We start from the raw sequence: 103,288 nt of genomic DNA, 5'->3' as shown, positions 1-103,288 counted from the left end.
TGATGGTCGTCGGCTCCATGGTCGGCGCCGGGGTGTTCTCCCTCCCGCGGCGGTTCGCCCAGGAGACGGGTGTGGCGGGCGCGCTGATCGCCTGGGCCGTCGCCGGTACCGGCATGCTGATGCTCGCCTTCGTCTTCCAGCGGCTCGCGATCGTCAGACCCGACCTCGACGCGGGCGTCTACGCGTACGCCAAGGCGGGCTTCGGCGAGTACCTCGGATTCTTCTCGGCCTTCGGCTACTGGGCCAGCGCCTGCGTCGGCAACGTGACCTACTGGGTGCTCATCATGTCGACGATCGGGGCCGTCGCGCCCGCGCTCGGCGACGGGGACACCGTCCTCGCGATCGTGCTCTCCTCGGTCGGCCTGTGGGCCTTCTTCTTCCTCATCCGGCGAGGAGTGAAGGAAGCGGCGGCCATCAACCGGATCGTCACCGTGGCCAAGGTCGTCCCGATCCTCGTCTTCGTCGTACTGGCGCTCTTCTACCTGAAGCCCCACGTCTTCGCCGAGAACTGGAGCGGCGCCGCCTACGGTTCACTGTTCGAGCAGGTCAAGGGCACCATGCTGGCCACCGTGTTCGTGTTCCTCGGCGTCGAGGGGGCGAGCGTCTACTCCCGGCACGCCAGGCGCCGCGAGGACGTCGGCCGGGCCACCGTCCTCGGCTTCCTCAGCGTGTTCGCCGTCTTCGCCTCGGTCACGATCGTGTCGTACGGGCTGCTGCCCATCGAGGAGATCGCCGAGCTCAGACAGCCGTCGATGGCCGGAGTCCTGGAGAGCGCGGTCGGCACCTGGGGCGAGGTCTTCGTCAGCGTCGGCCTCATCGTCTCGGTCCTCGGCGCGTACCTCGCCTGGACGCTGATGGCGGCGGAGGTGCTGTTCGTCGCGGCCAAGGACGAGGACATGCCCCGCTTCCTGGCCCGCTCCACACGGGCCGACGTGCCGGCCCCCGCGCTGCTGCTGAGCACCGTGCTCACCCAGACGGTCCTGGTCGTCACCCTCTTCTCGGACGACGCCTTCAACTTCGCGCTCGACCTGACCAGCGCCCTGACCCTGATCCCGTTCCTGCTGGCCGCGGCCTTCGCCCTGAAGATCGCCCGGCACCGGTTCGGCGGCGACCTCGTCGTCGCCGCCCTCGCCACCGTCTACACGGCCTTCCTGCTCTACGCGGCCGGGCTGAAGTACCTCCTCGTCTCCTTCATCATCTACGCGCCCGCCACCGTGCTGTTCGTGATGGCGCGCCGCGAGCAGGGCAGGACGCCGTTCTCGCCCCGCGAACTGGTCATCCTCGTCGTCTCGGTCGCCGGTGCCGTCACCGGGATCGTCGCCCTGGCGCTGGGCTGGATCAGTCTGTGACCCGTCGGCCCCAGGCCCGGAGAAAGGCACACCGTGACCAGTCAAGACACCACCGGCCGTCCGGCGTACGGCGTCCACTCCGAGGTCGGCAGGCTGCGCAAGGTGCTGGTCTGCGCACCCGGTCTCGCCCATCGCCGGCTCACCCCCACCAACGCCGACGACCTGCTCTTCGACGACGTGATGTGGGTGGAGAACGCCCAGCGCGACCACGCCGACTTCGTCGACAAGCTGCGCGGGCGCGGGGTGGAGGTCGTGGAACTGCACGACCTGCTCGCGCAGACCATGGCCCTGCCCGTGGCGAGGGACTGGCTCCTCGACCGGAAGATCACCGCGAACGAGGTCGGGCTCGGACTCGTCGACGGCACGCGGGCCTTCCTGGAGTCCCTCGAGCCCGCCGTCCTCGCCGAGTACCTGATCGGCGGACTCTCCACCGTCGACCTGCCCGACGAGTTCCGCACCGGCTACCTCGCCCTGGCCCGCGAGTCGACCGGCGTGCGCGAGTACCTCATGCCGCCGCTGCCCAACACCCTCTACACCCGCGACACCACGTGCTGGCTCTACGGCGGGGTGACCCTCAACCCGCTCTACTGGCCGGCCCGGCACGACGAGACGCTCCTGATGAAGGCGGTCTACTCCTTCCACCCCGACTTCGCGGGCTCCAAGGTGTGGTGGGGCGACCCCGAACTCTCCTGGGGCCAGGCCACGTTCGAGGGCGGCGACATCATGCCGGTCGGCAACGGCGTCGTCCTCATGGGCATGAGCGAGCGCACCTCGCGGCAGGCCGTCAGCCAGGTCGCGGCCGCTCTGTTCCAGGGCGGCGCGGCCGAGCGCGTCGTCGTCGCGGGCATGCCGAAACTGCGCTCCGCGATGCACCTCGACACCGTCTTCACCTTCGCCGACCGTGACCTCGTCACCCTGTATCCGGCCATCATGGACTCGGTGCACACGTTCTCCCTGCGGCCGAGCGACAAGGCTCCCGGGGTCGAGATCACCGACGAGGGCTCACGCGCGTTCCCGGACGTCGTGGCCGAGGCGCTGGGACTGCCCGGACTGCGGATCGTCGAGACCGGCGGTGACGTGTACGCCTCCGAGCGGCAGCAGTGGGACAGCGGCAACAACGCCGTCGCCCTGGAGCCCGGCGTGGTGTTCACCTACGACCGCAACACCCAGACCAACGCGCTGCTGCGCGAGGCCGGCGTCGAGGTCATCACCATCGTCGGCTCCGAGCTGGGGCGGGGGCGCGGCGGCGGCCACTGCATGACCTGCCCCATCGTGCGCGACCCCGTCGACTTCTGACCGACGGCGCGTCCTCGGCCGTTCGGCGGTTCAGAAGGAGTCCGGGTCGGCGGCGGCCCAGTCCGCCGACCAGGTCGCGGGCGGTTCGGCGAGCAGCACCCCGGACGGCAGCCACTCGTAGAGCTCCGCGTACGACCTCACCGTCGTCGGCCCGACCCGCCGCAGCAGCCGGTGGGGCGTGAGCTCGCCGGGATCCCGCACGCCCATCGCGGCCATGATCCGGCACGCGCTGTGCACGGTGGCGCGGTGGTAGCGCCGCACCCGCTCGGACTTGTCGGCCACGTCCAGTGCGCGGACCCGGAGCGGATCCTGGGTCGCCACCCCGGCCGGGCAGGTGTTCGTGTGGCACCGCCGGGCCCGGACGCAGCCGACGGCGAGCATCATCGCGCGGGCCGCGTTGGTGTAGTCGGCACCCTGGAGAAGGCGTCTGACGATGTCCGAGCCGGTCGCGATCCCGCCGCTCGCGCCGATCCGCACCCGTTCGCGCAGCCCGGTGCCGACCAGCGCGTTGTGCACCGTGATCAGCCCCTCGGTCAGCGGCGTGCCGAGGCCGCCGGCGAACTCCGCGGGCGCCGCCCCGGTGCCGCCCTCCGAGCCGTCCACGACGATGAAGTCGGGTGTCACCCCCTCGGCGAGCATCGCCTTGCAGACGGCCAGGAACTGACGCCGCGAGCCGACACACAGCTTGAAGCCCGTCGGCTTGCCGCCCGCGAGCTCCCGCATCCGCGCGACGAACCGCACCAGCTCCCTCGGGGTCGAGAACACCCGGTGGTACGGGGGCGAGACCACGGCCCGGCCCTCGGGGACGCCACGCGCCCGCGCGATCTCCGCGTTCACCTTCGCGCCGGGCAGCACACCGCCGGTCCCCGGCCCCGCTCCCTGGGAGAGCTTCAGCGACACGCACTTCACCTCGGGCAGCGCGGCCTTGTCCGCGAACTCCCGTGCCTCGAAGTCCCCTTCGGAGGTGCGGCAGCCGAAGTACCCCGTGCCGATCTCCCAGATCAGGTCGCCGCCACCGCGCAGGTGATGGTCCGACAGACCGCCCTCGCCGGTGTCGTGCGCGAACCTCCCCAGCGCCGCCCCCCTGTTGAGGGCCAGGACCGCGTTCGGCGAGAGGGCTCCGAAACTCATCGCCGAGACGTTGAGGAGGGCCATGTCGTAGGGCTGTGTGCAATCGGGGCCGCCCACCCGGACGACCGGCGGTTCGTCCGGCACCTCGACCGGGCGCATGGAGGACTCCAGGAACTCGTGACCGTCCACGTACACGTCACGCCCGGTGCCGAACGGCTCCTCGGCCTCGGCTCCCCGGGCCCGCTCGTGCACGAGGAAGGGCGGACGGCCGATCAGCGGATAGTTGCGCAGCACGGAGCGGCGGCGCTGCGCCAGGTCCCGGCCGCCGAGCGCGGTCAGCGCCAGCAGCGGGCCCGCCGCGCACCACCACCACGCCGAGACGGAGCCCACGAGGAGCAGCGCCCCGGCGGCACCGAGGGCGACGAGCAGCAGGGGGAGCATCCGGAGCACACCACGAGTCAAACCCATGAGGACGAAAGCCGCCGATCGGGACACACGCGGAGCCGTCACGGTCACCCCGCGGGCGGCCGTCAGTAGGAGTCCGTGTTCTCCGGGCCGCAGGAGCTGCCGCTGGCCGGCAGCGACCCGTACAGCAGGAAGTCGTCGACCTTGCGGTGCACGCACTTCGAGGACGTGTACCCGGTGTGTCCCTCGCCCTTGTTGTCGAGCACCACCGCGGAGGAGCCGAGACGCCTCGCGGTCTCCAGGGTCCAGCGGTAGGGGGTCGCGGGGTCCCCGCGGGTGCCGACGAGCAGCATCTTCGAGGCGGGAACGTCGCGGACCTTCTCCCGTATGTAGTCGGTGCCCTTCGGGCGGCCGTAGCACATCAGCACCTGGGCGAGCCGGTACCGGCCGAAGACGGGTGACGCCTCCTCGTAGGCGGCCCGCAGTCCGGCGATCTGCCGGGCCACCTCGCCGGCGCCGGGCCGGTCGGGGTCGTCGGCGCAGTTGATCGCCATCAGGGCGGCGGGGAGGTTGTCGAGGGGGACGTCCTCGGCGTCGACGAGCCCGCCGTCGTCCCGAGGTCGCTGCCGGACGGGCGTGGCGGTGGCGGGCAGGGAGGCGCCGCCGTACAGCTGGGTGAGCGCGTGGGTGTCGCCGTCCTGGACCAGCAGGGCGAGGGCCTGTTCGAGGACGGGCCACATCGCCTTGCTGTAGAGCGCCTGGCTGATCGCCCCCACCAGGTCCTGTCCGGTGAACTCCTGGCCGTAGTCCGAGGGCACCGGCTCCTCGTCGAGCGACCTCACGAGCTGGAGCACCTGTTCGCCGGCGCTGCGTACGTCCTGTCCGAACGGGCAGGCCATGCTCTTCGCGCACCAGGTGACGAAGCCGTCGAGCGCGGTCTGCTGCCCCTCCGCGCCGCTGAGTCCCTGCTCGGTGATCGGCTCGGTGAGGGTGTCGACACCGTCGAGCACCATCCGGCCCGTCTTCTCGGGGAACTGGGCCGCGTACACCGCGCCGAGCCGTGTCCCGTAGGAGAATCCGAGGTAGTTGAGCTTCTTGTCGCCGAGCGCCTGGCGCATCACGTCCAGGTCGCGGGAGGCGTTGACCGTGCCTATGTGGGGGAGGACGGCCCCCGAGTGCTTCGCGCAGATGTCGGCGGCCTTCCCGACCGCGTCGAGCGCCGCCTGCACGTCGGTGTCCGCGGACACCGCCCCGAAGAGTTCGTCCGCGCCGTCGCCACAGCTGACGGGCGAGGACCGGCCGACGCCGCGGGGGTCGAAGGTCACCACGTCGTAGCCGTTCGTCAGCCCCATGAAGTCCTTCCCGCTCGCGACGAGCCCGGGTATGCCCGCACCGCCCGGACCGCCGAAGTTCAGCAGCACCGAACCCCGTGAGCGGCCCGTCGCCCGGTAGCGGGCCAGCGCCAGGTCGAGCGTGCCGCGGTCCGGCCTCGCGTAGTCCAGCGGGACGGTGACCTTGCCGCATTGCAGGTCCTCGGGCATGCCGTCGCCCTCGCAGGCCGCCCAGGTGATCTTCTGGTGGTAGAAGCGGGACAGGCCGGGCCGGTCGTCGGCGGTCGCCGCCGCCGTCGGCGGAGTCGCCGCCAGCAGGGTCAGCGTCGCGGTGGCGGCTCCCACGACCGCGAAGCGTCGGTGCACGGACAGCATGCCTGCCTCCAGGGTCGCCTGCGGTGGACCGGCGATACCTCCCGGATCACGATAGACGCGGCCCCGGGAGCACGCCTCCGGGCGAGCGGGGCCCGGAGGCGTCCGTTGCCCCCGCGCGGGCGTCCTTCGCGGGGACGCGGCGGCTGTTCGAAATGCGCGACGCTCGATGGGGTGAAAGGCCGATAAGCCATAACTCGGATCGTTCACCGGCGTTTTACGCAATGCGGGCGAGTGCCCGCGACGTGTCAGGAAGGCAGTGAACGTATGAAACGGGTGACCCGAAATGGTTTGATCGCCGCGGCCGCCGCCTCGGGCGCGCTCGCCGCGGTCGTGCCGGCGCACGCCGACTCCGCGGCGGACGGCGCGACGGCAGGCTCGCCCGGCCTGATCTCCGGCAACACCGTCCAGCTTCCCGTGCACGTTCCCGTGAACCTGTGCGGGAACACGGTGAACGTGGCCGGGCTGCTCAACCCCGCCGCGGGCAACCGCTGCGCCAACCAGGGCGCCGGGGGCGGGGCCGCCGTGACCGGCGGCGAGCGGCACGGGGGAACCGGGGCGCACGCCGCCGGCCGCGGCGGCACGGCCGACCGCGGCGCCGACAGCCGCGGTGGCGCGGTCGCGCACGGTGACGCGAAGGATTCGCCCGGTGTGCTCTCCGGCAACGGCCTCCAGCTCCCGGTGGACCTCCCGGTCAATGTCAGCGGCAACTCCGTGACGGCGGTCGGCGCCGGCAACGCGGCCGTCGGGAACGAGGCGGTCAACACCTCGGACTCCGAGCCCGTGCGGGCCCACCACCCGGCGAAACCCGCCCCGAGGCCGGCCGCCCCGTCCGCGGTGACCCCCGGCACCGGAACGCCGGAGCGGGGCCTTCCGGAGAGCGGGACCGCGGCCACCCTCGCCCACACGGGCGCGGACGGCACGATGGCCGCCGTCGCGGCGAGCGCGGCGATGCTGCTGGGCGGTGCCGTCCTGTACCGCCGCTTCCGGCCCGCCGCGGTGCGCTGACCCGCGGCGGTCACGATCGGGAGGCTCCACCGGACGGGTGACCGGTGGAGCCTCCCCGCCTCCGGCCACGCCCCCCGATCCCGGGGAGCGGTGCCGGGCGGGCCCCGTGCGCCGGAGTGGCCGAATCCCTTCCCGCGCCGGGCGCCCGTCGCTGCGATCGGCACGGAGATCGGCAAGGATGCTGCCCGGGCGACGGCCGGCGCACTCCGCGCCCGTATGCCGGCGCACACCCGACCCGTACGCATTGGAGCGCCCCATGACCTCTCCGGGACCCGACGGCCTCGTCGTCGGCCAGGCCACGCTCGACGACTGGAAGGTGGTCGGCGGCTGGGCGGCGGACGAGGGATGGAACCCCGGCCTGTCCGACAGCGTGAGCTTCTTCGCCCAGGATCCCGGGGGATTCTTCATCGGACGCGTCGGCGGGGAGCCGGTCTCGGCCATCTCGGTGGTCAACTACAGCGCCGACTACGCCTTCCTGGGCTTCTATCTCGTACGCCCCGATCTGCGCGGCAACGGATACGGTCTCGCCACCTGGGAGACGGCCCTCGCCCACGCGGGCGACCGGACCGTCGGCCTCGACGGCGTGGTCGCGCAGCAGGACAACTACCGCAAGTCCGGTTTCGAGCTCGCCTACCGGACCGTCCGGTTCACCGGCGTGGCCCCGGTGGGACAGGAGCCCTCGGGAGTGCGGGCGGCCGGGCCGGCGGACCGCGCGGCGATCACGGCGTACGACAGCGCCTGCTACCCGGCCGACCGGCCGGTGTTCCTGGAGTCGTGGCTGACCGCCCCCGGGCACCGCACCTTCGTCCGGGACGCCGGAGGCGGTCGGCTGAGCGGATACGCCGTGATCCGTCCGGCGCGTGACTCCCTGCGGATCGGCCCCCTGTTCGCCGACACCGCCGACGACGCCCGCGCCCTGTTCACCGCGCTCGCCGCCGACGCGGACGGGAGAGCGCTGGCCATCGACGTGCCCCGGACGAACACGGAGGCCGTCGCCCTGATGGAGAAGCTCGGCCTGGCCCCCTCCTTCGAGACGGCCCGCATGTACACCGGGCCGGTCAGGGCGTCGGCGGGGGAACGCGTCCATGGAGTGACGTCGCTGGAACTCGGGTGACCCGGCACGCGGTCACGCGCGGGAGCGGCGGCGTCCCTCACACCGGGGGACGGGCCGCCGCCACCCCGGTGAGCAGGATCATCCCGGAGTCCCCGTAGTCCGGCAGCGTCGGATCCGAGGGGATGCGGCCGACCGCGAGCCGGTCGGTGAGCGGGGTGAACACCTCGGTGACCGCGTCCGTGTCCACCGGGCAGCCGGGCCAGCGGGACTCGGCTCCGATCCGGTAGGTGGGCATGTTCTCCATGAAGGCGGCGACCAGATGCCCGCCCGGTGCCGCGCACCGGACGAACCAGCGGCAGAACTCCTCGAACTCCTCGAAGTCCTCGGTGGCCCCCTCGGCCACGAAGTGCATGGAGGCGAGGTCGTAACTCCCCGGTTCGACGGACCGCAGGTCGCCGTGCACGAGACGCACCGCGGACAGCGCCCCCTCCAGGGTCTCGGGTACGTCCGGGTTGAGGTCCCGGCACAACGCGTGGAAGGGCAGCCAGCTCCGGTCCGGCGTTCCGTTCAACTGCCGTTCCAGATAAGCGGCGTTGGAGGACCCGGCCTCCACGGCGTCGATACGCCGGCTCGCGGCGGACGCGAGGATCAGCGGATAGAGGTTGGGGCCCGCCCCGATCTCCACGGACCGGGCGACGGCGCCCGGCGCGAACTCGCGGTAGAACGCGCAGTGGTGGGCGATGACCGCCGCGTCCGAGGGGTGCAGTTCGCGGTAGTTCTCCGCCAGGTAGTCCTCGACCGGCCAGCTGTCCCAGTCCACGTCGTCATTGAGAACCGCCATCATGGACTCCGTCCCTCGGCCGCAGCGGATAGCGCTCGGCGAGCCGGGTGAGTGTGTCGTTGAGCCGCTCGATGTCCTCGTCGGAGTTGAGCGCGGTCAGCTGGACCCGGAAACCGACCCGGTCGCGCGGTACGAGGGGGTAGGCCGCCAGGGTCACGTAGATGCCGTTGTCCCACAGGAACTCGCCGACCGCGTCCAGGTCGTCGGCGTCGGCCAGGGGGATCTCGATGATCGGCAGGCGGTCCGTGTTGAGCGTGCCCGCCCCGAGTTCCTCCAGATGGTCGAGCACGGCCACGGTCTTGCGGTACAGATCGGCCCGGATGGCGTCCCCGCGGCGGTCGTTGGCGTCGAGGCCGGCCAGCGCCGTGGCGAGGGAGGCGGTCGGCGAGGGCCCCGAGTAGAGGTAGGGCGCCGCGGCGGTCTTGAGGCGCCCCTTGAGCGAGGTGGGCAGCGCGAGGAAGGCCAGCAGCGACGAGTACGCCTTGGAGAACCCGCCGACGAGCACGATCCCCTCGTACGACTCTCCTGTGTGCCGTATGACGCTGTTGCCCCGGTCCCCGTACGGACACGACTCGTGCGGGCCGCGCTCCCCGATGACGCCGAAGCCGTGCGCGTCGTCGATGTACATCAGGGCGTTCCGCGGCCGGCACACCTCGGCCAGCCCCGGCACGTCGGGGATGTTCCCGCTCATGCTGTTCACGCCGTCCAGACAGACGAGCCGGGGCAGGTCGGCGGGCGCCGCGTCCAGCATGGCGGCCAGTTCGTCGGGGCGTTCGGCATGGAACCGGCGCAGCGTCGCGCCCTGCCCGCGGGCCCCCACGCACCCGTCGAACACGGTCCGGTGCGCGGTGGCCTCGACGAAGACGTGGCCCTGGCCCGCCAGCACGGGGATCACCGAGGCGTGGATCAGGGTCGCCGTGGGGAGCAGCAGCGTGTCCGGTGCGCCGAGCAGGTCGGCGAGCCGCTCCTCGATGTCGGGGTACAGGCGGGGACTGCCGATCAGCCGGGACCAGCTGGGGTGCGTGCCCCATTGGCGCACGGCCGGCTCGATCGCCTGGATGATCTCCGGATCGCAGTCGAAGCCGAGATAGTTGCAGGAGGCGAAGTCGATCATCCAGTGGTCGCCGCTGCGGATGTGCCGGCCGAGCACCTCGTCCAGCACGGCGTCGCTCATGGGGTTGGTCTGCCGCAGGTGTTCCAGGTCGCGCCAGCGCCGGGAGCGCCGTACGTTCTCGGCCTGCGGGCCGTCGCCGTGCGTGCCGCCGGTCCCCGCCGCCTCCGGCGAACCGGGCCGGTCCTTGTGCGGGTCGGCGGAAGACTGCTCGGTCTGTTCCATGCCGCACCTCGTTTCCGCCCTCGCGGCGGCGGACAGCGCCGGGATGCGGGCCCCGTCGCGCTGCCGCAGCAGGACCTCGCTCTGCTGCACCGTCATCGGCCGGGCGAAGAGGAACCCCTGTCCGAACCGGCATCCCATGCCGGCCAGGAGGTCCCGTTGTATCGGGTCCTCGATCCCCTCCGCGATCACCTGGATGCCCAGGGTGTCGGCGAGACCGACGATTCCCTCGACGAGCGCGACCTGCCGGGTGTCCAGTGCGATGTCGTCGATGAACGTCTTGTCGATCTTCAGTACGTCGACGGGGAAGTCCCGCAGGTACCGCAGCGACGAATAACCGCTGCCGAAGTCGTCGACGGCTATGTGCACCCCGAGGTCCTTGAGCGAGTACAGCACGGCCTGGATCCGCGCGTCCCGGCGCATCAGCACCGTCTCGGTGAGCTCCAGCTGCAGCGACCCCGGAGCGAGTCCCGGCGTCTCCAGCGCCCTGCGCACCTCGCCCAGGAACCCGCTGTCGTGGAACTGGCGGGGGGAGACGTTCACGCTGACGTACGGCGGGTCCGTCCCCTCGGCCGCCCGCTGGAGTCCGGCGATGTCGGCGGTGGCGTTCGAGAGCACCCACGCGCCCAGCGGGGTGATGTGCCCCGTCTCCTCGGCGAGGGCGATGAACTGGTCCGGCGGAACCGGCTCGTGCTGCGGGTGCGGCCAGCGGGCCAGGGCCTCGAAGCCGACGACCTCGCCCGCGCCGATGTCGACGACGGGCTGGTAGCGCAGGGCGAACTCGGACCGGGCCACCGCGCCGTCGAGACGTGCCTGTAGATCGTGCCGTTCCACCATCCGCACCCGCAGCCGCGGCAGGAACCTGCGCCACTGCCGCTTGCCCGCCGCCTTGGCCGCGTAGAGGGCGAGGTCCGCGTGGCCGAGGAGTTCCTCGGCGTCCGTGCTGTCCCTGGCGGTGGCCACGCCGACGCTCGCCGACACGCTCACCGAGCCTTCCCGGAGGCTGAACGGTCTGCTCAGCGCCTGGATCACCTGTGCCGCCAGGAGCTCGGCGTCCAGTGGCTTCTTCGCGTCCTCCATCAGCACCGCGAACTCGTCTCCCCCGAGGCGGGCCGCGGTGTCCGTGCGGCGCAGGGCTCCCGACAGCCGTTCGCCGACGGCGCTCAGCAGGTGGTCGCCCGTGGAGTGCCCCATCGTGTCGTTGACCATCTTGAAGTCGTCGAGGTCGATGAAGAGCAGACAGGTGAGCGTCGCCCCCCGGCGGCTGCGCAGCAGGGCGCGCTCGATGCGTTCCAGGAGCAGGGTCCGGTTGGGCAGACCGGTCAGCGGATCGTGGAACGCCCGTTCCGTCAGCTCGTGCTCCAGGCGCCGTTGCTCGGTCACGTCCCGCAGGGTGATGACCAGACCGGCCACCGTGGGGTCCTGGCGCAGGTCGCTGCAGCGCACCTCGACCTCGATGCGATTGCCGTCGCGCAGCACCCACCAGTGGTCGTGGTTCTCGGGGGCCCCGCCCTTCCGCAGGGCGGCGAGTCCCCTGACCACCCGCGTCCGGTCGCTGGAGTCCACCAGGTCGGGCAGCGGCGCCCCGGTCAGCTCCGCCCGGCCGAAGACGGCCCGCGCGGACGGGCTCGCGTAGCGGACGGTGTTGTCGTCCTCGACGATGAGGATGACGTCCGAGGCGTTGCGCACCAGCGTACGGAAGTACGCCTCGCTCTCCTTGCGGATGATCTCCTGGCGCAGCGCGATGCGCTCCACGGCCAGGCCGGCGTGCGAGGCCAGGATCTCCAGCGTGCTCTGGACCTCCCGGAGCTGCTGCTCGGGCCCCGCCGCCATCAGTACGCCCGGAAGCTGTCCGGTCGGTTCGTCGGGCGGGATCATGGGGCACACCAGGGTGGTCGGCAGACGGCCGAGCCGGTCCGCGATGCCCGCTCCGAGGTCCGGGGTGGGCACCATGTGCGAGCGGCGTGTCGCGAGCCCGCTCGCGTACTCGGCGGGCAGGACGAGACTGCGGTGCTCGACCTTGGGCCCGAACAGCGTGCTGACCGTGGCGTCGCACGTCCGCTCCACGTCCTCCGGCCGGACCGCCGCGACGAGGGACGTGGCCGCCGTGCGCAGCGCCAGCTCGCGCGACACGGCGCTGCGGTGGGCCACCACCATCCCGGAGAGCCGCAGGAGCACCAGCAGGAAGAGCGCGGCGGAGAAGACCGCGATCACGGCGGCGTCCTGGGTGTTCCCGCGCCGCCCCTCGTAGAGCAGGATCGCGGGTGCCACCAGGGTGGCCGCGGCGAGGGAGAGCAGGCGGCGGCGTGTGGGCCGCAGGGACTCCCGCTGCACCACGGGCCGGGTCAGTTCCACCATGGAGGGGTGCAGTCCGGCGAGCCCCCAGGCCGTGTAGAACACGATCCAGCCGGAGTCGAGCAGGGTCCCGGTCTGCCACAGGTTGTTCAGCTGGAGGATGCCGTACGCGATGTCGAAGGTGAGCAGCGTCGCGGTTCCCAGCACGAGGAGCTGTAGGGACGGGTTGCGGCCGGAGCCGGGGCTCGACACCAGCAGGCGGGCCAGCATCGCGAGGACGAGGACGTCGCCGAGCGGGTAGGCGATGCTGATGGCGCGCTGCTGCCACGTCATCCCCGGCGCGTGGGAGAGCGGCTGCACCAGGAAGACCCAGACCGGCAGGGCCAGGCCCAGGGCGAAGATCAGCGCGTCGAGCAGGCTCGGCAGGTCGTGGCCCGGCCATCGGTAGTGGACCAGGCCGTAGAGGCCCGCGGCGAACAGCGGATACGTGGCGAGGTAGCAGGCGTCCGCGGGGGAGGGGAAGGGGTTGTTGAAGTCGAAGTACGACTCCATCACGTTGTACGACGTGTCGCCCGCGGCGAACGCCAGCAGTCCCGAGGCCAGCAGGAGCCACGGCCAGCGGTGGGCCGGGCGGTTGATCTGGATTCCCGTGAGCATCGCCGCGACGCCGCCGAGTCCGATCACGGCCCACAGCGGGGTCCGGGTCGGGGCGACGGCCATGTAGACGACGGTGGTGGCCGCGACCAGGAAGGCGTACACGCCGAGACGCCGTGGCCGCGGCAGGACGCCTGTGAGGCGAGGTGCCCGCAGCAAGCCGAACCGCCTCCCTACGTCGGACGGCACAGGACCGCTCCACCGGACGGCACGGGACCGTTCGCCGGGTTTCGGGGCATTGTTGATCGTAGGCACGGGGGGCGGACCGGTGCATCTCCAGCGATCTCGCGCCGGCCGTCGTCCGCCCCTCCGGCCGGGCACGCGCGAGGCCGTGTGCTCCGTCCGGCCCCCGTGGCGCGGCGAGTTGGGGATCGTGGACGTTCCGGCTTCCCGCGGACCAGATGGTCCGGCCGTCTTCGGACAGGCGGTGGAATCTCCGAACCGCCTGGTCAGAATGCGGATTCCGGCTCCGCGGCCGTATCCTGAAGAGGCGGCAAGGAACACGGCGGCGTGGCTTCGATCATGAACGCACCCATCGAGGACTACGCCCTCATCAGCGATCTGGAAACCGCTGCCATGGTCGGCAGGGACGGTTCCATCGACTGGCTCTGTCTGCCCCGGTTCGACTCACCGGCCTGTCTGGCCGCGATGCTGGGCACGCCGGACAACGGGTTCTGGCGGATCGCCCCGGTCTCCCGCGCGGTGCCGGCCCACTGCACGAGCCGGGCGTACCGGCCGGACACCCTCGTCCTGGAGTCCCGCTGGGAGACGGCCACGGGCGCTGCCCGGGTCATCGACCTCATGCCACCGCGCAGCCAACTGCCCTGCATCGTGCGGGTGGTGGAGGGCCTGTGGGGTTCCGTTCCCATGCGCAGCGAACTACGGCTGCGCTTCCACCAGGGCAGGGTGGTGCCGTGGGTCCAGGCCGGTGAGGCCTGTACGGTCGCGGTCGCCGGGCCGGACGCCGTCTGGCTGAACACCGAGGGGCTGGCGGCGGAGCCCGGCGGAGGGAACTCCGTCGTCCACGACTTCACCGTGCGGGCCGGCCGCCGGACGACGCTGACGTTCGTGTGGGCGCCCTCGTACGTGCCCGAGCCGCCCGCCCCGTTGTCCGTTCCGGCGGAGACGGTGCTCAAGGAGACGGGCGACTTCTGGCGGCGTTGGACGGCCCAGTGCCGGTACGAGGGACCCTGGCGTGACGCCGTGGTGCGGTCCCTGATCACGCTCAAGGCGCTCACCTACGCGCCCACCGGCGGCATCGTCGCGGCCCCGACCACCTCGCTGCCCGGCTCCATCGGCGGCGAACGCAACTGGGACCACCGCTTCTGCTGGCTGCGCGACTCCGCGCTGACGCTGTCCTGTCTGCTGCGCGGCGGCTACCGCGACGAGGCGACGGCATGGCTGGGCTGGCTGGTACGGGCCATCGCGGGGGAACCCGCCGACCTCCAGGCCGTGTACGGCGTCGCCGGCCAGCGGCTGCTCCCCGAGACGGAGGCGCCGTGGCTGCCCGGCTACGAGGGCTCCCGTCCGGTTCGCTTCGGGAACTCCGCGATGAGCCAGCTCCAGCTCGACGTGTACGGCGAGGTGCTCGACGCGCTCCTGCTGTCGCTGCGGGCGGGCATCTCCATGCCGGGGCACCTGTGGAGGCTGGTGGAGGCCATGATGGGCCACCTCGGGCGCCACTGGCGCGAGCCGGACCAGGGCCTGTGGCAGGTGCGCGGACCGGCACGGCAGTTCGTCCACTCCAAGGTGATGACCTGGGTGGCGGCGGACCGTGCGCTGCGGATGGGCGAGCTGCTCGGCAGGAACGGGTCCTCGGACGCCTGGCGGGCCCTGCGGGACGAGGTGCACCGGCAGGTGTGCCGGGAGGGCTGGGACGCCGGGCGGGAGTCCTTCGTCCAGTCCTACGGTTCGCCGGAGCTGGACGCCTCGGCGCTGCTGATCCCCCGGCTGGGCTTCCTGCCCCCCGGGGACGAGAGGGTGGGCGGCACCGTGCGGGCGATGCGGGAGCTGACCCACGGCGGGTTCGTGCGGCGGTACGCGTCGAACGGCCGGGGTGTGCACAGCGTGGACGGCATGCACGGCGGCGAGGGCGCGTTCGTGGCGTGTTCCCTCTGGTACGCCGACGCGCTCGCCACGACCGGACACCGGGAGGAGGCCGTGGAGGCGTTCGAGCGGGTGCTGGAGATCCGCAACGACCTCGGTCTGCTCTCGGAGCAGTGGGATCCCGATGCCGGGCGTCAACTGGGCAACGCGCCACAGGCGTTCAGTCACATCGCGCTGGTGGAGACCGCGTTCCTGCTGTCGGAGTCGGAGTCGGAGTCGGCGGCGGAGTCGGAGTCGGCGGCGTAGGCGGCGGCGTAGGCGTAGGAGGTCGCGGCGAAGGCCCGGCGGGCCGGGACCGGCTCCCGCAGTCCGTGAGGGAGTCAGCCCTCGTCGGACGGGCGCCGGGCGGACCCGGCGTAGCCGTTCGGGTTGAGCTGCTGGAACCGCCACGCGTCCCGGCACATGTCGGCGAGGTCCCGCGAAGGGTGCCAGCCCCAGGCGCGTGCGACCGCGGAGGCGTCCGCCACGAGTTCGGCGACGTCGCCCGGACGGCGCCGCACCATCTCGTACGGCACGGGCCTGCCGCAGGCCTCGGAGAAGGCGGTGACCACGTCGAGGACCGAACTCCCCTTGCCTATGCCGAGGTTGTACACGTGCATGCCCGGCTCGTCCGCGAGGTGGTCGAGGGCGACGCGATGGGCCTCGACGGTGTCCATGACGTGCAGGTAGTCGCGGATCGCGGTCCCGTCCGCCGTCGGGTAGTCGTCGCCGAAGACGCGCAGGCGTTCCTGGCGCCCGATGGCCACCTGGGCCAGGTTCGGCAGCAGGTTCTCCGGGGAACCGCTGGGGTCCTCGCCGAGGAGTCCGCTGGCATGGGCGCCCGCCGGGTTGAAGTACCGCAGACACAGCACGGTGTACTCGGGACGGCGGCGGCAGACGTCGGCGAGGATCTGTTCGCAGATCAGCTTGGAGGCGGCGTACGGATTCGTGGGCCGGGCCGGGGTGGACTCGTCGAGCGCCCCGTGACCGGCGTCGCCGTAGACGGAACAGGAGGAGGAGAAGACGAGCTGGTGCACGTCGTGCTCGTGCATGGTGTTCAGCAGCGCGGTCGTTCCGCCGACATTGGTGTCGTAGTAGTCGATGGGCATCCGCGTCGACGTACCGACGGCCTTGTGCGCGGCGAAGTGCACGACGGCGTCCACGGAGTGACGGTCGAAGACGGCCGACAGGGCGCGCCGATCACGGATGTCCAGCTCATAGACGGTGCCGAGGAAACGCCCGGCGATGCGCTCCACGCGGGCGAACACTTGCGGGCTGCTGTTGGAGTAGTCGTCGACCACGATCAACTCGTATCCGTGGTCGAGCAGTTCGACACAGGCGTGACTACCGATGAATCCTGCGCCGCCCGTGACGAGAATGGTCGAGGGGGCACTCATGGGCCCGGCTCCTTCGTGTTCGCGCGGGCGGTGGTCGGGAGGCGAGCGCCACACCGGCACGGCATGCCGGGTACCGGTGCCCGGGAGTGGGGCGGATGACTTGTGCGTCCGGGGTTCCGGGAGGAGGTTCCGCGCGACTCGGCCTGCTGTGCGCCATGGCGCGACGCTCCTGAGCGGGACCGGCGGACGAACGACGTATGTTTATGACGTATACGTACAACTCTGCCCCCGTCTGTCCCGTGCGTCAAGCGGGACGGCGCATCCGTCGCACCGGCCCGCCGCCTGCCGGAGCGACCCCGCCCGCGGCCCGGCGGACGGTGCGGCCGGGGCCGCTTCCCGGGGGTGCCGGCGCGGCACCCCCGGCCGTCGTCAGCTCGCCAGTTCCCGGGCGCGCCGGGCCGCCTCGCGCACCGGAGCGCGGTGCACGGGACCGTGACCCGGCAGCAGCACATCGGCGGCGAGGGCCTCGATGCGGTCGAGCGAGGCGAGGGCTCCGGCACGCTCGGTGTCGAACATCTTCGGCAGCAGTTGCGGCCCCTGTACCCGTGACGTGGGGTGACCGCTGACCAGGGCGTCACCGGAGACGAGCACCCCGGCTTCCGGCAGGTGGTAGACGCAGTGGCCGTGCGTGTGGCCGGGGGTGTGCACCGGGACGGGCCGGCCCGGCAGATCGAGCGGGCCCTCGTGCGGGAAGGCCTCGGGTTTCGTCATGGCCACGTCCGTGGTGCCGCCGGAGCGGATGGCGTGCACCGCCCAGGGCAGTACGCCGGGGCGCCACGCCTGCCGCATCACCTGTCCGATGCTCACCTGGTGGAGGAACTCGCGGCGCGCGTGCGGCACCTCGGCGGCGTGCAGCAGGACCGGGGTCCCGTACGTGCGGTTCAGGAACTCGGCGGAGCCGAGGTGGTCGCTGTGCGCGTGGGTGACGAGCACGGCGGTCACGGCCTCGGGTGCGTACCCGAGGGTCTCCAGCGACGCCAGCAGTTGCTCCCGGTCGCCGGGATATCCCGTGTCGATCAGGGTGACGGAGTCGCCCTCGGACAGCACCACCCAGTTCGTGTTGCTGCCGTGCACCAGATGGACTCCGGCGGCTGCCTCGACGATCGCTTCCTCGCGCATGACCATCCTGACGTTGGATAACTGCGGCTGCCCATGGGGCCCTGACAGGGCGAAACGTACCGCGAGCGCGGCTCGGGCGGTGGCCGGCCGCCGCTTCCCGTTCCTTCGGTCCCCGCCGGCGGCGCGGGCGGGTGTGTGAGGGCCGGTCCGGAACGGACGTGCCGAGGAAAGAGCCGGGAAACGCGACATGTCAGATGTGATCAATTTCCATGGATCACGCAAGAATGATCATATAAGTTGTACTTCGATCGGCCGGTTCCGTCGACGCCTGACCAGCGTCGGACGACGGGACGGCCGGGCTACGGAGGGAAAACACTTGAAGAGGACCGCTGTCCGCCGTGACGCCCGGGCGGGCGCCACGGCCGCATGGCCACCGTCGCGAAGTCCGGCCCGGCTGCGGCACCGCTGCCCCGACTGAGCGCACTCACCTGACTCCTCGGTGAATCTCGCCGGCCGTCACGGCGATCGAGAGAAACGCGACAAGGCGGCGCCCGGGCCGTGTCACCGTGCGGCCGCGGCCGCCACCGCCCTCGGCGTGCGGAGGGAACCACGGCCGAGGGGCCGCCCCGTGCCGTCGCGTCCGACCCACCACCACGTCCATCGCGTCCGTCGCATGGCGTGAAGTCGGCGTGCCCTCATCCGCGCGCCGATCCGTGAGACCAGAAGGACTGGAATTGTTCTCCTATCAAAGACACCTGACGGCTTTAGCCGTCCTGTGTACGACCGTGCTCGGAACCGGGGCCGCGTGGGCCGCCTCACCGTCACCGCACGCGTCCCCGGCCTCGAGCTCCCCCGCGGCCCGTCCGTCCGCCGCGGCGAGTTCCGCCGCACCCACCGCGACGAGGGGGAGCCGCCCGGCCGCGCCGACGCGAAGCCCTTCCGCGACCGTCTCACCGTCCGCGGTCTCCTCCCCGTCCACGGGGCCGGCCGCGGGACGGGAGGCCCAGGAGGCCGCCGAGTACTGGACGGCCGAGCGCATGGCGAACGCCGAACCGCTGGACGCCCTCCGGTCGGCGCCCTCCGCCGGCAGGCGGAGGGCCGCGGCCGCGGCGGCCACCCCCAAGGGCACCATGTTCGGCGGGACCCGCCTCGTGGGTACGTTCTTCGGCTCCAGCAGCACGACCGGTACCAACTGGTCGTGCACCGGCAGCGTCATCGACACCCGGACCAAGAACGTGATCCTCACCGCGGCACACTGCGCGCTGGGGTACAGCGACAACTACATCTTCGTGCCGAAGTTCACCAAGGGAGCGGGCCCCGACCAGCAGCCCTACGGAATCTTCCACATCCAGCGCGTCTTCATCGACCCCCGCTACATACCCGACAAGCCGCACAGCTCGACCAAGAAGCCCTGGTCCGATCTGGACACCGCGTTCGCCCGCGTCTCCGCCAACCAGCGCGGGCAGCAGCTCCAGGACGCCGTGGGGGGCGGACTGACCTTCACCCAGCCGTCCGGCTACGTCCACAAGGACGTCACCGTCGTGGGCTATCCGGGCAAGGACCACAACGACTCCGGACGGGCCATCAAGTGCACCGTGCCGACGACGCAACTCGCCGGGTTCCGCCAGATGTCGATGACCTGCGGCGGCTACTACGGCGGTGTGTCCGGCAGCCCGTGGATCACCGACTACCAGGACGACGCGCGCACCGGCCACGTCATCGGCAACCTCGGTGGCTACAACGGCGGCGGCAATGACGCGAACGTCGACTACATCAGCTACGCCCCGGCGTTCGGGGCCGACGCGGCGAACCTCCTCGCCGACGCCGTCGCCAACCAGGCTCCCCCCGCCGACCTGCCCCCGTACAAGGGCATCCAGGCGAAGCTCCCCGGTGGGGCGGCCCTGTGGAAGCACGCGAAGCTGCTGGCCTCGGGCGACTACGCGGGCAACCACCGCAGCGACCTGATCGTGGTCTGGACCGACGGCGAGGTCACCCTGTACCCCGGTGACGGCAAGGGCGGGTTCCTGGCCGAGACGCGGCTGAAGGCACCCAACTCCACCTGGACGCACGCGGAGACCATGACGGGCGGAGACTTCACCGGCACCGATCTGTCCGACCTCATGGTGCGCTGGTCCGACGGCGAGGTCACCCTCTACCCGGACGTCAGCTCCGCCGGCATGAGCAAGGAGGTCCAGATGGCGCCCCCCGGCTCCGTCTGGAAGAACGCGACCCAGATATCCGCCGGGCAGTTCCACAACGGGAAGTACGCCACCGATCTGCTGGTCCGTTGGGTCGACGGCGAGCTGACCCTCTACACCTACGTCGGCTCCGGTACCTTCGGGACCGAGAACCGCCTCAAGGCGCCGAACGACACCTGGAAGAACGCGACGCTGCTGACCAGCGGAAACTTCAGCGGCAACGGGAACTGGGACGTCCTCGTGCGCTGGGTTGACGGCGAACTCGACACCTACACGGCCACCTCGGCCGCGGGACTCGGCGCCGAGACCCGCATGCGTGACCCCAACGACCTGTGGAAGCACGACCAGGTCATGTCGGCGGGCAACTACACCGCCGACAATTCCAGCAACGACCTGATCGTCCGCTGGTCCGACGGCGAGACCACCCTGTACGCCGACACCACCCACCAGAGGCTCGGTACCGAGAACACCCTCGTCTACCCCGGCACCTGACACACCGGCAGGACCGGACGGGCCGCTCCACCCCGCACCGCTCGCGTGCGCCGCTCAGCCGGCCGGGCGAGCGGAACCGGGCGGGGCGGCCCGTCCGGCCGGCACACGGCACTTCCCGGCGCCGCCCGCGACCACGGCGTCCGGCCTTCCAACGGAACCAACGAACCCGTCATTCAGGGGGAACCATGCGAGCGACCACCCGACTTGCCGCAGGATCGGCCGTGCTGACGCTGGCCCTGGCCGTGTCGGCATGCGGTCACACGGACGTACAGCCGCACAGGGCCGCTTCCACGACCGGCTCCGCGAGTCCGGCCGGGTGCCGGACCGCTTCCCTGACGTGGACGCTGGTCCTGCTCCCCGAGAGGACCGGCGGTCGGCGCGACGCGCGACTGACCGCCGCCAACAAGGCCCCGGAGGCATGCCTGTTCGCCGGTTACCCGGGCTTCAGCGTCCACAACGGGAAGGCGAACAGCATCGAGGGCACCGGGCACGGACACCCCAAGTCCTTCACCCTGCGCAAGGGCACGGGAGTGACGGTCGACCTCCGGTACACCCCCCGCGGCGCGAAGGGCGCCGGCGACTACTGCGTGACGGAGAACGAGGCGCTGGTCTCGGCACCGCACAACCCCGACAGCGACCGCGTGAACGTCCCGGTCGTGGAGACGCGTCACAAAGCCGCCGAGATCGACGCCTGCGGCGACTCCATCTCCATGTCGCCCCCGCGCTACACGCCGGCACCCGCGAGCGCCGCGAGGCGCTGACGCGAGTGCCGTGAGGCCCCGGTCCGGGACACCGCGCCCGCCGGGCCGGGCGGGTCCCGGAAAAACCGGTGCGCGGCCCGCGCCCGGTTCCCTAGACTCGCCACACCATCACACACCACCGCTCCGGTGCCGTGTGTGCCGTGACGAACGAGGGGAGCCGGGCCGTGCGTTACCGCACCGCTGTCGTCGTCCCCCCGTCACAGTACGAGGTGATCCTCGTGTCCTCGTGGGCCCGGTACCGGCTGCGCGGCCGGAACCGGACGCCCGCGACGACCTTCTGACCTCCGCCCGTACGGCGCCGACCGCATGCCCGGTCGCTCCGCGCCCTGCCCGCCCGAGGTCCGCCACCGCCTGAACACAGGCGTGTCGTCCGGGAATCGCGCCGACCCGTTTCCGGATCGTCCGAAAGGCCCACGGCCGTGCGTACCGACCTGCACCGTCACCTCACCAGCTCTGTCACCAGCCCTCTCGCCACCGTCCGCAACCTGGGCATCCTCGCCCATGTGGACGCCGGGAAGACCACGGTGACGGAGCGGATCCTCTATCTCACCGGCACCGTCCACAAACGGGGCGAGGTCCACGACGGCACCACCGTCACCGACTTCGACCCGCAGGAGCGCGACCGCGGCATCACCATCTTCGCCGCGGCCGTCACCTGCGCCTGGGACGGCCACCGGATCAACCTGCTCGACACCCCCGGCCACGTCGACTTCTCCGACGAGGTGGAGCGCTCGCTCCGCGTCCTCGACGGAGCCGTCGCGGTGTTCGACGCCGTGGCGGGCGTGGAGCCGCAGAGCGAGTCGGTGTGGCGGCGGGCCGACCGGCACGGCGTCCCGCGGATCGCCTTCGTGAACAAGATGGACCGCGCGGGCGCCGACCTGGACGCCGCCGTCGACTCGATCCGTGAACGGCTGCATCCGGCGCCCCTCGTCGTCCAGTTGCCGATCGGCACGGAGGACGCCTTCACCGGCGTGGTCGATCTGCTGCGGATGCGCGCGCTGGTGTGGGCCGAGGGAGCGGAGGCGGCCGAGGAGATCCCGGTGCCCCAGGACCTGCTGGAGGAAGCAGGGCAGCGGCGCCGGCTCCTCGAGGAGGCGGTGGCGGAACTCCACCCGGGGGCCCTGGAGGAGTTCTGCGACCGCTCCACGCTCTCGGCGGGGACCCTTTCGGCCGCGCTCCGCGACCTGACCCGTACCGGTGAGGGCGTGGTGGTGCTGTGCGGCTCGGCCTACCGCGACCGCGGTGTCGAACCGCTGCTGGACGCCATGGTGGCCTACCTGCCCTCGCCGCTCGACGTGCCCGCCGTCCGCGGCACGTACGACGGCGCGGAGCAGGAACGGGCCGCGGACCCCGAAGCGCCGTTCGCGGGGCTGGTGTTCAAGGTGAACGCCACCGCGACCGGACGGATGACGTTTCTGCGTGTCTACGCGGGCACGGTGGAGAAGGGACAGGCGGTGATGGACGTGGGCACGGGACGCACCGAGCGGGTCGCGCGCATCCTGCGGGTCCGGGCCGACCGCCACGCCGAGCTGGAGCGCGCCGTGGCCGGCGACATCGTCGCCGTGATCGGGCCGAAGGCCGCCCGGGCCGGCACGACCCTGTGCGCCCCCGCGGCGCCGCTGCTCCTCGAACCACCGGTCGTCGCCGATCCGGTGGTGTCCGTGGCGGTCGAGGCGCGCAGGAGCACCGAGACCGACCGCCTGGTGTCGGCGCTGGCGCGGCTGGCCGAGGAGGATCCCTCGCTGGTCGTCCGCACCGACCCCGAGACCGGTCAGACGCTGCTGTCGGGCATGGGAGAACTGCATCTGGAGGTGGCGGTGGAGAAGATCCGGCGCGCCCACGGACTCGACGTCGCCGTCGGGCGGCCGAGGGTGTCCTACCGGGAGACGGTGGCCCGGGGGGTGTCGGGTCTGGTGTACCGGCATGTCAAACAGGACGGCGGCGCGGGGCAGTTCGCCCATGTCGTCCTCGACGTGGAGCCGCTGGGAACCGATCCCGGCGGTGCCGGGGAACCGGTGACGGGCTTCGAGTTCCGTTCGACGGTCGTCGGCGGCCGGGTGCCGCAGGAGTACGTCCGTGCCGTGGAGGCGGGCTGCCGGGACGCGCTGGCCGAGGGCCCCCTCGGCGGTCACCCGGTGACCGGGCTGCGGGTCACCCTCACCGACGGGGCGACCCATGTGAAGGACTCCTCGGAGACGGCGTTCCGCGCGGCCGGCCGGTTCGGGCTGCGTGAGGCGCTGCGCGCCAGTGCCGTGATCCTGCTGGAGCCGGTGGCCGAGGTCACCGTCACCGTGCCCGAGGACGCCGTGGGCGGGGTGCTCGGCGACCTCGCGGCCCGGCGGGGCCGGGTCTCGGGCTCGCTCACCCGGGTGGGCACGTCGGTGGTCACCGCCACCGTGCCGCTGGCCGAACTCTTCGGCTACGCCACCCGGTTGCGCAGCCGGACCCAGGGCCGGGGCACCTTCACCACCCGGCCCGCCGGCCTCGCCCCGGCTCCCGCCCAGGGGGCACCCGCCCGGTGACCCCGTGCGGTCCCGCTCCTGACGACGGCCCCGCCCCGCACGGGCGGGGCCGTCCTCGTCTCCCGGGGCCGGGCCGTACCGGCCGCTCAGCCCATCAGGTCCTCGTCCGAGAGGTGTTCGACCGTCTTCCCCGTCCCGGTGAAGGTGCGGGTCACATGGCCCGAGGAGTACACCCACAGGATGCGCAGCGGGCGGTCGCCGACGTTCCTGAAGAGATGGGGGACGGGGGAGGGGACGTAGGTGGTGTCGAACCGCCCCAGCTTCGTCACCTCGCCGTCGACGACCACCTCCGCCTCGCCCTCGAGGACCGTCACGTGCTCGTCGCAGTTGTGCGAGTGCAAAGGCGCCCCGGAGCCGACCGGGTACACGCTCATCCCGCTGGTGATCCGGTTCTCCCCGCCCGCCGAACGCGTGGTGATGAGCGGCGTCGTCACGACGGCGCCGCCCCGGTCCAGCAGGGGCACGGACGCGGCTTCGATGATCGTGGTCATCCAGGGTTCCTCTCCCGTCGACGGTGCTGCGTCGACCGACGTTAGGTCGCGTCCCCGCGAACGGGTGCCGTCCGGCGTGCAGTTTTACCTTGCGTTCCGGGAAGGGTGAGCTTCCCGCACCCGGCTGTACCGTCGGCTGGCATCGCACGGCATCCCCGTACATGCCGGAAACACGCCGGAAAGAAAAGGCAGGTGGCAGCCACATGAGGCTCCCCGTTCTGACCGATGAGGACATGGAACCGCGCCAGCGGGAACTGGCCGCCCGCATCGCCGGCCGGCGCGGCGCCGTCCGTGGTCCCTTCCGGGTCTGGCTGCACAGCCCGGACATGTGCGAACGCGCCGAATCCCTCGGCGCCTTCGCCCGGTTCGACTGCAGTCTGCCCGAGCACCTGCGCGAACTCGCCCTGTTGATGGCCGCCCGGAACTGGGACGCGCAGTACTCCTGGAACGCGCACGTGGACCGGGCGGTCGAGGCGGGTGTTCCCGGGACCGCCGTCGCGGCCGTCGCCGAGAAGCGCGAGGCGGTCTTCGGGAACGAAGCGGACCAGGCCTTCTACCAGTTCTGCCGCGAGGTCCTCGAGGAGCACTTCGTCCGCGACGAGACCTTCGCCCGGGCCCTCGGCCACTTCGGACCCACGGGCCTGGTGGACACGATCGGCGCGCTCGGCAACTTCACCATGCTCGGAATGTGCCTGAACGCCTTCCAGGTGGACCTCCAGGCCGACCGTGAGCCCCCCTTCCCCGACATCCGCGGGTACGGGCGCCTCGGCCAGGGCGACGGACCGCGGCCGTGACCACCCTCAGGGACCAGGACACGCAAGGAGGCGCCGCCGTGACCCCGAGGACCCCGACGACGGCGGCGGCCGAAGGCGCCGCGAAGGCGGGCGGCCCCGTGCTGCGCGTCCGCGGTGTCACCAAGAGCTTCGGCGGCGCGGCCGCGCTCACGGACGTCGACCTCGACCTGTACCCCGGCGAGGTCCACGCGCTGATGGGCATGAACGGAGCCGGGAAGTCGACGCTGGTGCAGATCCTCTCCGGAGTGCACCAGGCGGACTCCGGCACCGTGGAGGTCGACGGACGCACCCGGCACGGGCTGACCGTGCGCGGGGCCCGACGGCTCGGCATCGCCTCGGTCCCCCAGCGCCGCGAACTGGCCATGGGCCTGACCGTCGCGGAGAACGTCATGCTGGGCGACCTTCCCACCCGGCACGGCACCGTGCGCTGGAGGACGCTCAAGTCCGAGGCGACGCGCGCTCTTTCGGGGCTCGGCATCGACATCGACGTGGAGCGGACCGCGGGTTCGCTGACCGTCGCCGAGCAGACCATGGTCGAGGTGGCGCGCGAGGTACGGCGCGGCGGCCGGATCCTGGTCCTCGACGAGCCGACCGCCTGTCTGAGCGCGGAAGCCGCCCACCGGATCAGGCGACTGGTGCGCACCCTGCGCGACGAGGGCGTCGCCGTCGTCTACATCTCGCACTACATCGACGAGGTGATGGCCGTCGCGGACCGGCTCACCGTGCTCCGGGACGGAGCCGTGGTGCGCAGCGCACCGGCCGCCGAGTTCGACCCGGCCTCGCTGGTCCGCGCCATGGTGGGCCGGGACGTCGTCTCGCGGCGCTCCGAACGCCCCGCTCCCAAGGACGAGATCGGCCTCGCGGTCCACGCCCTCGGCGACGGCCGGGCCGTCCGGGGCCTCGACGTCCAGGTGCGCAAGGGCGAGATCGTCGCGGTGCTCGGACCGGCGGGCGACGCCCAGTCCCGGCTCTTCGACCTGCTCTCCGGACGGCGCCGCCCCGACACCGGTGAACTCCTCGTCGACGGCGTCCCGGTGCCGTTCGGCCGGGTGGGTGCCGCGCTCGCCGGCGGCCTGCGCTGCGTCACGGGCGACCGACGGGCGCTCGGACTGGTCCCGGGGATGTCCCTGGACGAGAACCTGATGCTCGCCCGCGACCGTCTCACCCGCAGGCGACTGCACCGCCGGGGCGAACTCGCCCGCCGCGCACGACCGTTGCGGCGCAGCTACGGAGTGGTCTCGCTCGCCGGCAATCCGCCCGTGAGCGCCCTGTCCGGCGGTAACCAGCAGAAGGTGCTCCTCGCGAAGTGGCTGGGGACCGAGCCGGTCGCCTGCTTCCTCGAAGACCCCACGAACGGCGTGGACATCGCCGCCATGGCCGACATCCACAACCTGGTCGACGACCTGGCCTCGCGCGGCGTGGCCGTGCTGCTCGCCTCCTCGTCCGCCGAGGAGGTCATGCGCCTGGCCGACCGGGTGATCGTCGTCAGCGCGGGCCGCCCGGTCGCCGAGCACGACGTCACCGCCATCACCCGCGACGAACTCGTCGCCACCGCACTCGGAGGTCAACCCCAGTGAGCTTCAAGACACTTGCCGATGCGCCGGGGGTCGGCGACCCGCACGGCCGTAGGCGGCCGGGGAACCGGCTCGGTGCCCTGCGCCGGGCCCCGCACACCGGCCTGACGGCCGTTCTGGTCGTCGTGGTGGTGGCCACCGTGCTGCGGACCGACGCGTTCGCCACCGACACGAACGTGATCAACATCCTGCGGCAGGTGAGCGTCACCGCCGTGATCGCCGCCGGTCTGACCCTGCTCATGACCGCGGGCGGCATGGACTTCTCCATGGGCAGCAATGTCTCCGTCACGACCGCGCTCGGGGCGCAACTGCTGTCGCACGGCCACTCCACCGTCCTCACCGTGGTCGCCACGATCGCGCTCGCCACAGCGATCGGCCTGGTCAACGGGCTGGTGGTGACGTTCACGAACGTCGCTCCGTTCGTCGTCACGCTGGCCACGGCCACCCTGCTCGACGGCGTCGCGCTGCTGGTGCTCGACAGCGTGAGCGTCTCCATCGGCACCAGGATGTTCTCGCTGGGCAACGACACGTTCCTCGGCATCCCCTGGCTGCTGCTCCTCGCCGTCCTGGTGCTCGTCGCGACGGCCCTGGTCATGCGGTTCACCGTCTTCGGCCGCGACGCCTACGCCATCGGCGGCAACGAGCACGTGGCCCGGCTCAGCGGCATCGACGTCACCGCGCGCAAACTCACGCTGTACGCACTCACCGGCGCCCTGTCCGGTCTGGCCGGTCTGATGCTGCTGTCCCGGCTCGGCTCCAGCAGTCCCGGCACGGGCGGTCTCTCCCTCCAGCTCACCGCCGTGGCCGCGGTGGTCATCGGCGGCACCTCGCTGGCCGGCGGCCGCGGCACCGTGACCGGTACCGCGCTCGGTGTCGTGCTCCTCGGCGTGGTGGCCAACGCGCTCAACCTCCTACAGGTCTCCAGCAATTACCAGCCGGTCTCCGTGGGCGGGGTCCTGCTCGTCGCGGCCGTGGCCAACGAGTTCCACAGGGCCCGTTCCGCACGGAACTGACATCGGCCCGTTCCGCGCGAATTCGCACCCCACGCATCCCCGTCCCCGCATTTCCGTCCCCGTATTCCGCGGGTGATTTCCTCCCCTCCCGCTTTCCTCCCGCTTTCCGCTTGCGCTCCCCCCTGCCCTCGTCCCGTCATGAAAGGCGTACCACGATGAGATTTTCCGCCCGTTCCCGCCGTGCCCTGCTCGCCGCGGCCGCCGGTACCACCCTGGTGCTGAGCGGCTGTGCCGAGAACGACGACACCGGTACGGCCGGGGCGAGTTCCGGAGCCGTCACCATCGGATTCGTGAACGGCGCGGACACCGCGTTCCACGCGTGTCTGCAGAAGGCCGTCGAGCAGACGGCGAAGTCGGAGGGGGCCAAGGTCTACACGGCCAACTCCCACCAGAACGCGGGAACCGAACTGTCCAACATCGAGGACATGATCTCCCGCAAGGTCAGCGCCCTGATCGTGCAGACGGTCAACGTCGACTCGCTCGACGGGGACATAGCCAAGGCCAAGGCCGCCGGCGTCCCGATCTACCTGACCTCGGTCGCGTCCGACAACGCGAACGACATCCTGGGCGCGACGGTCGTCGATCTCCAGAAGGTGGGTTCCCTGGACGCCGACTGGGTCGCCAGGGACGCCGGGAACAAGAACGTGAAGGTCGGTGTGGTCGCGGGTGCGCCCGGGGCGGCCTCCGACCTGCTCGTGGGCGGGTTCACCAACGAACTGCCCGACACCGCGAAGGTCGTCGCGAACCAGCCGGGCATGTTCAACCCGGTCAAGGCGCAGGAGGTCGCCGAGAACATGATCCAGGCCCACCCCGACCTGGACTACGCCTTCGTCGCCAACGAGGAGATGGGTTTCGCCGTCCGCAAGGCGTTCGACGCGGCCGGCGCGAAGGACGTCAGGATCGTGACCGTCAACGGCACGGACGAGGGCCTGGCCGCCGTGAAGGACGGCCGGTTCTCCGCCACCGTCGCCAACTCGGCGATGGTCATCGGCCGGACGGCGGTGAAGAACACCATCAGCCTGCTGGGCACAGAAAAGGTTGACAAGATTGCCAACATTCCTCTTCTCTTGGTCACCGAGGACAACCTGGCCAAGGCCCCGCAGTACTGCCCCACGTCATAGCGCCCGCACGGCGAGCCGGGCCTTTCCCGGCGCGCCCCGAACCACATCCGTCCGCCGTTCCCGGGACGTCCTCACGGAGCCGCCTCGGGGGCGTTCCGGACCGGCGTGACCCGGGTCCGCACCGTCATGAGGCCCGCCCCGAGGACGGAAGCACCGCCCGCACACCCGAACGACCGGCACCGCCGCCGGGGCCCGCCCCTGGCACTCGTGGGCCCCCGGAGGAAACCATGGACCGCTTGCTCCTCATGCACAGCTTCGTCACCGTCGCGCAGGTCGGCAGCTTCAACGGCGCCGCCAAGAAGCTGGGCTCCTCCGGCTCCCTGGTGTCACGCCACGTCGCCGAACTGGAGCGACAGGTGGGCGTCCGGCTGGTCAACCGCACGGCCCGTTCCGTCAGCCTCACCGAACCCGGGCAGCGCTACGCCGACTTCGCCGCGCGCATCCTGGAGGAGATCGAGGCCGAGGACGCGGGGATAGCCCAACTGCACGACCGCGCCGAGGGAACGCTCAGCATCATCTGCCCCAAATGGATCGGGAGCCTGGACCTCGGCGACGCGATAGCGGCCTTCTCCGCCTCCCACCCGAAGATCCAGGTCCGCTTCGAGCTGGGAGGGATGTCCGACCGGACCTACGACTTCCTGGACAGCGGGTTCGACGTGGCCTTCCACACCCGGGACCTCAGGGACTCCAGCGTCCGCCTCAAGAAGATCGCCTCACTGCCGTTCGTGCTGTGCGCGTCCGGGGAGTACCTCGAACGCGGCGGCCCCCTCACCGAGCCGAACGAGATCGCCGCCCACGAGTGCCTCGTGCACGTCAACGACCCGGTCTGGCGCATCGGCCACGGTCACGCCTCCACCCTGCACAAGATCCGCAACGTCGCCTTCTCGTCGAACTCCTACATCGCCCTGCAGAAGGCCGCCGTGCACGGGCGCGGCATCGCCCTGCTGCCCCAGCGGCCGGCGTACGACGACCTCGTCTCCGGCGCCCTCCAGGTCCTGTTGCCCGGACTCGCGGTACCCGACCGCCCCTTGTACGCGATCTACGGCCCCGGGCAGGGCACGCCGCGCAAGGTCAGCGTGTTCCTGGATTTCCTCACCGCGTGGTTCTCCCGGAATCCCATTCCGACGATCCGTTCCCAGTAGCCTCCCGCACGGCATTCCCCGTCCGCAAGAAACGATTGCGCATTCCGCCGAGTCCGGACCGTTGAGCCCGCTGCCGCCCTGAACCTACGCTCGCCAGGCGACCCGCGAAACGAGGAGCCCATGGGAATCCAGAGAATAGAATCGGTCACCTACGGCATCGACGACCTCGGCGAATGCGTCCGGTTCTTCGACGACTTCGGGCTCTTTCTCCTGGCACGGACCGACGAGCACGCCGTGTTCGAGACCCGTACCGGCCAGACCCTCCACCTCGACACCGCGCCGGGCGCACCGCTCCCGCCGCCCGTGGAGGACGGGCCCACCCTGCGGGAGGTGGTCTGGGGCGTCGACACCCCCCGGGAGCTGGAGCGCCTGGTCGCCGCGGCCGGCCGTGACCGCCCGGTCCGGCAGGACGTCGCGGGCGTGTTCCACACCGTGGACGAGACGGGCTTCGGGGCCGCCCTGACCCTCGCCCGGCCCCGCCCCGCCGACGTCACGCCCCGGCCCGCCAACGCGCTCGGCAGCGTCACCCGCTGGAACACCGCGCTGGAGCCGATCACCCGCGTACACCCGCTGCGCATGTGCCACGTGGCGCTCAACATCCCCGAGGAGGGCCGCGAGGAGGCCGTCGCGTTCTACGTGGACCGCCTCGGTTTCCGGCCCACCGACGTCGTCGAGCCCATGGGCGTCTTCATGCGGGCCCCGGGCGACGACGACCAGCACACCATGCTCCTCTGCCACCGCCCCGACAAGGCCGGCGTCAACCACGTCGCCTACGAGGTCCCCGGCTTCGACGACGTCGTCGAAGGCGGCAACCACATGATCGACCGGGGCTGGCGCGAGGCCCGCAGGCTCGGCCGCCACACGGTCGGCTCCAACGTCTTCCGCTTCGTGCACGCCCCCTGCGGCGGACGCGTCGAGTACGCGGCCGACATGGACCGGGTCGACGACTCCTACGAGACCCGCGTCCACACCACCACCCCGCCCCACCACATCTGGGCCCTGCGCACCAACCGCGACCGGCAGGACGCCCCCGCCTCCTGACCCGCGCCGCGCCCCCGGTCCCGTCGCCCCGGTCCCATCGCCCCGGCCGTTTCGCCGCGGGCTCCCACCGTCACGTCCGCCGGCCTGAGAGGGCTCCCACCCATGACCACCGACCACGGCTACCCCGCCGTCCGCCTGCACATAGCGGGCCGATGGTGCCCGGGCGGCACCGGCCGTACCGCCCCGATCGTCAACCCGGCCACCGAAGAGGTGATCGGAGAGGTCCCCCTCGCCACCACCGCCGACCTGGACCGCGCCCTCGACGCCGCCGACCAGGGATTTCGGACCTGGCGCGACACACCCGTCGCCCGGCGCACCGCGATCCTGCACACCGCCGCCGACCTGCTCACCGAGCGGGCCGCCGAGGTCGGCCGGATCATGACCCTCGAACAGGGAAAACCCCTCGCCGAGGCCACCGGCGAGGCCCGGCGGGTCGCGGACACCCTGCGCTGGCACGCCGACGACGCCCGCCGCGCCTACGGCCGCATCGTCCCCTCCGCCCCGGGCACCCTGCTGTCCGTGCGCCGCGAGCCGATCGGTCCCGTCGCCGCGTTCGTCCCCTGGAACTTCCCGGCCGGCGGACCCATGCGCAAGATCTCCTCGGCCCTCGCCGCGGGCTGCTCCATCGTGATCAAGGCCTCCGAGGAGACCCCGGCCACGGCCGCCGCCCTGGTCGGCTGCTTCGTGGACGCCGGGCTGCCGGCCGGTGTCCTCAACCTCGTCTTCGGCGAACCGGCCGAGGTGTCGGCCCACCTGATCGCCTCGCCGGTCGTCCGCCTCGTCGCCTTCACCGGCTCGGTCCCCGTCGGCAAGCTGCTCGCCGCCGCCGCGGGCGAGGTCATGAAGCCGTCCCTGATGGAGCTGGGCGGACACGCCCCCGTGATCGTGTGCGCGGACGCCGACCCCGCCCGCGCCGCCCGCCGCGCCGCCCTGGCCAAGTTCGCCAACGCCGGCCAGGTCTGCACCTCGCCCAGCCGGTTCCTCGTCCACGAGAGCCTCGTCGACGACTTCACCGCCGAGTTCGTGAAGGCGGCCGAGGCGGTCGTCGTCGGCGACGGCCTGGCCGAGGGCACCACCATGGGCCCCCTCGCCAACGAACGCAGGCTCCGCGCGATGGAGCGGCTGACCGCCGACGCCGTGCGCCGTGGCGCCACGCTCCGCACCGGTGGCGAACGTCTCGACCGCGCGGGTTACTTCTTCGCGCCGACCGTCCTGACCGACGTGCCACCGGACGCGGACCTGATGCGCGAGGAGCCCTTCGGACCGCTCGCGCCCGTCACCGCGTTCAGCGGCCTCGACGACGCGCTGCGCACCGCGAACGAACTGCCCTACGGCCTCGCCGCGTACGCCTTCACCGAGTCCGCGGCCACCGCCGAACACCTGGTGCGCGAGCTGGAGGCGGGCATCCTCTCGGTCAACCACTGCGGCGGCTCGGTCAGCGAGGCGCCCTCGGGCGGCGTCAAGGAGAGCGGCTACGGCAGGGAGGGCGGGCCCGAGGCACTGGACGCCTACCTGATCACCAAGCGCGTCTCCCACCTCCTGGCGGGCTGACCGTCATGAGATACGCCCGCGTGTCGGCCGGCGGCCGGGCGGTGTGGGGCCGCGTGGGGGAGGAGGACGTCGAGCTGCTGTCCGGGTCCCCGCTGGAGGCCGTGGACCGGCGGACACCGGACGACCCCGGTCTCACCGTCATCGGCACCGTCCCCAGGGCCGAGGCCGTCTGGCTGCCGGCCGTCGTCCCGCCCGTGTTCTACGCCGTCGGCCTCAACTACCCCCGGCACATCGCGCACTGCGGGGCCGAGGTCCCCGTGCGCCCCGAGGTCGGTTACCGGGCCAACAGCGCGCTGACCGGACACGGTTCGCCCATCGTCAAACCGGCGGCGGTGACGGGCCGGTTCGAGGCCGAGCCCGAACTCGTCGCCGTCATCGGCCGCACCCTGCGAAACGCCACGTACGAACAGGCCCGCGCCTCGGTCTTCGGCTGGACGATCGGCAACGACGTCAGCGCCCGCGACTGGCAGCACCGGGACCGCACGTTCTGGCGCAGCAAGAACAGCGACACCTTCAAACCGATGGGCCCCTGGATCGAGACCGATGTCGACGCGCTCGCGCAGACGACCACGCTCCGGGTCAACGGCGAGGTCCGGGCGGCCTTCCCGACCGGCGACATGGTCTTCGACCCCTACGACTACCTCGTCGAGATCACCCGGCACATCACCGTCCGTCCCGGCGACGTGCTGTGGATGGGCGCCGAGTCGACCTGCCGGATCGAGCCCGGGGACACCGTCGACATCGAGATCAGCGGCATCGGCGTGCTCTCCAACCCCGTACGTCCAGAAGGGAATTCCGCATGAGCAAGGCTCCGCGCTACATCCACCACGTCAACTTCCCCACCACCGACCCCGACCGGACCGCCGAGTGGTACACGAAGGTCTTCGGGATGAAGCGCATCATGCCCAGGTCCAACACCCGGGTCGTCCTGATGACCCGCGGCAACTTCGACCTCCACTTCACCCCGGTCGAGGAGATGGAGCGCATGGCGCCCTACCACTTCGCCGTCGAGGTCGACGACTGGGACGAGTTCCTCGCCCATCTGAAGGACCTGGGCATCCGGCACACCCGCCCGGTCGAACGCCCCGAGAACCAGTCCAAGTTCTGCTACATCCACGACCCCGACCACACCATGATCGAGCTGGTCTTCCACGGCAGGCGCCCCGACTGAGCGCGCGCGGCCCCGAGTCCCTTTCCCCCGTACCTCCAGGAGTTCCCTTCCATGCCCTTCGCCGACTCCGACGGCACCTCCGTCTACTACGAGCGCCACGGCAGCGGTCCGGCGATCCTCCTCGTGCACGGCAGCGGCGGCAACCACGCCGCCTGGTGGCAGCAAGTGGCCGCACTGCGCGAGGAGTTCACCGTCGTCACCCTGGACCTGCGCGGCTTCGGCAAGTCCGACTCCGCCATGCCGGAGTTCGACGGCCAGGACTTCCCCGGTGACGTCCTCGCCGTCCTGGACGCCGAGGACCTCACCGACGTGATGCTGGTGGGCCAGTCCATCGGCTCGGTGGCCGCCCTGCGTGCCGGCCTGCTGCGCCCCGACCGGGTCGGAGCCGTCGTCCTCGGTCACTCCCTCGGCGGCATCGACCACCCCGAACTGCGCGAACTGGCCGCCGCCGACCGCGCCGAGGCCGTCAAGCTCCCGGTCGTCGACCGCCTGCTCACCCGGCGCTTCCAGCGGGAGCACGCCGACCGCACGTTCCTGTTCCAGCAGATGGGCACCTTCAACGTCGCCAGGATGGCCGACCTGCGCAACCTCGACACCGACGGGCCCTCGCTGCGGGACATCGAGGAATCCGGTGTCGAGATCGCCTTCCTCCTCGGCGAGAAGGACGCGGTGCTCAGCGTGAGGACCGTGACCCGCGCCCACGAACTGCTCCCGGGCTCCCGCCTGGAGATCGTCCCCGGGGCCCCGCACTCCATGTACTGGGAGACGCCCGGCCCCTACAACCGGGCCGTCGCACACCTGCGCCGCACCCTCGGACACAAGGAAGCCGCATGAGCAGCCTCACCCTCGACGCCGCCGAGGAGATCGTCACCGCCGCCCTGGAGCGGGCCCGGGCGCTCGGCAAGGCGGTCAGCGTCGCCGTGGTGGACGCGGGCGGCTTCGTCGTCAGCGTCCGCCGCTGCGACGGCGCCCGCCCCCTCACCCCGGACATCGCCCGCGCCAAGGCGTACACCGCGGCCGTGATGCAGCGCCCCGGGAAGATGCTGAGGAAATGGCAGGAGAGCCAGCCGGTGTTCTTCGCCCAGCTCTCCCAACTGCCCGGCGCCGCCCAGCCCATCATGGCCACGGAGGGCAGCGTCACCATCAAGAGGGACGGCGAGATCATCGGCGGACTCGGCATCGCCGGCGGTACCGCGGAGGAGGACCAGCAGGTGGCCGACGAGGTCCTCGAATCCCTCGGCTACGAACTGGAGTTCGCCGCCTGGGGTGTCGCGGGCGGGGCGACGGGCGGCCGGGAGGAGACACGGAACACCGAGAGCGCCGGGACGACACGGAACACCGAGCAGACCGAGAAGGGCGCCTGAGCCATGGCGGACACGTTCAACTACCGCATCGACCACCACGGCAGCCTGGTCCGTCCGGCCGGCCTGACGGACCCGGGCGGTGATCCCGCGGCGCTGGACGCCGCGGTCGAGGAGGCAGTCGCTCTCCAGCGCAAGGTGCGCTCCACCGTCGTCACGGACGGCGGCTTCCCGTACGAGGACTTCCGCGGTGCCGTCCTCGGCGGCGTCTCCGGTTTCCGCCGTACGGGGGAGACCGGGCCCGACGGTCTCGTCCGCTGGGTGGCCGAGTCCCTGCCCGAGGCCGAGGGCCCCCTGGTGGCCGGCCGGGCGGCCCGGCTCGCCGAGCTGACGGTGATCGCGCCCAAGGTGTCCCTGCCCTCACCGGCCTACCTCGCCGCCACCACCTTCGACCCCGCTCTCGCGGGCTCCGGCGGCCCCGCCTCGGCCCGTGAACTCGGCGAAGCCCTGGCGGAGATCATCCGCGCGGAGATCGGACTCCTCGTCTCCCGCGGCGTCCGGCTGATCCAGCTCGACAACCCTTTGCTGCTGGGCCACTTGGCGGCCGAGCCGACCGCTCCCGGCGCGCTGTCCTTCGAGGACGCGCTCGCCGTGGAGGCACTGGCGGTACGCCTGGACGAGCGCCCCGAGGGCGTACGGATCGGCGTCTGCCCCGGCCGGCGGGCGCCGGACGAGGTGGACAGGGCCGGGGCCGGGCGGCTGTACGGCGAGATCCCCGCCGACCGCTGGATCCTCCCGTACGACCAGGGGACGGCGGCCGAACTCGACCTGCTCAGAGCGCTGCCGGAGGACCGGGACGTCTGTCTCGGGGTCGTCGACGCGACCACCCCCGAGCTGGAGGAGATCGACACGGTGCTGGCCCGCATCGACGCCGCCGCCGAGATCAAGGACATCGAGGACATGGCGCTCTCGCCGTCCCGGGGCTTCGCCGACATCGCGGCGCGACCGCTCGTCGGCGCCGAGGACCAGCGCCGCAAACTGGTCCTGGTGGAGACGCTCGCCCGGTACTGCTGGGGCAACGAGTTCTGACTCCGTGTCCGGCGTCGGCCCGGAGCCGCGGGGGCTCCGGGCCGACGGCTCAGAGCACCTCGGCGAACGTCACCGTGCGTTCCGTCAGCAGCGGCAGGACCCGGCCCACGATGAATTCGGTGAAGTGGTCCGCCGTCCGGTGCGCCTCGAAGCCCGCGCGGTCCGTGTACCGCTCGTAGAGCACGAACGAGCCCGGCCGGTCCACCTCGGCGTGCACCTCGTAGGCGAGGTTCGCCGGCTCGGTGGGAGTGAGCTCGCGCATCCTCAGCAGCGCGGCACGCACGGTGTCCGCGTCGGCGGGCGCGCAGCGGTAGTGGGCGACGACGGCGAAAGCCATGTGTTTCCTCCGTTGGGGGCCGGGTCGTCGGACCCGCCGATTCCAGCACGAATCCCCTGATGAGCGACCCGTACGGCGCGCAAGCAATGTGTGCCGCCGCGGGGCTGGCCGGAGGGGGCCCCGCTCGTATGTGGTCGGTGCGGCCCCGGAACCGGCCCACCTGTCGGCTCCCGGGCGTCCCGCCCGTCGGCTCCCGGAGCCGGCCCACCCGTCGGCTCCCGGGCCGACCCACCCCTCGGCTCCCGGAGCCGGCCCACCCGTTGACCGCGGTCCGCACCGCGGCGGACGAGAGAAGTGATCTTGATGCGAACCCTGGAGACCCTCCTCGGCGGGGAGTGGGTGACGACCGGCGCGTGGATCGACGTCCACGATCCCGCCGATCTGCGCGCCCCCGTGGCCCGCGTCCCCGCGCTGAGCGCCGCGGACGTCGCCGCCGCCTACGACCACGCCGAACGCGGCTTCGCGGTCTGGAGGCGCACCAGCCCCTTCGAGCGCGCCCGGATCATGACGGACGCGGCCCGGCTGCTGCGCGAGCGCGTGGCACGGATCGCCGAGGACATCGGCACGGAGATGGGCAAGACCCGGGCCGAGGCGACCGGCGAGACCCTCAAGGCCGCCGACTTCCTGGAGTACTACGCGGGCCTCGCCCGCCAGGGCTACGGCACGCTGGTCCACGACGTACGCCCGGACACCCGCACGCACCACCAGCGCGAGCCGCTCGGAGTCGTCCTCGCGATCACCCCCTGGAACGACCCGCTGATCACCCCGGCCCGCAAACTCGCCCCCTGCCTCGCGGCGGGCGACGCGGCGGTCCTCAAGCCGGCCACCGACACCCCGGGGGCCGCCCTGCACCTCGCCCGCGCCCTGCACGACGCGGGCCTGCCCGCCGGAGTCCTGAACGTGGTCACCGGACGCGGCGCGGAGATCTCCGAGGCGCTGCTGCGCGATCCGCGCCTCGCCGCCGTCACCTTCACCGGCAGCAACGAGGTCGGTGAGGGCCTGCGGGCCGCGCTCGCCCACACCAACGTCCGCTTCCAGGGCGAACTCGGCGGCAAGAACGCCACCGTGGTCCTCGCCGACGCCGACCTGCCCGCCGCCGCCAGGGCGGTGGCGGCCGCCGGTTTCGCCCAGGCGGGCCAGCGGTGCACGGCCACCAGCAGGGTGATCGTCGAGCGGCCCGTGTACGAGGAGTTCACCGCGCTGCTGCTCGTCGAGACCGCCGCGCTGCGCGTCGGGCCGGGGCTCGCCGCCGGCACCACGATGGGGCCGCTGGCCGGCGCCCGGCAGCGGGACGGCGTCCTCGCCGACATCGAGCGCGCCGTCGAGCAGGGCGCGACGGTCCTCGCCGGCGGCGGCCGGCCCGCGGACGAGGCGCTGAGCCACGGCTGTTACGTCGACCCGACCGTGCTCGGCGACGTGGCCCCGGACCTCGACATCTGGCGCGAGGAGGTGTTCGGACCGGTCGTCGCGCTGCGCGCGGTGGACTCCTTCGACGAGGCGGTCGAGGCGGTCAACGACTCGGTCTTCGGCCTCGCCGCCGCCGTGTTCACCCAGGACCTGGGCGCCGCCCACCGGTTCGCGGACCAGGCCGAGTGCGGCCAGATCGCGGTGAACACCACCACCTCCGGCTGGGACGTGCACCACCCCTTCGGCGGCTTCCGCGACTCCGGATCGCCGTTCAAGGAGCAGGGCGAGGAAGGGCTGCGCTTCTACACCCGGGTCAAGACCGTCGCCGTCCACTTCGGTGCCTGACGCGGCTGTGGGCGACGAGAGGAGGAGACGGGATGGCTGACGAGACGATCGCCGTCGTCGGCGCCGGAATCGTGGGGCTCGCCACGGCCCGGGAGATCGCCCTGCGCCGGCCCGGAACGCGCGTCGTGGTCCTGGACAAGGAGCACGAGGTCGCCGCCCACCAGACCGGCCACAACTCGGGCGTGGTGCACGCCGGCATCTACTACAGGCCCGGCAGCCTCAAGGCCCGCCTGTGCACCAGGGGCATGGCGATGCTCCGTGAGTACTGCCGGGACCGCCACCTGCCCTACGACGAGTGCGGCAAGCTCGTCGTGGCCGTCACGGACGACGAGGTGCCGCGTCTTCAGGCCCTGTACGCCAAGTCCCTGGAGAACGGGGTGCCGGGCCTGCGCCGGGTCGGCGCGGGCGGGATCCACGAGATCGAGCCGTACGCGGTGGGCCGGGCGGCCCTGCACTCCCCGCGCACCGCCATCACCGACTACACCGCGATCGCCCGGTCGTTCGCCCGGGACGTCGTGGACTCGGGCGGCGAGGTGCGGCTCGGCTTCCCGGTCACCCGCGTCACCCGCCTCACCGGCGGCGGCGTCGAGGTCGGCTCCGGCGACGAGACCCTGCGGGCCGACCGGCTCGTGCTCTGCGCGGGGCTCCAGAGCGACAGCGTCGCCCGGCTCGCCGACGACGGGGACGAGCCGCGCATCGTCCCCTTCCGCGGCGAGTACATGACCGTCGCACCGAGCAGGGCGCACATGGTCCGCGGCCTCATCTACCCCGTGCCCGACCCGCGTTACCCCTTCCTCGGCGTGCACTTCACCCGCCGCGTGAACGGCGAGGTCGAGGTCGGCCCCAACGCCGTCCTCGCCCTGGCCCGCGAGGGCTACCGCCGCTTCGACGTCGACGTCCGCGAACTGGCCCGCCTCGCGGGCTTCCCCGGCATGTGGCGGCTCGCCAGGGAACACTGGCGCACCGGCGTCAAGGAGGTGCGCGGCTCCCTGTCGGTGGATGCCTACATGAAGGCCGCACGCGCGTACGTACCCGCCCTCCACGCCGCCGACGTGGTGCGCGGCGGAGCCGGCGTCCGCGCCCAGGCGCTCGGCCGGGACGGCTCGCTGGTGGACGACTTCGTGATCCACCGGGCCGGTGGCGTCACCGCCGTGCGCAACGCGCCCTCGCCCGCCGCGACCTCCTCGATGGCGATCGCGGAACACATCGCCGACACCGTTCTCGACGACGCCCGCGCAACCTGAACATGCCCCGTGCGCAGGGCACTTCCGCGCAAGAACTGCTTGCGCTCCCAGCGCTCGGCAAAGACCTCCCGCCGACCTAGCGTTCCATCCGCACCACCCCGGCACCCCCTCCCCTCCGCAGAGAAACGGCAGATGACATGTTCGTTGTCGACACCCAGATCCACATCTGGAAGGAAGAGACCCCGGACCGCCCCTGGGTCCCCGGCGCCCGGGAGCGCATCCGCCTCAATGGACACCGCGAGGAGCCCTTCTCCTACGAGGAGGCCCTCGAGCTGATGGACGAGGCGGGCGTCAACCGGGCGCTGATCCTGCCCCCGTCCTGGGAGGGCAACCGCATCGACTACGCCCTCGAGGCCTGCGAGGCGCACCCGGACCGCTTCGGCATCATGGCCCGCGTCCCCCAGGACGACGCGGTCGAAGGCACCGCGCTGCTCAAGGACTTCGCCCGGAACCCGTACATCAAGGGCACCCGGCTCACCTTCCACCGTCCGCAGGACCGCAACTGGATGATCGACGGCACCAACGACTGGTACTGGCCGGTCGCCGAGGAACTCGGCGTCCCCACCATGGTCCACGCGCCGATCTGGAAGCGCGAGCTCGGCGAGATCGCCGCCAAGCACCCCGGCCTGAAGATCATCATCGACCACATGGGCATCATGGCCCGCTGTGTGGACGACGCGATCGGCTACTGGGTCCAGGAGACCGCCGACCTGGCCGTCCACCCGAACATCTACGTCAAGGTCTCGGCGCTCCCCGGCTATTCGACGCAGCCCTTCCCGAACAGGAACATCGAGAAGTACGTGCGCGAGATGGTCGACAAGCTGGGCCCCCGGCGGTGCTTCTACGGCACCGACATCACCCGGCTGCTCGGCCACGGCATCACCTACACCGACACCATCGAACAGTTCACCCAGCACTGGGACTTCACGCCCGAGGAACTGGAGTGGATCCTCGGCCGGGGCATCTCCGAGGTCCTCGACTGGCCGATCGAGGGCTGAGGGCACCGGAGATGACGGACACCGAGAACACACCGGGGGCCGGCGGCGAAGCGCTCGTCTCGGCCTTCGACTCCATGGGCGCCGACTACGTCTTCTGCTCGTCGGGGTCGGAATGGGCCCCGGTCTGGGAGTCCCTGGCCCGCCGTCACCGCGACGGCGAGAGGGCCCCGCGGTACCTGGACCTCACCCACGAGACGGTCGCGGTCGGCATGGCCACCGGCTACGGCCTCCTCGCCCGCCGCCCGCAGGCCGTGCTGCTGCACGCGGCCCCCGGCCTGCTCCAGGGCTCCATGGCCGTCCACGGCGCCCTGCTCGCGGGTGTCCCCATGGTGGTCGCCTCCTCGGAGTCGACCACCTACGGCGACGGACCCGGGCCCGACCCCGGTGGTCAGTGGTACCGCAACCTGTCCGTCGTCGGCGGGCCGCACGGCATCGCCCGGCCGTTCACGAAGTGGTCCAACGAGGCCGCGGGGGTGCACACGCTGCCCGCCATGGTCACGCGGGCGGCGGAGCTGGCCCGGCGGGCGCCGGCCGGACCGGTCTACCTCAACATCCCGCTGGAGATCCTGCTGGAGGAGTGGGACGGCCGAGAGGCCAAGCCGGTCGTCCCGCCGGGGTCCACGCACAGTTCCCCCGAAGAGGCCGACGCCGTGGCCGAGTTGATCCGCGAGGCGGCCAACCCGGTGATCGTCACCGAGACGGCGGGCCGTGAGGCGGGCGGCTTCGAGGCGCTGGTCGCCTTCGCGGAGGCCTGGAACATCCCGGTCGTCGAACCCGACTCCGCGGTGTGCGGCAACTTCCCGCGCACCCACCCCCTGCACGCGGGCTCGGACATCGGCCCCTGGATGGACGAGGCCGACCTCATCCTCCTCGTCAACTGCCGCGCCCCTTTCTACCCGCCCTCGCGCCGCCCCTCCAAGGCCCGGATCGTGGTCGTCGACGAGGTGCCGCAACGCCCGCACATCGCCTACCAGGTCCTCTTCGCCGACCGCTATCTGGAAGGAAACGTCACCAACACCCTGCGCCAGCTGGCCGAGCGAGCGCACACACGGCCTCCGGACGCCGAGGCCACGGCAGCCGTCACCGCGCGCCGCGCGGAGCACGAGCGGCGGCACGCCGACGAACAGGCCTCGATCGCGGCCGCCGAGGCGAAGGCCGCGCGCTCGGAGGGCATCGACCCCGTGCACGTCGCCGCCACCCTGCGCGGGCTCCTGGACGGCCGGGACGCGATCGTCGTCGACGAGACCATCACGCACAGCCGCGTCGTCAGACGCCATGTGCGGACGGCCGCCCCCGACTCGTACTTCTACGTCCAGGGCGGACTCGGCCAGGGCATCGCGGTCGCCCTCGGCGTCAAACTCGCCGCCCGCGAGCGGCCCGTGGTGCTCACGATCGGCGACGGCGCCTTCACGTACAACCCGATCGTCCCGTCGTACGACGCCGCGAACGCCTACGGTCTGCCACTGCTGATCGTGGTCTTCAACAACCGTGTCTACAAGTCGATGAACCTCAACCACCGCAGGTTCTATCCCGAGGGCGCCGCGGCCGAGACCGGCGAGTGGCTGGGCACCGATCTGCGCCGGCTGCCCCGGCTCGCCGCCTTCGCCGAGCCGTTCGGCATGCACACCGAGACCGTCGACGCGCCGGACGCGCTCGCCCCCGCCCTGGAGCGCGCGCTCAAGGCCGTGGCGGAGGGCACCACCGCCGTCGTCGACGTCCTCGTCACCCGCTGATCCAGGAGGCACCGCCACCATGACCGACACACCGGCGTCCCGGCCGGGCAAGGTACTCGTCCCCGCCGAGGAGCTCCGCGGCCTCGCCGCCGCGCTCCTGGAGAAGGGCGGCCTCGGCCCCGAACACGCCCGCACCACCGCGGAGGTGTTCGTCTGGGCCGCGCTGCGCGGCATCGACTCCCACGGCACCGCGCGCGTCCCCGCCTACCTGGAACTGCTCGCCAAGGGGGTGGCCAACGCCCGCCCCGAGATCACCGTCGAGTCGGGCGCGGCGGCCGTCGCCGTCCTCGACGCCGACCGCGCGCCGGGACCGGTGGCCCTCACCGCGGCGGCCGAGGAAGCCGTCACCCGGGCCAGGGCGAGCGGGGTCGCGGCCGTCGGGGTGCGCCGCACCGTGCACACCGGCGCCATCGGCTACTACGTGTCGAAGATCGCCCGACAGGGCCTGATCGGCATCGCGTTCGTCGCCGGCATGCCCAACATGGGCTACGCCGGGGTCAAGGGCGTGGCGGTGGCGACCAGCCCGCTCGCCGTCGCCGTGCCGGCGCGGAGCCATGCCCCGCTGCTCCTCGACATGGCCACCGCCACCATCGCCCTGGGCCGGATCCGGCAGGCCAGGGCGAACGGCACCCCGCTGCCCGAAGGCGCCGCCGCCACCGCGGACGGCACCCCGACCACCGACCCGGAGAAGGCCGTCATGCCGCTGCCGCTGGGCGGCGCCAAGGGGTCCGGCATGTCGCTCGCCTTCGAGCTGCTGACCGGCGTGCTCGTCGGCGCGCCCATCCTCGCCGCCTTCCACTCCGACGACCCCGGGGGCCGCGAGCACCGCCAGAACGCCCTGATCGTCGCCATCGACCCGGCGGCCTTCGGGGACGCCGACGCCTTCACCGAGGCCGTCGACGCCACGCTCGCCGCCCTCAAGGCGCTCCCCCCGGCGGACGGGGCGCGGGGCGTGTTCTACCCGGGAGAGCGCAGCGCCTCGCTCGGGGTGCTGCGCGCGGGGGAGGGGGTGCCGGTGGCGGCCAAGGTGTGGCGCGAACTGACCGAGAGTGCCGCCCGGTTCGGTGTCACGGTGCCCGAGGTCCAGGTGTAGCTCCCGGACACCGGCGTACACACGAGCGGCCCGGTGCCGCGGCAGGCGTCAGACGCCCGCCGCGGCACCGGGCCGCTCCGCCGTCCGTGCACCGCGCGGCGGTCACCCGAACGGCGAGGAGGACACCCGTCACCGCCCCCGGCCTGCGCGGCGGCGGACCCGCGGGTTCCGGCGGAGCACGGTCGGCAACATGCCGAACAAAATTGTTGACAATCTTGTTGGTCTAGATTTACGTTCGACAGGCACTCACTCAGGGAGGGCGCAATGCAGAAGGAAGCCCGTCCAGGCACCGGCGAGCAGGCCAAGCAGCACGCGTTGGTGCAGCTGCGGCAGGCGATTCTGCGCGGAGAGATGGCACCGGCCCAACGGCTGGTGGAGAACGAACTCGCCGAGCAGTTCGGTGTCACCCGGGCCAGCGCACGGGCGGCGCTGATCGAGCTGGAATCGGAGGGACTGGTCGAACGGATCCGCAACCGCGGATCGCGCGTCCGGGTGGTGACCGTGGAGGAAGCGGTCGCCATCACCGAGTGCCGCATGGCGCTCGAAGGGCTCTGCGCCGCCAAGGCGGCCGTCCTGGCGACCGACGACCAGCTCGCCGAGCTGGCCGAGCTGGGCGCCGCCATGGTCAAGGCGGTCGCCGACGGCGAACCGGTCACCTACTCCGAGCTCAACCACGAAGTGCACGCCCGGATCAGGGAGTTCTCCGGCCAGCGGACGGCCGTGGAACTCCTCGAACGACTCAATGCCCAACTGGTGCGCCATCGCTTCCAGTTGGCTCTGCGTCCCGGTCGTGCGCAGCAGTCCCTGAGTGAACACCTGGCCATGATCGAGGCGATCGGGGCCAGGGACCCGCAGGCGGCCGAAGCGGCCGTCCGCGCTCACCTCGGCAGTGTGATCGAAGCGCTGCGCGACTGACGCCCCGCGCGACGGCGCGCGGGGCGACGGACGGCCGAGGCGGGCGCTCACCTGTCCACCAAGGAGATTGCTGCAATGACGCACGGCTACGCGCCCGCCGCCCCCGATCCCTCGGCCCCGTCCGGGCCCGGGGGACGTCCATCACGATCGACACTGGTCGTCACCGCGCACGCCGGAGACTTCGTGTGGCGGGCGGGGGGAGCCATCGCCCTGGCCGCCTCCCGGGGTGAGAAGGTCACCATCGCGTGTCTGACCTTCGGCGAGCGCGGCGAGTCCGCGAAGGCCTGGCGCGAGGGCAAGAAGCTCGACGAGATCAAGGCGATACGCCGCGAGGAGGCCGAGAGGGCCGCCGCCGCGCTCGGCGCCGCGGTCCGCTTCTTCGACGCGGGCGACTACCCGCTGACCGCCACCGCCGAGCTCACCGACCAGCTGGTGACGGTCTACCGCGAGACCCAGCCGGACGTCGTGCTCACCCACCCCACCGAGGACCCGTACAACGGCGACCACCCCGCCGCCAACCGCATGGCGCTGGAGGCCCGGGTCCTCGCCCAGGCCATCGGCTACCCCGGCGAGGGCGAGATCATCGGTGCCCCGCCCGTCTTCTACTTCGAGCCCCACCAGCCCGAGATGAGCGGCTTCAGGCCCGAGGTCCTCCTCGACATCACCGAGGTGTGGGAGACCAAGCGCGCGGCGATGGAATGCCTCGGCGCCCAGCAGCACCTGTGGGACTACTACACCGACCTCGCCGTGCGCCGCGGTGTCCAGCTCAAGCGCAACGCCGGCCCCAACCTGGGCCTGGCCCACAGGACCATGGCCGAGGCGTTCATGCGTCCCTACCCGCAGATCGCGAAGGAGCTGGCATGAGCGGCGTGATCGTCACCGGCCCGCCGAAGGCGGACATCGAGGACGTCGACGCGCTGGCCGCCTTCGGCGTGGCCACCGTCAGCGAGGCGATGGGCCGCACCGGTCTGCTCGGCCCGGACATCCGTCCCGTCCAGCAGGGCGTACGGGTCGCCGGCACCGCCGTGACCGTGCTGAGTTGGCCCGGCGACAACCTCATGATCCACGCCGCGGTCGAGCAGTGCGGCGAGGGCGACGTGCTGGTCGTGACCACCACCTCGCCGTCCACCGACGGCATGTTCGGCGAGCTGTTCGCCACCGCGCTCCAGCAGCGCGGAGTGCGGGGCGTGATCACGGGCGCGGGCATCCGGGACACCCAGGAGCTGCGCGACATGGGCTTCGCCGGCTGGGCGCGGGCGGTCTCCTCGCAGGGCACCGTCAAGGCCACGGGCGGCTCGGTCAACGTGCCGATCGCCATCGACGGCCAGGTGATCCGCCCCGGTGACGTGGTCCTCGCCGACGACGACGGCGTAGTGATCGTCCCCCGCGAACGAGCCCGCGCCACGGTCGAGGCGTCCGCGGCCCGCGAGGCGAAGGAAGCCAGGACCCGCGCCGCCTTCCTCGGCGGCGAGCTGGGCCTGGACCGCTACGGACTGCGCGACACCCTCGAGCGCCTCGGCGTCGAGTACCGCAGCTACGAGGAACACACGGGCGAGGGGGCGGGATCGTGACCCGCGGGTCCGAGGGGGTGCGCTGCATGCTCCTGCGCGGCGGCACCTCCAAGGGCGCCTACTTCCTCGCCGGCGACCTGCCCGCCGACGCCGCCGAACGCGACGGCCTGCTGCTGCGCGTGATGGGCAGCCCCGACCCGCGCCAGATCGACGGTCTGGGCGGCGCGCACCCGCTGACCAGCAAGGTCGCCGTGGTCTCGGTCTCCGCCGACCCCGCCGCCGACGTCGACTACCTGTTCCTCCAGGTCTCCGTCGACAGGGCGGAGGTGTCGGACCGTCAGAACTGCGGCAACCTGCTCGCCGGGGTCGGCCCGTTCGCCGTCGAACGCGGGCTGGTCGATCCGGGGGAGGGCGTCACGTCGGTCCGCATCCGCATGGTCAACTCGGGCGACCTCGCGACCGCGACCTTCCCCACCGAGGGCGGACGGGTCGTCTACGAGGGCGACGCCGAGATCTCCGGAGTGCCGGGGACCGCGGCGCCCGTCGTGATCGGGTTCCCGCCGGGGAGTGCTCCGCTGCTGCCCACCGGCCGTGCCCGGGACATCGTCGCCGACACCTTCGTGACGTGCGTCGACAACGGCATGCCGACCGTGCTGATCGCCGCGTCCTCGCTGGGCGTCACCGGGTACGAGGAACCCAAGGACCTGGAGGAGGACCTGGCGCTGGCCGACCGGCTCCACGAGATCCGCCTGGAGGCGGGCAAGCTGATGGGCCTCGGGGACGTCGAGAACGCCACCGTGCCCAAGCTGACCCTGCTCGCCCCGCCCCGCGACGGCGGAGCCGTCACCACCCGCACCTTCATCCCGGTGCGCTGCCACACCTCCATCGGCGTCCTCGGCGCCGCGAGCGTCGCCGCCGGGCTGCGCGTGGAGGGAGGCGTCGGCCACGCCGTGGCGCGCCTGCCCGGGCGGGGCGACCGGCTGCGCATCGAACACCCCACCGGATTCCTCGACATCGAAGCGGGTGTCGACCACGGTCCCGGGGACGGCGTGCCCGTGGCCCGGCGCACCGCCGTCGTCCGTACCGCACGCAAGATCTTCGACGGCACGGTCTTCCCCAGGTCCGCCGGCACGGCACCGACACCCGCACCACCCCAAGGAGGTCCGCGATGACCCCGCCCCTCGGCGACATCGCCCACATCGGCCACGCCCAGCTCTTCACCCCGGACCTGGACGCCAGCGTCGCCTTCTTCACCGACTACATGGGCCTCACGGTCAACGGGGAGCAGGGCGGCACCGTCTACCTGCGCACCTTCGACGACTACGAGCACCACAGCCTCGTGCTCACCGCCCGCGAACAGCCCGGCCTCGGCCGGCTCGCCCTGCGCACCTCCAGCGAGGAGGCCCTGCGGCGCCGGATCGAGGCGGTCGAGGCGGCGGGCGGCACCGGCCACTGGGCCGAGGACGAACCGGGGCTCGGCAAGGTGTACGTCACCACCGACCCGGACGGCCACGAGCACGCCCTGTACTGGGAGAGCGAGTACTACCGGGCCCCCGACGGGCTGAAGCCGGCCCTGAAGAACCAGCCGCAGGCCAAACCCAACCGCGGCGTGGGCGTGCGGCGCCTGGACCACGTCAACTTCCTGGCCGCCGACGTGCTCGCCAACGCCGAGTTCCAGCAGCACGTGCTGGGCGCCCGGCCCACCGAGCAGATCCGGCTCGACACGGGGAAGATCGCCGCGCGCTGGCTGACCTTCACCGACAAGTCGTACGACGTCGTCTACACCTCGGACTGGACCGGCTCGGCCGGACGCCTGCACCACATCGCGTTCGCCACGGACACCCGCGAGGACATCCTGCGCGCGGCCGATCTCGCCATCGACACCGGTGTGTTCATCGAGACGGGACCGCACAAGCACGCCATCCAGCAGACGTTCTTCCTGTACGTCTACGAACCCGGCGGCAACCGCATCGAGTTGTGCAACCCGCTCACCCGTCTCGTCCTGGCCCCCGACTGGCCGCTGGTCACCTGGACCGAGGAGGAGCGGAAGAAGGGCCAGGCCTGGGGTCTGAAGACCATCGAGTCCTTCCACACCCACGGCACGCCGCCGGTCGCGTAGACGAGGGTTCCGCGGGGGTGAGGGCGCACCGGGGTGCGTGCTCACCCCCTTGGCGCGGCCCCTGGCGAGGCCGTTGACCAGACCGTTGCCGAGATTGTTGACAAAAGCGTTGACACTCTCGGGGTGGATCCTTAGCGTCTAGCGCACACCGGGTCGGCCGCACGAGCCGCGACGACCCGCCCCAGGCTCTCGACTCCCCCCACCGCCGGCTCCGGCCGGGCGGGGACCGCGAGCAGAGGGACCCTCACTGAGCCCCATCCAGGGGAAACGCCCTCCTGGACGAGAGGAAAACAAAGATGTCCTCCTCCCCCGCGCTGTCCGCTCGCGGCAGCAGACTGGCCTTCCTGGTCGTCGGTCTGTGCTGGCTGGCCGTCCTCTTCGACGGTCTCGACATGTTCATCTACGGCTCGGTGCTGCCGCACCTGCTGGCGACGAAGACCTTCGGCCTCACCCCGGACCAGGCCGGCGACCTCGGCAGCTACGCCACCTTCGGCATGCTGGTCGGCGCCCTCGCCGCGGGCACCGTCGCCGACCGGATCGGCCGCAAGAAGCTGATGGTCGCCTGCGTGGCCCTCTTCTCGCTGGCCTCCGGCGTGTGCGCCCTGGCGGACAGCCTCGCGGTCTTCGGCCTCGGCCGGACCCTGGCGGGCGTCGGCCTCGGCGGTCTGCTGCCCACCGCGATCAGCATGGTCTCCGACTACGCCCCGCGCGGCCGCGGCGCCATCGTCATCGGCCTGCTGATGACCGCCCACCACGCCGGCGGCATCCTCTCCGCCTACGTGGCCAAGTGGCTCGTCGAGCCGGTCGGCTGGCAGTCCGCCTTCTGGGTCTGTGTGACTCCGCTGCTCTTCGCCCCGGTGCTCGCCAGGTTCCTGCCCGAGTCGCTGAGCTTCCTGGTCGCCAAGGGCCGTACCGACGAGGCCCGCGAGCTGGCCGACCGCTACGACGTCGAGCTGCCCGCCGCCAAGTCCTCCGGCGGACAGGGCGCGGCGGACCGCTGGAACGCGCTGGTCAACCTCTTCCGCGGCGGTGAGTGGACCCAGACCCTGCTGTACTGGCTGGCCTCCTTCGGCGGTCTGCTCCTGGTCTACGGCGTCGCCACCTGGCTGCCCACCCTGATGCGCGCCGAGGGCTACGAGCTCGCCTCCGCCCTGTACTTCGTGGTCGTCTTCAACCTCGGCGGCATCGTGGGCATGCTGGTCGCGGGCCGGGCGGCCGACCGCTTCGGCGCCCCCCGGATCTCCGCGCTCTGGTTCGCGCTGACCGCCGCCGGGGTCTTCCTGCTCAGCGTCCACATGCCGATGAGCGTGACCATGGTGGTCGTCTTCCTCACCGGCGTCTTCCTCAACAGCGCCCAGACGATGATCTACGCGACGGTCTCCATCCGCTCCGACGCCGGTGACCGCGCCACCGCCGTCGGCTGGACCTCGGGCATGGGCCGCTTCGGCGCCGTCTTCGGTCCGTGGCTCGGCGGCCAGCTGCTCGCGGCGAACCACGGCGACTGGGGCTTCACCGCCTTCGCCGTCGCGGGCCTGTCCTCGATGATCTTCATCGGCATCGCCGCCCTGCGCGGCGGCAGGTCCGCGGGCACGGACAGCGAGGAGCAGGAGCTGGTCGCCGCCCACTGAACACCGGCCCACCCGGTCCCCGGACCGGCCGGGCCGCCGCGGGAAGTGACGAACGCCGGCCACCGCAGAGGACGCGGGGCCGGCGTCGTGCTGACCGGGACGGCGGGGAACCGGCGTCCGGGCGGAGTCCGGGAACCGGCGTCCGGGCGGAGTCCGGGAAAAGGGCCTGCCCGGACGCCCTCGCGCCCGGGACCGCCCGGCGGAAGGAGGACGGCGACGTCCCTCCCCGCCACCCGTGGACACATATTCCCGTTGCCCCGTTCGTCCCGGGGTGCTGGAGTGACCCCATGGATCATGCAGCGGTACTGGCGCTGTTCGACCGGGACATGCGGGAGGGCGCGCGGCCCGACGCGCCGGGAGCCCGGGTCGAGCGCGCCGGCAGGGTGGTGCGCCAGGTCGGCGCGGACAAGGGCTGGAACGGGGTGCTCTGGTCCGACCTCGACGAGACGAGCGCCGACGCGGCCGTCGCCGAACAGGTGCGGTTCTTCTCCGGGCTCGGGGGCGGCTTCGAGTGGAAGCTGTACGGACACGACCGGCCCCGGGACCTGGGGCGGCGGCTGCGGGCGGCGGGCTTCACCGCCGAACCCGAGGAGACGCTGATGGTCGCCGAGCTGAGCGATCTGGCCCTCGACGTGGAACCGCCCGAGGGCGTACGGCTGCTGCCGGTCACCGACCGCGAGGGCGTCGCCCTGGTCGCCGAGGTCCACGAGCAGGCCTTCGGCGGTGACAGCACCCGCCTGCGCCACCAACTGCTCGCCCAGCTCACCGGCGACACGAACACGGTCGTGGCCGTCGTGGCCCTCGCCGGCGACGTCCCGGTCAGCGCGGCCCGCATGGAACTCCCGCCGGGGGCCCGGTTCGCCGGGCTGTGGGGCGGAGGCACCGTCGAGGCGTGGCGGGGGCGGGGAATCTACCGCGCCCTCGTCGCCCACCGCGCCCGTGTCGCCGCCGAACGCGGCTACCGCTACGTCCAGGTCGACGCCTCCAGCCTGAGCCGCCCCATCCTCACCCGCCTGGGCTTCCAGCCGCTCACCACGACCACGCCGTACGTGTACGAGGGCTGACGACCGCGGAGCGGCCGCCGCCCCGCGGCCCCGGCCCCGGATGTCAGAGGCGTCTGTCAGGCTCCGGCCATGGAGATGACGCTGCAACTGACGATCGACTGCGCCGACCCGCAGAGACTGGTGGCGTTCTGGAGCGAGGCCCTGGGCTACGTACCCGAACCCCCGCCGGGCGGCCGTGCCACGTGGCGGGAGTACTGGGTGGCCCTGGGGGTGCCCGAGGAGGAGCTGCCCGCCGGCGCGGGCGACGTCCCCGAGTCGATCGTCGACCCCGCGGGACACGGGCCGCGGATCTGGTTCCAGCAGGTTCCGGAACCCAAAGCCGTCAAGAACCGCATGCACTTCGACCTGAAGGTCGGCGGCGGGCGGGACGTCCCGCTGGAGGTCCGCACCCGGCGGGTCGCCGCCACGGTGGAAGGGCTGGTCGCAGCCGGCGCCCGGGTGCTCCGGACCACGGACGAGCCGGACGCCGGGCAGTACGCCGTCCTGCTGGAGGACCCGGAGGGCAACGAGTTCGACGTCGTCTAGGAACCGTCCGGCCGTGCCCCCGGGGCCGCCCGCCGATCGCCGCCACGAGGACGGCGGCTCCGCGGAGGTTCCGGCGGCCCGCCGCCGCGGAGGCGGCGCCCCGCGCAGGGGCGCACGCGTCGTACCGCGTCCGCGGGTCGCCGGTCCGCGTACGGGCGTATCCCCCCGCCCGGCCCTCAGAGGTCCAGCCGGTACTCCAGCTCCCGGTGGGTCGGCCGGTAGCCGAGCGTGTCGTTGACGGCGATCATGTGCGTGTTGCTGTCGGCCGTGTCGGTCAGCAGGCCGGCGAGTTCCGGGTACCGCAGACGGGCCGCGCGGACCGACTCCGCCTTCATCCACAGCCCGAGGCCGTGGCCGCGGTGCTCGGGCAGGACGCCCGTTCCGTAGTGCTGGGCGTCGCCCCGCCCGTCGCCCGGCACGACGAGTTCCGAGAACCCGGCGACCGAGCCGTCCGAGCGGTCCACCACGGCCACCGTGTGCAGCGCGTCGCCGCGGTCGAGGACGGCCTCGGCCACGGCCACGACCCGCTCCACGTCCCAGACGTCGACGCCGAGGTCGCTGTCCTCCATCGGCATGTCGTCCATGGCCCGCCGGGAGTCGGCGAAGGTGTGCGCGAGCTCGGACGGCACGACGCCGTCCCAGCTCCTCAACTCGTATCCGGGGTGCGGGCGTTCCACGATCCCGGTCACGGCGTCGAGGTCCAGCTCCGGCAGGGGGAGGCGGGCGAACGTCAGGGCCAGCACCTGGCGGAACCCGTGTGCCGCGAGGAACGGTTCGCCGGGAGAGCCGGCCGTGACACGGGCGACCAGTGACCGCCGTCCGTCGCCCCGCGCGGTGGTCAGAGCGGCGTCCAGGAGGGCGCCGCCCACCCCGGCGCGCCGCTCGGCGGGGTGCACCGTGATCTCCAGCTCGGCGCGATGGTCCTGCCCCTTCCTGCCGGACAACCAGAGGAACGCCGAGCCCACCGGGGCCCCTTCGGCGTCCGAAGCCAGCCAGGCCAGACGCCGGCTCGACGGGGAGGAGTCCGGATCGGTCAACGGCGTGATGCGTGGCGGCAAGATGTCTCCGTGACGTGGAGTGCGGGCATGCGAAACGCGCAGACCGTAGCCGCGCGCGCACCTGCTCCGCAACGCAATTCGGCGGGTATCACCCCGCGGACCGGCCGTCGGCGGACCGCGCCGGACTCCGGCGGCCCGTCCGGTGTCCCGGGCGCGGGCCACGGCCCTGTGGCCGTGACGCCGCCCGGCCATCCGGCCGGTGGTCCTCGCCACGGGTCCCGGTCCGGTCGCGCCCCCTCGGCCCGGGCACCACCCGGCCGAGGAGCGGATCCCGTCAGCCGGGTCCCGCCCGATGCCGGCCGTTCAGTGCCGCCCCCTCGTCCGGTCCAGCGCCGCGACGCCGATCGCGGCGAGACCTATCTGGATGAGCCACTCGATCCAGTCGACGCCCTTGGTGTCGGCGACGCCGAACGCGGCGGCGATCCCCGACCCGATGAACGCGGCCACGACGCCGACCACGATCGTCCACAGGATGCCGATGCGCTGGCGCCCGGGCACGGCGAGCCGGCCCAGCACACCGATGACGATGCCGATGACGACGGCACTGATGACGCCCGAGATCTCCATCTCCGCCCCTTGTCCTCGGACTCCCGGTGCACTGAATCTGCCCGCTGGAGCCTGGTGCAGTCCCTTCCGGTTATTGCCCGCGCTTGATGGTTCCCAGCCTGAATGCCATGTACCTTTCAATAGTTCAACGCGTGTAGATACCCCCACGTTCGATCTACGCGCGAAGAGTTGGCGCTCGAACCCCTGTTTCCCCACTCTGTACGGAGGTTTGACGGATGCTCGGATCAAGAAGGTTCCGCCGGAGACTCACCACCGGTCTCGCCGGACTGGGACTGCTCGTCACGGCGGGGGCCCTTCAGATCACCACCGACACACCGGCCCACGCGGCCACCGCCCACCGCGTGCTGTTCGACAACGGCCACGCCGAGACCGCGGGCAACGCGGACTGGATCATCTCCACCAGCCAGCCCGACCCGCTTGGCCAGAACTCCAGCCCGACCTCGGAGACCTCTTGGACGGGCGCGCTGTCCTCGTGGGGCGTGGCCCTCCAGAAGACCGGCAACTACAGCCTGAAGACGCTGCCCTCGGGCTCCAGTCTCACCTACGGCGGCACGGCCGCGACCGATCTGTCGAACTTCGACGAGCTGGTGCTGCCCGAACCCAACACGCTCTTCAGCACGGCGGAGAAGACCGCCATTATGACGTTCGTCAAGAACGGCGGCGGCCTCTTCATGATCTCCGACCACACCGGTGCCGACCGCAACAGCGACGGCTACGACGCGGTCGAGATCTTCAACGACCTGATGAGCAACAACAGCGTCGACAGCACCGACCCGTTCGGCTTCTCCATCGACACGCTGGACGTGAGCTCCGACTACCCGACCGCCATCAGCGACAGCGGCAACGCGGTCCTGCACGGCTCGTTCGGCACCGTCACCAAGAGCCTGATCGCCGACGGGACCACGGCCACGCTCAAGCCGGCCGACAACTCGGCCGTCAAGGGCCTGGTCTACCGGACCGGTTACTCCGGGAACACCGGCGCCTTCTTCGCGACCAGCACCTTCGGCAGCGGCAAGGTCGCCTTCTGGGGCGACAGTTCACCGATCGACGACGGCACCGGCCAGTCCGGCAACACGCTCTACGACGGCTGGAACGACACCGGCGCCACCAATGCCGCGCTCGCCCTCAACGCCACCGACTGGCTGGCCGGCACGAGCAGTGGCGGTGGCGGCGGCATCTGCACGGCCGCGCAGCTCCTCGCCAACCCGGGCTTCGAGTCCGGCGCCACGTCCTGGACCGCCACCAGCGGTGTCATCACCAACAGCTCCAGCGAGGCGGCCCGCACCGGTTCGTACAAGGCCTGGCTCAACGGCTACGGCTCGGCCAACACCGACACGCTCTCCCAGGCCGTGACCATCCCCTCGGGCTGCTCGGCCACCCTCAGCTTCTACCTGCACGTGGACACGGCCGAGACGACCACGACCACGGCCTACGACACCCTCAAGGCCCAGGTGCTCAACAGCGGCGGCACCGTGCTGTCGACCCTGGCCACGTACTCCAACCTGAACGCCGCGTCCGGTTACACGCGGCGCACGTTCAGCCTGGGCTCCACCTACGCCGGGCAGACGGTCACGATCAAGTTCACCGGCGTCGAGGGCTCCACGCTCCAGACGTCGTTCGTCCTCGACGACACCGCGCTCGACGTGAGCTGAGCCGGACCGGGGGAGGGGCGGGCCCGGTGGCGGGCCCGCCCCTCACGCCGTTCGGCTTCAGGAACCCGATCTGCGCTCGAACACCACGTCGCGTGCCGTCCCCAGAGCCGTGGCCACCGCGCCGAGCAGGACCGCGTCCTCCCCCAGACGGCCGGGCACGATCTTCGGGCGCAGGGGTGTGAGGGTGCGCAGGCTCTCGCGCACGGGCCGCAGCAGCAGGTCGACGCTGTGCCCGACCCCGCCGCCCAGAACGACCAGATCCGGGTCGAGCACCGCCGTCGCGGCCGCCACCGTGTGCGCGATCCGCTCTCCCTCCAGCCGGACCGCCTCGACCGCCGGGCCCTGCCCCTCCCGTGCCGCGTCGAAGACGGCCTTCGCGGTCAGCTGCCCGGTCATGCCGAAGTGCCGGGCGGCCTCGACGACGGCCTCGCCGGACACCGCCTCCTCCAGGGTCCCGGGCCCCCGCCGTCCCGGCCAGGGGAGGAAGCCGATCTCGCCGGCCCCGCCGTGCGCCCCCGTGAACAGCCGTCCCTCGCTGACGACGCCCATGCCGAGACCGGTGCCGATCATGATGTACGCGAACAGCCTGCTGCCCGCGCCGACCCCGTACGTGTACTCGCCGAGGGCCGCGAGGTTGGCGTCGTTGTGCACCTCCAGCGGGACGCCCAGTTCCTCGCGCATCCGGTCGAACAGACCCGCCCGGCCCCATCCGGGCAGATGCATCGCGTACCGGACCCGGCGCTGCTTCTCGTCGTACACGCCCGGTGTGCCCACCACCGCGTGCGCCACCTCGTGCGCCCCGGCACCGGAGTCGGCGACGACCTGACGGGCGGTGGACACCACGAGGTCGGCCATGGTCCCGGAGGTGCGGGCGCGGTTGCGCACGTCGGCGCGCGCGACCACCGAGCCGTCGAGATCGGCTACCGCCACGCGCAGCCAGCCTCGGCCTATGTCGATGCCGAGCGCGTACCCGGCGGCGGGGTCGGGGGCGTACAGGACGGCGACCCGGCCGCGCTCGGGCGCCCGCGTGCCGACCTCGTGGACGAGTCCCGCCTCCTCCAGCGCGGCGAGCGCGCTGGAGACGGTCGGCTTGGACAGCCCCGTCTCGCGGGCGAGCTGGGCGCGCGAGGCGGGGCCCCGGGCGCGCAGCCGGTCGAGGAGCAGCCGCTCGTTGGTGCTGCGCAGCCGACGGCGGTTCCAGGGCTGTCCGGGCTGCTCTGCGGCGTCGGTGGCGGGCATCGCGTCATTCTCGCTCATGCGTCACGCCCCCTTGACGCGCTTAGTAAGTCTCCTTAACTTTATCGCCCGGTCGGCCTCTCCGACGGGCCGAGGGGAGTCCGGCACGGGGCGGGCGCCCGCAGCCCTCGATCCCTCGGCCGTCCCCGGGGCGGCCGCCGCCTCGTACTTCTGCGCACGTTTCGTCCTGAGGAGGATCCGTGTCCGGTACCCCGTCGGCCGCCGGCGGCTTCGTCCGCCGCGTCGGCCTGTTCCAGGCCATCGCCATCAACATGAGCCAGATGTGCGGCATCGGGCCGTTCGTGACGATCCCGCTCATGGTCGCCGCGTTCGGTGGACCGCAGGCCGTCATCGGATTCGTCGCGGGCGCGCTGCTGGCGCTCGCCGACGGACTCGTCTGGGCCGAACTCGGCGCCGCGATGCCCGGTTCCGGCGGCAGTTACGTCTATCTGCGCCAGGCTTTCCAGTACCGCACCGGACGCCTGATGCCCTTCCTGTTCGTCTGGACGGCGATGCTCTTCATCCCGCTGATCATGTCCACGGGCGTGGTCGGCTTCGTCCAGTACCTCGGCTATCTGGTCCCCGACATGAGCAGGACCACCGGCGATCTCGTCGGACTCGGCATGGTCGCCCTCGTGGTCCTCCTGCTGTGGCGGGGGATCGAGCACATCGCGCGGATCACCGCCGTCATGTGGGCCGTGATGATCACCTCGGTCCTCCTCGTGATCGTCGCCGCCGCCACCGACTTCAGCGCCGCCCGCGCCTTCACCTACCCGGCGCACGCGTTCGCGCTGTCCACCGGCCACTTCTGGGTCGGCTTCGCCGCGGGCCTGACCATCGGCATCTACGACTACCTCGGCTACAACACCACCGCGTACATGGGCGCCGAGATCAAGGACCCGGGCCGCACCCTGCCCCGTTCCATCGTCTGCTCCATCCTCGGCATCATGGCGATCTACCTGCTGCTCCAGATCGGCACGCTCGGCGTCATCGACTGGGAGCGGATGACCGACCCGGGCGACGTCGCCTCCACCTCGGTGGCCTCGGCGGTCATGGAGGAGACCTGGGGCAAGGGGGCCGCCGACACGGTCACCGTCCTCATCCTGATCACCGCGCTCGCCTCGGTCTTCACCGGGCTGCTGGGCGGTTCGAGAGTGCCCTACGACGCCGCCCGCGAGGGCGTGTTCTTCCGCCCCTACGCCAGACTGCACCCCAGGCACCGCTTCCCGACGCTGGGTCTGGCCACCATGGGCGTCATCACGGCGGTCGGGTTCCTGATCGGCCGCCACACCGACCTCGCCACCCTCATCCAGCTGCTGACCACCGTCATGGTGATCGTCCAGGCGCTGGCCCAGGTCGTCGCCCTGTCGGTGCTGCGCCGACGGCAGCCGGGACTGCGCCGTCCGTACCGGATGTGGCTCTACCCCCTGCCGAGCCTCCTCGCCCTCGCCGGCTGGCTCACCATCTACGGGTACGCGGACAAGAACTCCCCGGGCCGCCACCCCATCGAGTGGTCGCTGGCCTGGCTCGCCCTCGGCCTGGTCGCCTTCGCCGTCTGGGCCCGGCTGGAGAAGGTGTGGCCCTTCGGTCCGAAGGAGGTCAGCGAGGAGTACCTGGCGGCGCCGCCCCCGGAGGCGGAGCCCGCGGAGGCGTGACGGACGGCCGTACGGTACGACGGCACAGGGCGTCCCGGACGTGTGACGCCGGAGCGCCCGCCACCGCCGGAGCCCTGCCCTGTCCGTTCCTCCGTTCCACGGGGGCCGTCCGCGCTCCCGAGGCGGTCGCCCTCCCGGAGGGCCCCTCACCCGAGGTGCGGCCCGTCGTCCCCGAGATGGCTCCAGGTCCGCAGGACGACGTCCCGGCCCTTCGCCGTACGGATGACGGGATCGTCGTCGGTGCGGGCGAAGCCCGTCGCCCGGGCGACCGCCTCGCTCGCGGTGTTCCCGTCCTCGATGCACAGCACGACACGCCGGCCGCCGACGCGGCGGTGGGCGAAGTCGACGACGAGCCGGACCGCGCGGGTCGCGAGTCCCAGGCCCCGGTGGGCGGCCCCCACGCCGTAGGCCAGCTCGACGTCACGGTCGTCGGCCGTGCCGGGGAACAGCAGGATCTCGCCCCGGGGCCGCGCGCCGTCCGTGGTGATGGCCAGCTGCGCGCCCCGTCCCTCGGCGTTCTTCTGCTGGGCCGCCGCGAGATAGGCGAGCGCCGCCTCGGTGTCGAAGGGCGAGACGACCGGCGTCCACCGGTCGATCTCGGGATCGTCGTAGAGCGCGACGAGGTCCTCGACGTCGTCGTCGGACCACTCGCGCAGGTGCAGCCCCAGCCCGCCGATGCGCAGGGGCCGGGGGAAGTCGAACGTCGGTCGGCTGTCCATCGGACGATCGTGACGTGCCGGGCGGGCGAAGACCAAGGAGGCGAGGACACGCACAAGGATCCGGACACCGCGGCCGGTGACCGATCGGGTGCCGTCCGGATGCGCGGGGGCCGGGTCACGATAGAAAGGGGACATCGTCCGATCGTCGGGAGGCCGTGATGCTCGTCCCCTTCGGAGCCCTTGATTTCCTGGACCGCGCCGTCACCGTGTACGGCGACCGCCTCGGTGTCGTCGACGAACCCGACCAGCCGGCCGAGCCCTGGGAGGGGCTGACCTATCGGCGCGTCGGCGAACTGGCCAGAGCCCAGGCCGCCGGGCTCGACGCGCTGGACGTCCCGCACGGCGCGCGCGTGGCCGTCGTCTCGCCCAACAGTGCCAGGCTCCTCACCTCGTTCTTCGGCGTCAGCGGTCACGGCCGGGTCCTCGTACCGGTCAACTTCCGGCTGACGGCCGAGGAGGTGGGTTACATCGTCGAGCACTCGGGCGCGAGCGTCCTGCTCGTCGACCCCGAACTGGCCGACCGACTCGCCGGGGTCGCCTGCAAGCACCGCTTCACCCTCGGAGCCGTCGCGGACGCCGAGCTGTACCGCTTCGGCACCGACCCCCGCCCCTGGGAGCCGGACGAGAACGCGACCGCCACCATCAACTACACCAGCGGTACGACGGCCCGGCCCAAGGGCGTCCAGATCACGCACCGCAACATCTGGGTCAACGCCACGACCTTCGCCTTGCACGCCGGTGTCACCGATCGCGACGTCTATCTGCACACCCTGCCCATGTTCCACGCGAACGGCTGGGGGATGCCCTTCGCGATGGCGGGCCTCGGCGTCCGGCAGATCGCGCTGCGCAAGGTCGACGGGGCGGAGATCCTGCGCCGGGTCGCCGAGCACGGGGTGACGGTGATGTGCGCGGCCCCGGCCGTCGTCAACGCCGTGCTGGCCGCCGCCGAGTCCTGGGAGGGCGAGATCCCCGGCCGCGACCGGGTCCGCATCATCGTCGCCGGGGCGCCGCCGCCCACGAGGACCGTCGCACGGGTCGAGTCCCTGCTGGGCTGGGAGTTCATCCAGATCTACGGCCTCACCGAGACCTCGCCCCTGCTCACCGTCAACCGCACCCGCTCCGAATGGGACGGCCTCGACCCGCAGGCGCGGGCCGAGAAGCTGGTGCGCGCCGGTGCCCCCGCGCTCGGCGTGAGCCTGCGCACCGCGCCCGACGGGGAGATCCTCGCGCGCTCCAACGTCGTCCTGGAGGGGTACTGGGAGCAGCCCGAGGAGACCGGACGGGCGCTGGCCGACGGCTGGTTCCACACCGGGGACGGCGGATCCATCGGCGAGGACGGCTATCTGACGATCAGTGACCGCAAGAAGGACGTGATCATCACGGGCGGGGAGAACGTGTCCTCGATCGAGGTGGAGGACACGCTCTTCAGCCATCCCGCGGTCGCCGAGGTCGCGGTCATCGGCGTGCCGCACGAGAAGTGGGGCGAGACGGTCAAGGCCCTGGTGGTCCTCGCCCCGGACACGGAGGCGACGGAGAGCGAGCTGATCGGGTACTGCAAGGAGCGTCTCGCCGGGTACAAGGCGCCGACCTCGGTCGAGTTCCGGGGCGAGCTGGCCCGGACGGCCACCGGCAAGCTCCAGAAGTACAAGCTGCGCCGGCCGTACTGGGAAGGGCACGACCGGGACGTCAACTGAGCCTCCCCCCGGGCGGCTTCGCCCGGCCCCGGGCTTCTTGGAGGTGAATCCTCAGGGCGCGCCGAGCAGCCGGGCGACGGCGCGGCGCGCCCGGTCCGGTGCCTGCGGGTCGCGGTGCAGCTTGATGGACTGGCCGGCCGCGAGGACCACTCCGCCCAGCTCGAAGGCGAGCTGGTCCACGTCCGTGTCCTCGGGGAGCTCGCAGGCCCCGATGCCCGTGTCGATCTCCGCCTTGACGTACGCCGTCCACGTGCCCAGAGCGGCCAGGACCGCGTCGCGGACCGGGCCGGGGCGGCCGTCGAACTCGGTGGCCACCGAGGTGAGGAAGCAGCCGCCGTGGCCCTCGTCCTCGGCCATGTAGGCGATCCACTCGTCGTAGGTGCGGGCCAGTCGCTCCGTGCCGGGCCGCGCTCCGACCGCCCGTGCCGGGACCCGCAGGGTGAACCGCTCGACGGCCGCGTCCAGCACAGCGAGCTGGAGCGCCTCCTTGCTGCCGAAGTGGCCGATCACGCCGGCCTTGCTCATGGCCAGATCGGCGGCGAGCCGCCCGATGGTGAGCCCTTCGAGGCCCTCGGCGGAGGCCAGTGCCAGGGCGCTCCCGATGATCCGGTCGCGGGTGGCGGCGGTTTCGGCGACGGACTTGCGCGGGCTCATGCGCCCACTTTAACCTGACGACCGTTCGCTATTAGCTTACGAACGTTCGTTATCTAATGGTGGCGCCACCTGTGGACCCCCGTATGCGCCTGAGAGGGACTCATCGTGAAGATCCACCACCTGAACTGCGGTTCCCTGCGGACGATCGACACCGACGAGGGGGGTCTGCCCGCCGTGTGCCACTGCCTCCTCGTCGAGACCGACCGCGACGGTCTCGTCCTCGTCGACAGCGGCATCGGCACCGCGGACGTGGCCCGGCCCGAGGAGAGCCTCGGCGCGGACTTCCTCGGCCGCGCCCAGCCCGCCCTGGACCTCGCCGAGACCGCGCTGCACCAGGTCCGCGCCCTCGGCTTCCGGCCCGAGGACGTACGGCACGTCGTGCTCAGCCACCTCGACGTGGACCACGCCGGCGGCCTCCCCGACTTCCCCTGGGCCAAGATCCATCTGGGCGAGGCCGAGCACCGCGCGGCCATGGCGGCACCGGGCACCCATCCCGAGGACCGCGTCCGCTACCGGCCGTCCCAGTGGGCGCACCGACCGCACTGGGTCACGTACGCGCAGCCCTCGGGGGACCCCTGGTTCGGCTTCGACGCGGTCCGGCCGCTGGAGGGCCTGGAGGCGGAGATCCTGCTCGTCCCGCTCGGCGGGCACACCCGGGGCCACAGCGCGATCGCCGTCGAGGACTCCGGCCGATGGCTCCTGCACTGCGGCGACGCGTACTACTTCCACCGCGAGGTCGACCCCGACCGTCCCGCGGGCCACCCGGGCCTGGACCTCCTCCAGCAGATCGCCGAGGTGGACCGGCCCCTGCGGCTCGCCAACCACGCGCGGCTGCGGGAACTGGTCCGCCTGCACGGCGGCGAGGTCGACGTCTTCAGCGCCCACGACCCCTGGGAACTGGCCCGGTACACCGGCGGGGCGTGAGCGTCCCCGCACGGCGGACCGGACGCCTTCCGCCCGTTTCACGACGGATCCCGTCCGGCCCCATCCGTTCGGCCTCCGGCTTCGGAATACCTCTCGAAGGCTCCGACCGGGAGCCGGGCGGGAGGAGACCGATGAGGCGAGGGCCGACGGACACCGGGGACGGCGGTGCCGGGCGCACCGGAGAGGAGCGGCGCGGAGCGCTCCGGCGCACGGCCGTGATCGGCGGGGGAGTGGCCGGGCTCACCGCGGCGTACGTCCTGAGCCGTGAACGGCCCGTGACCCTCTACGAGGCGGACGGCCGGCTCGGCGGACACGCGCACACCCACGACCTGACCTCGGCCGACGGACGCCTGCACCGCGTCGACTCGGGCTTCATCGTGCACAACCGCCGCACCTACCCCAACCTGCTGCGGCTGTTCGCCGAACTCGGCGTCGCCACCCAGGAGTCCGAGATGAGCATGTCGGTCCGGTGCGAGGGATGCGGGCTCCAGTACGCGGGCGCCCGCGGCCCCTCCGGCCTGTTCGCCCGGCCGAGCAGCGCGGTGCGCGGACCCTACCTGAGGATGCTCACCGAAGTGCCGGCGTTCCACCGCGCCGCCCGCCGGCTCCTCGCCGACGGCGACGAGGACGTCCTCACCCTGGGCGAGTTCATCGCCCGGCAGGGTTACTCGCCCTACTTCACCCGGCACTTCATGACCCCGCTCGTCTCCGCGGTCTGGTCCTGCGACGCGACGGCGGCCCTCCGCCACCCGGCCGCCCACCTGTTCCGCTTCCTGGAGCACCACGGCATGCTCTCCGTGGGCGGCTCGCCCGTCTGGCGCACGGTGACCGGAGGCTCCCGCTCCTACGTCGAGCGACTGGCCAAGGAACTCGACGCGGTGCACACCTCCACCCCGGTCCGCGCCGTGCGCCGCCACGCGGACGGGGTGGACGTCACCACCGAGGACGGCACCACCGACTCGTACGGCTCCGTGGTCGTCGCCTGCCACCCCGGCCAGGCCCTGCGGCTGCTCGCGGACCCCACCGACGAGGAACGCGAGGTGCTCGGGGCGTTCCGCTACTCGCGCAACACCACCCTCCTGCACACCGACACCGCGCTGCTGCCGAGCGCCCGCGGGGCGCGCGCCTCCTGGAACTATCTGATGCCCGCCTGCGACACCGGCGCCGACCGGGTCCGGGTCAGCTACGACATGAACCGGCTGCAACGGCTCGACGCACCCGAGACCTACGTCGTCACCCTCGGCGGCGAGGACCGGGTCGACCCCGCCCGGGTCCTGGCCCGCATGGAGTACGAACACCCCGTCTACACCCCGGAGTCCGTCGCCGCCCAGCGCCGGCTCCCCGCCCTGAACGGCCCGGTGACCGCGTATGCCGGTGCCTACCACGGCTGGGGCTTCCACGAGGACGGCTGCCGGTCCGGCGTCGAGGCGGCCGAGGCGCTGGGGGTGACCTGGTGACCGGCCCGCCCGCCCTCTACCCCTGCACGGTCGCGCACGTACGGACCTCGCCCACCCGGTACGCGCTGCGCCACCGCACGTACATGTGGCTCACCGACCCCGACCGTCCGCCCCGACTGCCGTACGCACTGCGCCCGTTGGCCCGGTTCGACCCCCGGGACCACTTCGACGGCGACCAGCCGAGCATCCGCGCGGGCCTGGACCGCTTCCTCGCCGCGCACGGCGTCGACCTGCGCGGCGGGCCGGTGCTGATGCTCGCCCACGCTCGCGTCCTCGGCCATGTCTTCAACCCGTTGACCCTGTACTGGTGCCACGATCCCGACGGCACCCCGCGCTGCGTCGTCGCCGAGGTGCACAACACCTACGGCGAACGGCACTCCTACCTGCTGCGTCCCGACGGCGGTGGAACCGCGCGGACCCGCAAGGAGTTCTACGTGTCGCCGTTCTTCCCCGTCGACGGCGCCTACCGGATGCGGCTGCCCGAGCCCGGAGGCCGCCTCGACCTGACGGTACATCTGGAACGCGCGGGTACCCGGCCCTTCACCGCCACCGTGCGCGGAACGCGGGAGGCCGTGACCACCGGCGCGCTGCTGCGTCAGACGCTGCGCCACCCGTGGTCCACCGTCGCCGTGTCCGCCGCCATCCGGCTGCACGGCATCCGCCTCCGGCTGCGCGGACTGCCCGTCCAGCCCCGCCCCCGTCGACGAGCCCCGGAGACAACGAGATGACGACAGCCGGATCCCGCCCGGTCGAGGCACCCCGCCAGGACACCGTTGAGGCATCCCGCCAGGACACCGGCCCGGTGCGCCGGCCGGGGGTGGCGGCCCCGCCGCCGTCCTCGCGCGTCCGCACCGCCGTCACCCGCGCCCTGGTGCGCCGGGCGCTCGAGCGGCTGCCGCTGCGGGCGCGGTTCGCCGACGGAACCCGCGTCGGCCTCGGCGGCCCGGTCATCGACATCCACGACCCGGACGCCTTCCACCACCGCGTCGGCGTCCAGGGCCTCGTCGGCTTCGGCGAGTCCTACATGGCGGGGGAGTGGGACGCGCCGGACCTGGCCGCCGCGCTCACCGTGCTCGCCGGCGACGCGGCCCGGCTGGTCCCGGCCCCGTTGCAGAGGCTGCGGCGGCTCTGGGCGGTGCGCCGGCCGGACGTCCAGCGCAACACCCCCACGGGAGCCCGCGACAACATCAGCCACCACTACGACCTGTCCAACGACCTGTTCGCGCTCTTCCTCGACGACACCCTGAGCTATTCGTCGGCCCTCTTCCAGAGCTTTCCCGCCTCCTGGCCCCTGCTGGCAGCCGCCCAGCACCGCAAGATCGACCGGCTTCTGGACCTCGCGGAGGTGGGGCCCGGCACCCGGCTCCTGGAGATCGGCACCGGCTGGGGAGAACTGGCGATCCGTGCCGCCGCGCGCGGCGCCCGGGTCACCACCCTCACCCTCTCCCGGGAACAACAGGCCCTGGCCCGTGAGCGGGTGAGCGAGGCGGGCCTCGACGGGAGGGTGGACATCGAGCTGTGCGACTACCGCGAGGCCACCGGGACGTACGACGCCGTGGTCAGCGTCGAGATGGTCGAAGCCGTGGGCGAGGAGTTCTGGCCCGTCTACTTCGCCACCCTCGACGCACGGCTCGCCCCCGGCGGACGCGTCGCGCTCCAGGCGATCACCATGCCGCACGACCGCATGCTCGCCTCCCGCGACACCTACACCTGGATCCAGAAGTACGTCTTCCCCGGCGGGTTGCTGCCCTCCGTGGAGGCGGTGGAAGAGGTGACCCGCGCGCACACCGGCCTGCGCACCACCCGCAGGGACGCCTTCGGCGCGCACTACGCGGAGACCCTGCGGCTGTGGCGCGAGCGGTTCACCGAACGGGCCGACGACGTCGAGGCGCTCGGCTTCGGCGAGACCTTCCGCCGGATGTGGACCTTCTACCTCGCCTACTCCGAAGCAGGGTTCCGCTCCGGCTACCTGGACGTCCAGCAGTACCTGTTCACCAAGGAGGACCCCACGCCATGAGCGGTTTCCCCTGGGGGGAGTTCGCCCAGAACCTCGCTCTCGCGGCCGGAGCGGCGCTCGCCGTCATGCTCGTCGCCTTCGCGGTCGCCGTCCGCAAGGGGCTGCACCGGATCGTGGACGTCGCCTGGGGGACCGGCTTCACCGCGGTGGCCCTCGTCACCTTCCTGGCGTCCGCCGGAGAGGGCGACGAGGCCCGGCGCGTGCTCGTCACCGTGCTCACCTCGGTGTGGGGACTGCGGCTGGCCGTGCACATCGCGCGGCGCGGCCGGGGGCACGGGGAGGACCCGCGTTACGAAGCGCTGCTGTCCAAGGCGCCCGGCAACCGGAACCTCTACGCCCTGCGCATGGTCTACCTGTTGCAGGGCGCGCTCGTATGGCTGGTGTCACTGCCCGTCCAGGCCGCGCAGTACGTTCCCGGGCCGCTCACGGGCCTCGCCTGGGCGGGCACCGCGCTGTGGGCCGTCGGTCTGTTCTTCGAGGCGGTCGGCGACGCCCAGCTCGCCCGCTTCAAGGCCGATCCGGCGAACCGGGGCCACGTCATGGACCGCGGCCTGTGGGGCTGGACCCGCCACCCCAACTACTTCGGCGACTTCTGTGTCTGGTGGGGCCTGTTCCTGATCGCCTGCGACAGCCCGCAGTCGGCCGCCGTGGCCCTGGTGTCACCGCTGGTGATGAGCTACCTCCTGATCAACGGCAGCGGAAAGGCCATGCTGGAGCGCCACATGGCCGGGCGCCCGGGGTTCGCCGAATACGCGGCGCGCACCAGCGGCTTCTTCCCGCTGCCACCGAAGCCGCGCCGCTGACCGGACCCCGAGGTGCCCCGTCCCGGGCGTCCGTCCCCTCCCCCGAACCGAGGGGACGGACGCTCAGGCGGGCAGTCCCATCAGGGCCACCGGCGCGGAGGTCGGGCTCCGGGAGCCGCCGGCCGGCTCCACGGTGATCCCCATGCCGGACGCGCCGTCGACGGGACCCTCCATCAGCACGGCCCCGGTGCCGCGGCCCGGGTCCATCAGCCCGGCGGACCGCATGGTGCCCGCCTCGTCGAACCACAGCTGGTAGACCTTGCCGCCCGGCGGCTTCGCCATCCGCGAGGCGACGAACACCGCCCGGTCCCGGCTCCTGGAGACGACGACCGTGCCGCTCGCCCCGCCCGGCAGCTCCGTCGTACGCGACCTGGCGTCGGGGGCCGTGAGGACCGCGGCCACCTGGTCCGCACGCCGTTCGGCCCGCCGGGCCTGCTCCTGGGCGTTCTGGGCGTCCTGGGCGCGCTCGTGCTGCCACACCGCCGTACCGCCCAGCGCGGCCGCCGCGGCCAGGGCCGCGGCGAGCGCCCACCGTGAGGGCCGGCGCCGGCGGGCACCGACGGTCCGGAGCTCCCCGGGGGAGACCGTGCGCGGCGGCTCCTGCCGGACCGTGGTGATCCGCCGCATCACCTGGTCCTTGAGGGCGGGGTCCGGCGAAACGGTGACGGCCAGGCCGAGACGCGCGGCCGCGGCACTCAGCTCACGGACCTCCCGCGCGCAGTCGGCGCAGGCCGCGGCGTGCCGCTCGAAGCGCTCGCGCTCGTCGTCGTCCAGCGCGTGCAGCGCGTACGCGCCGGTCAGCGTGTGCAGGTCCGCCGCGGTCACACCGTCACCCCCAGGCAGTCGCGCAGCCGGATCAGACCGTCGCGCAGCCGCGTCTTGACCGTGCCGAGGGGAGTCGCCAGCAGCTCCGCCACCTCCCGGTAGGTCAGCCCCCGGTAGTAGGCCAGTGTCACCGACTGGCGCTGGAGCTCCGTCAGGGTGCGCAGACAGCGCCTCACCTGCTCACGCTCCAGGCGCGCCTCGACCTGCTCGGTCACCTCGTCGAAAGCGGGCGTCCGGTCGAGCAGGGCGGCCTTGTGCTCGCGCGCCGTCGAGGCCTCGACCGAGCGCACCCGGTCCACGGCCCGCTGATGGGTGAGGACGAGGACCCAGTTCAGCACCGACCCGCGCTCGGGCCGGTAGCGGGCGGCGGTCCGCCACACCTCGACCAGCACCTCCTGGGCGACCTCCTCCGACTGCGCCCGGTCGCGCAGCACCCCGCGCACGACGCCGAGGACGGGGCCCGCCACCACGTCGTACAGCGCGGCGAACGCCTCATGGTCGCCCCGGGCGACCCGGGCCATGAGATCCGGCAGGTCCGGCCCGGCGGACGGGTTCCGTCCGATCTCCACGGCTTCCTTCACGGTGGGCCCTCCAGGACGCGTCGACGGTTCGGATGTGATCCGAGGCGGATGGGGCGGCGGATCGGTCCGCGGACGGGAAGATCCCGGGCCCGCTCGTGCCCGTACGGGCCCGCCCGGGCGCCCGCCGCCGGGAGCGGACGCCCGGGCCGCCCGGGCTCAGACCTCGGCCGCCGGGCGCAGACAGTCGCGCAGCTGGTGCATGCCGCGCCGGGAGTGGCTCTTGACCGTGCCCAGCGGCCAGCCGGTGCGCTGGGCGATCTGCGTCTGGGTGAGGTCCTCGTAGAACGCGAGGTGCAGGACCCGGCGCTGCGGTGTCGGGAGCTTGGCCAGCTCGTGCCGGACGAGGACACGGTCCAGCGTGGCCTCGGGGCGGGTCCGGGTGTCGTCGGCGAGGACCAGCAGGGCACCGGCCGCGCCCACCAGTTCGCTGCGCCGGGTCCGTGCGGACAGGGCGTCGGCGATCTTGCGCCGGGTGATGCCGACGAGCCAGCCGGCGACCGTGCCGCGCTCCGGGCGGTAGCCGCGCGCGCCCCGCCACACGGCGAGGAACACCTGCTGGGTGACGTCCTCCGCCTCACGCGCGTCGCCCAGCGAGCGCCGGGCGAGTGCCTGGACGAGGGGCGCCCAGCGCCGGTAGGCGGTGGCCAGCGAGGACTCGTCCCCGTCGACGATGCCGCGGGCCAGGTCCACGTCCGTGATCGCGTCCCCGGCCTCTGCGGTCGGCTGCTCGGCGGTCGGATCTGCGCTCATGGCCACGGCTCCTCGCTCCGGGAACTCCCTGTGTGGGGCCCCGTGAACCGATTGTGTGAACCATGGGACAGAGGCGACAACTCGCATCGTTTCTGCGTCGTATAGTCGCCGTATGGGTGAGAGCCGGTCGGATCAGCGACGGTCGGACCAGGGTCGGGAGCCGGGCGAGGGATCCGCCGAAGCCGGTGTCACCACCGGCGCGCTGGCCCGCCGCCTCGGCGTGTCACCCACCACGCTGCGTTCCTGGGACCGCAGGTACGGAATGGGGCCCGCCGTCCGGTCCGGCGGGCGGCACCGCCGCTGGACGCCCCAGGACGTGGCGATGCTCGAGGAGATGTGCCGGCTGACCTCGGCCGGAGTGCCGCCCGCCGAGGCGGCCCGGGCGGCCAAGGGCTGGTCCGACCCCCTGACACCCGGGACCGGGGCCGCGGCCGACGAGCCGGTCTCCCTCGCGCGGGCGGCCGGGGCGGAGCCCCTCGGGGACCCCCGGCAGGAGTGCAAGGGCCTGGCGCGCGCCGCCGTACGGCTCGACGCGCCTTCCGTGGACGACCAGTTGACCTCGCTCGTGGAGCGGCACGGCGTGGTCGTCGGCTGGGAGGAGGTGATGGTGCCGGCCCTGCACGCGGTGGGCCGCAAGTGGGAGACCGCCGGGGACCGCTACGTGGAGGTGGAGCACCTGCTGTCGTGGCACATCTCCCGCGTGCTGCACCGCGCTTCCGGACCGGTGGGTCCCGGAGCGCCGGCCACCGGTGCGGGACCGATCGTGCTGGCCTGCGTGCCGGGCGAGCAGCACTGCCTCCCGCTGGAGGCCTTGCACGCGGGGCTCGTCGAACGGGGCCTGCCCACCCGGATGTTCGGCCCCGCCGTACCCCCGGAGGCGCTGACCGCGGCGGTGCGGCGACTGGGGCCGGTCGCCGTCGTGCTGTGGTCCCAGACCCGCTCCACGGCCGACCGCCCCCTGGCCCGGCACATCGCGGCCACCACCTGGGGGGTCAAGGGCGCCCGCGGACGTCCCGCCGTCCTCCTCGGCGGCCCCGGCTGGGCCGGGCGCCCGGAGCCGGACATGCTCCGGCCGGCGGGCCTGCGGGAGGCCCTCACCGCGCTGACGAGCCTGGCCGACGGCTGAACGCACCGGCGCCGGGCCGGCCGTGTGCGCCGCCCGCGCGGCCGCCGTCGCGAACCCCCGGCCGGGCGGCCGCCGTTCCCGCTCCCGTGACCGTCCGGTCAGCCCACCGTCGGCGTCGGAGAGGGCAGCTGCGCCCCGCCCGCGGGCAGCGACGCCCCGCCCGCAGGCAGCGACGCTCCGCCCGAGGGGAGCGCGGCCCCGCCCGCCGGGGGCGTCAGGACGACCTCGGGCTCGCCGGGCTGCGGCGCGGGAGGCGTCAGGTTGACCGCGGGCACCTTCGGGAGGGAGGTCTCCTGGATGATCACCTGGTCGAAGTCGACCAGTCCGGTCTTCTCCATCACGGTGATGTGGTCCAGCACGGTGTCGTTGGCCTGGTCGGCGAGCTGCCGCACGAGCGTGTTCTCGGTCGTGGCGCGGATCTTCGCCACGGTCGAGAAGATCTGTCCGTGGGTCAGGCGCAGGATGTTGGCGAAGTCCGTGTTGAACTTCGAGCCGGAGTCCGCGCTCAACGTCGACACGAAGCCCTGCTGCTGCGGGGACGGTTTGTTGGGGAGCGTGATGCCGAGTTCCTTGGCGACCTTGCGGCTCGTGGCGTCCAGCCCGGCGTGACCCGCGATCAGGTGCTCCCCCGCCGTGCGGACCTCCGGTGTGGTCCCCTTCTGCAAAGCGAGCTGACCGACCGGGTACTCCCACAGTCCCGCCGCGCGCACCTTGACGACGAAGTCGCGGTCGGCCTCGGTCAGCGGCCCCGAGGAGGGGTTGGCGATGACACGGACCGGAGCGGCGGACGTGGTCTGGACCCCCAGCATGGCCGGATAGGCGAGCGCGGCCAGGGTCAGCGTCAACGCACCGGTCACGACGAGGGTTCCCACGTTCCGTGTAATGCGCATCGGGCAGCCTCCTGGGGGCGGGTACGGCGGTTCCGGAGCCGTGGCTCCGGGGTGGCCGCGCGGTGGATCCGGTGCACGCGGATCCGGTACGAGTGGTTCGGACGACCACTTGTACGGCGGCGCACCGCTGAGAAATCTCTACAACAGGTAAAATCCTCGGCAGTTTATATTCGGCTCGGCCCGTTCCTGCACCCGGCCATGGTGACGCCGTCAGTCCAGGCCCCGGGCCCTCCTGAACCGGGCCAGTCCCTCGGACAGGTCGACGATCGGGTCCGGGTAGTCGCGGGCGGCCCGGTCCGGGCCCCGGAGCTTCCACGGCTCGTGCACGGCACGGCCAGCGATTCCGGCCAACTCGGGCACCCAGCGCCGGACATATGCCCCGTCCGGGTCGTAACGCCTGGCCTGGGCCACCGGGTTCAGGACACGGTTGGGCCGGCTGTCCGTGCCCGTTCCCGCCATCCACTGCCAGTTGAGCTGGTTGTCGGCGACGTCGCCGTCCACCAGCAGGTCCAGGAAGTGCCGGGCCCCGACCCGCCAGTCCACGTACAGCGTCTTGACCAGGAAGCTCGCGGTGAGCAGGCGTCCCCGGTTGTGCATCCAGCCCTCGTGGCGCAACTGCCGCATCGCCGCGTCCACCACCGGATAGCCGGTCCGCCCCTCCCGCCACGCCTCGATGTCGTCCGCCGCCTCGGCCTCCGAGCGCCAACGGTCGTGCCGGGAACGGTAGTCGGTGGTGGACGCGTCCGGCCGGGCCGCCAGCACCTGGTGGTGGAAGTCCCGCCAGGCCAGCTGCCGCACGAACGCCTCGGCGCCCGGACCGCCCGCGCCGCGCGCCCGGTGGACCAGCTCGACCGGGGACAGCGTGCCGAAGTGCAGATGGGGGGAGAGCCGGGAGGTGGCGTCGCCGGGCAGGTCGTCGTGGCGGTCCTCGTACGCCCCGATCCCGTCGCGCAGCCAGGCCGTCAGCCGTTTCCTGGCCTCCTGCTCGCCGCCCCGGGCCAGCCCCTCGGACACCGAGGGCACCGCCGAGCGCGAGGGGACCGCCTCCGAACCGACGCCGTCCGGAACCCGGACGACCCGGGGGGCCGCGACCGGGTCCCGCAACGGCTGCCGCGCCCACTGCCGGTGGTACGGCGTGAAGACGGCGAAGTGGTCCGAGGCCGCCGGGGTCACGGCACCGGGGGCGAGCGCGGTGACCACCGCCTCGTGCACGTGCAGACGGCGTCCCTCCGCCTCCAGCGCGGAGCGCAGCCGCTCCTCCCGGCGCTGCGCGTACGCGCTGACCCCCGCCGCGGTGTGCACCTCGTCGGCGTCGGCCTCGGCAGCCGTCCTGGCCACCTCGGCCACCACGTCGCCGGAGCGCACCACCAGACGGCCGCCGCGTCCGCGGAGCCCCGCGTCCAGATCCGCCAGGCAGTCGGCGAGGAACGCCATCCGGTTGGGGGCGGTGAACCCGGCGCCGGCCACGGCCTCGTCACGGACGAAGAGCGGCACCACCGCGTCCGAGCCGTCGAGGGCGGCGCGCAGCGGCGGGTGGTCGTGCAGGCGCAGGTCGGAGGTGAACAGGACGATCGAGACGGTCATGGGGTGGCTCCGGGGCGGTGCTGGGGAGTACGGCGTCGGTCTGCTTCGGCTCGGGCGGCCGGTCCGGATGCGCCGCCCGGCTTCGCGGGGGGTACGGCTCGGGGCGACGGCCCGTCGTGGACGCGGGGGCCGACGGGAGGCCGCGGACGCGGGGCCGGTGACGGTCGTGGAGGAGGAGCCGCCGGCGGGCGCGGGGTCAGCGGGCGGGCGCGGGGGCCGTCGTGCCGGCGGGAGCGTTCTCGGCGGCCAGCGCGATGTTCCGGGCCATGCCGCCGAACACCACGGCGTGGAACGGCGAGACGCTCCACCAGTACAGCTGCCCGAGCAGCCCGTGCGGATGGAACAGGGCCCGCTGCCGGTAGCGCGTGCGCCCGTCGTCCGTCACCTCGGCGTACATCTCCAGCCACGCCAGCCCCGGCAGTCTCATCTCGGCCCGCAGCCGCAGCAGACGCCCCGGCTCGATCTCCTCCACCCGCCAGAAGTCGAGGGAGTCGCCCACCCGCAGCCGGCTGGCGTCCCGGCGTCCGCGCCGCAGGCCCACCCCGCCCACCAGCCGGTCCATCCAGCCGCGCACCGCCCAGGCCGGCGGGAAGGAGTACCAGCCGTTGTCACCGCCGATGCCCTCGACGACCCGCCACAGCTTCTCGGGCGACGCGTCCACGGTCAGTTCGCGTTCGTCCGTGTAGAGACTGCCGCCGGCCCAGTCGGGGTCGGTGGGCAGCGGATCGCTGGCCGTCCCGGGGTACGAGGCCGACGACCAGCGGGTGGTCACCTGGGCGTCGCGCACCCGCTGGAGCGCCAGGGACACCGCCGCGTCGAAGCCGATCGGCCGCCCCGGAGGATCGGGAACGTACCGGACGATGTCGTGCTCGCGGCACACGACCTCGTGCCGCAGCGACTCGGTGAGCGGGCGCGCGATCGACGCGGGCACCGGGGTGACCAGCCCGACCCAGTGACTGGACAGCCGGGGCGTGAGCACCGGCACCGGGAAGATCAGCCTGCGCGGCAGCCCGGCGACGGCCGCGTACCGCCGCATCATCTCCAGATACGTGAGGACGTCGGGACCGCCGATGTCGAAGGCGCGGTTGACCTCCGGGGGCATCCCGGCGCTGCCGACCAGCGTGCGCAGCACATCGCGTACGCCCATCGGCTGGATCCGGGTGTGCACCCAGCTCGGCGTCACCATCACCGGCAGCCGCTCGGTGAGGTAGCGCAGCATCTCGAAGGAGGCCGAGCCCGAGCCGATGATGACGGCGGCGCGGAGCACGGTCGTCGGTACCCCCGACCCGAGCAGGATGCGTCCCACCTCGGCCCGGGACCTCAGGTGCGGAGAGAGTTCCTCGACCGGCACGCCCGCGGGGGTGAGGCCGCCCAGGTAGACGATGCGCCGCACGCCCGCCGCCCGGGCCCGCTCACCGAAGATCCGGGCCGCCCTGCGGTCCGTCTCCTCGAAGTCGCGGCCCGAACCGATGGCGTGCACGAGGTAGTACGCGACCTCGCACCCGCGCAGCGCGTCGGCGACCGAGTCGGCGTCCGTGACGTCGCCGCGCACCACCTCCGCCTCGCCGGCCCAGGGATAGTCGCGCAGTTTGGCGGGGGAGCGGGCCAGACAGCGCACCCGGTACCCCTCTGCCAGCAGTTCGGGAACCAGCCGCCCGCCGATGTAGCCGGTGGCACCGGTCACCAGACACCTCGGGCCGGTGCGGGTCTCCTCGTCGCTCATGGGTCCTCCGTCGGTCGCCGCCATGGCCCCCTGGGGGACCGCCTCCCTCCCTGATCCCTTCCACCCGGGCGCCGCCCGCGGATGCGCCGGACGGGGTGGCCGCCGGGTGCCGGGCGCCCGAACGGGGGAGGTGCCGGGTCTTCTATAGGCTGATCACGTGGCCAGACGAGACGACCGTGACGACCGGGCGGGTGATCCGGACCCCGATGCGGGTCGGGAGCGGGAACAGGGTGTGACGACGGACCTCCACGCCTTCGCGGTCCAGCTGCGCCGGATGAACGGTGAGATCAACCGGCTGGTCCACGGCTTCGCCGGGGAACACGGTCTGCACGCGACGGACGTGCTGGCGCTCGCGGCGATCCTCGACGCGCCGGAGCCGCTCACGCCCGGCCGGCTGCGCGAGCACCTCGGACTCACCTCGGGCGCGGTCACCGCGTGTCTGGACCGGCTCGAACGCGCGGGCCACATCCGGCGCGTCCGGGAGAGCCCCGACCGCAGGGTCGTCCACCTCCACTACGTTCCCGACGCGAGGTCGGCCGCGCGCGCCCACTTCCGGCCGCTCGCCGACGTCACGGCGGACGTGCGGTCCGGTTTCAGCGAGGACGAGCTGTCCGTGGTGCTCCGCTTCCTGACCGCGATGAACGAACAGCTCTCGGCCGTACGGTCTCCCGGGCGCTGAACCCGGCGGACGTCCGCACGCGTCCCGTCCCCCGACGGCCCGGCCGCGGAGATCCCGCACGTCCAGGGCGAGGAAGCCGCCGTCCGGTGCATCCGGACGCCCGCCGGGACCGGAAGTCCGGACGCCCGCCGGAACCGGAAGTCCGGACGTGGTCTACCATCTGGCCGCGAGATATCTCAATGATTGAGATTGTCATTCATCGAGACACCCGTACGTGAAACCTGGAGAGCGATGTCCCTCACCCCGCGACGAGCCCTGTGGCTGATCCCCGTCGTCCTGCTCGTCGCCTGGCTCGGCATCGGAGGCACCCTCGGCCCCTACGCCGGCCGGCTCGGCGAGGTCTCCACCAACGACCAGGCCGCCTTCCTGCCGCGCAGCGCCGAGTCCACGAAGGTGGTGGAGCAGCAGCGCGCCTTCCAGAAGGCGGGGACGCTGCCCGCGATCGTCGTGTGGACGGTGGAGGGCGACGGCTCCACCGCCGGGGCCCGGCAGTCCGCCGCGACCCGCGCGCTCGCCTCCCTCGCCGGCACCCCCGGAGTGGTCGGCCGCCCGTCTCCCGCCCTGCCGTCGGACGACGGCAAGGCGCTGGAGGGCGTCGTCCAGCTCAGGCCCGACCTCGGCAAGCAGCTTCCCGACGTCGTCGACCGCATTCGTACCGCCGCCGGAGGCGTCGCCGGCACGACCGTGGGGATCGCCGGACCCGCGGCCAGCCAGGCCGACCTCGGCGACGCCTTCGCCGGGATCGACGGACTGCTGCTCGGGGTCGCCCTGGCGACCGTCCTGGTGATCCTGCTGCTCGTCTACCGCAGCGTGCTGCTGCCCTTCCTCATCATCCTCGGGTCGGTGTTCGCGCTCGGCCTGGCCTGCGCCGTCGTCTACGTCCTCGCCGACCACGACGTCGTACGCGTCGACGGCCAGGTGCAGGGCATCCTCTCGATCCTCGTGATCGGCGCCGCGACCGACTACGCCCTCCTGCTGAGCGCCCGGTTCCGCGAGGAACTCGCCCTGAGCGCCGACCGGATCGCGGCCGCCAGGGCGGCACTGCGCCAGTCCTGGGGCGCGATCGTCGCGAGCGCGGGAACCGTCGCCCTCGGACTGCTGGCGCTGCTGCTCAGCGATCTGACCAACAACCGGTCGCTCGGCCCCGTGGGCGCCATCGGCGTGGCCTGCGCCGCGCTGAGCTCGCTCACCTTCCTGCCCGCCGTCCTGGTGCTCCTCGGCCGCGCCGCCTACTGGCCGGCCAAGCCCCGTCCGGCGGGCGACGTGAGCACCGGCGGCGGCATCTGGAACCGGGTCGCGGCCCTGGTCGACCGCGCGCCGCGCAAGGTCTGGGCCATGGCCCTGGCCGGTCTCCTCGCCTGCGCGGCCTTCGCGCCCACCCTGACCGCGAAGGGCATCCCGCTCTCCGAGATCTTCGTCAACGACGCGCCGTCGGTCGCCGCCCAGGAGACCCTCGGGCGGCACTTCCCCGGCGGCTCGGGCAACCCCGCCGTGATCATCGCGAACGCGGACCGCGTCGACCGGGTCATGTCCGCGGCGCGCGCGACGGACGGTGTCGCGTCGGCCGCCGCGGTGACGGAGTCCGGGCGGCCCGGCGGGGGAGCGCCCCGGGTCGTCGACGGCCGGGTCCGCGTCGACGTCACGCTGCGGTCCGCCGCGGACAGCGACGCGGCCAAGGCCACGGTCGCGCGGCTGCGCACGGCGGTGCACGCCGTACCGGGCGCCGACGCGCTCGTCGGCGGCTACGCGGCCCAGCAGTACGACACCCGGCAGACCGCCGAACACGACCGGACGCTCATCGTGCCGGTGGTCCTCGCCATCATCCTGGTCATACTGACCGTCCTGCTCCGCTCGCTGCTCATGCCGGTGCTCCTGGTGGCCACGGTGGCGCTCAACTTCCTCGCCACCCTGGGCATCTCCTCGCTCGTGTTCCGGCACGGGTTCGGCTTCACGGGCACCGACGCGTCCGTGCCGCTGTACGGCTTCGTGTTCCTGGTGGCCCTCGGCGTGGACTACAACATCTTCCTGATGTCCCGGGTCCGCGAGGAATCGTTGCGTCACGGGGTGCGCCAGGGCGTCCTGCGCGGACTCGTCGCCACCGGCGGGGTGATCACCTCGGCGGGCGTGGTGCTGGCCGCGACCTTCGCGGCCCTCGGGGTGATCCCGCTGGCCTTCCTGGTGCAGATCGCCTTCATCGTCGCCTTCGGCGTCCTGCTCGACACCCTGGTCGTCCGCTCCCTGCTGGTGCCCGCCCTGGTCCGTGACATCGGCCGCCGGGCGTGGTGGCCGGGGGCGCTGAGCCGTGAGCCCGGACCCGGGCCCGTGCCCGCGTCCGGGGCCCGAGGGGGCGAGCGCGTCGAGGTGTGAGAGGCGGGGGCGGAGCGGGACCGGTCCCGCTCCGCCCCGGTCCCGCGAACCCGGGCCGACGGCTCCCGGCCCGGCGACCCCGGGGCGGACCGGCCCGGGTCCGGCGGTCCAGGGTTCGACGGTCCAGGGTTCACGACGGCCCGCCCGCGGTTCTCGCGGGCGGGCCGTCCGCCGTCGGGCGTCCTTCGGCTCAGTCCTCGTCGCCGGCCGGGACGACCACGAGGAAGGCGTCCGATTTCAGGTCCATCACGACCGTCGCCCGCAGGCCCTCGGTACGGCGTCGGGCCGCGTACTCCTCGGCGGTCCAGGATCCGCGCGGAGCCCCGGCGGGAAATCGTTCCAGCACCTTTGTGCCCATGGCGGAGACACCTCCAGCTCGGCCGTCGGACCCGGAGCGTCGAGTCCGTGGAATGCGCTTGCCCGCGTTTCCCCGAGGCATGTCACGGTCCGGGATGCGAGACCGGACCGCCGTTCCTTGACTGCCCTCGCCACAGGCTGCGACGATCCCGGCATGAAGATGCGACTGGATCTCACGCGGCGACGCCACGTCGACCTCGCGCGTGTCTGCAGCGCCTTCTGTCGCCGCGAAGTCTGACGTCCCGGCCCCCGGGCTCCTTCGCGCGGGTCCGTCCGCCCACGGTGACTTCCTCCCACCGTGATCCGGTGTGGGCCCTGGCCTCCCGTCCGCGCCCCGGCACCCGAACTCCGGCCGTCTCCGGCTGAGTCGCCGGACCTCGACGCGCCCCGAACGGCCGCCGGCCCGGCGGTTCGCGCGGTGCACCGGGGTCCGGCCGCCGTACGGAGCGCGGGAGTCCGTCGGGAACCAGGCGCGTCTCCGGCCCGCCGTGCACGTGGAGCGCGAGCCCGGCCCGTCGTCCCCGTCCGCTCACCCCCGCCCGGCGGCCCGCCGCCCCGGAACGCCGGCCACACCCACTCACCCGGAACCCGGGTCACGGAATCCACCCGCGAGCCCGCTCACGGCACCCACCGGAACCCGTCCACCGGAACCCGTTCACGAAAGAGGACTCATGGCCACCGTCCTGTCCGTCTCCGGCAGCCCCTCGGTCTCCTCCCGCACCGCCAAGCTCCTGCGTCACCTCGACACCCGGCTCGCCGCGCAGGGCCACGAGGTGATCCCCCTCGACGTCCGCACGATCCCCGCCGAGGCGTTGCTCGGCGCGGACTTCCAGCACCCCGCCGTGGTCGAGGCGGCCGGACTGTTCGCCCGTGCCGACGGCGTGGTCATCGCCACCCCCGTCTACAAGGCCGCCTACTCCGGTGTCCTGAAAGCCCTGCTCGACCTGCTCCCGCAGTACGCCCTGGCGGGGAAGACCGTGCTGCCGCTGGTGACCGGAGGCAGCACCGCCCATGTGCTCGCCCTGGACTACGCGCTCCGTCCGGTCCTCAACTCCATGGGAGCCGCCCATATCGTGCAGGGCTGGTTCACCCTCGACAAGGACATCACCACGGGGCGGGACGGGAGCGTCACCGTGGCGCCGGGCAGCGCCGAGGCCCTGGCCCAGGTGGTGGACCAGTTCTCCGCGGCCCTCGGCCGCAGACACCTGCTCGCCGCCACGGGCTGAGGCCGACGACCGCAGAAGCGACCGCCGACGCCGTAGAAGCGACCGCCGACGCCGCAGAGGCACGGCTGCCGCCGCCTCTCCCGCCACCGTCCGACGGCTCCCCCGCCACCGGGCCCCACGATCGGAGAACTCCGCCGTGTCCCTCACCTTCCACTGGTTCCTGCCCACCAACGGAGACAGCCGTCATGTCGTCGGCGGCGGCCACGGCACTCCCGCCACCGCCTCCGGAGGGGACCGGCCGCCGACCGTCGCCTATCTGAGCCAGATCGCCCGCGCGGCGGAGGACCTGGGGTTCGTGGGCGCCCTCACCCCGACCGGCGCCTGGTGCGAGGACGCGTGGCTGACGACCGCGATGGTCAGCCAGCGCACGGAGCGGCTGAAGTTCCTCGTGGCCTTCCGGCCGGGCTTCGTGTCGCCCACGCTCGCCGCGCAGATGGCCTCCACCTTCCAGCGCCACAGCGGCGGGCGGCTGCTGCTCAACGTGGTGACCGGCGGGGAGAGCCACGAGCAGCGCGCGTACGGCGACTTCCTCGACAAGGACGCCAGGTACCGCCGTACCGGCGAATTCCTTCAGATCGTGAGGGAGTTGTGGGACGGGAAGACCGTCGACCTGACCGGCGAGCACCTGAGGGTCGAGGACGCCCGGCTCACCCGGGTTCCCGACCCGGTCCCGGAGATCTACTTCGGCGGCTCCTCGCCCGCCGCCGGTGAGGTCGCCGCCCGCCACGCCGACGCCTACCTCACCTGGGGCGAACCGCCTTCCCAGGTCGCCGAGAAGATCGCCTGGATCCGCGGGCTCGCGGCCCGGGAGGGGCGGAACCCGCGGTTCGGCATCCGGCTCCACGTCATCACGCGCGACACCTCCGAGCAGGCCTGGGCCGAGGCCCACCGGCTCCTCGACGGCTTCGACCCGGCGACCGTACGGTCCGTGCAGGCGGGGCTCGCCCGCAGCGAGTCGCAGGGGCAGCGGCGGATGCTCGCGCTGCACGGCGGCAGCCGGGACGGACTGGAGATCCACCCCAATCTGTGGGCCGGCATCGGTCTGGTGCGCGGTGGAGCGGGCACCGCCCTGGTCGGCAGCCACGAGGAGGTGGCCGAGCGGATCGAGGAGTACCACGCCCTCGGCATCGACGAGTTCGTGCTCTCCGGCTACCCGCACCTGGAGGAGGCCTACTGGTTCGGCGAGGGCGTCCTGCCCCGCCTCGCCGCGCGGGGCCTGTGGCGGCACCCGTCCGCCGCGCCGCCCGCCCCCGCCGTCCAGGTGCCCTTCACCGGCTGAGCGGAGCGTCCGGTCCGGACGGGCCCAGCGCCCCCAGGTGCGCGGTGCGCACCTGGGCCGTCTGCCCCTGCACCAGCAGGAACATCCCCTCGCGCGCGAGGCGTTGGGCCGGGCTGCGCAGATCCATCGCCCGCCCGCCGCCGGCCACGACCGCCGCCGTGGTGGCCGCCCGCATCACGTCGTACGCCCGTGTCTTGCACTCCAGGCGTTCCTCGATCCGCTCGGTGGGCACCGGGTGGTCGGCGAGTTCGTAGGCCCGCCGTCTGACCTCGTCGAGACGTGCCCGCAGCGCCTCGGCCGTCCGCCGCGCCGGGGGATCGTCCCCCAGCAGGCCGATCGCCGCCGCCGTGACCCCGAAGACGGCCGGTGAGGCGTTGGTGTTCCTGGGCCGGTCGGTGACCGCCCAGGACTCGTACGGGGTGCGCAGCGCCACCGCTTCGTCGGGCAGCCACAGCCCGTCCAGTTCCAGCGAGACCGTCCGGGACGCGGTGAGCGCCGCGAGCCGCATCGGCGGGGACGGCCGCAGCCCCGGCTGCTCACGCGCCTCGGTGAACGCGAACAGCGCCTCGTCCGCATCCGTCACCCCCGCCAGCAGCATGACGTCGTTCAGCCCCCAGCCGGTGTACCAGGGGACCGTCCCGTCGAAACGCCAGCCGCCGCGCTCGCGCGTGACCCGCACCGGGACGCGCGGATGGGCACGCAACTGGGCGTACGCGACACCGGAGAGCAGCTCCCCGCGCGCGAGCGGACCCAGCAGACGCTCCCGTACCGGAAGGGCGCTCCTCACCAGGGTCGCCACCGGGGTGTGGTGCTGGGTCTGCACGAACCAGGTCGAACAGCACGCCCCGGCCAGGATCTCCGCGGTCTCCCGGACCACCGCGGCGGGCGCCGCCGAACCGCCGTCCTCGACCGGGGCACCGATCCCGAGCAGCCCCGACCGCTTCACGGCCTCGATGCTGCTCGCGGGCATGCCGTCCCGGTCCACACGTTCCGCCAGGGGCGCCAGCACCCGGTCCGCCAGTTCCCGGGCCGTGGCGACGAGCGGATGCGGTGGGACGGTCATCGAAGGGGTCTCCCGCTGTCGTCGTGGCGTGTGCCGATCCGGCGTACCGACCCCACCCGGGGTCCTGGAAGAGATCATGCACAACCCGGACGGGTTCCACACGGAGTCGTGCGGGGCCCACACGGCCGGCCCGGGCCTGGCGGGACACCGGTTGCCGTGCCGGGCCGTCACCCCGACAGGCCCACGGGAAGGGGCCGTTCAGCCCGGAGCGCGGTCCTCCGGCAGCGGGCACGGCGTGTGCCGCGGGGGAGGGGATCCGTGCCGGGCGGCGGCCCCGCGTCCCCGGTACCCTCGAAGGGACCACCTCGGCCACGGTGTTCCGTCCGTACGCCCTCGCGGGGCCACGTCCGCCGACGGGTTCGTCTTCCTGCGGGCCTTCCTCGACAAGATGTTCGGACCGGCCCTGATCGGCGGTATCGCGCTGCGGATCCCCGCGGTCGCGGGCACTGTGATGACGGGGCTGACACGGGTCGCCGGACGGCCGCCCGCCCGGCGCCTGTCCGACGGCTCGCCGGGCGCGTCGGTGAATCCGCTCGTCGACCGTCACCTCGTCCACGCGCCGCCCCGGCGGGCCTCACCGGCACGGCCGGACCGCCCGCACAGGGCCGAACGGCCTCCGTCGGGGACCTGTGGCCCCTGCCCCGCCCGGCTGTCCGGGCACGACGCTGGAACCGGACCCGACCGGGCCGTCGACCCAGGAGGTGGACACCATGCCCCGCACCGTCACCGTAGGCCTCGACGGTTCTCCCGAGAGCCGCGCGGCCGCCGAATGGGCCGCCCGCGAGGCACGGCTGCGCGCCCTGCCGGTCAGGCTGGTCAACGTGTGGGAGCCGGCCCCGGACCCCATGGCCCAGGCACCGCTGCTGGGAGCCGAGACCCACCAGCACTGGAGCGAACGGATCCCGCGCGAAGCCGCCGAAGGGGTACGGCTGCGGCACCCGGGAGTCGACGTCACCACCGAACAGCTCACGGGCCGGCCGGCCGAGGAACTGCTGAAAGCCGCGGACGACGCCGAACTCCTGGTCCTCGGCACCCGCGGGCTCAGCGGCGCGGGCGGTTTCATGGTCGGCTCGGTCGGGCTGGCCGTCGCGGCGCACGCCGGACGTCCCGTGGTCTTCGTACGCGCCGGTGAGCAGGCCGCCGACGAGCACCTGCCGGATCCGACGGGCGTCCCGTCCGCCGCCGCGCCCTTCCGCCCCGTCGTGCTCGGACTCGACACGAGCCGCCCGGACGACGCGCTGATCGGCTTCGCCTTCGAGGCGGCCCTCCTGCGCGCCACGGCGCTGCGGGTCGTGCACTCCTGGAACGAGCCGCCCTACATCGCCTACGGGCTGCCCCCGGACCTGAAGATGACCGCCCGGCTGGCGGCCGAGGACGCCGCCGCCATGACGGCGGCCCTGCGGACCTGGCGCGAGAAGTACCCGGCCGTCGAGATCGTCGAGGACTCCCTGTCGGGGAAGCCCGCCAACCACCTCGTGGACGCCTCCCGGGAAGCCTCGCTCGTGGTCGTGGGCCGCCGGATCCGCAAGGCCGCGCTCGGCGCCCACATCGGGCCCGTCACGCACGCCGTGCTCCACCACGCCACCGCCCCCGTCGCCGTCGTCCCGCACCCGTGAGCACCACGGTCCGCTCCCGGATCCGGTACCGACCGGGCCCGGCCGCGCAAGGAGAGACATCCCATGAGAGCAGCAGTCGTACGAGCGTTCGGTGAACCGCTGGTCATCGAGGACCGCCCGGACCCCGAGCCCGGCCCCGGCCAGGTCCGCATCCGCCTGGAGGCCTCCGGGCTCTGCCACACCGACATCCATGCCGCCCACGGAGACTGGCCGGTCAAGCCGAACCCGCCGTTCGTCCCCGGGCACGAGGGCGTCGGCCTGGTCGAGGCGCTGGGCGACGGCGTCACCCATCTGAGGGTGGGACAGCGGGTCGCCGTGCCCTGGCTCGGCAAGGCGTGCGGACGCTGCGAGCACTGCCTCTCCGGCTGGGAGACCCTGTGCGAGCAGCAGGTCAACACCGGTTACGGGTGTGACGGCGGCTACGCCGAGAAGATGCTCGCCTGGGCCGACTTCGCCCAGCCGGTGCCCGACGGCATCGACCCGCTCGACGCGGCCCCGCTCACCTGCGCCGGCGTCACCACGTACAAGGCACTGAAGGTCGCCGACGTCCGGCCCAGCCAGCTCGTCGCCGTCTCCGGCGTGGGCGGACTCGGCCATCTCGCCCTGCAGTACGCCAAGATCGCCGGGGCGACCGTCGCGGCGGTCGACGTCACCGACGACAAACTCGAACTCGCCGCGGAACTCGGCGCCGACATCGTGATCGACGCCCGCAAGGAGGACCCCGGCGAGGTCCTGCGCGGCCACGGCGGAGCCCACGCGGCGCTCGCGCTCGCCGTCGACGAGGAGGCCTTCTCCGCGGTGTACACGGGGCTGCGGCGCGGCGGGAAGCTCGTCATGGTCGCCATGCCGGCGCACGGCACGATCCAGGTCCCCATCTTCGAGACCGTCCTGAACGGCACCTCCGTGATCGGCTCCATCGTCGGCACCCGGCAGGACCTGGCCGAGGTGTTCGACCTGCACGCCGCGGGCCGCACCAGGGTCATCCGTGAGTCCCGCCCGCTGAGCGCGGTCAACGAGTCCATCGACGAGGTGCTGCACGGCCGGATCCAGGCCCGGATCGTCTTCGACTTCGGCGAAGGGAGCTGACCGCGGTGGACCTGCCCCTCGTCGTGGGCGTCGACGGGTCCGAGCTCGCCCTGCGCGCCGTGGACTGGGCCACGGACGAGGCAGCCCTGCGCGGACTGCCGCTGCGCCTGGTGTACGCCTCGCTCTGGGAACGCTACGAAGGCGAAGCCCTCGCCGAGGGGCCCCGCGGGAGCGCGGAGCGCACGATGGCCGAGGCCGTCCTGCGGACCGCCGCCGAGCGGGCCGGCCGCCGTGACGCCGCCGTGCGGGTCACCACCGAGGTGGTGCCCGACGACGCGGTCGGCACGCTGCTCAGGAAGGCCATGGACGCCACCGCCGTGGTGCTCGGCTCACGCGGACGCGGCGGCATCGCCGAGATGCTGCTCGGATCGGTGAGCCTGACCGTCGCGGCCCGCGCCCACTGTCCGGTGATCGTGCTGCGCGGCAGCCACGACAACCGGGCCCGCGACGGCCGTCACCGGCGGGTCGTTCTCGGTGTCGGCGATCCCGCGCACGGCTCGGCCGCCGTGCGGTTCGCCTTCGAGGAGGCGGCCGGACGCGGTGTCGCGCTGGAGGCCGTACGGGCCTGGCGGTGCCCCGCCCACGAGAGCGCCGGACACCCGCTGACGGCGGGCGGGCCCGAGAGGCCGCACGAACAGCGGGCGGTGGAGATCCTCGACGAGGCGCTGAGCGGTGCCGCCGCCGAGCACCCCGGGGCGACCGTGCGCCGGCGCACCGTCGAGGGGACCGCCCGCAGGGTGCTGCTCGACGCCTCCGAGGCCGCCGACCTGCTCGTCGTCGGGGTCCGGCGGCACGACGGCCACGGGCACGTCGGGCTGCAACTCGGCCGGGTCGCCCACGCGGCCCTGCACCACGCGGCCTGCCCCGTCGCCGTCGTGCCCCTGCGGGCATGAGCGCCTCAGAGGCCCGCCGCGTGGTCGGGGACGAAGGTCTGCAGATCACGCGGCGGGCGGACGTACCCCGTCGACGGCGGCCGCTCGGGCAGCTCCAGGACCGGCGGCGGCACCTCGCGGTACGGAACCGTGGACAGCAGATGGGCGATCATGTTCAGCCGGGCCCGGCGCTTGTCGTCGCTCTCGACCACGAACCAGGGCGCCTCGACGATGTCCGTGTGCACCAGCATCTCGTCCTTCGCCCGGGAGTACGCCTCCCAGCGGGTGATCGACTCCAGGTCCATGGCGGACAGCTTCCAGCGCCGCGTCGGGTCCTTCAGCCGGCGCCGGAACCGCTTCTGCTGCTCGGCGTCGCTCACCGAGAACCAGTACTTGCGCAGCAGCACACCCGCCTCCACCAGCATGCGCTCGAAGATCGGGCACTGCCGCAGGAAGAGCTGGTGCTCCTCCTTCGTGCAGAAGCCCATGACGTGCTCGACCCCGGCACGGTTGTACCAGCTCCGGTCGAACAGCACGATCTCCCCGGCGGCCGGCAGATGCTCCACGTACCGCTGGAAGTACCACTGGGTGCGTTCGCGCTCGGTCGGCTTCGGCAGCGCCACGATCCGCGCGACGCGCGGGTTCAGATGCTCCGCCACCCGCTTGATCGTGCCGCCCTTGCCCGCCGCGTCCCGGCCCTCGAAGACCACCACCACCCGGGCGCCCTCCGTCCGCACCCACTCCTGGAGCTTCACCAGCTCCGTCTGCAACCGCAGCAGTTCCCGCTCGTACGCCGCGAGCGGCACCTTCGCCGTCTTCCCGTCGGCCATGCCGCCTCCTCCACCCGATCACGCCTCCTGTGAAGCGCTGCGATGAACCGCCCCGTCGACCTGCCCCGATGACCCACGGAGTCACCATGCCCAAGGCCGGACACCAGGACAGCACGGTACTGACCGACGACGAACTGCGCACTCTGGACGCCCACTGGCGTGCCGCCAACTACCTTGCCGTGGGCCAGATCTACCTGCTGGCCAACCCGCTGCTCACCGAGCCCCTGACCCCCGCGCACATCAAACCCCGCCTGCTCGGCCACTGGGGCACCTCGCCCGGCCTCAACCTGGTCCACACCCACCTCAACCGGGTGATCAAGGCCCGCGGCCTGGACGCCCTGTGCGTCTGGGGTCCCGGGCACGGCGGCCCGGCCGTGCTGGCGAACTCCTGGCTCGAGGGCACGTACAGCCGGACCTACCCTTCCGTGCCCCGGGACGCGGAAGGCATGGAGAAGCTGTTCCGGCAGTTCTCCTTCCCCGGCGGAGTGCCCAGCCACGTCGCCCCCGAGACGCCCGGCTCCATCCACGAGGGCGGCGAACTCGGCTACTCCCTCGCCCACGCCTACGGAGCGGCCTTCGACAACCCGGACCTGCTGGTCGCCTGCGTGATCGGCGACGGCGAGGCGGAGACGGGACCGCTCGCCGCGTCCTGGCACTCCAACAAGTTCCTCGACCCGGTGCACGACGGCGCCGTCCTGCCGGTCCTGCACCTCAACGGCTACAAGATCGCGAACCCGACCGTGCTCTCCCGGCTCCCGGAGGCCGAACTCGACGAACTGCTGCGGGGATACGGCCACGACCCGATCCACGTCACCGGCGACGACCCCGACCGGGTCCACCGCGCCATGGCCGCGGCGATGGACGACGCCCTCGACCGCATCGCGCTGCTCCAGCGCACCGCCCGCGAGGAGGGCGTCACCGAGCGCGCCCGCTGGCCCATGATCGTGCTGCGCACCCCCAAGGGCTGGACCGGCCCCGCGGAGGTCGACGGCGAGCCCGTCGAGGGCACCTGGCGCGCCCACCAGGTCCCCTTGGCCGGGGTCCGTGAGAACCCCGAACACCTGCGGCAGTTGGAGGCCTGGCTGCGCTCCTACCGGCCCGGGGAACTCTTCGACGCCGAGGGACGGCCGGTGGCCGATGTCCTGGCCTGCGTGCCCGACGGCTCCCGGCGCCTCGGCGCCACCCCGCACGCCAACGGCGGCCTCCTCCTGCGCGACCTGCCGCTGCCGCCCCTGGAGCGCTTCGCCGTCCCCGTCGACAAGCCCGGGACCACCCTGCACGAGCCGACCCGGGTCCTCGGCGAGCTCCTCGAGGACGTCATGAACAAGACCTCCGAGCGCCGTGACTTCAGGCTGGTCGGCCCCGACGAGACCGCCTCCAACCGGCTCCAGGCCGTCTTCGGCGCCAGCGGCAAGGCCTGGCAGGCGGGGACCCTGCCGGTGGACGAACACCTCGACCGGCACGGCCGCGTCATGGAGATCCTCTCCGAACACACCTGCCAGGGCTGGCTGGAGGGCTACACCCTCACCGGCCGGCACGGCCTGTTCTCCTGCTACGAGGCGTTCGTGCACATCGTCGACTCCATGGTCAACCAGCACATCAAATGGCTGAGGACCTCGCGCGAACTGCACTGGCGCGCCCCGATCGCCTCCCTCAACTACCTGCTCACCTCGCACGTGTGGCGCCAGGACCACAACGGCTTCTCGCACCAGGACCCCGGCTTCGTCGACCACGTCCTCAACAAGAGCCCCGAGGTCGTGCGCGTCTACCTCCCGCCGGACGCCAACACCCTGCTGTCCGTGGCGGACCACGTCCTGCGCAGCCGCGACTACGTCAACGTCGTCGTCGCCGGCAAACAGCCCTGCTTCGACTGGCTGTCCATGGACCAGGCCCGCGCCCACTGCGCCCGCGGCGCCGGCATCTGGGACTGGGCGGGAACGGCCGACGGCGACCGGGACCCCGACGTCGTCCTCGCCTGCGCCGGCGACGTCCCCACCCAGGAGGTCCTCGCCGCCTCCGGCCTGCTGCGCCGCCATCTGCCCGGGCTCGCCGTCCGGGTCGTCAACGTCGTCGACATGACCCGGCTGCTGCCGCGCGAGGAACACCCGCACGGGATGAGCGACTTCGAGTACGACGGGCTGTTCACCACGGACAAGCCGGTGATCTTCGCCTACCACGGCTATCCCTGGCTCGTCCACCGGCTCGCCTACCGCCGCACCGGCCACAAGAACCTCCACGTGCGCGGCTACAAGGAGATGGGCACCACCACGACCCCCTTCGACATGGTCGTCCGCAACGACATGGACCGCTACCGGCTGGTCATGGACGTCGTCGACCGCGTCCCCGGCCTCGGCGTCCGCGCCGCCGCCCTGCGCCAGAAGATGGCCGACGCGCGCTCCCGGCACGCCGCCTGGATCCGCGAGCACGGCACCGACCTCCCCGAGGTCGCGGACTGGACCTGGACCGGCTGAGGGCCCACGGGAGGGCCCACGGGAGAGCCCACGGGAGGGCCCACGGGAGGGCCCACGGGAGGGCCCGCCGTCCCCGCGCGTGCCGCGAGGACGGCGGGCCACCCGTACCGGAGGATGGAGGCATGGACGACCTCACCTGGGAATACGAGGGCTACCACCCGGCGCAGGAAAGCCTGCGCGAATCGCTGTGCACCCTCGGCAACGGGTACTTCGCGACCCGCGGCGCGGCCCCGGAGTGCACCGCGGACTCCGTCCACTACCCGGGCACCTACGCGGCGGGCTGCTACAACCGTCTGACCTCGCAGGTGGCCGGGCGGCAGGTCGAGAACGAGGACATGGTCAACCTCCCCAACTGGCTGCCCCTGCGGGTGCGGACCGCCGGCGGGACCTGGCTCGGTCCCGACTCCCACCGGCTGCTCGACCACCGGCTGCGCCTCGACCTGCTCGCGGGCACCCTGGAACGCACCGCGCGCTACGAGGACGAGGAGGGCCGGAGCCTCGCCGTGCGGCAGCTCCGCCTGGTCCACATGGCCGATCCCCACCTCGCCCTGCTGCGCACGGAGCTGACGGCCGAGGGCTGGTCGGGAACCGTCGAGGTCGAGTCGGCGCTCGACGGGACGATCACCAACAGCGGGGTCGAACGCTACCGCTCCCTCGCCTCCCGCCACCTCACCGACGTCCGGACCGGCACCGGGAAACCGGACACGATCTGGCTGCGCTGCCGCACCACCACCTCGGAGACCGGCATCGGCATGGCCGCCCGGACCGTCACGGACGTGCCCGTCATGACCACGGACGCGCACACCCCGGAGCGCGCCGCCCAGATGCTCGGGATCGCGCTGGCCGACGGCCGGACGGTGACCGTGGACAAGACCGTGGCCCTGCACACCTCCCGCGACCCGGCGGTCGAGGACCCGCTGGACGCGGCCGTCGACCGCGTCGGCCGGGCCGGGGACTTCGAGACGCTGCTGGACACCCACCGCACGGCGTGGCGGCAACTGTGGCGCAACGCCGAACTGGACGTGCGGGGCGGCGTGGGCCCGATCCTGCGCCTGCACCTGTTCCACGTGCTCCAGACGCTCTCCCCGCACACCGCGGAGCTCGACGTCGGTATCCCGGCGCGCGGGCTGCACGGCGAGGCCTACCGGGGGCACGTGTTCTGGGACGAGCTGTTCGTCCTGCCGTACCTGAACCTCCACTTCCCCGAGGTCTCCCGCGCCCTGCTCACCTACCGTCACCGCCGGCTGGAGCGGGCCCGCCGGTCGGCCCAGGACGCCGGCCGCACCGGCGCGATGTACCCGTGGCAGAGCGGCAGCGACGGACGGGAGGAGACCCAGGAACTGCACCTGAACCCGCGTTCCGGGCGCTGGCTGCCCGACCACTCGCACCTCCAGCACCACGTCGGATCGGCGGTCGCGTACAACGTGTGGCAGTACTGCGAGGCGAGCGGAGACACCGAGTTCCTGCACACCAAGGGCGCCGAGATGCTCGTCCAGATCGCCCGCTTCTGGGCCGGCCTCGCCGGGTACGACGGCGCCCTCGGCCGCTACCGGATCCGCGGTGTCGTCGGCCCCGACGAGTACCACGACGCCTACCCGGACGCCGCCCGGCCGGGCCTCGACGACAACACGTACACCAACGTCACGGCCGCCTGGGTGCTCGCCCGCGCCCTCGACGTGCTGGGCGAGATGCCCGAACTGCTGCGCCGGGACCTCGTCGAGCGGACCGGCCTCGACCCCGCCGAACTCGATCTCTGGCACGACGTGTCGAGCGGACTGCACGTGCCCTTCCACGACGGTGTGATCAGCCAGTTCGAGGGTTACGGGGACCTCGCGGAACTCGACTGGGAGGGCTACCGGAGGCGGTACGGCGACATCCGGCGGCTCGACCGCATCCTGGAGGCCGAGGGCGACAGCGTCAACCGCTACCAGGCGTCGAAGCAGGCGGACGTGCTGATGCTCGGCTACCTCTTCTCGCCCGCCGAACTCGGCGCCCTGTTCCGCAGGCTCGGGCACGAGGTCGACGACGCCCTGTGGCGGCGCACCGTCGATCACTACCTGAGCCGTACGAGCCACGGTTCGACGCTGAGCAGCCTGGTGCACGGCTGGGTGCTGGGCCGGGCGCGGCGCGCCGAGGCCTGGACGTACATCCACGAGGCGCTGCGGGGCGACATCGCCGACCTGCAGGGCGGCACCACGGGGGAGGGCATCCACCTGGGTGCCATGGCGGGCACCCTCGATCTCGTCCAGCGCGGGCTGACCGGCCTCGAGACGCGCGGCGGAGCACTGCGGTTCGACCCGGTTCCGCTGCCGGAGCTGTCCGAGTACGGCTTCTCGATCCGCTACCGGGGCCATCGGGGTGTGCAGGTGCACCTGGACGCGGGACGGCTGAGCGTCAGCGTGCCGGCGTCGGACGAGCCGCCGGTCGACATCACCCTGGCGGACCGCACGGTCACGGTGGCGCCGGGCGAGTCCTGCGTCCTGACGCTGCCGGAGCGGCGACAGTGACCGGTCGCCGGTCGCCGGTCGCCGGTCACCAGGTGCAGGGTGGGGGCCCGGGGCCGGACCCGGGCCGCCGGGCTCCCGGCCCCGGAAGGGGCTCAGCGCGCGGAGTGGTGGCCGGCCGTCTCCGGGTGCTCGAGCTGGTTGGCCAGCACCGCGGCCTGGACGCGGCGCTGGACGCCGAGCTTGGCCAGCAGCCGTGAGATGTGGTTCTTCACGGTCTTCTCGGACAGGTAGAGCTCCTTGCCGATCTCACGGTTCGTGAGCCCGTCCCCGATCAGCGCGAGGATGTCCCGCTCGCGCGGCGAGAGGCCGGCGAGCTCCTGCGAGAGGGGCGGCTCCTCGGCCGGGTCCGTGCGCAGCTTGCGCATCAGCCGGGCGGTCGTCGTCGGGTCCAGCATCGACTGGCCGGAGGCGACGGTACGGACCGCCGAGATCAGGTCGGACCCCTTGATCTGCTTCAGCACGTAACCCGCCGCACCGGCCATGATCGCGTCGAGCAGCGCCTCCTCGTCGTCGAACGACGTCAGCATCAGGCAGGACAGTTCGGGCATCTGGCTGCGCAGCTCCCGGCAGACGGTGATGCCGTCGCCGTCCGGCAGACGTACGTCGAGGACCGCCACGTCGGGGCGCAGCGCGGGACCGCGCACCAGGGCGTGCTCGACGCTGTCCGCGTCGCCGACCACCGAGATGTCGGGCTCGGCGTCCAGGAGGTCCGTCAGACCACGGCGCACCACCTCGTGGTCGTCCAGCAGGAAGACCCTGATCGGGTTCTGCTCGGAGAACGTACGCGCCTCGGTCATGACGACCCCTTGTTCAGTAATGGACCACGCACTGTGGGCCCCCTAGGGTCGATCATCACTCTTCCGATCCGGATGCACTAGGGCCGACCGGCCCATACGAGCCCGCTCCCGTTTCGCTTTTGTGTACTTTGTGCCTGTTTGAACGCCGGGGGCGATGGACGGTCCACGGCTATGGGCGGCCTTCCGGGCCCGTGAGGTCGAAGCCCACGTCCACCACTCCTTCGACGCCCCGCGCCAGCCGGGCGGCCACCGGCACCAGCGTGGTGTCGCGGACGCGCCCGGACAGGGTGACGACACCGTCCCGCACCTCGACGCGGACCGCCGCGGGCGACGCGTGGAACAGGCGGGCCACGACCTCCCGGCGGACCTCCTCGGCGATGTCCTCGTCGCCGCGCAGGAACACCTTGAGGAGATCGCCGCGGCTGACGACGCCCTCGAGGCCGCCGAGCTCGTCGACGACGGGCAGCCGTTTGACCTTCGCGCGCGCCATGACACGGGCGGCCTGTGCCAGGGTCGCGTTCGCCCGCACGGTGACCGCCGGGGACGTCATCAGGTCCTCGGCGGTCACCCCGCCGGCCTTGGCGAGATCGCCCAGCCGCCGCAGCTGCGTACGCCGGTCGGGGTCGTGGTCGCGGAACTCCTCCTTGGGCAGCAGATCGGCCTCGGAGACCACCCCGATCACCCGGCTCTCGCCCTCCACGACGGGCAGGGCGCTGATCCGCCACTGCTCCATCAGCCGCACGATCTCCTTGAACCCGGCCCCACGGCCGATGGCGGCGACCGTGTGGGTCATCACGTCGCTCACGATGTGCGGACTGCCGTTCACGGTGACTCCTCGGTCGGTTCCGACGGCGGCCGTCGGCGTGACGGGCGCGGTCAGCGCGCGATGCCGCTGCCGTAGGGGGCGTACAGGTCGAGCAGCCGGGTCCGGGCCGACTGGAGCCGGTGGGCGACGATCCGGCCGGCCCACTGGGCCACGGCCATGCCGAGCGAGGGATCGTTCTCGCACATGGCCCGGACCTCCTCGGCGTCGAACTCGTAGGCACGCACCGGGCTCGTCGCCTCGGCACCCAGATGCCAGACGTGCGGGGCGAACAGCCAGGACCAGCCGACGAGTTCGTTGTGGCCGAGGGTCTCGATGACGGCCGGGCGGCGGCCCGGGACCCGCAGGTCGAGGGCCACGGTCCCGGTCCGGACGATCCAGAACCGGCCCGCGCGGCCGCCTTCCTCGAACAGCCGGGCGCCCTCGGGGAACGACACCTCGTGGGCCACGCGCAACAACTGTTCCCGGTGCTGGGCGGGCAGCGCCCGCAGCATGGTGGATGTGGTGGAAGCGTTCATGATCCTGCCTCTCCCTGGCGCTCGGCCCTTCCCTCTCGAATCTCCGCCCGCGGTGCGCCCGCCGCCATGGGCCGTCCGGCCCCGGTCGCGAGCCGCATGGCACCCGTCGGCAAGGACGGCCACGGCACGGCCGTCGGCGGCCCCTGCCGTGCGGACGACCGGCGTCGTCCTCCTGGAGGCGTGAAGTCCCTTGCCACATGGGCCGGTTGGTCCCTACGGAGGACCAGCGGCCCCTCCTCCGGCGCCCGTGCGGACACGAGACTGATCACGCATCCCCCAAGGAGGTCACCAGATGTCCCGCACCATCGTCGTCGGTCTGGACGGCTCGTCCGAGAGCCTCGCCGCAGCCGAGTGGGCAGCCCGTGAGGCCCGGCGCACGGACGCCCGGCTGCATCTCGTGCACGCCTGGCTGTGGCATCCCTACGTCTACGGTCCGTTGGCCGGTGTCTCGGTCCCGCCGCCGTCGGAGGACCCGCAGCGTGAATGGGCGGAGCGCCTGCCGGGCGAGACCGCGGACAAGCTCGTCGAGGACCACCCCGGTCTGTCCGTCACGGCCGAGCGTGTCGCCGAGCAGCCCGTCACCGCGCTGCTGGCCGCCGCCGAGGGCGCCGAGCTGCTGGTGCTCGGGTCCAGGGGCCTCGGTACGGTCGCCGGTTTCCTGACCGGATCCGTCGGGCAGGCCGTGGTGGCCCGGAGCCGGACGCCGGTCGTGCTCGTACGGGCCGACGTGCCGCCCGCGGGGACGGCCGGGCACGAGGAGGTCGTCCTCGGACTCGACCTGGAGCACCCGGACGCCTCCGTGATCGAGTTCGCCTTCCGCGCCGCGGCCCGCCGGGCGACGGACCTGCACGTCGTCCACGGCTGGAGCCTGCCGCCGTACTACGGCTACAGCGGAGCCCTCGACGCCGGGGTCGACGAGGAGCTGCTCACCGAGGCACAGGGGCAGCTGACCGAGGTCCTGACCCACTGGCGGGAGAAGTTCCCCGCCGTCGAGGTGCGCGAGCAGGCCGTGATCGGCGGTGCAGGTCCCCATCTCGTGGAGGCCTCGCGGAACGCCTCGCTGGTCGTGGTCGGCCGCCGCAACCGGCAGTCCCCGGTCGGCAGTCATGTCGGTCCGGTGACACAAGCGGTGCTGCACCATTCCACCGCACCGGTCGCGGTGGTCCCGCACGACTGACCGCTCGGTCACCGGTACGCGACGAGGGCCCCGGGGTGGTTCCCGGGGTTCTTCGCGTCCCGGGCACCAGGGCCGCCCGATCCGTCGGCCCACTGCCTGATCCGTCGGCCCACCGGCCGACCGGTCCTCCGGGACCACCGTCCTCAGGGTCCCCGGGTCCTCCGGCTCTCAGGGGCTCCGGGGCCACCGGCCCTCAGGGCCCCGGGTTCCCCGGCCTTCCGGTACCGCCGGTCCTGCGGCCCTCCGGGACGTCCGGTCCTGTGGACCCGGCCGGTCGCCGTCCGGGATGTCACGGGGTCTTGTGCCCCCACTGCGGGCCGAGCCGTTCCCACTCGCGCTCCCACCGGTCGTAGCGCCGCTGGTCGAGGCGCCACCGGACGAGGCCGCCGAAACCGAAGACCAGGCCGCCCAGGGCCATGCCGGCGCCGACGCCCAGCAGGCTGGACTCGGTGGCCGCCGCGCTTCCGGTCGGAGGCGCCGTCGTCGGGAGGTCCCGCGCGTCCAGCCAGATCATCACGTGCGATCCGGCCTTGTGCCCGGACTCCACCAGGGCGCTGCCGACCCGGGGCGACCCGTCCGACGCCGTCCACCGGACCGTCGCCCGGACATGGTCGTAGACCGCGCTCTCCCCGGCGGGTACCGCCGATCCCGTACCGACGACCAGGACGGCCGGGACGGCGTGCCGGTCGTGGCGCAGCCGCGTGAAGGACGCCTCGGCGGCGTGGGCCGTCACCAGACCGGCGACGGTGCCGCCCAGCACCATCACCGTCCAGACGATCAGCACGATCCACGCCTCGAAGACGTCGTCACGGCGACGCAGCGGATTCCTCCGCCAGCGCCAGCACCACTGCCTCGCACCCTGTGCTCCGCGCATGGCACCGCACCTCCTCGCTACACCCCAACAGTGCAAGCGGATCGCGGCGCGCGCGAGCGGTGGAGGGGGACGTCCGGTCCCGCCACGAGGACCGAACGGCCCATGTGTGGGGCATCTGCCCCGGTCAGGATGGATATGAGAGGTCGAACAGCATGCTGAACGGACCGCCGTCGAGGCACTGTCCGTCCTGGCCGTCGGGCGCTCCGCAGGTCGGGACGTCCTGTCGGCAGGAAGTCGGCAGGAAATGGCCGGAAGGAAGTGAAGGGGCATGTCCGAGCAGACACGAGGCCTCATGTCCGAAGGGGCGCCGCAGGCGACGCACAGCGGGATTCCGAGCGGGACGGACTCGCCGCGCGAGTACTCGGGCACGACGTCCGGGGCCGGGACGACGGCCGTGACGGGAGACGTCGGGCGGCGCATCGCCGCGCGGCGCGAGGAGCTCGGCCTGTCCCAGGAGGACGCGGCCGTCCGCGCGGGCGTCGCCGTCGGCTACCTCCGGTACCTGGAGCGCCGGCCCACCGCGGCGCCCGGGGCGAGCGCCCTGATCCGGCTCGCGGACGCCCTGGGCACCAGCGTCGCCGCGCTGCACGGCGGCGACGTCGAGCTGCCGCCGGGCATCGGCCGGGCCGCGGCCCACTCCGAACTGGTCGAACTCGATCCCGAGGAGTGCCGGGCGCGGCTGTCGACGCACGGCGTCGGGAGGATCGCCCTCGACACCCCTGAGGGGCTCGCGGTCCTTCCCGTCAACTACAGCGTCGTCGACGGGTCGGTCTCCTTCAGGACGGCGCCCGGTTCGGCACCCGCCACGGCGGTCGGAGCCCGTGTCGCCTTCGAGGTGGACCACATCGACGAGGCCCTCAGCCAGGGCTGGAGCGTGCTCGTCCGGGGACGCGGGCGGGCCGTGACCGGTGCCGACGCCGTGCGGCGGCTCGACGCCCTCGCCCACAGCCGGCCCTGGGCCGGTGACGTGGAGCGCGACCTGTGGGTGCGCGTCGACGAGGAAGGGATCTCCGGCCGCCGGATCGCCGTGCGGTGACGCGGGCGCCGGGCCGGCGGCCCGGAGGCGGTCGTCGGAAAGCGGCGGCCGGGAAGCGGTCGCCGGGAAGCGGCCACTCTCCGTCCGGCCGGGACCAATGGGCCCTGTACCCCCTGCGCCGGCCGCCGGAATCTGAACCGTATGTCGCTGTACCGCTGTACCGCTGTACCGCTGTGCCGCACTGCTGTGCCGCCCCGACGCGTGAGAGTTGGCTCCGGTGATGAATCCCAACGACGGCTTTCGTGAACTCGGCCGGCAGGAGTGCCTGGACCGGCTCGGCGGCGCTCCCATCGGCAGGGTGGTCCACACGCGGAACGCCCTGCCCGCGGTCGTGCCGGTCAACTTCGGTCTCGACGGTGAGTCCGCCGTCGTGCTGCGGACGTCGGCCGACTCGGAACTGGCCCGCTCCATCGACGGCGTGGTGGTGGCGTTCGAGGCCGACGCGGTGGACGCGGCCGCGCACTCCGGCTGGAGCGTGGTCGTGACGGGCCACGCCCTGGTGGTGAGCGACCCCGCCGAGCACGATCACCTCATCCGGACGGGGCCCCGTTCCTGGGTGGCCTCGCCCCGCGACGTCTTCATCCGGATCGCGTCCGAACTGGTCACCGGCCGCGAACTCGTGGGAGGCCGCACGCTGTACGGCGTCGAACTGCCCCTGTGAGGCGCAGGAGGCCGAACGGCCCTACCCGGCCGAGGGCTTTCGGCGTGAACGCCGGTGCTGTCCGGCCCTCGCCGGGGCCGGCCCGGACGACAAGGATCGAAGACGCGGAAGGCGCGGAAGCGCCGAACACCTGGACACTGTGCGAGGGAGACCGGCAATGACCACAACGGTGGCGGCCGAGGGCCGGGAGACCGAGGGCCGGACGGCCGAGGCGTGGCAGGGCTTCGCCGGAACGGCATGGCGCGAGCGCGTCGACGTCCGCGACTTCATCCAGGCCAACTACACGCCCTACGAGGGGGACGCCACCTTCCTGGCCGGCCCGACGGAGCGAACCCGGGCCGTCTGGGGCAAGGTCAGCGCGCTCTTCCCCGAGGAGCGGAGGAAGGGGATCCTCGACGTCGACACCGCGACCCCGTCCACGATCACCTCGCACGCCCCCGGATACATCGACCGCGAGCGGGAGCTGATCGTCGGCCTCCAGACCGACGCTCCGCTGAAGCGCGCCATCATGCCGGGCGGCGGTCTGCGCATGGTCGAGAACGGACTGAAGGCGTACGGCTACGAGCCCGACGAATTCGTCACCCGCGTCTTCGGGACCTACCGCAAGACCCACAACGACGGCGTCTTCGACGCGTACACTCCCGCGATGCGCGCCGCCCGCAAGGCCGGCATCATCACCGGCCTGCCCGACGCCTACGGCCGGGGCCGGATCATCGGCGACTACCGGCGCGTCGCCCTGTACGGCACCGACCGGCTCATCGCCGCCAAGCGCGCGGAACGCGCCGTCCTCGACGCGGCGCCCTCCACCGAGCACATCGTCCGCGACCGCGAGGAACTCGCCGAGCAGATCAAGGCGTTGGGTGAACTGACCCGGATGGCGGCGACGTACGGCTGTGACGTCTCCCGTCCCGCGGCCACCGCCCACGAGGCCGTGCAGTGGCTGTACCTGGGCTATCTCGCCGCCGTGAAGGAACAGAACGGCGCGGCGATGTCCCTGGGCCGCACCTCGACCTTCCTGGACGTCTACCTCCAGCGAGACCTGGCCGCCGGGGCCCTGGACGAGACCCGGGCCCAGGAACTGGTCGACGACTTCGTGATCAAGCTGCGCATCGTACGGTTCCTGCGCACTCCCGAGTACGACGCGCTGTTCTCCGGGGACCCGACCTGGGTCACGGAGTCCATCGGCGGCATCGGCGAGGACGGCCGTCCCCTGGTCACCCGCACCTCGTTCCGCTTCCTTCAGACCCTCTACAACCTGGGACCGGCCCCCGAGCCCAACCTCACCGTCTTCTGGTCGCCCCGGCTCCCCGCCGGTTTCAAGGAGTTCTGCGCCCAGGTCTCCATCGACACCAGCGCCGTCCAGTACGAGTCCGACGAACTCATGCGGCCCCGCACCGGTGACGACACCGCGATCGCCTGCTGCGTCTCCGCGATGGCGGTCGGCCGGCAGATGCAGTTCTTCGGCGCGCGGGTCAACCTCGCCAAGGCGCTGCTGTACGCGATCAACGGCGGCCGGGACGAGATGAGCGGCGAGCAGGTCGCTCCCGAGACCCCGGCCCTGGCGGGGGAGTACCTGGACCACGACGAACTGTCCAAGGCGTACGACGTCATGCTGGACTGGCTGGCCGAGACGTACGTCAACGCACTCAACGTCATCCACTACATGCACGACAAGTACGCCTACGAACGCATCGAGATGGCGCTCCACGACCACCCCGTGCACCGCTTCATGGCCTGCGGCATCGCCGGCCTCTCCGTCGCCGTCGACAGCCTGTCCGCCGTCAAGTACGCCCGGGTCAAGGTGATCCGGGACGAGACCGGCCTGGCCGTCGACTACGAGACCGAGGGCGACTACCCGGCGTACGGCAACAACGACGACCGGGCCGACTCCATCGCCGTCGCCCTGGTGGACTCCTTCATGAACAAGGTGCGCGAGCACCCCACCTACCGGGACGCCGAGCACACCCAGTCGGTGCTGACGATCACCTCGAACGTCGTCTACGGCAAGCACACCGGCAACACGCCCGACGGCCGCCGCGCGGGAGCGCCCTTCGCGCCCGGCGCGAACCCGATGAACGGCCGCGACCGGCACGGGGTCGCCGCCTCCGCGCTCTCCGTCGCCAAGCTGCCCTACGAGCACGCCCGCGACGGCATCTCCCTGACGACGACGATCACCCCGGAGGGACTCGGACACGTGCCCGCCGAGCGCGCCGGCCACCTCGTCGGCATCCTCGACGCCTACATGGCCTCCGGCGGCTTCCACATGAACGTCAACATCCTGGACCGGGCGACCCTGGAGGACGCGATGGAGCACCCGGACAAGTACCCGGAGCTGACCATCCGGGTCTCCGGCTACGCCGTCAACTTCGTCCGCCTGACCCGTGAGCAGCAGCTCGACGTCATCAGCCGCACCTTCCACGGAGCACTGTGAGGACGGCCACGACGGGCCGGATCCACTCCTGGGACCTGTCCACCGGTGTGGACGGTCCCGGGACCCGGTTCGTCCTCTTCGTCAACGGCTGCCCGCTGCGCTGCCTCTACTGCGCCAACCCCGACACCTGGCACATGCGCGACGGCAAGGAGGCCACCGTCGACGAGGTGATGGCGGAGATCGAGAAGTACCGGCCGTTCATCACCGCCGCCGGGGGAGGGGTGACCGTCACCGGCGGCGAGCCCCTGCTCCAGCCCGCCTTCACCGGAGAGGTACTGCGCCGCTGCAAGGAGGCCGGACTGCACACCGCCGTGGACACCTCCGGCTTCCTCGGCTCCCGCGCCGACGACCGGCTCCTCGCGGACACCGACCTGGTGCTGCTCGACATCAAGTCCTTCGACGTCGACGCCTACCGCAAGCTCACCGGCGGCGAACTCGCCCCGACGCTCAACTTCGCGACCCGGCTCGACCGCCTCGGCATCCCGGTGTGGATCCGCTACGTCCTCGTCCCCGGCCACACCGACGCCCCCGAGACCGTCGACGGACTCGCCCGGTTCCTCTCCGGGCTCGGGAACGTCGACCGCGTCGACGTCCTCCCGTTCCACAAGATGGGCGCCCCCAAGTACGAGGCCCTGGGCATCCCCTTCCCCCTGCGGGACAACCCCGTACCCGACCCCGCCCTGACCGAACGCGTCCGCGAACAGTTCAGGTCCCGGGGACTCGCCGCCCAGTGAGACACGGGAGCGGGCCGCGCGTCCCCCGCCGGGGTGTGCGGCCCGCTCCTCGCTCATGTGTCACCCGAGTGGGGTCACAGCATCTCGGTCTCGTCGCGGGACGGCTCGCCCCACAGTGTGTGGAAGCTGCCCTGGCGGTCGGTGCGCCGGTAGGTGTGGGCGCCGAAGAAGTCGCGCTGGCCCTGGGTGAGGGCGGCCGGCAGCCGGTCGGCGCGCAGGGTGTCGTAGTAGGACAGGGCCGCGGAGAACGCGGGTACCGGGACGCCTCTGCGGGTGGCGATGGAGACGACCTCGCGCCACGGCACCTGGGCGTCCTTGATCTCGGTGGCGAACCCCGCGTCGGACAGCAGGCTGACCAGGCCCGGGTCGACGGCGTACGCGGCCCGGATGCGGTCGAGGAATGCCGCGCGGATGATGCAGCCGCCGCGCCAGATCTTCGCCACCTCGCCGAGGTCGATGTCCCAGCCGTACTCGGCGGCGGCGTCCAGGATCATCTTCCAGCCCTGGTCGTAGGCGATCAGCTTCGAGGCGTACAGGGCGTGTTCGACCTGGCTGGTGAAGCGCTCGGCCTCGGTCCCCGACAGGTCCCAGTGAGTGCCGCCGGGCAGACCGCGGTAGGCGGCGCGCAGCCCGTCCTGGCTGGAGGCGGCCCGGGCGAAGGTCGCCTGCGCGATGGCGGTCACGGGGGAGCCGAGGTCCAGCGCGGTCTGCACGGTCCAGCGGCCGGTGCCCTTCTGCCCTGCGGCGTCCACCACGACGTCGACGAACGGCTCCCCGGTGGCGGCGTCCGTGTGCGCGAGGACCTCGGCGGTGATCTCGATCAGGTACGAGTCGAGGCGGCCCTTGTTCCAGCGCCGGAAGATCTCCGCGATCTGCGGCGGGGTGTAGCCGCCGACGCGGCGGAGCAGGTCGTAGGCCTCGCCGATCAGCTGCATGTCGGCGTACTCGATGCCGTTGTGCACCATCTTGACGAAGTGGCCGGCACCGTCCGTGCCGACGTGCGTGGCACAGGGCTCGCCGTCGACCTTGGCACTGATCGACTCGAACATCGGACCGAGCGAGGCGTACGACTCCGGGGAACCGCCGGGCATGATGCTCGGCCCGTTGAGGGCGCCCTCCTCGCCGCCTGACACACCCGCGCCGACGAAGTGGATGCCGCGCTCGCGCAGCGACTGTTCGCGGCGACGGGTGTCGGAGAAGTGGGCGTTGCCCCCGTCGATGATCATGTCACCGGTTTCGAGCAGCGGGGCGAACTCCTCGATGACGGCGTCGGTGGCGGCACCCGCCTGCACCATGATCATGAGGCGGCGGGGGCGCTCCAGCGCCGCCACGAAGTCCTCGGCCGACTCGGCCGCGACGAAGGCGCCCTCGTGCCCGAACTCCTCGACCAGTGCCTTGGTGCGCGCGGGCGTGCGGTTGTGGACGGCGACGGTGTAGCCGTTCCTGGCGAAGTTGCGGGCCAGATTGCGGCCCATCACCGCGAGCCCTGTGACGCCGATCTGCGCGGTCGCCTTCATGGTGTGCTCCTTGGATCCGGATCTGCCTGTCCGCGTACCTGACGGGAGAGCAGACGACTGTCGCTGTTCCGATCAGTACGCACGGGAGGGGCCGGGGTGTTCAGCGTCCGGGGCAGGAGCTGCGCGGGACCGCGGAACGGGTGTCCGGCGCCGGGCGGAGGAGGCCGCGCGGCGCCCCGGACCACGGCCTCGAGGGGGTCAGCCCTCCCGGCGCAGCCGCCATCCGTGGTCCACCGGTCCGATGCCGGCACCGAGCGCGAAACCGGCCTCGATCGCGGCGGTCACGTACTCCTTGGCCCGCCGTACGGCCTCCGGCACCTCGAGGCCCTCGGCCAGGCCCACCGCGACGGCCGAGGCGAGCGTGCACCCCGTACCGTGCGTGTGCCGGTTGTCGTGGCGCGGCGCGCGCAGCCAGTGCTCGGCGGTTCCGTCGGTGAGCAGGTCGACCGCCTCGCCGGGCAGGTGGCCGCCCTTCACCAGCACCCAGCGGGGACCGAACGCGAGCAGCAGTCCGGCGGCCCGGCGCATACCCGTCTCGCCGTCCACCTTCACCCCGGTGAGCTGGGCGACCTCGTCGAGGTTCGGGGTGGCCACGGTCGCCCGCGGCAGCAGCAGGGTCCGTACGGCGTCCAGCGCGTCGTCGGCCAGCAGCCGGTCCCCGTGCTTGGAGACGCTCACCGGGTCCACGACGACCGGGACGCCCACGTCGGACAGCAACTCGGCGACGGTGGCGACCAGTCCGGGCGACGAGAGCATCCCCGTCTTCACGGCCTGGACGCCGATGTCGTCGACCACGCTGCGGTACTGGGCCCGCACCGCTTCCTCCGGCAGTTCCCAAGCCCCCTGCACCCCCACGGAGTTCTGCGCGGTCACGGCGGTGAGCACGCTCATCCCGTGGGCGCCCAGCGCGAGCATGGTCTTCAGGTCGGCCTGGATCCCTGCGCCTCCACCGGAATCGGATCCGGCGACGGTCAGGACGCGGGGCGGTGCGGTCATGGGGGTGTTCCTCTCGGGTACGGCGCCGGGCCCGAGGGCCCGCGGCCGGTGGAGCGGCGGGCGGGCCTCAGGCGCGGCGGCGCAGCCGCAGCGGGGCGTAGAGGGCGAGGGCGACGAGGAACGCCACGTAGTACGAGAGGTCGGCGCCGTGCAGCGCGTCGGCCACCGGACCCACGTACAGGCCCGTGTCCATGAACGGCACGGCCGCGCCGAACGCCGCGACGAAGGCCACGAGCGAGGGCCATCCGGAGTGCGGACGTGCCATCTCGGCGGCGACGTCGACCGGGGCGCCCGCGCGCTCCCGCCCCCGGGCGATCCAGTCGACGACGACGATCGCGACGAACCCGGGGATCCAGTAGCCCACGAACAGCAGCACGTTCTGGAAGCGCGCGGTGGTGTCGGCCGCGTGCATCCACAGCACCAGCGGGAAGCCGAGCGCGGCGGCCAGGGCGGCCGCCGCCGGGCGCGGTATCCGGACCCCCAGGGTCTGTAGGGCCAGCGAACCGCTGTAGTCGTTCATGGCGTTGCTGCACACCGCGGCGAGCGCCACGGCCAGCAGCCCGAACGCGCCCGCGGCACCGCCGCCCAGCAGCGTGTCCACGCCCGCCGCCGTCTGGTCGGTCAGCACCGACGCGCCCCACAGCCCGAGGACCTGCACCGCGACGAAGGACGCGACGAGCCCGAGCAGGGTGCACCAGAACATCCGCGGACGGGACGTCGTGCGCGGCAGATAACGGCTGAAGTCACCGGCGTACGGCGCCCAGGACAGCGACAGGCTCAGCGCGATGGTGCTGGTGAGCACGAACGCGCCGACACGGTCGGCACCTGCGGCGGACCCGCTCGCCGCGGGGTGGACCCCGTCGAGCATCCGCCAGGCGATCACCGTGAAGGCCACGGCGAGCACGAACGTCATGACGGTCTGCAGACGGTGGATCGCTTCGTAGCCGAGCACGCCCAGGGCACCCTGGGCCGCCATCGTCACCAGCACGCCGAGCCAGAACGGCCAGCCGCACAGCCGTGCCAGCGCGTCCCCGCCGAACAGTCCGATCAACGCGTCCCAGGCGACCGAGGACAGCCACTGGAGCGTCCCGGGCAGCACCACCGCACGGCCGAACGCCAGCCGCGCGAGCGGGAGTTGACCGGTACCGGTGAGCCCGCCCCAGGTGCTGAGATAGGCGGTGGGCAGTGCGCCGAGCACGGTTCCGAGGACCACCGCCGTGAGGGCGGTGGTGAAGTCCAGCCCCAGCGCGATGCCGATGGTGCCGGTGAACACACCCGTCATCGTCAGGTTCGGGGCGAACCACACGGTGAACAGGCGCCCGGCCCCGCCGTACCGGTTGGTCTCGGGGACCGGCTCGATGCCGTGCCCCTCCACCCGCAGGTCGCCGGGTGCGGCGGGCATCCGTCCGTCGAAGACGGCGGGCCGGCCGTCGGCGGGCAGCCCGCCGGAAACATGCGCCGATGGCATGGAAGACATCCCTCCGCCAGTATGAACTGGTTCAGGTTCGACGGGTGTGATCTCAGCCCTGGGACGGGCACCCCGTGTCCGGTACGACGCACACCCTAACCGCTCCCGGGGACCGGTCGGGAGCGGGTCCCGCCGCCGGAACCCGTGCCCGGTCCCCGCGTACGGCACGGGCGCCGCCCCGGGCCGCCGCGCGCCGAACCCCGCGGGGCGTCCCGCCCACCGCGGTCACCCGCCCGGACCGGCGCCCGGCCGGACCGTTTCGCAGCGCGGCGGGTGCCGCCCCTCGGTACTGTCGGAAGGGATCGCCGCTCGCTCTCCGCTCCCGGGTTCCCGGACCCCGGTGGCCGGGCGGAAGGAGGCAGGGTGCCGTGACCGTGATCTCCCTGAAGTCCGCGCAGGTGCGGGAAGGGCTCACCCTTCCGTACGCCGACGCCGGCTACCCCGGTGGTACACCGGTCGTCTTCGTGCACGGTCTGGCCGACTCCTGGTGGTCCTTCGAACCCCTCCTGAGGCGCCTTCCGGCGTCCCTGCACGGTTACGCGCCCACCCAGCGCGGGCACGGCGACGCCGGCCGGCCCCCGGAGGGCTACACCCCCGACGACTTCGCCGCGGACCTGGTGGCCTTCCTGGACGCGGTCGACATCCCCCGTGCCGTCCTGGTCGGGGCGTCCAGCGGCGGAGTGCCGGCCCGCATCGTCGCCGGCAGCCACCCCGACCGCATCGCGGGTCTGGTGCTGCTCGGCGTCCCCGGCACCCTCGCGGACAAACCGGCCGTCACCAGGCTGGTGAAGGCCATGGAAGCCCTGCCCGATCCCGTGCCCCGCGCGTTCGTCGAGGACTTCCTGGCCGGCACGGTGGCCCGCCCGATCGCCCGGGGCTTCGTCGAGACCATGATCGAGGAGAACCTCAAACTTCCCGCGTACGTCTGGAAGGACACCGCCCGCGGTCTCCTCGACGCCGATCTCCGCGCGACCCTCGCGGGCATCCTGGTGCCCGCCCTCGTCATCTGGGGCGAACAGGACGAGTTCCTGCCCCGTGAGGACCAGCGGACCATCCTGGACGCCATTCACGGCGCCGACTTCCTCGCCTACCCGGGGGCCGGTCACTGCGTCCACTGGGAACAGCCCGAGCGCGTGGTCGCCGACCTCGCCGCGTTCGTCACGCGGATCGAGCACCCCGGAACGCGGTAAGGCGCTTTCTGCCCCTGCTCGACAGGTGAACGACGTTGTTCCCGAGGTGAGTTGGAAGAGATCCCTCG

At 72.6% G+C, this 103,288-nt stretch carries 87 protein-coding genes and 1 riboswitch; of the genes, 58 read left to right on the top strand and 29 right to left on the bottom strand.

Annotated features, from left to right (window positions below; translation table 11 throughout):
* On the top strand, positions 1–1,349 hold a 1,349-nt coding region (locus CW362_RS12955), incomplete at its 5' end, for a basic amino acid/polyamine antiporter (RefSeq protein WP_240657768.1).
* Between the two features lie 33 nt (positions 1,350–1,382).
* Positions 1,383–2,645 (top strand): arginine deiminase, encoded by a 1,263-nt coding sequence (locus CW362_RS12950; RefSeq protein WP_103549563.1) that lies wholly within the window; start codon positions 1,383–1,385, stop codon positions 2,643–2,645.
* 30 nt (positions 2,646–2,675) lie between these two features.
* Here CW362_RS12950 and CW362_RS12945 read toward each other — a convergent pair whose 3' ends face one another.
* Positions 2,676–4,157, bottom strand: coding sequence for an FMN-binding glutamate synthase family protein (locus CW362_RS12945; protein WP_240657770.1), 1,482 nt, complete (start codon positions 4,155–4,157; stop codon positions 2,676–2,678).
* A gap of 89 nt (positions 4,158–4,246) precedes the next feature.
* Positions 4,247–5,827: an alpha/beta hydrolase gene (locus CW362_RS12940; protein ID WP_103549562.1), complete on the bottom strand. Its 1,581-nt coding sequence runs from the start codon at positions 5,825–5,827 to the stop codon at positions 4,247–4,249.
* Between the two features lie 264 nt (positions 5,828–6,091).
* On the opposite strand from CW362_RS12940, the gene CW362_RS12935 reads away from it, so the two are divergent.
* Together CW362_RS12935 and CW362_RS12930 are read left to right on the top strand one after the other, a co-directional pair.
* A complete protein-coding gene (locus CW362_RS12935; RefSeq protein WP_103549561.1) occupies positions 6,092–6,832 on the top strand; it encodes a chaplin in 741 nt (246 codons plus the stop codon).
* 256 nt (positions 6,833–7,088) lie between these two features.
* Positions 7,089–7,946, top strand: coding sequence for a GNAT family N-acetyltransferase (locus CW362_RS12930; RefSeq protein WP_103549560.1), 858 nt, complete (start codon positions 7,089–7,091; stop codon positions 7,944–7,946).
* A 37-nt stretch (positions 7,947–7,983) separates the two neighbouring features.
* Here the strand turns inward: CW362_RS12930 and CW362_RS12925 are convergent, their stop codons facing one another.
* Positions 7,984–8,727: a methyltransferase gene (locus CW362_RS12925; RefSeq protein WP_103549559.1), complete on the bottom strand. Its 744-nt coding sequence runs from the start codon at positions 8,725–8,727 to the stop codon at positions 7,984–7,986.
* Positions 8,711–13,075, bottom strand: a complete 4,365-nt coding sequence (locus CW362_RS12920; protein WP_103549576.1) for an aminotransferase class I/II-fold pyridoxal phosphate-dependent enzyme — start codon at positions 13,073–13,075, stop codon at positions 8,711–8,713. The genes CW362_RS12925 and CW362_RS12920 overlap by 17 nt, the downstream gene beginning before the upstream one ends.
* 456 nt (positions 13,076–13,531) lie before the next feature.
* Between CW362_RS12920 and CW362_RS12915 the strand changes: the two genes are divergently transcribed.
* Positions 13,532–15,361, top strand: a complete 1,830-nt coding sequence (locus CW362_RS12915; RefSeq protein ID WP_103549575.1) for a glycoside hydrolase family 15 protein — start codon at positions 13,532–13,534, stop codon at positions 15,359–15,361.
* Between the two features lie 74 nt (positions 15,362–15,435).
* Here CW362_RS12915 and galE read toward each other — a convergent pair whose 3' ends face one another.
* Positions 15,436–16,491: a UDP-glucose 4-epimerase GalE gene (gene galE, locus CW362_RS12910; RefSeq protein WP_206300943.1), complete on the bottom strand. Its 1,056-nt coding sequence runs from the start codon at positions 16,489–16,491 to the stop codon at positions 15,436–15,438.
* Positions 16,492–16,860: 369 nt separating this feature from the next.
* A complete protein-coding gene (locus CW362_RS12905; protein ID WP_103549558.1) occupies positions 16,861–17,610 on the bottom strand; it encodes an MBL fold metallo-hydrolase in 750 nt (249 codons plus the stop codon).
* 977 nt (positions 17,611–18,587) lie between these two features.
* On the opposite strand from CW362_RS12905, the gene CW362_RS12895 reads away from it, so the two are divergent.
* The 4 genes from CW362_RS12895 to fusA all read left to right on the top strand — a co-directional run bounded on the left by CW362_RS12895 (position 18,588) and on the right by fusA (position 23,523).
* Complete coding sequence (locus CW362_RS12895; RefSeq protein WP_103549556.1) at positions 18,588–20,240, top strand: trypsin-like serine peptidase; 1,653 nt, start codon at positions 18,588–18,590, stop codon at positions 20,238–20,240.
* Between the two features lie 185 nt (positions 20,241–20,425).
* Positions 20,426–21,001: a DUF4232 domain-containing protein gene (locus CW362_RS12890; RefSeq protein ID WP_103549555.1), complete on the top strand. Its 576-nt coding sequence runs from the start codon at positions 20,426–20,428 to the stop codon at positions 20,999–21,001.
* A gap of 140 nt (positions 21,002–21,141) precedes the next feature.
* Positions 21,142–21,282 carry a hypothetical protein gene (locus CW362_RS43260; RefSeq protein WP_162684056.1) on the top strand — a complete coding sequence of 47 codons (141 nt, stop codon included), beginning with the start codon at positions 21,142–21,144 and terminating at the stop codon, positions 21,280–21,282.
* 138 nt (positions 21,283–21,420) lie between these two features.
* On the top strand, positions 21,421–23,523 hold the full coding sequence (gene fusA / locus CW362_RS12885) for an elongation factor G (protein WP_162684058.1): 2,103 nt from the start codon (positions 21,421–21,423) through the stop codon (positions 23,521–23,523).
* 86 nt (positions 23,524–23,609) lie between these two features.
* Here the strand turns inward: fusA and CW362_RS12880 are convergent, their stop codons facing one another.
* Positions 23,610–24,014: a cupin domain-containing protein gene (locus tag CW362_RS12880; protein ID WP_103549554.1), complete on the bottom strand. Its 405-nt coding sequence runs from the start codon at positions 24,012–24,014 to the stop codon at positions 23,610–23,612.
* A 203-nt stretch (positions 24,015–24,217) separates the two neighbouring features.
* Here CW362_RS12880 and CW362_RS12875 point away from each other — a divergent pair, with 203 nt between their 5' ends.
* From CW362_RS12875 to CW362_RS12820, 12 genes are all read left to right on the top strand, one after another.
* On the top strand, positions 24,218–24,808 hold the full coding sequence (locus CW362_RS12875) for a carboxymuconolactone decarboxylase family protein (protein ID WP_240657767.1): 591 nt from the start codon (positions 24,218–24,220) through the stop codon (positions 24,806–24,808).
* Between the two features lie 38 nt (positions 24,809–24,846).
* Positions 24,847–26,385, top strand: coding sequence for a sugar ABC transporter ATP-binding protein (locus CW362_RS12870; protein ID WP_103549571.1), 1,539 nt, complete (start codon positions 24,847–24,849; stop codon positions 26,383–26,385).
* Entirely contained in the window at positions 26,382–27,395 is a 1,014-nt protein-coding gene (locus CW362_RS12865; protein ID WP_103549553.1) for an ABC transporter permease, read from the top strand. Before CW362_RS12870 ends, CW362_RS12865 begins: the two co-directional genes overlap by 4 nt.
* A gap of 155 nt (positions 27,396–27,550) precedes the next feature.
* On the top strand, positions 27,551–28,516 hold the full coding sequence (locus CW362_RS12860; protein ID WP_103549552.1) for a sugar ABC transporter substrate-binding protein: 966 nt from the start codon (positions 27,551–27,553) through the stop codon (positions 28,514–28,516).
* Positions 28,517–28,743: 227 nt separating this feature from the next.
* Positions 28,744–29,658, top strand: a complete 915-nt coding sequence (locus tag CW362_RS12855) for a LysR family transcriptional regulator (protein WP_103549551.1) — start codon at positions 28,744–28,746, stop codon at positions 29,656–29,658.
* A gap of 120 nt (positions 29,659–29,778) precedes the next feature.
* Entirely contained in the window at positions 29,779–30,699 is a 921-nt protein-coding gene (locus CW362_RS12850; RefSeq protein WP_103549550.1) for a VOC family protein, read from the top strand.
* Positions 30,700–30,801: 102 nt separating this feature from the next.
* On the top strand, positions 30,802–32,250 hold the full coding sequence (locus CW362_RS12845; protein ID WP_103549549.1) for an NAD-dependent succinate-semialdehyde dehydrogenase: 1,449 nt from the start codon (positions 30,802–30,804) through the stop codon (positions 32,248–32,250).
* A 5-nt stretch (positions 32,251–32,255) separates the two neighbouring features.
* Positions 32,256–33,053 (top strand): fumarylacetoacetate hydrolase family protein, encoded by a 798-nt coding sequence (locus tag CW362_RS12840; protein WP_103549548.1) that lies wholly within the window; start codon positions 32,256–32,258, stop codon positions 33,051–33,053.
* Entirely contained in the window at positions 33,050–33,421 is a 372-nt protein-coding gene (locus tag CW362_RS12835; RefSeq protein ID WP_103549547.1) for a VOC family protein, read from the top strand. The genes CW362_RS12840 and CW362_RS12835 overlap by 4 nt, the downstream gene beginning before the upstream one ends.
* A gap of 51 nt (positions 33,422–33,472) precedes the next feature.
* Positions 33,473–34,255, top strand: coding sequence for an alpha/beta fold hydrolase (locus tag CW362_RS12830; protein ID WP_103549546.1), 783 nt, complete (start codon positions 33,473–33,475; stop codon positions 34,253–34,255).
* A complete protein-coding gene (locus CW362_RS12825) occupies positions 34,252–34,785 on the top strand; it encodes a GlcG/HbpS family heme-binding protein (RefSeq protein ID WP_103549545.1) in 534 nt (177 codons plus the stop codon). The genes CW362_RS12830 and CW362_RS12825 overlap by 4 nt, the downstream gene beginning before the upstream one ends.
* A gap of 3 nt (positions 34,786–34,788) precedes the next feature.
* Positions 34,789–35,811: a uroporphyrinogen decarboxylase/cobalamine-independent methonine synthase family protein gene (locus CW362_RS12820; RefSeq protein ID WP_103549544.1), complete on the top strand. Its 1,023-nt coding sequence runs from the start codon at positions 34,789–34,791 to the stop codon at positions 35,809–35,811.
* A 49-nt stretch (positions 35,812–35,860) separates the two neighbouring features.
* Here the strand turns inward: CW362_RS12820 and CW362_RS12815 are convergent, their stop codons facing one another.
* Positions 35,861–36,148: a putative quinol monooxygenase gene (locus CW362_RS12815; RefSeq protein WP_103549543.1), complete on the bottom strand. Its 288-nt coding sequence runs from the start codon at positions 36,146–36,148 to the stop codon at positions 35,861–35,863.
* Positions 36,149–36,451: 303 nt separating this feature from the next.
* Between CW362_RS12815 and CW362_RS12810 the strand changes: the two genes are divergently transcribed.
* From CW362_RS12810 to CW362_RS12750, 13 genes are all read left to right on the top strand, one after another.
* A complete protein-coding gene (locus CW362_RS12810) occupies positions 36,452–37,900 on the top strand; it encodes an aldehyde dehydrogenase family protein (RefSeq protein WP_206300942.1) in 1,449 nt (482 codons plus the stop codon).
* Between the two features lie 32 nt (positions 37,901–37,932).
* Positions 37,933–39,144 carry an L-2-hydroxyglutarate oxidase gene (gene lhgO / locus CW362_RS12805; RefSeq protein WP_103549541.1) on the top strand — a complete coding sequence of 404 codons (1,212 nt, stop codon included), beginning with the start codon at positions 37,933–37,935 and terminating at the stop codon, positions 39,142–39,144.
* Between the two features lie 137 nt (positions 39,145–39,281).
* Entirely contained in the window at positions 39,282–40,142 is an 861-nt protein-coding gene (locus CW362_RS12800) for an amidohydrolase family protein (protein WP_103549540.1), read from the top strand.
* A gap of 11 nt (positions 40,143–40,153) precedes the next feature.
* Positions 40,154–41,875 carry a thiamine pyrophosphate-dependent enzyme gene (locus CW362_RS12795; protein WP_103549539.1) on the top strand — a complete coding sequence of 574 codons (1,722 nt, stop codon included), beginning with the start codon at positions 40,154–40,156 and terminating at the stop codon, positions 41,873–41,875.
* 19 nt (positions 41,876–41,894) lie between these two features.
* On the top strand, positions 41,895–42,968 hold the full coding sequence (locus tag CW362_RS12790) for an Ldh family oxidoreductase (protein ID WP_103549538.1): 1,074 nt from the start codon (positions 41,895–41,897) through the stop codon (positions 42,966–42,968).
* A 264-nt stretch (positions 42,969–43,232) separates the two neighbouring features.
* Positions 43,233–43,883: a GntR family transcriptional regulator gene (locus CW362_RS12785; RefSeq protein ID WP_103549537.1), complete on the top strand. Its 651-nt coding sequence runs from the start codon at positions 43,233–43,235 to the stop codon at positions 43,881–43,883.
* 75 nt (positions 43,884–43,958) lie between these two features.
* On the top strand, positions 43,959–44,747 hold the full coding sequence (locus tag CW362_RS12780; RefSeq protein ID WP_240657766.1) for a PIG-L deacetylase family protein: 789 nt from the start codon (positions 43,959–43,961) through the stop codon (positions 44,745–44,747).
* On the top strand, positions 44,744–45,454 hold the full coding sequence (locus CW362_RS12775) for a 4-carboxy-4-hydroxy-2-oxoadipate aldolase/oxaloacetate decarboxylase (RefSeq protein ID WP_103549536.1): 711 nt from the start codon (positions 44,744–44,746) through the stop codon (positions 45,452–45,454). The genes CW362_RS12780 and CW362_RS12775 overlap by 4 nt, the downstream gene beginning before the upstream one ends.
* Before the next feature lie 26 nt (positions 45,455–45,480).
* Entirely contained in the window at positions 45,481–46,566 is a 1,086-nt protein-coding gene (locus CW362_RS12770) for a 4-oxalomesaconate tautomerase (RefSeq protein WP_103549569.1), read from the top strand.
* The gene (locus CW362_RS12765; RefSeq protein ID WP_103549535.1) at positions 46,563–47,513 is read left to right on the top strand and encodes a VOC family protein; all 951 of its coding nucleotides are present in this window, start codon (positions 46,563–46,565) and stop codon (positions 47,511–47,513) included. Before CW362_RS12770 ends, CW362_RS12765 begins: the two co-directional genes overlap by 4 nt.
* Positions 47,514–47,809: 296 nt before the next feature.
* A complete protein-coding gene (locus CW362_RS12760; protein WP_103549534.1) occupies positions 47,810–49,141 on the top strand; it encodes an MFS transporter in 1,332 nt (443 codons plus the stop codon).
* Positions 49,142–49,428: 287 nt separating this feature from the next.
* On the top strand, positions 49,429–50,205 hold the full coding sequence (locus CW362_RS12755; protein ID WP_103549533.1) for a GNAT family N-acetyltransferase: 777 nt from the start codon (positions 49,429–49,431) through the stop codon (positions 50,203–50,205).
* Between the two features lie 69 nt (positions 50,206–50,274).
* Entirely contained in the window at positions 50,275–50,730 is a 456-nt protein-coding gene (locus tag CW362_RS12750) for a VOC family protein (RefSeq protein ID WP_103549532.1), read from the top strand.
* Between the two features lie 176 nt (positions 50,731–50,906).
* Here the strand turns inward: CW362_RS12750 and CW362_RS12745 are convergent, their stop codons facing one another.
* Complete coding sequence (locus CW362_RS12745) at positions 50,907–51,788, bottom strand: GNAT family N-acetyltransferase (RefSeq protein WP_103549531.1); 882 nt, start codon at positions 51,786–51,788, stop codon at positions 50,907–50,909.
* 303 nt (positions 51,789–52,091) lie between these two features.
* Entirely contained in the window at positions 52,092–52,355 is a 264-nt protein-coding gene (locus CW362_RS12740; protein ID WP_103549530.1) for a GlsB/YeaQ/YmgE family stress response membrane protein, read from the bottom strand.
* Between the two features lie 215 nt (positions 52,356–52,570).
* Between CW362_RS12740 and CW362_RS12735 the strand changes: the two genes are divergently transcribed.
* Positions 52,571–54,007, top strand: a complete 1,437-nt coding sequence (locus tag CW362_RS12735; RefSeq protein ID WP_103549529.1) for a hydrolase — start codon at positions 52,571–52,573, stop codon at positions 54,005–54,007.
* A 57-nt stretch (positions 54,008–54,064) separates the two neighbouring features.
* Here the strand turns inward: CW362_RS12735 and CW362_RS12730 are convergent, their stop codons facing one another.
* Entirely contained in the window at positions 54,065–55,246 is a 1,182-nt protein-coding gene (locus CW362_RS12730; RefSeq protein ID WP_103549568.1) for an ROK family transcriptional regulator, read from the bottom strand.
* Positions 55,247–55,443: 197 nt separating this feature from the next.
* On the opposite strand from CW362_RS12730, the gene CW362_RS12725 reads away from it, so the two are divergent.
* A complete protein-coding gene (locus CW362_RS12725; RefSeq protein ID WP_103549528.1) occupies positions 55,444–56,898 on the top strand; it encodes an APC family permease in 1,455 nt (484 codons plus the stop codon).
* A 146-nt stretch (positions 56,899–57,044) separates the two neighbouring features.
* Here CW362_RS12725 and CW362_RS12720 read toward each other — a convergent pair whose 3' ends face one another.
* Positions 57,045–57,617: a GNAT family N-acetyltransferase gene (locus CW362_RS12720; protein WP_103549527.1), complete on the bottom strand. Its 573-nt coding sequence runs from the start codon at positions 57,615–57,617 to the stop codon at positions 57,045–57,047.
* Positions 57,618–57,775: 158 nt separating this feature from the next.
* Between CW362_RS12720 and CW362_RS12715 the strand changes: the two genes are divergently transcribed.
* Positions 57,776–59,311 (top strand): AMP-binding protein, encoded by a 1,536-nt coding sequence (locus CW362_RS12715; RefSeq protein ID WP_103549526.1) that lies wholly within the window; start codon positions 57,776–57,778, stop codon positions 59,309–59,311.
* Between the two features lie 51 nt (positions 59,312–59,362).
* On the opposite strand, the gene CW362_RS12710 is transcribed toward CW362_RS12715, so the two are convergent.
* Entirely contained in the window at positions 59,363–59,965 is a 603-nt protein-coding gene (locus tag CW362_RS12710) for a TetR/AcrR family transcriptional regulator (RefSeq protein ID WP_103549525.1), read from the bottom strand.
* 105 nt (positions 59,966–60,070) lie between these two features.
* Here CW362_RS12710 and CW362_RS12705 point away from each other — a divergent pair, with 105 nt between their 5' ends.
* From CW362_RS12705 to CW362_RS12685, 5 genes are all read left to right on the top strand, one after another.
* Positions 60,071–60,889 (top strand): MBL fold metallo-hydrolase, encoded by an 819-nt coding sequence (locus CW362_RS12705; protein ID WP_103549524.1) that lies wholly within the window; start codon positions 60,071–60,073, stop codon positions 60,887–60,889.
* A gap of 131 nt (positions 60,890–61,020) precedes the next feature.
* Complete coding sequence (locus tag CW362_RS12700; RefSeq protein WP_103549523.1) at positions 61,021–62,346, top strand: NAD(P)/FAD-dependent oxidoreductase; 1,326 nt, start codon at positions 61,021–61,023, stop codon at positions 62,344–62,346.
* On the top strand, positions 62,343–63,074 hold the full coding sequence (locus CW362_RS12695; protein WP_103549522.1) for a DUF1365 domain-containing protein: 732 nt from the start codon (positions 62,343–62,345) through the stop codon (positions 63,072–63,074). Before CW362_RS12700 ends, CW362_RS12695 begins: the two co-directional genes overlap by 4 nt.
* Positions 63,071–64,363, top strand: coding sequence for an SAM-dependent methyltransferase (locus CW362_RS12690; protein WP_103549521.1), 1,293 nt, complete (start codon positions 63,071–63,073; stop codon positions 64,361–64,363). Before CW362_RS12695 ends, CW362_RS12690 begins: the two co-directional genes overlap by 4 nt.
* Positions 64,360–65,166 (top strand): DUF1295 domain-containing protein, encoded by an 807-nt coding sequence (locus tag CW362_RS12685; protein ID WP_103549520.1) that lies wholly within the window; start codon positions 64,360–64,362, stop codon positions 65,164–65,166. The genes CW362_RS12690 and CW362_RS12685 overlap by 4 nt, the downstream gene beginning before the upstream one ends.
* A 63-nt stretch (positions 65,167–65,229) precedes the next feature.
* Here CW362_RS12685 and CW362_RS12680 read toward each other — a convergent pair whose 3' ends face one another.
* The 3 genes from CW362_RS12680 to CW362_RS12670 all read right to left on the bottom strand — a co-directional run bounded on the left by CW362_RS12680 (position 65,230) and on the right by CW362_RS12670 (position 67,322).
* Entirely contained in the window at positions 65,230–65,991 is a 762-nt protein-coding gene (locus CW362_RS12680; RefSeq protein ID WP_103549519.1) for an anti-sigma factor, read from the bottom strand.
* Positions 65,988–66,572: a sigma-70 family RNA polymerase sigma factor gene (locus CW362_RS12675; RefSeq protein ID WP_103549518.1), complete on the bottom strand. Its 585-nt coding sequence runs from the start codon at positions 66,570–66,572 to the stop codon at positions 65,988–65,990. Before CW362_RS12675 ends, CW362_RS12680 begins: the two co-directional genes overlap by 4 nt.
* Before the next feature lie 156 nt (positions 66,573–66,728).
* A complete protein-coding gene (locus CW362_RS12670) occupies positions 66,729–67,322 on the bottom strand; it encodes a sigma-70 family RNA polymerase sigma factor (protein ID WP_103549517.1) in 594 nt (197 codons plus the stop codon).
* A 112-nt stretch (positions 67,323–67,434) separates the two neighbouring features.
* Here CW362_RS12670 and CW362_RS12665 point away from each other — a divergent pair, with 112 nt between their 5' ends.
* Entirely contained in the window at positions 67,435–68,448 is a 1,014-nt protein-coding gene (locus CW362_RS12665; RefSeq protein ID WP_103549516.1) for a MerR family transcriptional regulator, read from the top strand.
* Positions 68,449–68,546: 98 nt separating this feature from the next.
* Here the strand turns inward: CW362_RS12665 and CW362_RS12660 are convergent, their stop codons facing one another.
* The 3 genes from CW362_RS12660 to CW362_RS12650 form a co-directional block, all read right to left on the bottom strand.
* Positions 68,547–69,338: a DUF4142 domain-containing protein gene (locus CW362_RS12660; RefSeq protein WP_206300941.1), complete on the bottom strand. Its 792-nt coding sequence runs from the start codon at positions 69,336–69,338 to the stop codon at positions 68,547–68,549.
* Positions 69,339–69,548: 210 nt separating this feature from the next.
* Entirely contained in the window at positions 69,549–70,922 is a 1,374-nt protein-coding gene (locus CW362_RS12655) for a cryptochrome/photolyase family protein (protein ID WP_103549515.1), read from the bottom strand.
* 196 nt (positions 70,923–71,118) lie between these two features.
* Complete coding sequence (locus CW362_RS12650; protein WP_162684057.1) at positions 71,119–72,645, bottom strand: SDR family oxidoreductase; 1,527 nt, start codon at positions 72,643–72,645, stop codon at positions 71,119–71,121.
* A gap of 157 nt (positions 72,646–72,802) precedes the next feature.
* Here CW362_RS12650 and CW362_RS12645 point away from each other — a divergent pair, with 157 nt between their 5' ends.
* Both CW362_RS12645 and CW362_RS12640 read left to right on the top strand, forming a co-directional pair.
* A complete protein-coding gene (locus tag CW362_RS12645; protein ID WP_376450076.1) occupies positions 72,803–73,324 on the top strand; it encodes a MarR family winged helix-turn-helix transcriptional regulator in 522 nt (173 codons plus the stop codon).
* Positions 73,325–73,555: 231 nt separating this feature from the next.
* The gene (locus CW362_RS12640; RefSeq protein ID WP_103549513.1) at positions 73,556–75,691 is read left to right on the top strand and encodes an MMPL family transporter; all 2,136 of its coding nucleotides are present in this window, start codon (positions 73,556–73,558) and stop codon (positions 75,689–75,691) included.
* Positions 75,692–75,881: 190 nt separating this feature from the next.
* Here CW362_RS12640 and CW362_RS43745 read toward each other — a convergent pair whose 3' ends face one another.
* Complete coding sequence (locus CW362_RS43745; RefSeq protein ID WP_167347379.1) at positions 75,882–76,049, bottom strand: hypothetical protein; 168 nt, start codon at positions 76,047–76,049, stop codon at positions 75,882–75,884.
* A 670-nt stretch (positions 76,050–76,719) separates the two neighbouring features.
* On the opposite strand from CW362_RS43745, the gene ssuE reads away from it, so the two are divergent.
* Together ssuE and CW362_RS12630 are read left to right on the top strand one after the other, a co-directional pair.
* Positions 76,720–77,274 carry an NADPH-dependent FMN reductase gene (gene ssuE / locus CW362_RS12635; RefSeq protein WP_103549512.1) on the top strand — a complete coding sequence of 185 codons (555 nt, stop codon included), beginning with the start codon at positions 76,720–76,722 and terminating at the stop codon, positions 77,272–77,274.
* 136 nt (positions 77,275–77,410) lie between these two features.
* Positions 77,411–78,553, top strand: a complete 1,143-nt coding sequence (locus CW362_RS12630) for an LLM class flavin-dependent oxidoreductase (RefSeq protein ID WP_103549511.1) — start codon at positions 77,411–77,413, stop codon at positions 78,551–78,553.
* On the opposite strand, the gene CW362_RS12625 is transcribed toward CW362_RS12630, so the two are convergent.
* Positions 78,543–79,616: an acyl-CoA dehydrogenase family protein gene (locus CW362_RS12625; protein WP_103549510.1), complete on the bottom strand. Its 1,074-nt coding sequence runs from the start codon at positions 79,614–79,616 to the stop codon at positions 78,543–78,545. The two genes, CW362_RS12630 and CW362_RS12625, sit on opposite strands and share 11 nt — an antisense overlap.
* Before the next feature lie 710 nt (positions 79,617–80,326).
* Between CW362_RS12625 and CW362_RS12620 the strand changes: the two genes are divergently transcribed.
* The 3 genes from CW362_RS12620 to CW362_RS12610 all read left to right on the top strand — a co-directional run bounded on the left by CW362_RS12620 (position 80,327) and on the right by CW362_RS12610 (position 83,211).
* Positions 80,327–81,232, top strand: coding sequence for a universal stress protein (locus CW362_RS12620; RefSeq protein ID WP_103549509.1), 906 nt, complete (start codon positions 80,327–80,329; stop codon positions 81,230–81,232).
* A 63-nt stretch (positions 81,233–81,295) separates the two neighbouring features.
* The gene (locus CW362_RS12615) at positions 81,296–82,318 is read left to right on the top strand and encodes a zinc-dependent alcohol dehydrogenase (protein ID WP_103549508.1); all 1,023 of its coding nucleotides are present in this window, start codon (positions 81,296–81,298) and stop codon (positions 82,316–82,318) included.
* A gap of 5 nt (positions 82,319–82,323) precedes the next feature.
* Positions 82,324–83,211, top strand: coding sequence for a universal stress protein (locus CW362_RS12610; RefSeq protein WP_103549507.1), 888 nt, complete (start codon positions 82,324–82,326; stop codon positions 83,209–83,211).
* 5 nt (positions 83,212–83,216) lie between these two features.
* Here CW362_RS12610 and ppk2 read toward each other — a convergent pair whose 3' ends face one another.
* Positions 83,217–84,020, bottom strand: a complete 804-nt coding sequence (gene ppk2 / locus CW362_RS12605; protein ID WP_103549506.1) for a polyphosphate kinase 2 — start codon at positions 84,018–84,020, stop codon at positions 83,217–83,219.
* An 86-nt stretch (positions 84,021–84,106) separates the two neighbouring features.
* Here ppk2 and CW362_RS12600 point away from each other — a divergent pair, with 86 nt between their 5' ends.
* Positions 84,107–86,491 (top strand): phosphoketolase family protein, encoded by a 2,385-nt coding sequence (locus tag CW362_RS12600; protein ID WP_103549565.1) that lies wholly within the window; start codon positions 84,107–84,109, stop codon positions 86,489–86,491.
* A 122-nt stretch (positions 86,492–86,613) separates the two neighbouring features.
* Positions 86,614–88,998: a glycoside hydrolase family 65 protein gene (locus CW362_RS12595; RefSeq protein WP_103549505.1), complete on the top strand. Its 2,385-nt coding sequence runs from the start codon at positions 86,614–86,616 to the stop codon at positions 88,996–88,998.
* A gap of 92 nt (positions 88,999–89,090) precedes the next feature.
* On the opposite strand, the gene CW362_RS12590 is transcribed toward CW362_RS12595, so the two are convergent.
* From CW362_RS12590 to CW362_RS12580, 3 genes are all read right to left on the bottom strand, one after another.
* Positions 89,091–89,795 (bottom strand): response regulator, encoded by a 705-nt coding sequence (locus CW362_RS12590; protein WP_103549504.1) that lies wholly within the window; start codon positions 89,793–89,795, stop codon positions 89,091–89,093.
* Between the two features lie 169 nt (positions 89,796–89,964).
* Entirely contained in the window at positions 89,965–90,621 is a 657-nt protein-coding gene (locus tag CW362_RS12585; protein WP_103549503.1) for a CBS domain-containing protein, read from the bottom strand.
* A 50-nt stretch (positions 90,622–90,671) separates the two neighbouring features.
* Complete coding sequence (locus CW362_RS12580; protein ID WP_103549502.1) at positions 90,672–91,136, bottom strand: cyclic nucleotide-binding domain-containing protein; 465 nt, start codon at positions 91,134–91,136, stop codon at positions 90,672–90,674.
* Between the two features lie 292 nt (positions 91,137–91,428).
* On the opposite strand from CW362_RS12580, the gene CW362_RS12575 reads away from it, so the two are divergent.
* Positions 91,429–92,313, top strand: coding sequence for a universal stress protein (locus tag CW362_RS12575; protein ID WP_103549501.1), 885 nt, complete (start codon positions 91,429–91,431; stop codon positions 92,311–92,313).
* Between the two features lie 289 nt (positions 92,314–92,602).
* On the opposite strand, the gene CW362_RS12570 is transcribed toward CW362_RS12575, so the two are convergent.
* On the bottom strand, positions 92,603–93,187 hold the full coding sequence (locus tag CW362_RS12570; protein ID WP_103549500.1) for an Rv1733c family protein: 585 nt from the start codon (positions 93,185–93,187) through the stop codon (positions 92,603–92,605).
* Positions 93,188–93,455: 268 nt separating this feature from the next.
* Between CW362_RS12570 and CW362_RS12565 the strand changes: the two genes are divergently transcribed.
* The 4 genes from CW362_RS12565 to pflA all read left to right on the top strand — a co-directional run bounded on the left by CW362_RS12565 (position 93,456) and on the right by pflA (position 98,049).
* Positions 93,456–94,223, top strand: coding sequence for a helix-turn-helix domain-containing protein (locus CW362_RS12565; protein WP_240657764.1), 768 nt, complete (start codon positions 93,456–93,458; stop codon positions 94,221–94,223).
* A 220-nt stretch (positions 94,224–94,443) separates the two neighbouring features.
* Complete coding sequence (locus CW362_RS12560; protein ID WP_103549499.1) at positions 94,444–94,884, top strand: pyridoxamine 5'-phosphate oxidase family protein; 441 nt, start codon at positions 94,444–94,446, stop codon at positions 94,882–94,884.
* A 157-nt stretch (positions 94,885–95,041) separates the two neighbouring features.
* Entirely contained in the window at positions 95,042–97,315 is a 2,274-nt protein-coding gene (gene pflB / locus CW362_RS12555) for a formate C-acetyltransferase (RefSeq protein WP_103549498.1), read from the top strand.
* Positions 97,312–98,049, top strand: a complete 738-nt coding sequence (pflA, locus tag CW362_RS12550; RefSeq protein WP_103549497.1) for a pyruvate formate-lyase-activating protein — start codon at positions 97,312–97,314, stop codon at positions 98,047–98,049. The genes pflB and pflA overlap by 4 nt, the downstream gene beginning before the upstream one ends.
* Before the next feature lie 74 nt (positions 98,050–98,123).
* Here pflA and gndA read toward each other — a convergent pair whose 3' ends face one another.
* The 3 genes from gndA to CW362_RS12535 all read right to left on the bottom strand — a co-directional run bounded on the left by gndA (position 98,124) and on the right by CW362_RS12535 (position 102,030).
* A complete protein-coding gene (gndA, locus tag CW362_RS12545; RefSeq protein ID WP_103549496.1) occupies positions 98,124–99,566 on the bottom strand; it encodes an NADP-dependent phosphogluconate dehydrogenase in 1,443 nt (480 codons plus the stop codon).
* Between the two features lie 198 nt (positions 99,567–99,764).
* Positions 99,765–100,562, bottom strand: a complete 798-nt coding sequence (gene thiD / locus CW362_RS12540) for a bifunctional hydroxymethylpyrimidine kinase/phosphomethylpyrimidine kinase (protein ID WP_103549495.1) — start codon at positions 100,560–100,562, stop codon at positions 99,765–99,767.
* Between the two features lie 67 nt (positions 100,563–100,629).
* Positions 100,630–102,030, bottom strand: coding sequence for a purine-cytosine permease family protein (locus tag CW362_RS12535; protein ID WP_103549494.1), 1,401 nt, complete (start codon positions 102,028–102,030; stop codon positions 100,630–100,632).
* Positions 102,022–102,115: riboswitch (TPP riboswitch) on the bottom strand. (Overlaps the previous gene by 9 nt.)
* A 283-nt stretch (positions 102,116–102,398) precedes the next feature.
* On the opposite strand from CW362_RS12535, the gene CW362_RS12530 reads away from it, so the two are divergent.
* Complete coding sequence (locus CW362_RS12530; RefSeq protein WP_103549493.1) at positions 102,399–103,220, top strand: alpha/beta fold hydrolase; 822 nt, start codon at positions 102,399–102,401, stop codon at positions 103,218–103,220.
* The last annotated feature ends 68 nt before the right edge of the window (positions 103,221–103,288 follow it).

Origin of the sequence: Streptomyces populi, from assembly GCF_002911015.1 — a bacterium.
Lineage (GTDB): Bacteria > Actinomycetota > Actinomycetes > Streptomycetales > Streptomycetaceae > Streptomyces > Streptomyces populi.
This window is presented reverse-complemented; position numbering and strand designations above follow the sequence as displayed.

Excerpts from the sequence above, each read along its gene's own strand:
- CW362_RS12905 (WP_103549558.1), bottom strand. The coding sequence starts at position 17,610 with ATGCGCGAGGAAGCGATCGTCGAGGCAGCCGCCGGAGTCCATCTGGTG.
- CW362_RS12875 (WP_240657767.1), top strand. The coding sequence starts at position 24,218 with ATGAGGCTCCCCGTTCTGACCGATGAGGACATGGAACCGCGCCAGCGG.
- CW362_RS12595 (WP_103549505.1), top strand. The coding sequence starts at position 86,614 with ATGGACGACCTCACCTGGGAATACGAGGGCTACCACCCGGCGCAGGAA.
- CW362_RS12625 (WP_103549510.1), bottom strand. The coding sequence starts at position 79,616 with ATGACCGTCCCACCGCATCCGCTCGTCGCCACGGCCCGGGAACTGGCG.
- CW362_RS12740 (WP_103549530.1), bottom strand. The coding sequence starts at position 52,355 with ATGGAGATCTCGGGCGTCATCAGTGCCGTCGTCATCGGCATCGTCATC.
- CW362_RS12570 (WP_103549500.1), bottom strand. The coding sequence starts at position 93,187 with ATGCGCGGAGCACAGGGTGCGAGGCAGTGGTGCTGGCGCTGGCGGAGG.
- CW362_RS12770 (WP_103549569.1), top strand. The coding sequence starts at position 45,481 with ATGCTCCTGCGCGGCGGCACCTCCAAGGGCGCCTACTTCCTCGCCGGC.
- CW362_RS12895 (WP_103549556.1), top strand. The coding sequence starts at position 18,588 with ATGGCGAACGCCGAACCGCTGGACGCCCTCCGGTCGGCGCCCTCCGCC.
- CW362_RS12820 (WP_103549544.1), top strand. The coding sequence starts at position 34,789 with ATGGCGGACACGTTCAACTACCGCATCGACCACCACGGCAGCCTGGTC.
- galE (WP_206300943.1), bottom strand. The coding sequence starts at position 16,491 with ATGAGTGCCCCCTCGACCATTCTCGTCACGGGCGGCGCAGGATTCATC.
- CW362_RS12765 (WP_103549535.1), top strand. The coding sequence starts at position 46,563 with ATGACCCCGCCCCTCGGCGACATCGCCCACATCGGCCACGCCCAGCTC.
- CW362_RS12710 (WP_103549525.1), bottom strand. The coding sequence starts at position 59,965 with ATGAGCCCGCGCAAGTCCGTCGCCGAAACCGCCGCCACCCGCGACCGG.
- ppk2 (WP_103549506.1), bottom strand. The coding sequence starts at position 84,020 with ATGGCCGACGGGAAGACGGCGAAGGTGCCGCTCGCGGCGTACGAGCGG.
- CW362_RS12565 (WP_240657764.1), top strand. The coding sequence starts at position 93,456 with ATGTCCGAGCAGACACGAGGCCTCATGTCCGAAGGGGCGCCGCAGGCG.
- CW362_RS12850 (WP_103549550.1), top strand. The coding sequence starts at position 29,779 with ATGGGAATCCAGAGAATAGAATCGGTCACCTACGGCATCGACGACCTC.
- CW362_RS12715 (WP_103549526.1), top strand. The coding sequence starts at position 57,776 with ATGCTCGTCCCCTTCGGAGCCCTTGATTTCCTGGACCGCGCCGTCACC.
- CW362_RS12920 (WP_103549576.1), bottom strand. The coding sequence starts at position 13,075 with ATGGCCGTCGCCCCGACCCGGACCCCGCTGTGGGCCGTGATCGGACTC.
- CW362_RS12650 (WP_162684057.1), bottom strand. The coding sequence starts at position 72,645 with ATGAGCGACGAGGAGACCCGCACCGGCCCGAGGTGTCTGGTGACCGGT.
- CW362_RS12845 (WP_103549549.1), top strand. The coding sequence starts at position 30,802 with ATGACCACCGACCACGGCTACCCCGCCGTCCGCCTGCACATAGCGGGC.
- CW362_RS12575 (WP_103549501.1), top strand. The coding sequence starts at position 91,429 with ATGTCCCGCACCATCGTCGTCGGTCTGGACGGCTCGTCCGAGAGCCTC.
- pflB (WP_103549498.1), top strand. The coding sequence starts at position 95,042 with ATGACCACAACGGTGGCGGCCGAGGGCCGGGAGACCGAGGGCCGGACG.
- CW362_RS12720 (WP_103549527.1), bottom strand. The coding sequence starts at position 57,617 with ATGGACAGCCGACCGACGTTCGACTTCCCCCGGCCCCTGCGCATCGGC.
- CW362_RS12730 (WP_103549568.1), bottom strand. The coding sequence starts at position 55,246 with ATGCCCGCCACCGACGCCGCAGAGCAGCCCGGACAGCCCTGGAACCGC.
- CW362_RS12665 (WP_103549516.1), top strand. The coding sequence starts at position 67,435 with ATGGGTGAGAGCCGGTCGGATCAGCGACGGTCGGACCAGGGTCGGGAG.
- gndA (WP_103549496.1), bottom strand. The coding sequence starts at position 99,566 with ATGAAGGCGACCGCGCAGATCGGCGTCACAGGGCTCGCGGTGATGGGC.
- CW362_RS12670 (WP_103549517.1), bottom strand. The coding sequence starts at position 67,322 with ATGAGCGCAGATCCGACCGCCGAGCAGCCGACCGCAGAGGCCGGGGAC.
- CW362_RS12735 (WP_103549529.1), top strand. The coding sequence starts at position 52,571 with ATGCTCGGATCAAGAAGGTTCCGCCGGAGACTCACCACCGGTCTCGCC.
- CW362_RS12840 (WP_103549548.1), top strand. The coding sequence starts at position 32,256 with ATGAGATACGCCCGCGTGTCGGCCGGCGGCCGGGCGGTGTGGGGCCGC.
- CW362_RS12935 (WP_103549561.1), top strand. The coding sequence starts at position 6,092 with ATGAAACGGGTGACCCGAAATGGTTTGATCGCCGCGGCCGCCGCCTCG.
- CW362_RS12775 (WP_103549536.1), top strand. The coding sequence starts at position 44,744 with ATGAGCGGCGTGATCGTCACCGGCCCGCCGAAGGCGGACATCGAGGAC.
- CW362_RS12615 (WP_103549508.1), top strand. The coding sequence starts at position 81,296 with ATGAGAGCAGCAGTCGTACGAGCGTTCGGTGAACCGCTGGTCATCGAG.
- ssuE (WP_103549512.1), top strand. The coding sequence starts at position 76,720 with ATGGCCACCGTCCTGTCCGTCTCCGGCAGCCCCTCGGTCTCCTCCCGC.
- CW362_RS12795 (WP_103549539.1), top strand. The coding sequence starts at position 40,154 with ATGACGGACACCGAGAACACACCGGGGGCCGGCGGCGAAGCGCTCGTC.
- CW362_RS12860 (WP_103549552.1), top strand. The coding sequence starts at position 27,551 with ATGAGATTTTCCGCCCGTTCCCGCCGTGCCCTGCTCGCCGCGGCCGCC.
- CW362_RS12815 (WP_103549543.1), bottom strand. The coding sequence starts at position 36,148 with ATGGCTTTCGCCGTCGTCGCCCACTACCGCTGCGCGCCCGCCGACGCG.
- thiD (WP_103549495.1), bottom strand. The coding sequence starts at position 100,562 with ATGACCGCACCGCCCCGCGTCCTGACCGTCGCCGGATCCGATTCCGGT.
- CW362_RS12890 (WP_103549555.1), top strand. The coding sequence starts at position 20,426 with ATGCGAGCGACCACCCGACTTGCCGCAGGATCGGCCGTGCTGACGCTG.
- CW362_RS12660 (WP_206300941.1), bottom strand. The coding sequence starts at position 69,338 with ATGCGCATTACACGGAACGTGGGAACCCTCGTCGTGACCGGTGCGTTG.
- CW362_RS12590 (WP_103549504.1), bottom strand. The coding sequence starts at position 89,795 with ATGACCGAGGCGCGTACGTTCTCCGAGCAGAACCCGATCAGGGTCTTC.
- CW362_RS12790 (WP_103549538.1), top strand. The coding sequence starts at position 41,895 with ATGACCGACACACCGGCGTCCCGGCCGGGCAAGGTACTCGTCCCCGCC.
- CW362_RS12915 (WP_103549575.1), top strand. The coding sequence starts at position 13,532 with ATGAACGCACCCATCGAGGACTACGCCCTCATCAGCGATCTGGAAACC.
- CW362_RS12755 (WP_103549533.1), top strand. The coding sequence starts at position 49,429 with ATGGATCATGCAGCGGTACTGGCGCTGTTCGACCGGGACATGCGGGAG.
- CW362_RS12700 (WP_103549523.1), top strand. The coding sequence starts at position 61,021 with ATGAGGCGAGGGCCGACGGACACCGGGGACGGCGGTGCCGGGCGCACC.
- CW362_RS12750 (WP_103549532.1), top strand. The coding sequence starts at position 50,275 with ATGGAGATGACGCTGCAACTGACGATCGACTGCGCCGACCCGCAGAGA.
- CW362_RS12930 (WP_103549560.1), top strand. The coding sequence starts at position 7,089 with ATGACCTCTCCGGGACCCGACGGCCTCGTCGTCGGCCAGGCCACGCTC.
- CW362_RS12925 (WP_103549559.1), bottom strand. The coding sequence starts at position 8,727 with ATGGCGGTTCTCAATGACGACGTGGACTGGGACAGCTGGCCGGTCGAG.
- CW362_RS12780 (WP_240657766.1), top strand. The coding sequence starts at position 43,959 with ATGACGCACGGCTACGCGCCCGCCGCCCCCGATCCCTCGGCCCCGTCC.
- CW362_RS12535 (WP_103549494.1), bottom strand. The coding sequence starts at position 102,030 with ATGCCATCGGCGCATGTTTCCGGCGGGCTGCCCGCCGACGGCCGGCCC.
- CW362_RS12655 (WP_103549515.1), bottom strand. The coding sequence starts at position 70,922 with ATGACCGTCTCGATCGTCCTGTTCACCTCCGACCTGCGCCTGCACGAC.
- CW362_RS12945 (WP_240657770.1), bottom strand. The coding sequence starts at position 4,157 with ATGCTCCCCCTGCTGCTCGTCGCCCTCGGTGCCGCCGGGGCGCTGCTC.
- CW362_RS12855 (WP_103549551.1), top strand. The coding sequence starts at position 28,744 with ATGGACCGCTTGCTCCTCATGCACAGCTTCGTCACCGTCGCGCAGGTC.
- CW362_RS12800 (WP_103549540.1), top strand. The coding sequence starts at position 39,282 with ATGTTCGTTGTCGACACCCAGATCCACATCTGGAAGGAAGAGACCCCG.
- CW362_RS12620 (WP_103549509.1), top strand. The coding sequence starts at position 80,327 with ATGCCCCGCACCGTCACCGTAGGCCTCGACGGTTCTCCCGAGAGCCGC.
- CW362_RS12760 (WP_103549534.1), top strand. The coding sequence starts at position 47,810 with ATGTCCTCCTCCCCCGCGCTGTCCGCTCGCGGCAGCAGACTGGCCTTC.
- CW362_RS12560 (WP_103549499.1), top strand. The coding sequence starts at position 94,444 with ATGAATCCCAACGACGGCTTTCGTGAACTCGGCCGGCAGGAGTGCCTG.
- CW362_RS12940 (WP_103549562.1), bottom strand. The coding sequence starts at position 5,827 with ATGCTGTCCGTGCACCGACGCTTCGCGGTCGTGGGAGCCGCCACCGCG.
- CW362_RS43745 (WP_167347379.1), bottom strand. The coding sequence starts at position 76,049 with ATGGGCACAAAGGTGCTGGAACGATTTCCCGCCGGGGCTCCGCGCGGA.
- CW362_RS12785 (WP_103549537.1), top strand. The coding sequence starts at position 43,233 with ATGCAGAAGGAAGCCCGTCCAGGCACCGGCGAGCAGGCCAAGCAGCAC.
- CW362_RS12580 (WP_103549502.1), bottom strand. The coding sequence starts at position 91,136 with ATGAACGCTTCCACCACATCCACCATGCTGCGGGCGCTGCCCGCCCAG.
- CW362_RS12640 (WP_103549513.1), top strand. The coding sequence starts at position 73,556 with ATGTCCCTCACCCCGCGACGAGCCCTGTGGCTGATCCCCGTCGTCCTG.
- lhgO (WP_103549541.1), top strand. The coding sequence starts at position 37,933 with ATGGCTGACGAGACGATCGCCGTCGTCGGCGCCGGAATCGTGGGGCTC.
- CW362_RS12600 (WP_103549565.1), top strand. The coding sequence starts at position 84,107 with ATGCCCAAGGCCGGACACCAGGACAGCACGGTACTGACCGACGACGAA.
- CW362_RS12810 (WP_206300942.1), top strand. The coding sequence starts at position 36,452 with ATGCGAACCCTGGAGACCCTCCTCGGCGGGGAGTGGGTGACGACCGGC.
- CW362_RS12835 (WP_103549547.1), top strand. The coding sequence starts at position 33,050 with ATGAGCAAGGCTCCGCGCTACATCCACCACGTCAACTTCCCCACCACC.
- CW362_RS12685 (WP_103549520.1), top strand. The coding sequence starts at position 64,360 with ATGAGCGGTTTCCCCTGGGGGGAGTTCGCCCAGAACCTCGCTCTCGCG.
- CW362_RS12830 (WP_103549546.1), top strand. The coding sequence starts at position 33,473 with ATGCCCTTCGCCGACTCCGACGGCACCTCCGTCTACTACGAGCGCCAC.
- CW362_RS12880 (WP_103549554.1), bottom strand. The coding sequence starts at position 24,014 with ATGACCACGATCATCGAAGCCGCGTCCGTGCCCCTGCTGGACCGGGGC.
- CW362_RS12825 (WP_103549545.1), top strand. The coding sequence starts at position 34,252 with ATGAGCAGCCTCACCCTCGACGCCGCCGAGGAGATCGTCACCGCCGCC.
- CW362_RS12690 (WP_103549521.1), top strand. The coding sequence starts at position 63,071 with ATGACGACAGCCGGATCCCGCCCGGTCGAGGCACCCCGCCAGGACACC.